The organism is Pseudomonas protegens, from assembly GCF_013407925.2.
GTDB lineage: Bacteria > Pseudomonadota > Gammaproteobacteria > Pseudomonadales > Pseudomonadaceae > Aquipseudomonas > Aquipseudomonas fluorescens_AP.
The window spans coordinates 115343-229591 of record NZ_CP060201.1 but is presented as its reverse complement, the minus strand read 5'-3'; the positions used below and the strand labels follow the sequence as shown (position 1 = coordinate 229591).

Below are 114249 nucleotides of genomic sequence, written 5' to 3'. Positions count from 1 at the left end.
CTACGCCACCAGCACCCCGGAGCAGGTCAAGGCGGTGCAGCGCCAATTGGGCGTCGAGCGCGCCGGGGCCCTGGTGGAGAACGCCCTGGGCGAGATCGCCCGCGGCCTGCGGGACAACGGTGTGCGGCGCTTTGTGGTGGCTGGCGGCGAAACCTCGGGGGCGGTGGTCAAGGCCCTGGGCGTGCGCCTGTTGCAGATCGGCGCGCAGATCGATCCCGGGGTGCCGGCCACGGTCAGCAGCGGCGGCGAGCCCCTGGCCCTGGCGCTGAAATCCGGCAACTTCGGCGGTCGCGACTTTTTCAGCAAGGCCCTGGGCCAACTGGCCGGAGGTCAGCCATGAGCCGGGAAAACGCCCTGCGCGAAGAAATCTGCGACGTTGGCCGCAGCCTCTATCAACGCGGCTACACCGTGGGCAGCGCCGGCAACATCAGCGCGCGGCTCGACGATGGCTGGCTGATCACCCCCACCGACGTCTGCCTCGGGCGCCTGGATCCGGCGGCCATCGCCAAGGTCAACCTGGCGGGGGAGTGGGTCAGCGGCGACAAGCCGTCCAAGACCCTGGCCCTGCATCGTCAGGTGTATGACCGCAATCCGGGGGTGGGCGGGGTGGTGCACACCCATTCCACTCACCTGGTGGCCCTGACCCTGGCCGGGGTCTGGCGCGACGACGACATCCTGCCGCCGCTGACCCCGTACCAGGTGATGAAGGTCGGGCACATCCCGCTGATCGGCTACCAGCGTCCGGGTTCGCCCAAGGTCGCCGAGCAGGTGGCGCAACTGGCCAACCGGGTACGTGGGGTGATGCTTGAACGCCTGGGCCCGGTGGTCTGGGAAAGCAGCGTGTCCAAGGCCAGCTACGCCCTGGAGGAACTGGAGGAAACCGCGCGCCTGTGGCTGCTCACCCAGCCGCGCCCGGCACCTCTGGACCAGGCCGCGCTGGACGAACTGCGGGACGCTTTCGGCGCCGCCTGGTAACCGCAACACCACTGCCAACGCTTGATGCAAGCCCCTCCCCGGGAGCCCTGACAGGACTCCCGTGGGCAGCGGCTTGCCGGTAAAAAACAATAACAACAGGACTTCCCGAGATGAATGACTGCATTTGCTTTACGGGTTCCAGCGTCACCTGCCACACCTGCCAGCCACTGTGTGGGGGGCTTGCCCAATGAGCCCGCTGATTCTGATGATCACCGCCGGGGCCGGCATCGCCCTGTTGCTGTTCCTGGTGCTCAAGTACAAGTTCCAGCCCTTTGTCGCGCTGATGCTGGTGAGCATCCTGGTGGCCCTGGTGGCCGGGGTGAAACCGGCGGAGCTGGTGGCCACCATCGAAGGCGGTATGGGCAAGACCCTGGGCCACATCGCCATCATCATCGCCCTGGGCGCCATGATCGGCCGCATCATCGAGCTCTCTGGCGGCGCCGAGGCCCTGGCCAAGACCCTGATCGAACGCTTCGGCAACCGCCGCACGCCCCTGGCCCTGACCATGGCCGGGTTCATCATCGGCGTGCCGGTGTTCTTCGAGGTCGGGGTGATCATCCTCATGCCCCTGGCCTACGGCGTGGCCCGCAGCGCGCGCAAGCCGCTGCTGGTGTTCGCCTTGCCGATGTGCGCCGCGCTGCTCACCGTGCACGCCTTCCTGCCGCCCCATCCGGGCGCGGTGGCGGCGGCCAGCCAACTGGGGGCGGACCTGGGCCGGGTGCTGATGTTCGGCCTGCCGCTGACCGCGCTGCTGTGCTATGTCGGCTACCGCGTGGCCGGGCGCATGACCCGGCGCAACTACCCGATGACCGACGATATCCGCGCTGAAGTCTACGGTCCTCACGTCACCAACGAAGACCTGGCGGCCTGGAACAACGGCGCCGAACAACCGGCCAGCCCCCAGGCAATGGCCGCCGTGGCCCACATGGGCCTGGAGGAATCCACCGGTAGCCTGGCGGCGAAACTGCCGCCAGCGCCGCCACCGGGGTTCGGCCTGATCGTCAGCCTGATCCTGCTGCCCATCGTGCTGATCCTGCTGGGCACCCTGGCCACCTCCTTGCTGCCGGTGGAATCCACCCTGCGCGGGGTCTTGACCGTGCTCGGCGCGCCGCTGGTGGCGTTGCTGCTGGACACCTTGCTGTGTGCCTGGCTGCTGGGCTCGCGCCGTGGCTGGAGCCGCAGCCAGGTCTCCGATGTGATCGGCTCGGCCTTGCCCGGGGTGGCCATGGTGATCCTGATCGCTGGTGCCGGCGGGGTGTTCGGCAAGGTCCTGGTGGACACCGGGATTGGCGCGGTAGTCTCCGACCTGCTGCGCACCACCGGCCTGCCGGTCCTGGCCCTGGGCTTCTTGCTGACCATGCTGCTGCGCGCGGTGCAGGGCTCGACCACCGTGGCCCTGGTGACCACTGCCGGGATCATCGCGCCGCTGATCGCCACCCTCAACCTGAGTCCCAACCACATGGCCCTGCTGTGCCTGGCCATGGGCGGTGGCGGGCTGGCCATGTCCCATATCAACGACGCCGGGTACTGGATCTTCACCAAGCTGGCCGGGCTCAACGTCGCCGATGGCCTGCGTACCTGGACCGTGATTACCACTTTGCTCGGCACCTTGGGGTTCTGTATTACCCTGCTGATCTGGCCGTTTGTCTGACCCTTTGCCCCAGGAGTTCCCATGCCTCGTTTTGCTGCCAACCTCAGCATGCTCTACCCGGAACATGACTTTCTTGAGCGTTTCGCCGCCGCTGCGGCGGACGGCTTCACGGCCGTGGAGTATCTGTTTCCCTACGACTACAGCCCTCAGGTGCTCAAACAGCGCCTGGACGATCACGGCCTGCAGCAGGCCCTGTTCAACGCACCGCCCGGTGACTGGGCGGCGGGGGAGCGCGGCATCGTCTCCCTGCCCGGGCGCGAGCAGGAGTTCCGCCAGGGTTTCGACAAGGCCCTGGAATATGCCGCGGTGCTGGGCAATTCGCGGATCCACGTGATGGCCGGCCTGTTGCCGTCGGAAGATGATCGGGCCCGCCATCACGCCGTGTACCTGGAGAACCTGGCCCACGCCGCGACCCAGGCGGCCAAGGTCGGGGTCACGGTGCTGCTGGAGCCGATCAACACCCGGGACATGCCGGGCTTCTTCCTCAACCGCCAGGATCAGGCCCAGGCGATTTGCAAGGAAGTCGGCGCGGCCAACCTCAAGGTGCAATTCGACTGCTACCACTGCCAGATCGTCGAAGGCGACCTGGCGGTCAAACTGCGCCGCGACCTGGCGGGCATCGGCCATATCCAGATCGCCGGGGTGCCGGATCGTCACGAGCCGGATCTTGGCGAGCTGAATTATTCCTACCTGTTCCAACTGCTGGACGAGCTCGGCTATGACGGCTGGGTCGGTTGCGAATACCGCCCTCGCGGCGACACCTCCGCCGGCCTGCAATGGCTGCGCGACTGGCAGGCGCGCCAAGGCTCGGCGGTGTAGCCGCTACTGCAGGTTGCGCAGGAAAAGTTATCTGGGGAACGTCGCGCAGCGCTTTATGTAGCCGCTGCCGAAGGCTGCGAACGAGCCGCAGGCTCTCAGCGATTCCCCGATCGCCGAGGCCCCTGCGGTGCCTTGCGCAGCGCTTTATGTAGCCGCTGCCGAAGGCTGCGAACGAGCCGTAGGCTCGCAGCGATTCCCCGGTCGCCGAGGCCCCTGCGGTGCCTTGCGCAGCCTGCGGCAGCGGCTACAGAGGGTACGAAGGCCACGAACGGTAGCGATAAACACAGGAGTTTTCCCATGCAGCGTCTTGCCTGCCGGGCCGCGCTCGGCCTGATTTTGTCCCTGGGCGGTATGTCCCTGGCTGCCGCCGCGAGCTTGCCGCCGGCCACCGAGGGCGATTGGGTCGCCGCGCAATTCACCTTTCACAACGGCCAGCAACTGGCCAACCTGAAACTGCACTACATCACCCTGGGCAACCCCAAGCACCCGGCGATCCTCTACCTGCACGGCACCTACCGGCCGGCCAGCGACCTGTTGAGCAAGGACTTTGGCGGCGAACTGTTCGGCCCGGGGCAGCCTCTGGACGCGAGCAAGTACTACATCATTGCCACCGACGGCATTGGCGTCGGCCAGTCGAGCAAACCGTCCGATGGCCTGCGCGCGCGCTTTCCCCAATACAACTATGACGACATGGTCCAGGCCCAGTACCGGCTGGTCACCGAAGGGTTGGGAGTCAAGCATCTGCGGCTGGTCATCGGCAACTCGATGGGCGGCATGCAGACCTGGCTCTGGGGCCAGAACTGGCCGCAGATGATGGACGCCCTGGTGCCCATGGCCTCGCAGCCCACCGAGATGGCGTCGCGCAACTGGATGATGCGCCGCCTGCTGGTGGAGTCGATCAAGCAGGACCCGGCCTGGGAGCAGGGCAACTATCGGCAACAGCCGCCGTCCCTGCGCCTGGCCAACGCGCTGTTCGCCACCGGCACCAGTGGCGGCACCCTGGCCTATCAGGCCCTGGCGCCGACCCGGGCCCAGGCCGACACACTGGTGGATGAACGCCTCAAGGCGCCGCAGACCGCCGATGCCAACGACTTCATCTACCAGTGGCAGTCGTCGGCGGACTACAACGCCGCGCCGGGCCTGGGCAGGATCCAGGCCCCGGTGCTGGTGATCAACTCGGCGGACGATGAGCGCAACCCGCCGGAAACCGGCACCCTGCAAGCGGCGCTCAGGCAGGTCAAGGATGCCCGCCTGCTGCTGATTCCCGCCAGCGCCGAAACCCGCGGGCATGGCACCACCGGCATGGCCCGGTTCTATGCCCGCGAGCTGGCGCAGTTCATGGCCGCCACCGAGAAACACCGCTAGCGGCCACTGCGCGCTCTTGGTGGCGAGGGAGCTTGCTCCCGCTGGGCGGCGCAGCCGCCCCAAACCCGCACGGCGCGGTGTTTCAGGGAGTGAGGGGGGCAGGGATTGCGTCTGCTGCGCAGGCGAGCGCGAGCAAGCTCCCTCGCCACGGACTGCTGTGGGCGGGACCTGTCGCTGACTCAGGCTTGCGCCGGCAGCAGCAACTCCACGCCTTGCTTGCGAATGCCGTCCGCCGCCGCCGGGGCCAGGGCCGCGTCGCTGATGATGATGTCGAACTGCTCCAGCTCGGCGATCTTGTACATGCCGAAGGTGCCGTACTTGGAGCTGCTGGCCACCAGCACCACCTGGGTCGCCGACTGCATCGCCACCTGCTTGACCTCGACCTTCAACGCCGAGGGCGTGGTGATGCCCCGGCGCAGGTCCCAGGAGCTGGTGGAGATAAAGGCGATGTCCGTCACCACTTGACGCAGGGTGGCCACCGCCAGCCCGCCGACACAGGAATGGTTGGAGTGGTCCAGCTGCCCGCCGGTGTGGATCACCGTGACCTGGGGCGCCTCCATCAAGGCCTGGGCCACGCCGAAATCGTTGGTGACCACGGTCATCCCCGACAGCGCCTTGATGTAGGGCACGATCTCCAGGGTGCTGGTGCCGGCATCCAGGTACACCGTCATGTCCGCATGCAGCAGACCCGCCGCGAGCTTGGCCATGGCCTGCTTCTGCGGCAGTTCCACCACCGCCTTGGACTGATGGCTGGGCTCGCTGTGCAACTGGCTGGCGATGCGCACGCCGCCGGTCACCGAGTGGGCACGGCCTTCCTGTTCCAGCAGGGCGATATCCCGGCGCACGGTCATGTGCGAGCAGTCGAACATCTCCATCAACTGATGCACGCTGAGCACCTGGTGCTTGCGCAACTGGCGCAGGATCTGCTCGCGGCGCTGCTCGGGAATCATCGGCGCGCCGCTGTCGCTGGCAAGGTCCTTGGGGGTAGGCATTGAAGCTCCGGTTTGGCGGGTCGGCAAAGGCAGAAATCGGCAGGCCATAGTAGCGAATGTAGCTGCTGTGGACGAGATTTAGTGCCCTGCGCGCGTCAGAAAACGCTTCGCAGAATCAGCTGGCCAGTTGGCCACGGGTCAGGGGCAGAACGGGCAATACAGATTGTCGAGAAAGTCCTGGCTGTCGATGTTGTCGTCAAGTACCTGCACCACCACCGGGCCATGGTGCCTGCATTGCAGGAGCTGCCCGGCGCCACTGCGGCTGGGCGGCTGGTCGCTGAAATCATGGCTGCCGCACCAGGGGCATTTGCGCACGCTGGCGTCGCTCTGGCCGAGTATCGCCAGGTGCCAGCCGCAGCCGGCGCAATGGAGGCGGTGCAGCGGGCGGGCAGGGGTAAAGGTCGGCATGGAACATTCCTTGGCGCGGGGTTCAGCCCGGCATCAGCGGTCGTTTGAGCAGGCGGGGCAGCGGTTGGCGCGCCTGGGCCGCGTATTGCGGGCAGGGGGCATGGCGCTCCATTGGGCAAGGCGAGTCATGGCTTGAATCCGCCCACCTGCGGGGGCGGGTGGTCGATATGCCAGCGCTGCATGAACGCTTGCAGGCTGCCATCGTCTTTCATCGCGTCCAGGGCCCGCTGCCAGCGGGCCACCTGGGCCGCATCGACCTTGGGCGAGAAGGCGATGTAGGCGTCCTGGTGCATCAGCGGCATCTGGTAACGCAACTGTTCGAAGGGCAGGCCCACATTGCTGGCAAAGGTGCTGACGCTCATGGTGTCGGCGACCACGTAGTGCACGCGGCCGATCTGCAGCAGGCGCATCATGATTTCCGGGCTGTCGACGCCCCACAGATTGTCCAGGCCCTGCTGCTTGAGGTAACCGTAGACCAGCCATTTGCGCGGCACGGCGATCTGACCCCGGGTCTGGCTCAGGTCGCTGATCTGCAGATCGTCGCTGCGGCGGGTGTAGAGCGCGGTTTCGGTGCGCATCAGCGGGCCGACCCATTGGTAGCGCGCTTCACGCTCCTGGGTGCGCAGAATGGTAAACACCGCGGTGTCGGCGTCCTCGCTGGCATCGCGCAGGGCGCGCAGCATCGGCCGTTGCTGCACCTGCACCGGATCGCCGGTGCGTTGCGCCAGGGCTTGCACCACTTCCACAGCAAAGCCGGTCATGTGCGGGCCCTGCTGAAAGTGCAGCGGCGGGTGGTTGTCGGTCAGCATGCGCAACTCACCGGCTTGAGCGGTGAGGCTCAACAGCGGCAACAGTGCCTGCAGCATCCATTTCATGCAGTGCCCTTGGGGGATAAAACGCAGAGCTTAGTACGACTGGTCAGCGCCTGTCGCGCTAAAACTGCGGGCTCTGCCACGTGCCTTGGCGGGGCATGCCGGGGCGATTTTGGCGTCGGCTCGGGGGGATTACGACGGGCTCTACAGCCCCTGGACATGATGCCCCGAGGCCGTGGCTGCCTCTGGCCCGCCAACGATGGCGGCAGGTGAGCGCAGAAATTTCGCCGGGCGGATGCACAAGCTCGCCGGTGCAGCTGCTAGAGTCTCGGCCCTGGCCGCCTGGATGTCGCCCCGAGGGCACCGGCACAGGGGCGCCAAGCCTCGGCCTGCCGGGCAAATTCCATCGGTTGGTGACGCGAAGCCATTGCGAGCGTCTACGACCTTAGCAAGTGACACTGCCGCCGCCGTTATCGGCGCCTGGCACATTGAAATTGGGAGATTGTGAATGGTCATCAAACCCCGCGTTCGCGGCTTTATCTGTGTGACGACCCATCCGGTGGGTTGCGAAGCCAACGTCAAGCAACAGATCGATTACGTCACCCAGCAGGGCGCCATCGACGCAGGGCCGAAGAACGTACTGGTCCTCGGCGCTTCCACCGGCTACGGCCTGGCCGCGCGGATCACCGCCGCCTTTGGTTGCGGCGCCAACACCCTGGGCGTGTTCTTCGAGCGCGGCAGCGTTGACGGCAAGCTGGGCACCGCCGGTTGGTACAACACCGCGGCCTTCCACAAGTTCGCCGAAGAAAAGGGCCTGTACGCCAAGAGCATCAACGGCGACGCCTTCTCCGATGCGGTCAAGGCCGAAACCATCGAAACCATCAAGCGCGACCTGGGCAAGATCGACCTGGTGGTCTACAGCCTGGCCGCGCCGCGCCGCACCCACCCCAAGACCGGTGAAGTGCTGAGCTCGACCCTCAAGCCCCTGGGCAAGTCCGTGACCCTGCGCGGTGTCGACACCGACAAGGAAATCGTCAAGGAAACCACCCTGCAACCGGCGACCCAGGAAGAGATCGACGGCACCGTGGCGGTGATGGGCGGCGAAGACTGGCAGATGTGGATCGACGCGTTGCATGAAGCCGGTGTGTTGGCCGAAGGCGCGAAAACCACCGCCTTCACCTACCTGGGCGAGAAGCTGACCCACGACATCTACTGGAACGGTTCGATTGGCGAAGCCAAGAAGGACCTGGACCAGAAAGTCATCGGCATGCGCCAGCAACTGGCCGAGCTGGGCGGCGACGCCCGTGTATCGGTGCTCAAGGCCGTGGTCACCCAGGCCAGCTCGGCGATCCCGATCATGCCGCTGTACCTGTCGCTGCTGTTCAAGGTGATGAAAGAGCAGGGCAGCCACGAAGGTTGCATCGAACAGGTCTACGGCCTGTACAAGGACAGCCTGTACAACAGCGAGCCGGTGATCGACCAGGAAGGCCGCCTGCGTGCCGACTACAAGGAGCTGCAACCGCAGGTCCAGGACCGGGTCAAGCAGCTGTGGGACCAGGTGACCAGCGAGAACCTCTACGAAATGACCGATTTTGTCGGTTACAAGCACGAGTTCCTGCGCCTGTTCGGTTTCGAAATCGAAGGGGTCGACTACGAGGCCGACGTCGATCCGGACGTGAAGATCAGCAACCTGATCCAGCTGTAATCCGCCTCTAGCGTCACCTGACAACGCCCCTCCACCGTGAGGGGCGTTGTCGTTTCAGGCCCCGGTGTTGCGTCGCGGCCGCTGCGGCTCAGCCAGCGTGATCAGTCCGGGCGCTTGATCAAGGGGGGGAGCGAGCTGGCTCGCGGTGGTGGTCAACGAAAACGCCGCGTTCACTGGGGCAACGCGGCGTTCTTGAGTACATCGCGAGCCAGCTCGCTCCTTCGGCGTTTGGCGGTTGCAAAAAAGTGCGGCGGTGGGCAATTGCGCAAGATCGTTCAAGCCAGGCGCCGTGCCAGCTGGCACAGTCAGCGTCCGTCATCTGTGTGCAGGGTGTTATGTCCAGCGTTCTTCTGCCCCGCGCCGCGTTTATCCGCGGTGCCATCGCCATCATGCCGCTGTCCCTGGCCACCGCGCCCTGGGGGCTGCTGGCCGGTTCCATGGCCATCGAGGCCAATCTCACCCCGCTGCAGGGCCAGGGCCTGTCGAGCATTGTCTTCGCCGGCGCCGCGCAATTGGTGGCCATCGGCATGCTCAAGGGCGGGGCGGGGATCTTCTCGATCCTGCTGACCACCTTGCTGCTCACGTCCCAGCATTTGCTCTACGGCATGAGCCTGCGCTCGGTGATCTCGCCCTTGCCCGGGCGTTGGCGGGTGGGCCTGGGCTTTCTCCTTACCGATGAGCTGTTCGCCCTGACCAGCGCCCACGACAAGCAGCAGTTCGACCGCTGGTACGCCCTGGGCGTGGGCCTGACCTTCTACGTGGCCTGGAACCTGTTCACCTTGCTGGGCATCGTCCTGGGCAAGAGCATTCCGGGCCTGGAGCACCTGGGCCTGGACTTTTCCATCGCCGCCACCTTCATCGCCCTGATCACGCCGCTGGTGCGCGATGTGCCCACCGTGGTCTGTGTCGCCGTGTCGCTGTTCTGCTCGGTGCTGTTCAGCTACTGGCACTGGGGCTCGGCCCTGGTGCTGGCGGGGCTGGCCGGGATGAGCGCGGGTTTTGTCTGCAATAAATTCTCTCGGGGGCGCGCATGATGGTCTGGGCAGTGATTTTCGGCATGGGCCTGCTGGTCTTTCTCAATCGCTACGTGTTTCTCGAACCGCGCCTGCCGCTGCGCCTGAGCAGCAACGCCCGGCAGTTCCTTGGGTTTGCGGTGCCGGGCATGCTCACGGCGATCTGCGGGCCGATCGTGTTCATGCCCGATCACCAGTTGAACCTGCACTGGGCCAATCCCTATCTGCTCAGCTCGCTGGTGGCCATCGTGCTGGTGATCTACACCCGCAATACCCTGCTCAGCATGCTGCTGAGCATGGGTTTCTTTTTCCTTCTGCGCTGGTGGCTCTGAAGCAGGATTGCGGTAGCCTGTGCAGCTTTCGGCACAGGCCGACCTTCAACCGCAACGGATGCACCGGATGAGCGACTTTCCCCACGATATTGACCTGGATGCGTTCTGGGACCATGACCTGAGTGCCAAGATCAACCAGCCACCGGCCAGCGCCGCGCTGATCGCCGAGTTGCAGGCCCTGCTGGGCTATCGCCTGCCGCCGTCCTATGTGGCGTTCATGCAGCGTTACAACGGTGGCTGCCCGCACCTGTGCTGTTGCCCCACGGAGCAGGGCACCTCCTGGGCCGAGGACCACTGCGCGATCGACAGTTTCCTGAGCATCGGTCGTGACACCCGCTACTCCCTGGGCGGCAGCCTGGGCAGCCGCTTCATGATCGAGGAGTGGGGCTATCCGGACCTCGGGGTGTACATCTGCAATTGCCCGTCCGCCGGGCACGACATGATTGCTCTGGACTACCGCGAGTGCGGCCCCGAGGGTGAACCGCGCGTGGTGCATGTGGACCAGGAAAGCGACTACGCGGTGACGGTGCTGGCGCCGAACTTCGAGGCCTTTGTCCGCGGCTTGGTGTCACCCGAGGTCTACGACACCTCGGAGCAGGATTACCTGGACGACCTGGACACGGTCGCCGGCGCGCCGTTTTCGCCGTTGCTGGAGGAGTTGCTTGAACACTTCCCGGACGTGCCGGACCTGGGGCCGCTGATTCGCCAGATCGCCCTGCGCATCGTCCAGGACAAGCGCTACTTTGCCCTGCACGCCGACCCGCTGTCGCACCTGCTGTATGACCTGCAGTTCTGGCTGTACCAGAACCGCTACCCAGTCCCCGACGAAGAGGCCTACCTGCAGGTCTATCAGCACATGATCGCCTTCGCCAAGGGCTTTGGCACCGGCGGCTACGCCCCGGATTTCATCCGCGACTGGTTCCGCGCGCGGCTGGCGGACGGTCATCTGCATCAGGCGGCGGGCGGGTTGGCCCTGACTCCGGCCTACCGCGCGCAGTTGCTGGAACAATTGTCGGGGTTTCGCCCCGCCGGCCCACAGACTCAGGAGCAGCCATGAGCGAGGAAAAAATCCGCATCACCGCCGAACAGACCCTCTCCGACAACTGGTACGTGCTGAAGAAATACAGCTTCGAACTGCGCCGCCGCGATGGCAGCTGGCAGGCCCAGGAGCGCGAGGTCTACGACCGCGGCAATGGCGCGACCATCCTGCTGTACAACCTGGAGCGGCGCACGGTGCTGCTGACCCGGCAGTTCCGCATGCCGGCCTTCGTCAACGACCACAGCGGCTACCTGATCGAGACCGCCGCCGGGCTGCTGGACAACGCCAGCCCGGAAGTGCGCATCCGCCAGGAAGCGCAAGAGGAAACCGGCTGCCGGGTGGGCGAGGTGCAGAAGGTCTTCGACGCGTTCATGAGCCCGGGTTCGGTGACCGAGCGGGTGCATTTCTTCATCGGCCATTACCAGGCCGAAGATCGCATCGACGAGGGCGGCGGGCTGGAGCACGAAGGCGAGGACATCGAAGTCCTGGAGCTGGATATCGACCAGGCCCTGGACATGATCAAGAGCGGCGAGATCGCCGACGGCAAGACCATCATGCTCCTGCAATACCTGCAGCTGCATGTGCTCAAGCCCCGCAGCCTGACGGTGCTGGTGGCCGGCCCTTACCGCTCCGGCACCGGCGACGATCCGCTGCTGCTGGCGCGCAATGTCGAGGCCATGGAACAGTGCGCCGCCCAGGTGCTGGCGGCCGGGCATTTCCCGTTGCTGGGGGAATGGGTGGCCTTGCCCATGACCCGTCTGGCCGGGTCCCGGGCGGTGGGCGACGAGGTCTACAACCAGCGCTTCCACGCCTATGCCGAACGCCTGCTGCAACGCTGTGATGCACTGCTGCGCATCGGCGGACCCTCGGCCGGCTGCGACGCTATGGTGCAGATCGCCCAGAAGCTGGGCCTGAGCATCTATCACCAGGTGCAACAGCTGCCCACAGTGATTCCCCGCCCAGGCCAGGACTGACCCCGGCCGTCGTTTGCAGGGTGCCGCCGGGCCGTTGCCCGGTCGCTGGCGGCATGCCCTGAGCCCATCGCCCTAGTTGCACGGTTCCCGCGCCCGGTGTTTCTTCAGGCCTGGCAGGGAAATACTGTCTATCGTCTAACAGGCAAGCAGGAGCTTTATCTCAGGCCGCGTGGGCTTGGAGCACACGGGTCGGTTTTTCGCTATGGCGCTCGGAGCACTATGGAAAACCTAGGTCTTGATCTGACGCCGGGACGCAGCCTCTCGAACCAGGCGCTGGCCCGCGCCACCTTGCTCGGCTGCTCGGGACTGCTGTTGGCGCTGTTTCTCTTTACCGGGGTGTTGCTGGTGTACATCGCCCTCGACCAGAACCTGGCCGCCGAACAGCACAACCGCCTGGAAATCGAGCAGGCCCTGCAAACCCTGAAAAACCATGCCCGGACCACCGTCAAGGACTATGCGCAGTGGGGCGATGCCTATCAGCACCTGCACCTTGGGGTCGATCCGGACTGGGCCTACACCCGGCACAACTTCGGCCCGGCCCTGTACCGCGACCTGGGTTTTGACGGGGTGTTCGTCATCGACCCGGCGGATCGCACGGCCTACGCGCTGGTGGCCGGTCGCCTGGCGTCGGTGGATGCCCGGGACTGGTTCGGCGAGGCGCTGCAACCCTGGCTGGCGCAGGCACGCCAGGCAACCACGGGCAAGGTCTTCAGCCGCTATCACGCGATCGACGGGACACCGGCGCTGGTGCTCAGCAGCGTGCTGAGCCCGGGCGACGATCCGCAAGTGCGTGCCGATGGCGGTCCGCAGTCGGTGCTGCTGTTCGTGGTGTCGCTGGATCCGAGCCGTTTGCTGGTGCTGAGCCGTGAAGCGGGCGTCGAGCAGTTGCAGCTGCTCGCCCCCGGGGCGACGAGCCCGCAGCCGACCCTGAGCCTGCCCGACGGCGCCGGAACCCTGCACTGGCAACCGACGCGACCGGGGCACCAGTTGCTGGTGCTGGTGGTGCCGCTGTTGCTGCTGGCCGGGCTGCTGGTGGGCCTGATGGCGATCCTGCTGTTGCGCCGTTCGGCGCAGGCGGCGCGGGTCATCGATGACCAGATCCAGGCCCTGCGCAGCAGTCGCGGAGCGCTGGAGGCCAGCGAAGCGCGTTTTCGCGATGTCGCCGAAGCGGCCTCCGACTGGATCTGGGAGGTCGACCCGCAGTTGCGCTTCACCTACCTGTCCGAGCGTTTCGAGGCTGTCACCGGCCTGTCCCGGGAGTCGGCCCTGGGCCGGCCGATGCATGAGCTGCTGAGCGCCGAGCAGGGATCGCTGCGCCACTGGCTGGGCGCCTCGGATCGGCGTTCCCAGAGCATCCTGCAATGCGCTTACCTGGACGGTCAGCGCCGGCCGCGGGTCTGTCGCCTCTCGGTGCGGGCCATGGCCGGCGGCGGTTACCGCGGCACCGCCAGCGATATCACCGAGGAGGTCGCCGCCCGGCGGCGCATCGAGTACCTGTCGCAGCACGATGCACTCACCGGTTTGGCCAACCGCATGCGCATGCGCGAGTACCTCGAAGATCGGCTGTCGGCCTTGAGGGTGCTGCAGGAGCCCTTGTTGATGCTCAGCGTCGACCTGGACCGCTTCAAGCCGGTGAACGACACCCTGGGGCATGCCGCCGGTGACCAGGTGCTGCATGAGGTGTCCCAGCGCTTGTCCCACTGCCTGCGCGGCGAGGACCTGGTGGCTCGGGTCGGTGGCGACGAGTTCGTGCTGGTGGTGCCCGGGCAGATGGCCCAGCCGGAAATCGACGGCCTGTGCCGCCGCTTGATCCAGCGAATCGAAGAGCCGTTCTACATTGCCGAGCATGAAGTCTTCATCAGTGCCAGCATCGGTGTCGCCCGGGCCCCGGCCGATGCCAGCCAGGCCGAGGAACTGCTGCGTTTTGCCGACATGGCCTTGTACGAGGCCAAGGCGGCGGGGCGCAGCACCTGGCGTTTCTATGCCGCCGACATGAACGCGCGGATCATCGAGCGCCGCGGTCTGGAGCGCGACCTGCGCCAGGCCATCGACCAGGATCAGTTGACCCTGCGGTTCCTGCCGCGCTATCGGCTGGGCGACGGCCACTGGCTGGGCGCCGAGGTGCTGGTGCGCTGGCAGCACCCGCAGCGTGGGCTGCTGGGGCCCGAGGTGTTCATGCCCATTGCCGAGGACACCGGGCTGATCCTGCCGCTGAGCAACTGGGTGCTGCACGCGGCCTGCCGTGCGGCCCAGGGCTGGCCCGAACCCCTGCAACTGGCGGTGAGTCTCTCGGCCTGCGAGTTCCAGCGCGGCCAGCTGGTGGCCAGGATCAGGTCGGTGCTTGGCCAGAGCGGGCTGGCTCCCTCGCGCCTGGTGCTGGAGGTGTCCGACAAGGCGCTGCTGGACGACGGGCGCCAGGTGCAGGACATCATGGACGGGCTCAAGGCCCTCGGGGTGCAGCTGTTGCTGGACGATTTCGGCAGTGGCTGTTCGGCGTTGCAGTACCTGCGGACCTATCCCCTGGACGGCCTGAAGATCGACAGCAGCCTGGTGGCCGGGCTGGGGCGCAGTCCGGCCGGCCGCTCGATCGTCCAGGCGATCATCGACCTGGGGCATGCCCTGAGCCTGAAAGTGCTGGCCGAAGGGGTGGAAACCCCGGAGCAGTTCGCCGCGCTGGGGGACATGCGCTGCGATGAGGTTCAGGGGCGCTACCTGAGTCCGCCCCTGGACCGCGACGCCATGCTGCAACTCGCTGTCCAGGCGCCTCGGGCCGACCGCTCCAGCACCTGAGGACGCGGGGCGCGAGCCGTTGGCCAGCGCTTGCGGCGCTTCAGACCGCTTCGCCGACCGCTGCCGGGCGGGGCTGGCGGATCGGCAGTTCCACGCGAAAGGTGCTGCCGACCCCCGGTTGGCTGCGGACACTGATCTGCCCGCCGTGTTTCTTGACGATCCCGTAGGACAGCGACAGGCCCAGGCCGGTGCCCTTGCCCACCGGCTTGGTGGTGAAGAAGGGGTCGAAAATCTTCTGCAAGTGCTGTTCATCGATGCCGCAACCGGTGTCGCTCACCTCCAGCCAGACCCGCTCGCCGTCCACGCCGTTGCGCAGGGTGATGGTGCCGCGTTCCGGGCCGATGGCCTGGGCGGCGTTGACCACCAGGTTCATCACCACCTGATTGAGCTGGGAGGGCAGGCACTCGATCTGCGGCAGCGGGTGGTAGTCCTTGACCAGGTCGGCCTTGTACTTGATCTCGTTGGCGACGATGTTCAGGGTCGAGTCGATGCCCTGTTGCAGGTCCGCCAGTTGCCACTGTTGATCGCTGTCGACCCGGGAGAAGTTCTTCAGGTCCTTGACGATCTGCTCGACCCGGCCGATGCCTTCCTTGGATTCCTTGATCAAGAGCGGGATGTCCTCCAGGAGAAAGTCCAGGTCGATGCTTTCGCGCAGGCTTTGCAGGCGCTTGCGCACCTCCGCTGCGGCAATGGCTTCTTCGCTCTGGCGGTAGGCGCTGAGCATCTGGCCGAGCTGTTGCAGGTAGCCGCCCAGGCTGCCCAGGTTGGAGGCGACGAAACCTATGGGGTTGTTGATCTCGTGGGCCACGCCCGCGGCCAGTTGCCCGAGGGAGGCGAGCTTTTCCGACTGCACCAGCTGGTTCTCCAGTTGCTTGCGTTCGTCGATTTCCTGCTGCAGGGCCGCGCCGGCCTGTTTCAGGTCCTCGGTGCGCTGTTCCACCAGATCTTCGAGATGGTGCATCTGCAACAGCGCGCGGGCCGTCATCTCCCACTTGCTGGTGAGGGTGCTGGCCATCTGCTGGACTTCGATATTGTCGAAGGGCTTCTTCAGGATCAGCAGGCGGTTGTGGCCTTGCAGGCGCTCCAGCAGGTCTTCCCAGGAATAGTCGGAGTAGGCGGTGCACACCACCACCTGCAGGCGCGGGTCCTCCTGCCACAGCCGTTCGATGGTCTGCACCCCGTCCCAGCCCTGGGGCATGCGCATGTCGACGAAAGCCAGGGCATAGGGGCGCTGCTGCGCCAGGGCCAGGGTGACCTTGTTCAGGCCTTCCTCGCCGCCGTAGGCCGAGTCCAGTTCGAAGGGCTGCTGGCGCGGGCGGGTCGGGGCGCCGAACAACTGCGCCTCCAGGTCGTCGAGGCCGGCGTCCTGGATCTGCGGGGTGAGGATCTTGCGAAAGTCCTCGTGGATCGAGGGGGTGTCGTCGATCAGCAGAATCCGGCGGTTGATCAATGAGTCCATGTGGGGTTCTCGGGGTCGATCAGCGGGATGTCCAGGGTGAAGGTGGCGCCCAGTCCCGGCCCGTCGCTGTGCACGCTGAGCTGGCCGTCCATCTCCATGGCGGCCAGGGCGCAACTGTGCAGGCCGAAGCCGTGGCCCTCCTTGCGGGTGGTGAAACCGTGGGCAAAGATCCGTTCGAGGTTTTCGGCGGCGATGCCTTCGCCCTGGTCCTGAACCTGGATGCGCAGGGTCCGGCCCTCCAGCACCCGGGCGCGGATGGTCAGGGTGCGGGACTGCTCGTCGAGGTTGGACATGGCGTATTTGGCGTTGCTGATCAGGTTGATCAGGATCAGCAGCATGCGGTGCTTGTCGCCCAGCACCGCGGGCACTTCGGCGTAGTCCTTGACCACCCTGACCTGATGCCGGACCAGGGCCCCGGAGTTCATGCGCAGGGCATCGTCGATCAGTTCATTGACTTGCAAGGGTTCGATCAGCCGCGAGGCCCCGGCATAGGATTGCTGGGTGGCGACGATTTCCTTGATGTGGTCGACACTGCGCCCGATCTGGGCCAGTTCCTCGCTCATGCCCTGTTGCTCGCTGGCGATGGCCTCGACCAGTTGGTTGAGGTAGCCGGGGAGCAGCTTGCCCTTGTCGTCCTCAGTGAGGAACTGCCCCAGGTCGCCCTGGTGCTGGTTGATCAGTTGCATGGCCTTGCCCAGGCCCTGGGCCTTGCTGGAGCGCAGGGTGCGGCTCAGCAGCTCGCTGGAGATGTTCACGCTGTTGAGCACGTTGCCGACGTTGTGCAGCACATTGGTGGCGATTTCCGCCATGCCCGCCTGGCGCGCGGCATGCAGCAGTTCGCTCTGGGCTTCCTTGAGCTCGTGGGTCCGCTCCTCGACCCGTTGTTCCAGGTGTTCATTGGCGCTCTGCAGCGCCGTGTTGACCCGGCGGATCACCCCGTAGCTGCGCACCAGATGGATCACCAGGTACAGGATCAACAGCACCAGCAGCGTCGAGAACAGCAGCAGGTACTGATGGGACTTCTGGTCCTGCAGGTCGGCCTGGAGCTGGTCGCGGTTGAGCAGGGCGTTGATCTCGTCCAGGCGCTGGGCCACCGGGATCGAGGTGATTTTCTCCAGCAACTGGTTGACCACCGGCTGTTCGCGCAGGATCACCGAGACATGGTTGCTGAGGATCTCCACCGGCTCGTGCATGGCCTCGGGCAGGCGCTCCTTGTTCACCGCCAGCTTGTTCAGCCCCACCAGGATGTCGGCGGCCTTGTCTTCGCTGGACACCTGGGCGAACTCCAGGCTGCTGAGCAGCAGGTCGTAGGTGTCGATGGCGATGTTCTGCTGCGACAGGCGCTGGGCGTCATCGAGCCCGGCCAGGCGGCTCTGGATATCGTCCTCGGCGGTGGGCAGGAACGCCAGGGAGTTGCGCAGCACCGAGTTGTGGGACTTGAAGCGTTCCACCAGGTCGGCCTTTTCCTGGAAGGCGGCGAGGAACGCCTGATGGCTGGCCTGCCATGCCTCGGGGTCGTTGTGCGGCTGCTGCGACAGCTGATCGAAGCGACTCCACAGCCGATTGATCTGCTGCACCGGCAGCACCAGCGGGTCGTAGTCATGGGTGAGGGCGATGCGGGACTTGAGCACCTCGGTTTCCCACTGGGCGTTCAATTGCTTGATGTGACCGATCAGGTCCCGGGACCGGGCGTAGTCCGCCGTTTGGCCGATCACCGTCTTCAGGTAGAGGAATGCCAGCGCCAGGACCAGGCCGAGGATCAGCAGGGTGAACAGGGTGACCGGCAGGCGGGGCCGCTTCATAGGGGCTTGTCCTGCCATTGCCCGGTCAGGGTCTTGAGAAACTTGACGATCAGGCCGGTGTCCTCGGGGCTTGGGGTCCGCCCCAGCTGGTACTTGAACATCACCTCGACCGCCTGCTCCAGGGTCTGTGCCGAGCCGTCGTGGAAGTAGGGCGCGGTGATCGCCACATTGCGCAGGCTGGGGACCTTGAAGACGTTGCGGTCCTGCTCGTCGCCGGTGATCAGGAAACGCCCCAGGTCGGCCTGGGTGGGATTGCCCCGGGCGGCGAAGTAGTCGCCCATCACGCCGAACTTCTGCAGCATGTTGCCGCCGATATTGACCCCTTGATGACAGGCGATGCAGCCGTAGTCCTTGAAGCGCTGGTAGCCGTATTTCTCGTCCAGGCTGAGGATCTCGGTGTTGCCCTGCAGGTACTGGTCGAAGCGCGAGCCGCTGCTGAGCAGGGTGCGTTCGTAGCTGGCCAGGGCGTCCTTGACGTTGGCCGCGGTCAGCGCATCCGGGTACAGCTCGGCGAAGCTCTGGCGGTAGCCGGGGTCGTCGCTCAGGGTACGAAGCAGCTCGGGCCAGGTGTTGCCCATCTCGATCGGGCTTTGCACCACCTGCTCGATCTGCGCTTCGAGGGTGTCGGCACGGGCATCCCAGAACTGACGAAAGTTCAGTGCGGCGTTGAACACGCTGGGGGTGTTGACCAGGGTCAGCTGGCCATTGATGCCCTGGGACTTGGCCTGAGCGTCGGCGCCGCCATGGTCGAACCGGTGACAGCTGGCGCAGGAGCGGCTGCCGTCCTTGGACAGGCGCGGCTCGTTGAACAGCCGGCGCCCCAGTTCGACCCGCTTGGGGTCGAGATCGGGCGCCGCGGGCAAGGGCTTGAGGGGTTCGTCCAGGGGCGCAGGGAACGCGGGCAGGGCGATGCCGAGCAATAACCAGAGCGTCGCGCCCAGGTGGCGACGTGCGGGCCGGGACGGATGTGCCGCGCCGTTCATGGCTGGACCTGCGCACCGGGTGCGGCGCGGTTTTGCAGGAGCCGGGCGAAGTCCGCCGGGGGCAGGGCCTTGCTGAAGTAGTAGCCCTGGCCTTCCTCACAGCCTTGCTGGGTGAGAAAGGCCAGTTGCTGCGCCGTCTCTACCCCTTCGGCGATCACGTTCAGGTTCAGGCTGCGCCCCAGCTGGATGATGGCGCTGACCAGGGCGGCGTCCTTGGGGTCGTGGCTCAGGCCCTGGATGAAGGACTGGTCGATTTTCAATACGTCCACCGGGAATTTAGGCAGGTAGCTGAGGCTGGAGTAGCCAGTGCCGAAATCGTCCACCGCCAGGCGTACTCCCAGGGCCTTGATGGCCAGCAGGGTGGCCAGGGTCGCCTCGACGTTCTGCATCAGCACTCCTTCGGTGATTTCCAGCTCCAGCAAGGTCGGGTCCAGGCCGCTGTCGTGCAGAGCGCTGTGCAACTGCGTGAGCAACTGCGGCTGGCGGAAATCGCTGGCCGACAGGTTGACCGACAGGCGCATCGGTGCGAGCCCGGCCTGTTGCCAGGCGCGGGACTGGCGGGTGGCCTCGCCCAGCACCCACTGACTGATGGAGTTGATCAGGCCGCTGTCCTCGGCCACGGCGATGAACTGGGCCGGGCTGACCCAGCCTCGTTGCGGGCTGAACCAGCGGATCAGCGCTTCGGCCCCCACCACCCGGCCCGAAGCCAGGTGGATTTTCGGTTGGTAGTGCAACACAAACTCCCGATGCTCCAGGGCCTGGCGAATGCCCGACTCCAGGTGTTGCTGTTCCCGGGCGCGGTGGGTCATGTCTTCGGTAAAGAAGCCGTAGCGGCCCGGTGCCTGGTCCTTGCTGTTACGCATGGCCATCTCGGCCTTCTTGATCAGGCTCAGGGCATCCTGGCCATCTTCGGGGTACAGACTGATCCCCAGGCTGGCGGTGACCTGCAGCTCGTGCCCGGCGATGTCATGCACCTGGCTGACCGTGGCCAGGAGCTTTTGCGCGACGCTGCGCACCAGGGGCGGCGGTTGCTGGTCATGCAGCAGCACCACGAACTCGTCGGAACCGTAGCGAAAGACCGAGTCCGACTCGCGCATGCTCTGCTGCAGGGCCTGGGCGATGCGCTTGAGCAGTTCATCGCCTGCCGGGTAGCCCAGGGCCTGGTTGATCCGCTTGAAACGGTCCAGGCCCAGGAACAGCACCGCCAGCTGTTGCTCGTAGCGCCGGGCCCGGGCCATGGCCTGGCTCAGGCGATCGCCCAGCAGGGTGCTGGAGGGCAGCCCGGTGAGTACGTCGTAGTGCAGCAGGTGCGAGACCTTGAGCAGTTCGGCGACCCGCTCCTCGATGGTCCGCTGCAGATCGTCGAGCTTGTGCCGCGCGTCCTGGGCCATCTGCCATTTCCAGGTCAGGGCGCTGGCCATCTGGCGGATTTCCAGGCTGTCGAAGGGTTTTTTCAGAATCAGCAGGCGATCGCCGAAGTCCAGGCGCTCGGCCAGGGCTTCCCAGGAATAGTCGGAGTAGGCAGTGCACAGGGCGATCTGCAGCTCGGGGTCGACCAACCACAGTTGTTCGATGGTTTGCAGGCCGTCCCAGCCCGGCGGCATGCGCATGTCGATGAAGGCCATGGCATAGGGGCTGCCCTGGGCCAGGGCAGCCTCGACCTTGGCCAGGGCTTCGCGGCCCTGGAACGCCGAATCCAGGCTGAAGGTCTGCGCGGGACGCGCCTCGGGTGGACCGAACAGCTGCTCTTCAAGCCGGCCCAGGTCCGGTGCCGGCCGGGGGGCGAGGATCTTGTGGAAGTCTTCGTGGATCTCTGGGCTGTCATCAACGATCAGCACTCGCCGATTGACCCGCGCAGAGGGCGGGTCCGAGGCGTGTTGCGCTGTTGTCTTCGGGTCGCAGCCAGTATCCATAGACCGTCCTTAGTGCCCTGAGCCTGCGTTCAACGCTGTGAGCATAGTCACAGAGCGTTGCCCGGGCAGAGGTTTTTTTCGCGCCGTGCCAGAGCGGGAAAGCAAAATATGACTAGGATTGCCAAGGCATTCGCGCAACTGTCCGGTGGCCTGTCAGGGGTGTCCGGAAAACCTGAGGGATAACCGGGAGACTCATCACATGGAAGAGCCGCAGTCCGTCGAACCTGGCCGGCGTCCCTGCCTGTTGCTGGTGGATGACGAAGAATCGATTCTCAATAGCCTGCGGCGCCTGCTGCGCGGCCAACCCTATGACGTGCTGCTGGCCGACAGCGGCGCCAAGGCCCTGGAGATGCTCGCCCAGCGTCCGGTGGACCTGGTGATGAGCGATGCGCGCATGCCCAACATGGACGGTGCCTCCTTGCTGGCCCGGGTGCGCGAGCGCTATCCGGGCACCCGGCGCATTCTGCTGACCGGCTACGCCGACGTGAACACCATCATCAAGGCGGTCAACGAGGGGCAGATCCACCAATACCTGAGCAAACCCTGGAATGACGAAGAACTGCTGCTGGTCCTGCGCCAGGGGCTGGAGCAGCAGCACGCGGAGCGCGAGCTCAAGCGCCTGCAGCAACTGGTGCTGGAGCAGAACCGCCAGCTCAAGGCCGCCAATGCCGGGCTGGAACAGCGGGTGGCGTCGCGCACCGCCGAGCTGCAGCAGACCGCGGACATGCTCGACCTGGCCTATGAGGAACTCAAGCGCAGCTACGTCACCGCCACCGAGGTGTTCTCGTTGCTGGCCAACCTGCGCCTGCCGGCGGACAAGCAGACCAACCGCAAGATCATCGATCTGGTGCGCGCCTGCTGCAAGAAGCATGGCCTGGACGACAGCGCCAGCCGCGACCTGACCATGGCCGCGGCCCTGTACAACATCGGCAAGCTGAGCTGGAGCGATGCCATGCTGGTCGCCCCCGCGGACCTGTTGCGCCACACCGAGCAGGAGCGCTATCGGGCCTACCCCGAGCAGAGCGAGTCGGTGCTGATGGCCCTGGAGCCGATGCAGGACGCGGCACGCCTGATCCTGCATCACCAGGAGCGCTGGGACGGCAGCGGTTTTCCCCGGCACCTCAAGGGCGAGGCGATTCCCTGGGGCTCGCGCCTGCTCAAGCTGGCGGTGGATTTCATCGAGTTGCAGTGCGGGCTGATCCTGGAGCGGCACATGAACAGCGACGAAGCCCTGCTGTTCATTCGCAAGTACGCCGGTCGCCTGTACGACCCCAATCTGGTGGAAAGCTTCGTCCAGGTCTGCGCCGCCTATCTGAGTGACGTGACCGTCGATGATCCGAGCGTCAGGGTCCTGGGCACCCGGGAGTTGCAGGCCGGGATGGTCCTGCGTCGCAACCTCAATGCCGACAACGGCATGTTGCTGCTCAATGCCGGCAAGGTGCTCAGCGAACCGCTGGTGCACAAGCTGATCGCCTTCGAGGCCATGGAGGGCGCGCACTACAGCATCTTTGTCAGCGTGCCCGAGCCGGTCGCGGCACTGGATGTCGGCCACTGATCGCGCCCGAGTGCCGGCCTGTTGTATTGTCGCCGCCGCGCCTGACCGGCTTTACCGGGACAGGCGCGGCACCTGTCATGTTCCTGCAACCCCGGCATGCCAAGAAGGTGGAGCGGTTTTCTGCCCGCTCCACCCCGATGGCGGGGCCAGGACGATCCGATTCCTCAAGGAGAGGTCACGATGAAAAAGTTTTTTGCCTTGATGGCGGCCCTGGTGCTGACCCTGGGGCTGGTGGGCATCAGCGACGCACGTCAACCCAAGCAGCAACGGGACTCGGTGGCGGGCACCTTCGACTATTACCTGCTGACGCTGTCCTGGTCGCCGACCTTCTGCCTGATGCACCCGGAAAACGAGCAATGCTCGGGCAAGGGCTACGGTTTTGTCCTCCACGGCCTGTGGCCGCAGTACGCCAAGGGCGGCTGGCCCGAGTCCTGCCCACCCTTGACTCCGCTGACCCAGCAGGAGCGGGCCAAGGGCCTGACCCTGTTTCCCACCGCCAAGCTGATGAACCATGAGTGGACCAAGCACGGCACCTGCAGCGGCCTGGGAGGCATGGGTTACCTGGATGCGGCGGACAAGGCCCTGGGCACGGTCAAGATTCCCGAGGCCCTGCAGCCTTCGACCACGGTGCGTTATTTCACCGCCGCGGACATTGCCCGGCAGTTTCGCCAGAGCAACCCGGACCTCGCGGAAAACGGCATCGCCGTTCTCTGCAGCGGTCCGGAGCTGTCCGAAGTGCGGGTGTGCCTGACCCGGGACCTGGGGTTCGGCCCGTGCGGCAAAGGGGTCAAGACCCAGTGCCGGGCCGGCGACATCCGCATCCCGCCGATCCGCTGAGCGCGCCCGCGCGCCGCAGCGATCGGCGCCTGCGGGCCGCGTGGCAAGCCCTTCAGGGCAGGCCGGCCAGCAGGTTTTGCAGGTGGGCGGCGGTGGCGGCGCTGCAATCCTGCATCGGGGCCCGCAGGTGCGGCTCGATCAGACCCTGATGGGCCAGCAGGGCCTTTACCGGCGCCGGGTTGGGCTCGGCGAACAGCGCCTGAATCAGCGGCACCAGTTGCCGGAAGGTGGTCCGCGCCGCATCCAGTTGCTGGTCGCGGACCTGGCGCTGCAACTGCACGAACAACTCCGGACGAATGTGCGCCGCGGCCGCGATGGCGCCGCAGGCACCCAGGCACAGGGCGTTGAACAGTTGCAGGTCCTCGCCGCACAGCACCTCTACCGCGCCGCTGGCCAGCAGCGCCAGGGTCTTGTCCAGGTTGCCGCCACAGTCCTTGACGGCGGCGATCCGCGGATGACGCACGATGTTGAGCAGGGTGTCCTTGTCCAGGTTGACCCCGGTGCGATAGGGAATGTCATAGACGATCAGCGGCACGCTGGAGGCCTCGGCAACGCAGTGGAAGAAGCTTTCCAGGGCTGCCTGGGAGGGCCGGATGTAATAGGGCGCGGGCACCAGCAGGGCCGCCACCGGGCGCTTGAGGATTTCCGCTTGCAGGCTCAGCAGCGCTTTCAGGTTGTTGCCCGCCAGGCCCATGATGACCCGCCCGGCGGGGGCCTGTTCGAGCACGGCGTCGAGCACCGCCAGTTGCTCGTCCTTGTCCAGGGCCGCGGCCTCGCCGGTGGTGCCGCAGACCACCAGCCCGGCCACGCCGCTTTCCAGCAGATGGGCGCTCAGGCGCCGCAGGGCGGCAAAGTCGATGGCGCCATTGTGAAAGGGCGTGACGATGGGGACCCAGATTCCTTGAAACGATGACATGCGTGTTCTCCTGAAGGTTGACCGTCGGGTCGTCGTCAGAAGAGTAGAAGGGCGTTAAGCAGGGGGGAGGGTGTCCGTAGCGCTTGATGTCCTGTCAGCTCATCTGACGGGACACAGTGCCCCGGTCACATGAGCGACTGTTTCTTCGATTTACGGCTGCAGGCCACACACACTTCAGCCTTGGCCGGCAGGCCAATGACAGGGAAGTTGAAGGTGAGGGCTGGGGACATGGTCGATGCAGGCTCGTAAATGAGGCGCTCAGTTTTAAAAGCCGCGCCGGGCTTTGTCAATCCCTGATTCTGCTCGTGGTGCCCGGCCCCGTGCCTGGACGGCATCAGTCTGGCCAGCGGTACAGGCTGGCGGGGTAGCCCTGGGCGATGATCGGCGTCGGGGTTTGCCCCGCCAGCATGGCCCGCCAGAAATCCCGGGCGGGCAGGTTGGCGTCAAAGTGCATCACCTGCCAGGACCCCTTGAAGTGTTCGAACAACTGTTGCGTCACCTGGCGGCCGATGCCCAGGCGCCGGAACCGTCGGGCAATGAACAGGTAGCCGAGGTTACGGCGGGCATTGTGGTCGCAGCGTTGCTGGTCGACCACGGCAAAGCCCGCCAGCTCTCCGGCCACCAGAATCAGCCAGGGCTGGGTGGCCGGGTGCCGCCAGTAGTCGTCCAGGGCCTGGAGGGCATACAGCCCCTGGGCCGCCAGTTTGATGGGCAGCCACTGGCTCAGCTCATAGAGATAGAACTGCATGAGGTTTTCCAGGCAGGGCCAGTCGTCGCGGGCCGCCGCGCGCAGTTCAAGGCGTTCCATCAAGAGTGACTCCAGCCCCGGTCGGTCCGGGGCGTTGGGGGGGCGCCGGCCTTTATCGGTGCCGGCGCCCGGGGTAGCGGTAACGGCTGTGCACAGGCTTGGGCCGTTAGAGGCTGTGGCGTGCAGCCATATATCAAACTAGTGGCATTGTGCTGATAAATCTTGGTCTAGGATTCTCTGGCCGGGGAAGGATATTCATCTCGGGGAATCGGGCAGAGGGACCAGCGCGATGCTCAATCACAAGCCGATCATTCTGATCGTTGACGATCAGGTCAATGACCTGCGGATACTCGGTCAGGCGCTCCAGGACCTGGGCGAGGTCTATGTCGCCACCCAGGGGGCCCAGGCCCTGGAAGTGGCCCGCCAGTGCCTGCCGGACATTGTCCTGCTGGACATCGAAATGCCCGACATGGACGGCTACCTGGTGTGCGAGCTGATCAAATCCGACCCGCGGCTGTCCCAGGCCTCGGTGATCTTCGTCACTTCGCACCGCCAGACCGAGCACGAATTGCGCGCATTGCGCCTGGGCGGCGCCGATTTTCTGCAAAAGCCGATCAATGTGCCCATCGCCCGGGCGCGGGTCGAGGCTCACCTCAAGCTGGGCGAAGAGTCCCGGCGCCTGGCCAACTATGACCCCCTGACCCAGTTGCCCAACCGCCAGTTGCTGCATGACCGCACTGAACAGGCGATTCGCCAGGCCGCCTCGGGCCAGGGGCTGGTCGGCTTGCTGTCGATCGATATCGACCACTTCAAGGTCATCAATGACACCAGCAGCCATCGCGAAGGCGACGCGGTGCTTCAGGAGATCGCCCTGCGCCTGAGCCATTGCTGCCGCCTGACCGACACCCTGAGCCGCCAGGGCGGAGATGAGTTCATGCTGTTGGTGCCCGAGCTGAACGCCGTGGACGACTTGAGCGAATGCGCCGAGCGGGTCATGCAGGCCATCGCCCAACCGCTGGTGCTCGGCCCGTCGCGCTATGACTTGACGGCCAGCATCGGCATCAGTGTCTATCCCGATGACAGCCTGGACGCCGAGTCCCTGCTGCAGCACGCCGACGCCGCGGCGCACCAGGCCAAGCAGGCGGGGCGCGGTCAGTACCGCTTCTTCGACCATCCGACCCATCAGCGGGTCCGTGCCCGGCATCAGCTGGAACGAGAGATGCGCACCGCGCTGGAGCAGGAGCGCTTCGAGGTGTTCTACCAGGCCAAGGTCGATCTGCGCCTGCAACGGGCGGTGGGCGTCGAAGCCCTGCTGCGCTTGCGCGACGAGCACGGCAGGATGATTTCCCCCGCCGAGTTCATTCCCCTGGCCGAGGATTGCGGGCTGATCGTGCCCCTGGGGCGCTGGGTGCTGCGTCAGGCGTGTCAGGCCATCCGCCAATGGAACCAACAGGGGCATGCCATCAGCGTCAGCGTGAACATCTCGCCTTTGCAGTTTTCCGATCCGCAGTTTCTCGACCTGGTCAAGCAGACCCTAGTGGAAAGCGCCATCGAACCCGGGGCCCTGGAGCTGGAAATCACCGAAGGGGTCCTGGCCCTGGTGGACGGTGAGCACAGCTGCGACCTGCTCAGCGACTTGAAGGCCCTGGGGGTGGGCATCGCCATCGATGATTTCGGCACGGGCTATTCCAGCCTGGCCTATCTCAAGCGCTTGCCCATCGATGTGCTGAAGATCGACCAGAGTTTCGTGCGTGACATGGTCAGCGACCCCAGTGACGCGGCAATCACCCGAGCCATCATTCAGCTGGGGCTGGCCCTGGACTTGCAACTGGTCGCCGAGGGCGTGGAGACCGAGGAGCAGGCCCGGGCCCTGTCCGCCCAGGGCTGCCATGTGATGCAGGGCTTTCTTTACTGCCGTCCGCTGTCGTACCCGAACATGAGTGAGTACCTGGCCGAGGGCCGCCTGACGGCTAGGCCCTGAACCCTGCCGGCCCCAACGAGGATCGCCCGTGAAGCCTGGACGCTCTGTGCAAATGGGATTGCTCTACCTGGCGCTGATCAGTGTCCTGGGTAGCAGCGCCACCGCCGCGGTCTACTGGCTGGTGGCCCGGGTCAACGCCCATCAGCTGGAACAGGCGGTGTCGCGCGCGGCCGAGGACGCCATGCGCCATGTGCTGGAGCGCATGACCTTGTACCAATACGGCCTGCGCGGCGCCCGCGGGGTGATTGTCACCGCTGGTGAAGACGGCGTGACCCGGGAGATCTTCCATCGCTACAGCCAGGGCCGGGACCTGGACCGGGAGTTTTTCGGCGCCCACGGTTTCGGTTTTGTCCGGCGCGTGCCCGAGGCGCGCGAGCGCGCGTTCCTGGCCGCGGCGCAGCGCGATGGCGCGCCGGGCTTTCAGCTGCAGCAATGGCAGCCGCACCACGGTGATCGCTATGTGGTGCAGTACCTTGAACCGCTGGCGCCGAACCAGTCGGCCCTGGGCCTGGACCTGGCCTCGGAGCCGGTGCGCCGGGCCGCCGCCGTGGCCGCCATGCACAGTGGCGAGCCGCGGCTGACCGGGCCCTTGTCGCTGCGCCAGGAGCCTGGAGCGGTGATGGGGTCGTTGCTGTTCCTGTTGCCTGTGTACCGCAGCGCCGAGGTGCCGTCCTCGCCGCAGCAGCGCGAGGCCCAGACCCTGGGCTGGACCTTTGCGCCCCTGGTGATGAACGAGGTGCTCAAGGACTTGCCGTTCGACCCGGCCAGCCAGCGCCTGGTGTTGCGCGACATCAGCGACAGCGCCGACGCCAGCAGCTTTTTTGTCAGCTCGGCCCAGCCATTGAAGGACACGCTGACATCGCGGACCCGGGAGGAACAGGTGTTCGGGCGCCGCTGGGCTTTCGAGTTCAGCGTGGGGCCGGGGTTCGTCGAGCCGCTGCATCAGACCTCGCCTGCCTGGGTCCTGTGGATCGGCGGCCTGCTGACCCTGTTTCTGGCGGTGGTGGGCAGCTTGATTGCCCTGGGGGTCAACCGGCAGCACCGTTTGCGCCGTGACCAGACCCGGCTCGCGGCCATCGTCGAAAGCTCCAGCGACGGCATCATCGGCACGACCCTGGAAGGGCGTATCACCAGCTGGAACCGCGGCGCCGAAGAGATTTTTGGCCACAGCGCCGAACAGGCCCGCGGCCGCTTGCTCCTGGACCTGATCGTGCCGCCAGAGCTGGCGCAGGAAGAACAGCAGATCCTGCGCAAGTTGCGCGATGGCGAACGGGTGCACAGCTTCGATACCCAACGCCTGCGCCGGGACGGCAGCCGGGTCGAGGTATCGGTCAACGTTTCGCCGATTCTCGGTGAGCGCGGCCAGGTCATCGGCGCCTCGAAGACGGTCCGCGACATCACCGCGCAGAAGGCCGCCGAAGCACGGATTCTCGAACTCAACGCCAGCCTGGAGGACCAGGTGGCGGCGCGCACCGCCGAACTGGGGCAAATCAACCTGCTGCTCTCCAGCGTGCTGCGCTCGGCTTCGCAGGTGGCGATCATCGCCACCGACCGCGACGGCATCATTCGTGTGTTCAATCGCGGTGCCGAGCACCTGTCGGGTTACCGGGCCGAGGAACTGGTGGGGCTGCACACCCCGGCGGTGATCCACCTGCCGGAGGAGATCCGCCAGCGCGGCAGCGAACTCAGTGCCCAGTATCAGCATCCCATCGAAGGCTTTCGCGTGTTCGTCCAGCAGGCGGAAGCCGAAGGCGCGGAGACCCGCGAATGGACCATGGTGCGCAAGGACGGTTCGCACTTCGCCGCGACCCTGGTGGTCAGCGCCCTGCGCGACGACGCTGGACAGCTGACTGGCTACCTGGGCATCGCCGTCGACATCACCGAGCGCAAGGCCGCGGAACAGACCCTGGCCACGGCCCGCGACCAACTGTTGATGGCCGCCGAAGTGGCCAAGCTGGGGATCTGGTCCTGGAATCTCGACGACCACTCGCTGGACTGGAACGAGCGCATGTTCGAGCTCTACGAGCAGCCGCTGGCGCTGCGGGGCAACGGGTTGAACTATGAGCACTGGCTGGCCCGGGTGCACCCGGATGACCAGCAACTGACCCAGCGCAAGCTGGCCGAGGCGGTGGCGGGCCAGGGTGTCTACGATCCGATCTTTCGCGTGGTCAGCCCCAGCGGGCAGGTGCGATTCATCCAGTCCGGGGCCTATGTGGAGCGCAACGCCGATGGCCAGGCGCTGCGGGTGACCGGGATCAACCTGGACATCACGGCCCAACGGGAGCTGGAGTCCCGGCTGCTGTATGCCAAGGAGCAGGCGGATGCCGCGAGCGAGGCCAAGTCATCGTTCCTGGCCAACATGAGCCATGAGATCCGCACGCCGATGAATGCCGTGCTGGGGATGCTGCAACTGCTGCAGCGGGCCGGCCTGGAGCCGCGCCAGCAGGATTACGCGACCAAGGCGCAGACCGCCGCCAAGTCTCTGCTGGGGCTACTCAACGACATTCTCGATTACTCGAAGATCGAGGCTGGCAAGTTGCAGCTGGAGGAACACGCCTTCGACCTCGATCAACTGCTGCGCGACCTGGCGGTGGTGCTGGCGGGCAATCAGGGCGTGGGCGATATCGAGCTGATCTTCGATCTTGACCCGCAGTTGCCGCTGAACCTGGTGGGCGACAGCCTGCGCCTGCAGCAGGTGTTGATCAACCTGGCGGGCAATGCCCTGAAGTTCACCGCCGAGGGCCAGGTGGTGCTGGGCCTGAAGTTGCTTGAACTGCGCGAGCGCAGCGTGCGTCTGCAAGTGGCGGTGAGTGACAGCGGGATTGGCATCAGCGCCGAGCACCTGCAGGTGATCTTCGAAGGTTTCCATCAGGCGGAGGCCTCGACCACCCGGCGTTTTGGCGGCACCGGCCTGGGCCTGGCGATCTGCAAGCACCTGGTGCGGCTGATGGGCGGGCAGTTGCAGGTGCGCAGCGAGCTCGGCGCAGGCAGCTGTTTCAGCTTCGAGCTGGAGCTGGGGCTGGACGGTGCCGGGGTCGCCGAACCCCTGCCTCTGGGAGGCAAGGTCCTGCGGGTGCTGGTGGTGGATGACCACCCCCTGGCGCTGGAGCTGAATGTGCGCACCTTGCGCGGCTTCGGCTGGACCGTCGAACACGCCGCCAGTGGCGCTCAGGCCTTGTTGGCCGTGGAGGCCGCCGTGGCCCGGGGCGAGGCCTACGACCTGATCCTGCTGGATTGGCTGATGCCGGACATGGACGGCCTGCACGCCGCCCAACGGATCAAGGACATGCAACTGGCGGCGCCGCCGACGGTGGTGATGTTGAGTCATCAGGATGCCACGGCGCTGTTGGCCAGGCTGGACAGCCCCGAGGCGCCTTTTGCTCACTACCTGAGCAAGCCCTTTACCCCGCGGCAACTGGCACAGGCGCTGCTGGCCGAGCGCGGCGTCGCCCGCGACGGCCCGCCGGCCACCTTGCCCGTGCCGCGCGCAGCCCTCACTGGCCTGCGCTTGCTGGTGGTGGAGGACAACGCCCTGAACCGGCAGATCGCCCGTGAACTGCTGACCCAGGAAGGGGCCCAGGTGCACTTGGCTGATGGCGGGTTGCAAGGGGTGCAAATGATGCTCGAAGCCGAGGAACCCTTTGCCGCGGTGCTGATGGACATCCAGATGCCCGATATCGACGGCTATGAAGCCACCCGGCGGATCCGCGCCGATGCCCGCTTTGCCCGCCTGCCGATCATTGCCATGACCGCCAATGCCTCCCAGGCCGACCGCCAGAGCTGCCTGGCCGCGGGCATGGATGACCATGTCGGCAAACCGATCAACCTGCCGCAACTGGTCAACAGCCTGCTGTTCTGGACCGGTGGCGCGGCGCGGGTGGCGCCGGGTGTCGAGCCTTCCACCCAGGCCGGCCTGATCGAGGACCCGGCGCTGATTCTGGAACGCTTCGGCGGCAACCGTGACTTGCTCAATCAGGTGCTCGATGGCTCGGAGGCCACGCTGGGAGAGCTGCTGGAACGTTTGCGCCAGAGCCTTGCCCAGGACAATGCCAAGGAGGCCTGCTACCTGCTGCATACCCTCAAGGGCGCTGCCGGCAACCTCGGGGGGCGAGGGTTCGCGCTCAGTTGCGCCGAGCTGGAACAGCCCCTGCGCGACGGCGCGGCGCTGCACAGGACCCTCACCGAGGGCCATCTGGACCAACTGCAACGGCTACTGGCCAGCACCTTGGCGAGTTTGCAGCTGGAATTCGGGCGTGTCTCGCCAGGGATGGCCCGCGCCTCCCAGGACACCCTGGACCAGGCTGTTTTCCAGCGCGCCCTGCTGGAGATTTTGCCGCTGTTGCGCCAGAGCAACTTGCAGGCCCTGACGCTCACTGAAGCCTTGGCGCAACATGAGTTGCCGGTTGATAGAACGACCTTCGACGAGTTTGTGGCTCATGTTCAGCGAATGGAGTTTTCGCAGGCGCAGGGTGTTTTGCAAAGAATGCTTCTCAACAATTAGAAAGCTAGCTTTCTATTCCAGCTTCAATTGTTGATGCACATCAGAAAATCTTTGATTTTTTGCTCTCTAAGTTGAATGGCTTGATGAAATTTTCACACTTTTCTTGACGCCGGAATCTAGACTTGCGTCGACTGGATCGATAATGGCCATTTGCAATAATTCACTTGGCTCTGGAAAGTTCTGCAAGTCAGCAGAGGAAGTCTTCGAGTCATCGCAGGATGCGGAAATCTTTATTTGATACCGAATGGAAAATGAACACTTTCCTGCGAGGCTTTTTAGATGAGAAACAATCTTCCTGTGACCCAGCGCGAGCTGGTGTTTCCTGCGGAGCAACGGCTGATTTCCGCCACCGATGTTCACGGCAAGATCACTTACTGCAATGACGAGTTTGTCGCGGTCAGTGGTTTCAGCCGCGAAGAACTGATCGGTAGCCCACACAATATCGTGCGCCATCCGGACATGCCCGAAGCGGTGTTCGCGCACATGTGGTCCTATCTCAAGGACGGCAAGAGCTGGATGGGCATCGTCAAGAACCGCAGCAGCAACGGTGACCACTACTGGGTCAACGCCTACGTCACGCCGATCTTCAGCAAGGGCGTGATTGCCGGCTATGAGTCGGTGCGGGTCAAGCCCGAGCGGCAACAGGTGGAGCGCGCCGGCGCCCTCTATCAACGCATGCGCAGCGATAACCTGGCCCTGCCCTGGAGCTACCGGGTGGCCAGCGTCTGCAACTTCGCCTTGCCACCGCTGCTGGCCCTGGCGGCCAGCGCCGGCGCCTACTGGCTGGGTGGCGCCTGGGCGGCGCTGGGCGCGGCGGTCCCCGGCTATTTCGCGGTCCAGGGCTATGCCGTGTATCGCTCGCGGCAGATGCTCGGGCGTATCAGCTCGGTGTCCCTGGGCAGCTTCGACAGTGAGCTGATCGCCCGTACCTACACCGACGAACACGGCCCGGTGGCGCAGTTGCAGATGATCCTGATCAGCGAGTCGGCGAAAATCCGCACCGCCCTCAGCCGGCTTGGCGACTACGCCAACCAGGCGGCGTCCCTGGCCTCCACCAGCCAGAGTCTGTCCAAGCAGGCGGAGAGCGCCCTGGGCAAGCAGCGTGACGAAGCGGACATGGCGGCCACCGCGATGAACCAGATGGCCTCGTCGATTTCCGAGGTGTCGGTGCATATCCACGACACCGCTTCGGCCGCCGATCAGGTCAACAACCTGACCCAGGTGGGCTCCGAGGAAGCGCAGAAAACCCGCGCGGTGATCGAGAAGCTGGCGGACACCGTGGACGCGGTCAGCCAGTCCGTGGAGGGCCTGGCCGCGGAAACCCAGTCGATCCAGCAGGCGGCCAACATGATCCGCTCCATCGCCGAGCAGACCAACCTGCTGGCCCTCAACGCGGCGATCGAGGCCGCCCGGGCCGGTGAGCAGGGCCGCGGTTTCGCGGTGGTGGCCGACGAGGTGCGGGCCCTGGCCTCCAAGACCCAGGAGTCGACCCAGAGCATCCAGCGCATCATCGTCACCTTGCAGGAGGTGGCCAGCCAGGCCGTGGAGGTGGCGCGCCAGGGCAGCGTCGAAGCGCGCTCCGGGGTGGCCCAGGTGATCAGCACCCAGGACGCCCTGAATGGCATCAACTCGGCGGTGGAGCGGATTCACCAGATGAGCCAGCAAATGGCCGCCGCCTCGGAGCAGCAAGCCCATGTGGCCGAGGAAATATCCGAGCAGATCACCAAGATTGCCCGGGTTTCGGACCAGAACGCCGAGATTGCCGTGCATTCGTCCAGCGTGGGCGGTGATCTGGAATCCACCGCTCATGAACTGAATGCCTTGGTGACCCGTTTCAATAGTTGATCGCCAACGGCAATCAGCAACTTTCATTTAATCGCCGATTGATCAACTAGATCAGGGCAGGGGGTTCTTATGTCCAGTGTGATGGAAACGGTAAACAGCCGTACTCAGTTGGCAGGGCAGAATCGTCTGGAGCTGTTGTTGTTTCGTTTTAATGAGTCACAGGTGTACGGCATCAACGTCTTTAAAGTTAGAGAAGTTCTCAAGTGCCCTAAGTTGAATGTATTGCCCATGTCACATTCGGTGGTGTGTGGCGTGGCCAATGTTCGTGGTGTATCCATTCCGATACTTGATCTGGCATTGGCCACCGGTTTGCCCGGCGTCGAGGATATCGATAACGCTTACGTGATCATCACCGAGTACAACAACAAGACCCAGGGCTTTCTGGTCAGTGCGGTGGAGCACATTGTCAACTTGAACTGGGAGGAAATTCACCCGCCACCCAAGGGCAGCGGCCTGGACAACTACCTGACGGCGGTGACCCGGGTCGGCCAGCATCTGGTGGAGATCATCGACGTGGAGAAAGTCCTGGCCGAGGTGTCGCCGGTCTGCGAGGAGATCTCCCAGGGCGTGATCTCGGCGCAAACCCACGCCGCGGCGGCGCACTGGCGGGTACTGACGGTGGATGACTCGGCGGTGGCGCGCAAGCAGGTGACCCGCTGCCTGGAGAGCGTCGGAGTGGAAGTGGTGTCGTTGAAGGACGGTCGCGAGGCGCTGGAGTACTTGCGCAATCTGCTCGAAGCCGGCAAGCGTCCCGACCAGGAGTTCCTGATGATGATCTCCGATATCGAGATGCCGGAAATGGATGGCTACACCCTCACCGCCGAAGTGCGCAACGACCCGCGGATGAGGCAACTGTACATCGTGCTGCACACCTCGCTGTCCGGGGCTTTCAACCAGGCCATGGTGAAGAAGGTCGGCGCCGATGATTTTCTCGCCAAGTTCCGCCCCGATGATCTGGCCGGGCGGGTGGTGGACCGGATCGCCAGCCTGGCGCCGGCTTGACGAAGAGGCCCGGATGCGCGGCGTGGGCACTGGCGCTGTGGTTCATTGCCCGCACGCCCCAGGACCTGAACCGGCTGACCCTGGAGGCGCACCGGGAAATCGCCGAGAGGGTGGGCAGGCAGTGGATCAGTACTGCCAGCGCAATCACCTGCGTCTGCTAGACGCAGGCCAGGGCAGTTTTCTTCAATACGCAGCGACCCTGGCTACCTAATCTGGGCGGCGGTCAATCCGACCCAGATTGGAGAAGCAAGACATGAGCCTGGTGTTTTCCATGGCGGCCTTTGCCCTGGCCGCTTCCATCACCCCGGGGCCGGTGAATATCGTCGCCCTCGGCAGTGGCGCGCGCTTCGGCTTCAGGGCCAGCTTGCGCCACGTGACCGGGGCTACCCTGGGGTTTGTCCTGTTGCTGGTGCTGATCGGCCTGGGGCTGCACGAACTGCTGCGCCAGTGGCCGATCCTGACCCAGGGCATTCGCCTGTTCGGCGTGGCCTTCCTGCTGTACATGGCCTGGAAGCTGGCCCGGGACGAGGGTCGCCTGGATGCCGATGCTGCAGCCCGGGCGCCGTCGGCCTGGTACGGCGCGCTGATGCAGTGGCTCAATCCCAAGGCCTGGCTGGCCTGCGTGGCCGGGATGGGCGCTTTTGCCGCCGACGGCGACCTGGGCCTGGTGTGGTTGTTCGCCGGGTTGTATTTGTTGATCTGCTACCTGTCGATCGCCTGCTGGGCCTATGCCGGGAGCTGCTTGCGGCACTACCTGAGCGACCCGGCGCAGATGCGTCTGTTCAACCGCAGCATGGCCGCGTTGCTGGCGGCCAGCGCGGCCTATCTGTTGGTCTAGCGCGGGCCGCGGTACTGACCGGGCGTGGCCGCCAGGTGCTGTTTGAAGGCGCGCTGGAAATGCGCCTGATCGGCAAAACCGGCCTCCAGCGCCACCTCGGCGATCGGCGCGCCGCTGCGCAGGCGGGCCTGGGCGAACTGCACCCGCTGGTTCACCAGGTAGGCGTGGGGCGGCATGCCGAACTGCTGCTTGAAGGCGCGGATCAGGTAGGACGGTGACAGCTGCGCCGCCTGGCACAGGTCGTCCAGGCTCAGGGCCTGGGTGCAGTGTTGGCGGATGTAGTCGGCGGCTTCCTGCAGTTTGCGGTTGTCACCCCGTGGCAGCGCCTCGGCAGGGTTCAGGCGTTGCTGCAGGTCGCTGAAAAAACTCACCACGGCGCTGTGCTTGAGCAGCGGCTCGGCCTCGGCGGCCACCAGGGTCCGGTACAACTGCTCCAGTTCGGCGAACAGCTGCGGGTCGCGGCTGTGCGTCTCGCGAAACGGACGAAAGCCCAGCTCGGCGCAAAAGCCCAGGTCGTGCTGCAAGGCGGTCAGCCAGGGCGTGTCGACATACAGCATGCGATAGGACCAGGGCTGATCGTCGATCGGGTTGCAGGCGTGCACCACCCCCGGGTTCATCAGCACCACGGTGCCGCGGCTGACCTGCCACTGCGAGTGGCCGCTGAGGTAGGTGCTGACGCCCGCGGTGATGCTGCCGATGGAGAACTGGGCATGGGCGTGGCGGCTGTAGCAGACCTTGCGGCCATCGGCGATGGAGCGGGCTTCGATGAACGGCAGGGCCGGATCGCGCCAGAACTGCGGTTCCTGGTCGGAGGTGAGGGTTGGCTTCATTGCGGTTGTCCATCGGCGAAAGCTGGCGCGATTGTATTAGGCTTTGTACGAAAAGCCTTGATACTCGGTGATGCTGCGTTGAAAACCGTCTCGGAATGCTCATTTACAACCCGTAAACTCCGCTTCCTCGACTGTTTTCGCCTTGCCTGACCTTCGTCTCAAAACTTTTCGTACAGAGCCTAGCTCTGGCCGTCGAAGGCGCGTTGCAGCGTCGCGATATCGAGTTTTTTCATCCCCAGCAGGGCCTGCATCACCCGTTGCGAACGGGCCGGATCGGGGTCGCAGATCATTGGCGTCAGGCACTGCGGGACGATCTGCCAGGACAGCCCGAAACGGTCCTTGAGCCAGCCGCAGCGCTGCGCCTGTGGCGGGCCGCCAAAACCCAGGGCATTCCAGTAGTGATCCAGCTCGGCCTGGCTGCGGCAATGCACCTGCAGGGAGATGGCTTCAGTGAAGCTGAACAGCGGGCCACCGTTGAGGGCGCTGAACCCCTGGCCATCGAGTTCGAACGCCACGCTCATCACCGAGCCCTCGGGACGTCCGTGAATCTCGAAGCCGGCCTTGCCGTAGTGGCTGATGTGAGTGATGTGCGACTGTTCGAAAACCGAGCAGTAGAACTGCGCCGCCTCATGTGCCTGATGGTCGAACCACAGGCACGGGGTGATGGTCTGGATGCGTGGCATGGTGTCGGTCCTCTGCGGGTTGATCACGCTGGCTCAAGCGTAGTCAACCCGCTGCCGGGCGGCGCGACCGTGGATCGGTGCGCTCAGAAGTCCCAGCGGGTCGCCAGTTGCAGGCTGCGCGGCTCGCCGTAGAAACCGGTGCCGAAGTTGCCGATGCCGGTGTAGTACTTCTTGTCGAAGAGGTTCTTCACGTTCAGGGTCGAGCTCAGGTGCTGGCTGAACTGGTAGCGGGCCATGGCGTCCACCAGGAAGTAGCCGTCCTGGGCAATGCGCGAGTCATGCCCGCCATTGACCGCATCGTTCGGGTCGGGCTGGTAGACCTTGCCGAAGAACTGGCTCTGCCAGTTGACCCCGCCGCCCAGGGTCAGGTGGTCCCAGGCGCCCGGCAGGCGGTAGCTGCTGAACAGCCGCGCCACCTGCTGCGGCTCGGTGGTTTGCAGGACCGAGCCGTAGACGTAGTCGTGATTGGCATCGCGGGTGTGGTTGTAGCTGTAGCCGGCGGACAGGTTCCAGCCGTCCAGCAGCTCGCCGGCCACTTCGACCTCGAAGCCCTTGGTGGTCGCGCCCTTGGTCGGGCGGTAGATGGCGTCGCTGCCCCAGCCGTCCACCAGTTGCGCGACATTGTCCTGCTGCACATGAAACACCGCGAAGCTGGCATTGACCCGGCCGTCCAGGTATTCGGCCTTGATCCCGGCTTCATAGCTGTCGCCCTGCACCGGGTCGAGGATCTTGCCGCCGGCGTCCTTGCTCATCTGCGGCTGATAGATGCTGGTGTAGCTGGTGTACAGCGAGTAGCGATCGTTGAGGTCATAGACCAGGCCCGCGTAGGGCGTGACCACGCCGGTCTGCTGGTAGCGCTGGCGGGCGTCGGCGCGGCCGGGGTCGAAGTAGCGGGTGTTGTCGATGCCTTTGAAGTCGCTGACCCGGGTGCCGAGGATCAGCGCCAGGTCGTCGCTGGGCTTGAGCCGGGTGGCCAGGTAGGCACCGGTCTGGCGCTGAAGGATGTCGTTGTCGCCGATCTGCGGGATGTCCGGCTTGGCGAATTCGCCGCGCCACTGGTAGATGCTGCCGCCCACCGGCGGGTACACCGAGCCGTGGACCGGGATGTCCTGCTTGGCGTTCATCAGCATGAAGCCGGCGATCAGCTCATGTTCGCGGCCCAGCAGGCTGAAGGGGCCGTGCAGGTTGATGTCCAGGTTGTCCTGGGTCTGCTCGCCCTTGAACTTGCCCATGTACATGAACATGCCGTCGCCGCTGGCCTGATCCGGGTTGCCGCCGCTGGCCGAACCCAGCAGGGTGTCGTGCTCGCGGCGCAGGTGGTCGTAGCTGACCTTGAGAGTCCAGTCATGGGCCAGTTGCTGTTCCAGGGAGCTGAACAGGGTCTGGTTCTTGAAGTCGCGACGGCTCCAGTCGGTGGCCGGGTTGAACGAGCGGGAAAAGTTTGTGCGCGAGCCGTTGCTGAAGTACATCGGGAAGCCGGTCCAGGTGGCGCCCCGGGAGCGGGTGTTCTGCTGGTCCAGGCCCACCGTCAGCAGGGTGTCGGGGGTCAGGTCGGCCTCCAGCACGCCGTAGGCGATGTCCTTGCTGTTCTGGTAGTGGTCCAGGTACGAGCTGCGATCCTGGTAGACCCCGACGAAGCGCCCGCGCAGGTTGCCAGTCTCGGTCAGTGGCCCGGAGATATCGCCTTCGCTGCGGTAGTTGTCCCAGGAGCCGAGGGTGCCGGTGACCGAGGCCTTGAAGTCCTTGGTCGGCCGCTTGCGGATCAGGTTGACGGTGGCCGAGGGGTCGCCGGAGCCGGTCATCAGGCCGGTGGCGCCCTTGATGATTTCCACCCGGTCGAAGGTCGCCATGTCGGTGCTGGTGGTGCCGTAGTCGTAGACCCCGTCGTAGGTGACGTTGACCCCGTCGTACTGGAAGTTGGTGATCGGCAGGCCGCGGCTGGAAAACTCCCAGCGTTCGCTGTCGTAGTTCTGCACGCTGACCCCTGGGGCCCGGCGCAGGGCATCGGCGATGCTGTTGCTGCCCTGGTCGTCCAGCTGCTGGCGGGTGATCACCGTCACCGATTGCGGGGTTTCCCGCAGCGACAGGTTGAGGCCGGTGGCCGAGGCGCTGGCCCCGGTGGTGTAGCTCTGGCTGTCCTCGGTGACGCTGCCCAGGCCCTGGGCGGACACCTGAGTGGTGCCCAGCTGCAACGGGCCGCTGGCGGTCGGGAGCGCTTGCAGCACATACCCGCCGCTGACGGCCTGGGCTTGCAGGCCGCTGTTGTGCAGCAACTGTTGCAGGGCTTGTTCGACGCTGTAGCGGCCTCGCAGCCCCGGGCTCTGCTTGCCGGCGGCGAGGTCGTTGTGCCCGGCGACAAAGACCGCGCTCTGTTCGGCGAAGCGATTGAGCACACTGACCAGTGGGCCGGGGCCGATGTCGTAGGCCTGGCGCTGGCTGTCCGCCTGCTGGCTGGCGGGGTTTTCGGCGGCCTGGGCCCAGGGGGCGGGCAGGCACAAAAGGGCGCTGCACAGGGTCAGGGGACGCAGGGACGGGCGCAAGCGGGGACGGTTGGGGGTTGGCATGGGGTTCCCTTGTGGATCGGCAATGTGAGAGCAGTTACCGGGTTAACCGAACCAGAAAGACAAAAGGGAACCGCAACCTTAAAAAAATGTTCTGTGGATTTTCAGGCTCGGGGTTCAAGGGTCACCCACCAGGCCGTCAGGCGCTGGACCCGCACCGGCAGGGCGGCTTCCAGCAGGGCCAGGGCCTGGTCGGAATCGTGCAGCGGGAAGGCGCCCATGACCGGCAATCGACCCAGGGCCGAGTCACAGCCCAGATGCCCCGGGCGATAGCGCCCCAATTCTTCGAGCAGTTGTGCCAGTGGCAGGTTGTCGGCCAGCAGCAGCCCGCGACTCCAGGCTTCGCGAGCGGCGCTGGCGCCTTGCAGCGGACCCAGCGCGACGGCGTCGAAGGCCAGTTGCTGGCCGGCGTCGACCCGTTGCTGCTGGCCGCTCTTGCCGCTGTGCACTTGCACCGCGCCGGCGTAGACGTTGAGCAGGGTGCGTGCGTCCTCCCGGCGCACGCTGAAGCGCGTGCCCAGGGCCTGCAGCCGTCCGTGTTCGGTGTCCACCCGCAACGGGCGCTGCGGATCCTTGGCGGTGTCGATGAGGATTTCGCCCTGGTGCAGTTGCAACAGGCGCTCCCGGGCGCTGTAGCGCACATCCAGCGCGCTCAGGGCATTGAGCCAGAGGTGGGTGCCGTCGCTGAGCCGGACCTCGCGGATCTCCCCGGTGCCGGTGGCGTAGTCGGCCCGCCAGCGGCCCAGTGCCTGGGGCAGCGGCGTGCCGCGCCAGGTGCCCCAGCCCAGGCCGAGCAACACCAGTGCGCCGAGCACCTGGCGCCGCGCCAGTGGTGCCCGCCGGCCACCGCGCAGGGCCTGGCCGGCGGCTTGCTGGGCGCCGGCTTCCTGCAGCGGTAGCAGGCACTGGCTGACCCGCTCGACGTAGCCCCAGGCCCGACGGTGTTCCGGGTGCTGCTCGAGCCAGGCCTGCCAATGGCGGCGTTGTTCGTCGCTGACGGCCTCGTCCTGCAATTGCACGTACCAGTGCGCGGCCTGTTGCAGGCTGGCATGGCTCAAGCGCTGGGCGCCGTGTTCGCTCATGGGCCGCTACTCGATCAGCAGGCCGTCGAGTTCGGCCTCCAGCAGCGCGCAATGCACCAGGGCCTGGGCCAGGTATTTCTTCACCATGCGCTCCGAGACCCCCAGTTCTTCGGCAATGGCCTTGTAGGAACGGCCATGCAACTGCGCCAGGAGAAAGGCTTCGCGCACCCGCTGCGGCAGGCGCTCGAGCAGGGCGTCCACTTCGTAGAGGGTCTCGACGATGATGGCCCGCTGCTCCGGAGACGGTTGCAACGCCGGCGGACGCGCCGCCAGGGCCTGCAGCCAGGCCTGTTCCAACTGGCGGCGCCGCCAGTGATCGATGCACAGGCCGCGGGCGATGGTGGCCAGGTAGGAGCGCTGCTGCACCTCGCCGTCCAGCTGCGGCGGGCGCTTGAGTACCCGGACGAAGATCTCGTGGGCCAGATCGGCGGCATCCCAAGCGTGGTTCAGGCGGCGCCGCAACAGTTCATAGAGCCAGTGGTGATGAGCGTCATAGAGGTTGTGGACCAGAGTGGGGCTGGCGGGCGGCGTGGAAGGCAAGGGCGTGGTCCGGTGGCGGGTGGCGTTGCAAATGGGAATTGCTCGCGATTAAAGCAAAAGCCCTGATACGCTGCAAATGATATTGATTCGCCGTTGTGTCGGGGGGCAGCCCGGCCCGAGGCGCGGCGTTGGGGTCAAGTCTGGCGCCGCAGGGGCGATAAAACACTCAAGGCAGTGCCATCGAGTGCTTGCCGACCAGGGTTTCTACAGTGGTATCTTCGCCTGCACCCCCCTGTTTGCCCCACGGCGCCGCCAGACGCCGGGCGGCCGTGGCGGGGGCCGTCTGCAGGGGGCGGAGGTGCAGTGGTAGAGGAGAGAGGCCGATGCGGCAACCGGGGTTCAAGCTGTTTTTCACCCACCGCCTGGCGCTGCTGGCGGGCGCCGAGTCGTTGCGCTCGATTCGCGAAGGCCTGCTCTGGCTATTGCCTTGCCTGCTGGTGTCGGCGCTGTTCCTGATCCTCGCCCAATGCGCCCAGGCCCTGGGCGCTCCCGACGCCCTGGTGGACGTGCTGACCGGGCTGCACAACCGCATCAGTTCGATCATTCCCCTGCTGGTGGCGGCGTCGATTGGCTACATGCTGGCGATCCAGCACCGCCTGCCCCAGCTGCCGGTGGCCTTTCTCTGCCTGGCCCATGTGGTGATCGCCATCTACCTGCTGCGCGACTATCCGCTGGCCTCGGCAACCTTCGTGCTGTTCATTGCCATCGCCTCGCCCCTGGTCAATGTCCCGACCATGGCCTGGCTGCACCGCCGACGCTGGACCCGGCTGGTGGACGAAGGCCTGGTGGGGCACAACCTCAAGGGCACCATCAATATGGTGTTGCCGGGGATGCTGACCTGTCTGGCGCTGGTGGCGGTGCTGCAGCTGTTGTTGCAGGTCCACGACTTTGCCTACATCCAGCGTCCGCTCGACATCGACAGCCTGGATCATCCCTACCTCAACGCGATCGTCCTGACCTCGACCAACTCCCTGTTGTGGTTCTTCGGCATTCACGGCACCTACGCCATGCAGCCCTTGATTGAGGTGCTGGACCAGGCGGTGGCCCTCAATGCCGCCGATCATGCCGCCGGGCAACCCCTGCGCTTTGCCCTCAACAGTGGTCTTTTGGGGTGCTTCGCCTTCATCGGCGGCTCCGGCGGGTCCCTGGCCCTGGTGCTGGCGATCCTGGGGTTTTCCCGCAACCGCTCCATGCGCCTGCTGGCCATGGCGAGCCTGGCGCTGTCGCTGTTCAACGTCAACGAACTGCTGCTGTTCGGCTTGCCGATCATCCTCAACCCGCGCCTGCTGGTGCCCTTCATGCTGGTGCCCATGGTCAATGCCTGCCTGGCCCTGCTGGTGGTGCAGCTGGGCTGGGTCAGCCCGGCGCTGGTCAGCGTGCCCTTCACCTCGCCGGTGCTGCTCAATGCCTACCTGAGTACCCAGGGCGACTGGGGCGCGGTGCTCCTGCAACTGCTGTTGCTGGGGATCGGCACCCTGATCTACCTGCCATATGTGCGCAGCATCCAGCGCCAGGGCGAAGGCGCCGGGCAGGTCTACCTGAAAACCTTCGACACCACCTTCCGCGGCCTGGAGGAGCGCGGCAGGCTGTTCGAGCTGGACCCGATGGTGGCGGCCTACCGCCAGGCCGCGCAGCAGTCCCTGCAACTGGCGCGGATCCAGCAATTGAGCGGCTACGACTTTCACCTGGAGTACCAGCCCCAGGTGGCCAAGGACAGCGGCCTGTGCACCGGCTGCGAGGCGCTGATCCGCGCCCGGGACGGCGAGGGCAAGGTGCAGTCGCCCTGGGAGCTGTTGCAATGGCTGGGGCAGGCCGGGCTGATGCCCGAGGTGGATTTCTGGGTCGCCTCCCAGGCGGTGCGTCAGCACCTGGCCTGGAGCAAGATCGGCTTCCAACTGCCCATCACCATCAATATCTCCAGCGCCACCCTGGCCTCGGCGGAGCATGGCCGGCGTCTGCTGGAGATTCTCGCCTGGGCCCAGGGCCAGGTTTCGGTGGAGATCACCGAGGACGCGCTGGTGGGCGATGCCCTGTTGACCCAGCAATGGATCGGCAAGCTGCATGCCCTGGGCGCGCGGGTCTACATCGACGACTTCGGCACCGGTTTTTCCGCCTTGAGCTACCTGCATCAGTTTCCGGTGGACGGGATCAAGATCGACCGCAGCTTCGTCCTCGCCCAGCGCGAGCCCAAGGGCGCCCAGGTGCTCAACGGCCTGCTGCGCTTTTGCGAGACGCTCAAGCTCAAGGTGGTGGTGGAAGGGGTGGAAACCCGCGAGCAGCTTGATTTCTTGCAGTCAAGCTCGGAGCTGATCATCCAGGGCTGGTACTACAGCAAGTCCTTGCCCGGGGAGCAGATTCCCGGGTTTGTCAGCCAGCGGGCCCACGGCGCCCTGGCCGCCCGCGAGGAGTGAGGCGCGGCTTCAGACTGTGGGGCGGAACGCCGGATGGTCCGGGCGTGGCAAGGCCTGCCAGGCGCCGGCCAGGTGCGCGTCGGCGGCGAGCAGCCACAGGCCCTGATGGGGCTCCAGGGCCTGGGCGGGCAGGTCGAGCAACTCGGCCAGGGGCAGGCTCAGGCTGCGGCCCGGATCGGGGTCGTCCGCGGCCTGCCAATCCCGTTCGAACAGGCGCAACTCCAGCGCTTGTGGGTCGAAACGCCGGAACTGCGGCCGCTGGCGCAGCCATTTCGGCGCGATGCGCAGGCTGCGCTGCTGCACGTCCAGCAACAACAACTGCCAGGCGCGGTAGCCGTCCTCGACGTCGAGGCGCAGCCGGGTCAGGGCCAGGTAGCGGCCATCGGCGGACCAGATCAGCGACGGTGCCAGATCCGTCAGGGCGCAGCCGCTGGCGGTGAGCAGGTGGCCGCCCAGGCGCGGGCTGGTTTCCCGCAGCCAGCTGTCGGCGTATTCGGTGTCACTGCCGAACAGCCACGCGGCATCGCGGCCGTCGGGAGCCGGCTGGATGAAGTCGCCTTCCGCCACCGCGGCCTGGGGCCGGTCCACCAGGCGCCAGTCGGCCAGCGGCAGCAGTTGCTGTTCGGTGAGCTGCAAGCGCTGGCGTTGGTAGCACAACCGCGAGCCGTCTTGCTCGGCACAGAACGCGGCAGCGTTGGCGGGCGCCGGCGCCGGCTGGTTGAAGCGGCGCAGGGGGCTGCTCGGCAGGTCCTGGTCGAGGCGCCCGACGATCACCGCCAGGCTCAACTGGCCATGGCGCAAGTCCAGCAAGCGTGCCGCCAGCAGGGGCGGGCTGTGCAGCAGGCGTCGCTGCTGCAGGTCGGCCACCACCGCGCGGTCGCTGACCCGGGGCAGCGGGGCGCAAGGCAGCAGGGCCAGGTAACGCCCGCAGTCGGACACCCGATGATCCAACAGCCAGCGCCCGGGCAGTTGCCAGTCGCCGATCCGGCATTCATAGGCGCCCAGGCCCCACTGATCGTCGGCCAGCCAGCTGAACAGTGCCCGCTGGCCATCCAGCAGCGGCGCCGACTCGACCTGGCTGTCACCGCGGCCGCCGCCGCTGTCCAGGGGCTGGCGCAGTCGGGTCCGCGCCAGGGGCAGGGGCGCGACCTGCAGGCAGCCTTCAAGGTCGTGGCCGACGCCGGTTTCGGTGTCGCTGTGGATGCTGTGCAGGCGATAGCCGTAGCGCCCGTGGTCGGCTTCGGCGCAGTCCAGGTAGGCGGCGTGGCGCAGGTAGCGGCTGTCCAGCTCCAGCAGGGGGCCGGGGTAAAAGGACGGTTCCGCCGGGCTGGCGACCCAGGGCGCCGGCAGCGGGCGCCAGCCCTGGTCCGCCTGCCACAGCCAGTTGCTTGCCAGCTCGGGGTGTTGTTCCTCGCATGCGGCGCAGGCCAGGGAGCGGCTGTCGCGGCTCCAGCAACGAGGGCTGTCGGCGCTGATCAGCAGGCCACTGGGCTGGCCGTCCAGGCTCAGTTGGTAAGGCGGCGCCCGCAGCGGCTCCAGGGGTTGGGGCAAGTCTCGCAGGCGGCTGGGCAGGAGCATCCGGGCCTGGAGCCGGTGACGCCCGTCCGGGGACTGTTCCTCGAAGCTCCGCCGGGCCAGATTGTCGACCCAGGCGCCGGGCTCCAGCCACAGATCGGCCACCGCCACCAGGTCGATCGCTTCGGCGCCGTCCAGCAGCGCCGCCAGGCTGGCGTGGCGCGAGTCGTTATTCACCAGGGGGCTGTGCCGCCCGCTCAGGCGGTCTTCGGCGAAGGCGTCCAGCTCCCAGAACTCGCCGTGGTCGCAGCGGTACAGCCGGCGCAACGAGCGGTCGAGGATCGCCAGGCCCCAGCGTTGCCGCGATGGCAAGGGCGCGGCGAAGTAGCGCCCATCGCTGGAGAACCGCGCCGACGAACCCAGTCCTTGCAGCAGTACGCCGTCCGGGAACAGGTAATCGCAATAAGTGGGGCCGCCCATGGCAATCTCGCCGTGGTTGAACACCCGGATCGGCAGGCCTTCCGGGGTCTGCTGCGGTTCGCCGCCGCCCCAGGCGCTGACGGGAGTGGCCGGGGGCTGCACCAGGCCCAGTCGGCGTTCCAGATGGCTGACCGCGGCCAGCCCGGCAACGATGCTGGCGAAGGCTGCCGCGATGTCCCAGTACGCCGGCAGGGCCCGGCCCAGGCTGAAACCCAGGCCAAACGCCGCACTGATCATCAGCCGGGCCATGGCGCGAGCGGTTCTGAGCCAACCCAGGCGCGCCGCCAGGGCCATGCCCGCGGCACAACCGAGCACCACGGCCAGGGCCAGGGCTGGGGGCAGCAAGGTGACGAAGAAAATCGGTACCAGCAGGGCGCACAACTGCCAGAGCAACTCCAGCAACAGGCGCGACAGGCTTTTCTCGGACGGAACGCGAGGGGTGGAGGGCAACGAAGACATCCTTGTGCGGCAGAGGGGCTGGGGATGCCAATCTACGCTTGCGGCGTGCAAAACGCAGCTGGGAATGAGCGGTCATATTGACTTGATTGGTGTCTTAATGACCTTTTCCAGTCGTTGTCAAAAAGACTGTTCGCGACCCAGGCCCCCGGTTTGCGGCAGATCTGGCGCTGGCATGAATCGTGATGGGGATGGGTTATATCGCCACTGATTGGCCGAGGAGCCCCACGATGATCCGCTACTGCAATTGGCCATTGTCTGTCCTGAACCGGGGGAGGGTTGCCTGTGTCCTTGCCTGAACGTTGGCGGCAATGGGCCGCACAGCCGTTGTGGAGCCTGGGCTTCCGGCCGTTTTTCCTGACGGGAGCCGCTTTCGCCTGTATCGCCCTGATGGGCTGGGGCCTTTGGCTGCACGGGCTCTGGAACGGCCGCCAGCCGCTGGGCGGGATGCTGGCCTGGCATCGGCACGAGATGCTGTTCGGCTTTGCCGTGGCGATCATCGCCGGGTTCCTGCTGACGGCGGTGGCCAACTGGACCGGGCGCCCGGGGCTCAGTCGCACGCCGTTGATCCTGTTGTGGCTGGCCTGGCTGCTGGCGCGGCTGGCCTGGTGGCTGCCGCTGCCGGCGCCACTGTTCCTGGTGCTGCAAGTGGCGTTCATGCCGGCGCTGGCCGGGGTGGTGGGATATGAACTGTGGCGCGCCGGCAAGCGCGACAACTACCCCATCGTGGTGATCCTGGGGCTGCTGGCGCTGTTTCAGGGGCTGGCCTTGTGGGGCCTGCTGGGCCATCAGGAGCTTTGGCAGCGGCGCGGCGAACTGGGGGCGTTGTGGCTGGTGGCGACCCTGATGACGGTGATCGGTGGCCGGGTCATCCCGTTCTTTATCCAGCGTGGCCTCAATCTGCCGCCGACACCGGCCGGGTCGCCCTGGCCGACCCGACTGTTGCTGGTCGGCAGCCTACTGGCGGCCCTGTCCATGGCCCTGGGAGGCGGCGACGGGCCTCAGCGCTGGCTGGCCCCATTGTTCGTCCTGCTGGCGGCCTTGCACCTGTGGCGCCTGTGGCGCTGGCACCACCCGGGCCTGTGGCGCCTGCCGTTGCTCTGGTCGCTGTACCTGGCGTACCTGTGGCTGGCCCTGGCCACCCTGGGCATGGCCCTGTGGCACCTGGGCTGGCCGCTGCAACAGAGCCTGGTGACCCATGCCCTGGCGGTGGGTGGCCTGGGCGGGCTGGTGCTGGCCATGGTGGCGCGGGTCAGCCTCGGGCACAGCGGCCGGCCGCTGCAGGTGTCGCGGGCCATGGCCGGCGGTTTTGCGCTGCTGTTCCTGGCAGCCGTGTGCCGGGTTCTGCTGGTGCCGTTCAACAGCCTGGGGCTGGGGCTTTCGGCGTTGCTGGCGGCGCTGGCGTTCGCGCTGTTCGTGGCGGGCTACGGGCGGATTCTGCTGAGCCCCCGGCTCTGAGGGCGCTTGAGCCACGGGCTCGGGGACGCGCCGCTGAGAGACGCCGTCGCGATTTGGACTACGCTCTGTGTCTTAACCGCGAATGGAGTCAGCGATGTTGCATCCCCGCAAGCCCGGCAATGAGGTCTTGAGACTCCAGACCCTGCGCGAGCTGAACATCCTCGACACCTTGCCGCAGGAGCGCTTCGACCGGGTGACCCGGCTGGCCAGGCGCCTGTTCAATGTGCCGATCGCGCTGATCAGCCTGGTGGACACCGACCGCCAGTGGTTCAAGTCCGCCGCGGGGCTGGATGTCAGCCAGACCCCGCGGGACCAGTCCTTTTGCGGGCACACGATTCTCGAAGACCAGATCCTCACCGTGTGCGATGCCGAGCTGGACGAGCGTTTCCATGACAATCCGCTGGTCACCGGCGAACCGCGGATTCGCTTCTACGCCGGTTGCCCCTTGAGCGTGCCCAATGGCAGCAGGCTCGGCACCCTGTGCCTGATCGATACCAAGCCCCGGGATCTGGACGACGAAGAGCGTGCCCTGCTGCGGGACCTGGCGCGCATGGCCGAGCAGGAGCTGGCGGCCGTGCAGATGGCCAGCATGGATGAGCTGACCCTGCTGTCCAATCGCCGCGGCTTCGAGGCCCTGGCGCGGCATGCCCTGGGGGCCTGCCAGCGGCTGAACAGAACCGCGACCCTGCTGTTCTTCGACCTCAACGACTTCAAGCAGATCAACGACACCTATGGCCATGCCGAAGGCGACGGCGCCTTGAAGACCTTCGCCGATGTGTTGCGCATCGCCTTTCGCGACAGCGACGTGATCGGCCGCCTGGGCGGCGATGAGTTCGTCGCCCTGCTGACCGCCGCCGACCATGTCGAGACCTCGGCGATCATGGCGCGCCTGCGGGAGATCCTCGACGAGCGCAATGCCACCTTGAAGCGTGGCTATGACATCCACTTCAGTGTCGGTCAGGTCGACTACCACCCCGAGCGTCACCCCGGGATCGAGGCGTTGCTGGCGGACGCCGACAAGGCCATGTACCTGCACAAGCAGGCTGGCAAGCGGGCTCGCTGAGGGTTGCTGCCGCCAAGCCCGGCCCGGTGACGCGGGGCAGCGAAGGGCGTCAGTGGCAGGGCGCTATTGGCCGCGCTCCATCAGCGGTGGGCTATAGCTTTCCTCGATGTCGACCCCGGCCGCCCTGGCTCGGCTTTCAACTTCTGAGCGACGTTGCAGCCGTTCTTTCAAATGCGCAGGGAACAGGGTTCTCCATTGGGCTCTTTGTGCCTCTGCAAAGTCGCGGGTCCAGAACGTGTCCAGGGACATCAGGTTCAGGCTTATCAAGTAGACAGCGCTTTGCAGGGGGGCGCTTTTCGAGTCGTGGCGCAGGGCTCGGACATGCGCAATGTAGTTGCCGTGATAGAGATACCAGTCATAGAACATGTCGTTGCCCAGCCACTGCTCAAGGCTCATCTCATGGTTGGCATCGAACAGCGGGTGGCTGAGTGGCTGGGTACCCAGGAGGCTTTCCTTCCAGTCCAGCTTGTGCAACTCGCCAGCGGCTATTCGGGGGTCGGAAGGGAAGTAGTATTTTTGCCATCCAGCGTTCTTCAACGTCCTGAGAAGGTTATAGACAAGCGCCTTGTTGGCCTTGTGAGTGCTGTTGTCCGGCAGCCCGCGAAGGTCGATGTTCAATGCCTGGATGGTGTTTGAGGTATTGCCATCAACGGCAATCAAGAGTCCGGCCACCTGATCCAGTTCAAGCGTGCCCTCGGGCTGGGCCAGGCTCAGGTCAAGGAGTGCTCCCTGACGATCCGCCTCATACCAACATAGGTTGACCGCATCCAGGCAGTCGGCGGTAAAGCTCACCGGGCTCTTTTCCAGGAACTCGGCAACCGGTGTGCCCAAGGGGATGTGCAGGCGTGCGACGCTGCTTCGGGTTTTATTCGGGGCTTTATCTTGAGTGTGGTCGCAGCCGGCTAGAAAAAGTACGAGCAACAGATAGCACAGCTTCATGTTCGGCCTTTGCAATGAGCGGGAGGGGGCAGGGTGGCGAAGGCGCAAGCCCCCTCGCCGCAGCCAGCGATCACTCGTCGAGGTTGCCCATGGCGGTGGTGTTGAAGCCGCCGTCCACGTACAGGATCTCGCCGCTGATGCCCGAGGCCAGGTCCGAGCAGAGGAAGGCGCCGGCGTTGCCGACCTCCTCGATGGTGACGTTGCGCCGCAGGGGTGTCTGGGCTTCGTTGGCCGCCAGCATCTTGCGGAAGTTCTTGATCCCCGAGGCGGCCAGGGTGCGGATCGGCCCGGCGGAGACGGCGTTGACCCGAGTGCCTTCCGGGCCCAGGGAGCCGGCCAGGTAGCGCACGCCGGCTTCCAGGGAGGCCTTGGCCATGCCCATCACGTTGTAGTTGGGCATGGTGCGCTCGGCGCCCAGGTAGGACAGGGTCAGCAGGCTGCCGTTGCGGCCCTTCATCATTTCCCGACCGGCCTTGGCCAGGGCCACGAAGCTGTAGGCGCTGATGTCGTGGGCGATGCGAAAGCCCTCGCGGGTGGTGGCATCGGTGAAGTCGCCTTCAAGCTGGTCGCCGGGGGCGAAGCCCACGGAGTGGACGATGCAGTCCAGGCCGTCCCATTTTTTGCCCAGCTCGGTGAAGACCTGGGCGATCTGCTCGTCGCTGGCCACATCGCAAGGGAAGCACAGCTCGGCGCTGGAGCCCCAGCCGGCGGCGAACTCCTCGACCCGGCCCTTGAGTTTTTCGTTCTGATAAGTGAAGGCCAGCTCGGCGCCTTCACGGTGCATGGCGGCGGCAATGCCCGAGGCGATCGACAGTTTGCTGGCGACACCAACGATCAGGACACGCTTCCCAGCGAGAAAACCCATAAGTTGCTACTCCTGTTGCAGGTTATTCGGCGTGTGCCGGAGCCAGGAAGGCGGCTTCCAGCAGTTGCCGTGTGTAGGGATGTTGTGGGGCGGCGAAGATACTGCGCGCGTCGCCTTGTTCCACCACCTGGCCGTGCTTGATCACCATCAACTGGTGGCTCAGGGCCTTGACCACCGCCAGGTCATGGCTGATGAACAGGTAGGTCAGGTTGTACTTGCGTTGCAGGTTGCGCAGCAGTTCCACCACCTGGCGCTGTACGGTGCGGTCCAGGGCCGAGGTCGGCTCGTCCAGCAGGATCAGCCGCGGCTTGAGCACCAGGGCCCGGGCGATGGCGATGCGCTGGCGTTGGCCGCCGGAAAACTCATGGGGGTAGCGGTGCCGGGTGTCCGGGTCCAGGCCGACTTCCTTGAGGGCTTCGATGATGGCCTGTTCCTGCTCCTGTTCGCTGCCGATCTTGTGGATGCGCAGGCCTTCGCCGACGATCTGGCTCACGCTCATGCGCGGGCTGAGGCTGCCGAAGGGGTCCTGGAACACCACCTGCATTTCCCGCCGCAGCGGCCGAACTTGTTGCTGGGACAAGGCGTCCAGCTGCTGGCCCTCGAAACGAATGCCGCCCTGGCTGGCGATCAGGCGCAGGATCGCCAGGCCCAGGGTCGACTTGCCCGAGCCGCTTTCGCCGACGATGCCCAGGGTCTGGCCCTGGGGCAGGCTGAAGTGGATGCCGTCCACCGCCTTGACGTGATCCACGGTGCTGCGTAGCAGGCCCTTCTTGATCGGGAACCAGACCTTGAGGTTGTCCACTTCCAGCAACGGCGGGCCGATCGGGTTGTTCGCCGGGGTGCCGCTGGGCTCCGCGGCCAGCAATTCCCGGGTGTAGGGATGCTGCGGCGCGCGGAACAGCTCCTCGCAGGACGCCTGCTCGACGATGCGCCCTTTCTGCATCACGCAGACCCGGTGGGCAATGCGCCGCACCAGGTTCAGGTCGTGGCTGATCAGCAGCAAGGCCATGCCCAGGCGCGCCTGCAGTTCCTTGAGCAGTTCGAGGATCTTTAACTGCACCGTGACATCCAGCGCCGTGGTCGGTTCGTCGGCGATCAGCAGCTCCGGCTCGTTGGCCAGGGCCATGGCGATCATCACCCGTTGCCGCTGGCCGCCGGACAGTTCGTGGGGCAGGGCCTTGAGGCGCTTGTGCGGCTCGGGAATGCCCACCAGTTCCAGCAGCTCCAGGGTGCGTTTGCTGGCGACCTTGCCGGTCAGGCCCTTGTGGATGCCCAGCACTTCGTTGATCTGCTTTTCGATGCTGTGCAGCGGGTTCAGCGAGGTCATGGGCTCCTGGAAGATCATCGCGATGCGGTTGCCGCGAATGTGGCGAATGGTCTTCTCGTTCAGGGTCAGCAGGTCGTGCCCGGAATACTGGATGCTGCCGGATGGGTGCTGGGCCAGGGGATAGGGCAAAAGGCGCAGGATCGAGTGGGCGGTCACCGATTTGCCGGAGCCGCTCTCGCCCACCAGGGCCAGGGTTTCGCCGCGCTTGATGTCGAAGCTGATGCCTTCCACCACGCGCTGGCACTGGGCGCCGGCGACGAACTCCACCGCCAGGTCGCGGACTTCGATCAGAGTGTCCTGGGTCATGTCATTTCCTCGGGTCGAAGGCATCGCGGGCGGATTCGCCGATAAACACCAGCAGGCTGAGCATGAGCGCCAGCACGGCAAAGGCACTGATGCCCAGCCAGGGCGCCTGCAGGTTGGACTTGCCCTGAGCCACCAGTTCGCCCAGGGATGGCGCCCCCGGCGGCAGGCCGAAGCCGAGGAAGTCCAGGGCGGTGAGGGTGCCGATGGCGCCGGTGAGGATGAACGGCATGAAGGTCATGGTGGAGACCATGGCGTTGGGCAGGATGTGGCGGAACATGATCGCGCCGTTCTGCATGCCCAGGGCCCGGGCCGCGCGCACGTACTCCAGGTTGCGCCCGCGCAGGAACTCGGCGCGCACCACGTCCACCAGGCTCATCCAGGAAAACAGCAGCATGATCCCCAGCAGCCACCAGAAGTTCGGTTGCACGAAGCTGGCGAGGATGATCAGCAGGTAGAGCACCGGCAGCCCGGACCAGATTTCCAGGAAACGCTGCCCGGCCAGGTCCACCCAGCCGCCGTAGAAGCCCTGCAGGGCGCCAGCGATGACCCCGATGATCGAGCTGAGGATGGTCAGGGTCAGGGCGAACAGCACCGAGATGCGAAAGCCGTAGATGACCCGGGCCAGCACATCGCGGCCCTGGTCGTCGGTGCCCAGCAGGTTGTCCGCCGAGGGTGGCGCCGGGGCCGGCACCCGCAAGTCGTAGTTGATGCTCTGGTAGCTGAAGGGGATCGGCGCCCACAGCACCCAGGCGTCCTTCTGCGCCAGCAGCTCGCGGATGTACGGGCTCTTGTAGTTGGCTTCCAGGGGGAATTCGCCGCCGAAGGTGGTTTCCGGGTAGCGCTTGAGGGCCGGGAAGTACCAGCCGCCTTCGTAGTGCACCACCAGCGGCTTGTCGTTGGCGATCAGCTCGGCGCCCAGGCTGAGGACGAACAGCACCAAAAACAGCCACAGCGACCACCAGCCGCGTTTGTTGGCCTTGAAGCGTTCGAAGCGCCGGCGATTGAGGGGGGACAGGTTCATCTCAATGCTCCCGGCTGTCGAAGTCGATGCGTGGGTCGACCAGGGTGTAGGTCAGGTCGCCGATCAGTTTCACCACCAGCCCCAGCAGGGTGAAGATGAACAGGGTGCCGAACACCACCGGGTAGTCGCGGTTGATCGCCGCCTCGAAGCTCATCAGGCCCAGGCCGTCGAGGGAGAAGATCACCTCCACCAGCAGGGACCCGGTGAAGAAGATGCCGATGAAAGCCGAGGGAAAGCCGGCGATCACCAGCAGCATGGCGTTGCGGAACACGTGGCCGTAGAGCACCCGGCGCTGGGTCAGGCCCTTGGCCTTGGCGGTGACCACGTACTGCTTGTTGATCTCGTCGAGGAAGCTGTTCTTGGTCAGCAGGGTCATGGTGGCGAAGTGGCCGATCACCAGGGCGGTGACCGGCAGCGCCAGGTGCCAGAAGTAGTCGAGGATCTTGCGCCCCCAGCTCAACTGGTCGAAGTCGTTGGAGGTCAGGCCGCGCAACGGGAACCAGTTGAAATAGCTGCCGCCGGCGAACACCACGATCAGCAGGATGGCGAACAGGAAGGCCGGGATCGCATAGCCGACGATGATCGCCGAGCTGGTCCAGACATCGAAGTGGCTGCCGTGGCGGGTGGCCTTGGCGATCCCCAGGGGGATCGACACCAGGTACATGATCAGGGTGCTCCAGAGCCCGAGGGAGATGGACACCGGCATCTTTTCCTTGATCAGGTCCACCACCTTGGCGTCGCGGAAGAAGCTGTTGCCGAAATCCAGGGTGGCGTAGTTCTTGATCATGATCCACAGGCGTTCCGGCGCCGACTTGTCGAAGCCGTACATGTGCTCGATTTCCTTGATCAGCGCCGGGTCCAGGCCCTGGGCGCCGCGGTAGCTGGAACCGGCCACCGATACTTCGGCGCCGCCGCCGGCGATGCGGCTGGTGGCGCCGTCGAAGCCTTCGAGCTTGGCGATCATCTGCTCCACCGGGCCGCCGGGCGCGGCCTGGATGATCACGAAGTTGATCAGCAGGATGCCCAGCAGGGTCGGGATGATCAGCAGCAGTCGACGAAAGATATAGGCCAGCATGTCATTGCTCCCTGTCGGCTGGGGCCGCCTGGTCCGGGGCCGGTTCTATGGCGGGCTTGGCGTCGGGCTTGATCCACCAGGTGTGGATGCCGATGTCGTACTTGGGCGCGACTTGCGGGTGGCCGATGTGGTCCCAGTAGGCCACGCGCCAGGTCTTGATGTGCCAGTTGGGGATCACGTAGTAGCCCCATTGCAGGACCCGGTCCAGGGCCCGGGCGTGGGCCACCAGGCTGGCGCGCGAGTCGGCGTTGATCAGGCTTTCCACCAGGCTGTCGATGGCCGGGTCCTTGAGGCCGATGTAGTTGCGGCTGCCGGGCTTGTCGGCGCTGGAGGACATCCAGAACTCGCGCTGCTCGTTGCCCGGGGAGTTGGACTGGGGAAAGCTGCCGACGATCATGTCGAAGTCCCGCGAGCGCACCCGGGTGATGTACTGGGACACGTCGACCCGGCGGATCACCAGATCGATGCCCAGGTCCGCCAGGTTGCGCTTGAACGGCAGCAGCACCCGCTCGAACTCGGTCTGGGCCAGGAGGAACTCGATCACTACCGGCTTGCCTTGGGCGTCGACCATCTTGTCGTCGACAATGCGCCAGCCGGCTTCCTGCAACAGCTGGTAGGCCTGGCGCTGCTGGGCACGGATCATGCCGCTGCCGTCGCACACCGAAGGCGAGAAGGCCTGGTCGAACACCTGCGGCGGGATCTGGCCGCGCAGCGGTTCGAGAATCGCCAGCTCCTCCGGGCCCGGCAGGCCGGTGGCGGCCATTTCCGAGTTCTCGAAGTAACTGCGGGTGCGGGTGTAGGCGCCGTTGAACAGCTGCTTGTTGCTCCATTCGAAATCCAGCAGCAGGCTCAGGGCGTGGCGCACTCGCACGTCCTGGAACAGCGGTCGGCGGGTGTTGAAGACAAAACCCTGCATGCCGGTGGGGTTGCCGTTGGCGATCTGCTCCTTGATCAGCCGGCCCTGGGCCACGGCCGGGGTGTTGTAGGCGGTGGCCCAGTTCTTCGCGCTTATTTCCAGCCAGTAGTCGAACTGCCCGGCCTTGAGGGCTTCCAGGGCCACGGTGTTGTCGCGGTAGTAATCGCTGGTGATCACGTCGAAGTTGTAGAAGCCGCGATTGACCGGCAGGTCGCGGCCCCAGTAGTCCTTGACCCGCTCGTAGCGGATCGAGCGCCCGGCCTTGACCTGGGTCACTCGGTAGGGGCCGCTGCCCAGGGGCACTTCCAGGTTGCTCTTGGCAAAGTCGCGGCTTTCCCACCAGTGCTTGGGCAGGACCGTCAGCTGGCCGAGGATCAGCGGCAGTTCGCGGTTGTTGTTGTGCTTGAACTTGAACAGCACCCGCAACGGGTCTTCGGCGATCACCTGGTCGACGTCGGCGTAGTAGCCGCGGTACAGCGGCGAACCGGCGCTCATCAGGGTCTGGAAGCTGAACACCACGTCCTCGGCGCGGATCGGCTGGCCGTCGTTGAAGCGCGCCTCCGGGCGCAGGTAGAAACGCACCCAGCTGTTGTCCGGGGCTTTTTCGATCTTGCCCGCCACCAGCCCGTATTCGGTGAAGGGCTCGTCCAGGCTCTGGGTCATCAGGGTGTCGTAGATCAGGCCGATGTTCTGCTCGGGCACGCCTTTGCTGATGAAGGGGTTGAGGCTGTCGAAGCTGCCGAAGCCGGCCATGCGGAAGGTGCCGCCCTTGGGCGCCTTCGGGTCGACGAAGTCGAAGTGCTGGAAGTTCGCCGGGTATTTCGGCGCTTCGTTGTACAGGGTCAGGGCATGTTGCGGCGCAGCCTGGGCACAGCAGGCGATGACGCCGAACAACAGGCCGCTGGTGCGCAGGAGCAGGGCACGCAGAGGCATCATTGGGGAGTCTCCAGGGACTTCAGCCACCAGGCGTTCAAGCCCAGGTTGTAGGGCGGCGTGGTGACAAAGGCGAACCGGTTGCGGTAGGCCAGTCGGTGATAGTTGAGGTACCAGTTGGGAATCATGTAGTGCTGCCACAGCAGCACCCGGTCCAGGGCGCGGCCGGCGGCCAGTTGCTCGTCGCGGCTCTGGGCGGCCAGCAGTTGCTCCAGCAGGTGATCGACAATCGGGTTGTTGATGCCTGCGTAGTTCTTGCTGCCCTTGACCGAGACCTGGCTGGAGTGGAAGTACTGCCATTGCTCCAGGCCCGGGCTCAGGGTCTGGTTGAGGGTCATGAGGATCATGTCGTAGTCGAACTGGTCCAGGCGCTGCTTGTATTGCGCCCGGTCCACGGTGCGCAGGCGCGCCTCGATGCCGATGCTCGCCAGGTTCTCCACGTAGGGCTGGAGAATCCGCTCCAGGTTGGGATTGACCAGCATCAGCTCGAAACGCAGCGGCTGCCCGGCGCTGTTCTGCAGGCGCTGGCCGTTGAGCTTCCAGCCGGCGTCGGCCAACAGCCCCAGGGCGCGGCGCAGGGTATCCCGGGGGATGCCGCGACCCTCGGTGCGGGGCAGGCTGAAGGCCTGGGTGAAGAGATTGGCGGGCAGTTGCTCGCGGTAGGGCGACAGCAGTAGCCATTCGTGCCCTACCGGCAGGCCCGTGGCGGCGAATTCGCTGTTGGGGTAGTAACTCAGGGCCCGCTGGTAGGCGCCGCTGAACAGGGTGCGGTTGGTCCATTCGAAGTCGAACATCAGGCCCAGGGCTTCACGCACCCGCACGTCGGCGAAGAGACTGCGCCGGGTGTTCATGAACAGGCCTTGGGTCTGGGTCGGAATCTGGTGCGCGACCTGGGCCTTGATCACCTCGCCGCGATTGACCGCGGGGAAGTTGTAGCCGTTGGCCCAGTTCTTGGCCTGGTGCTCGATGTAGATGTCGAACTCGCCGGCCTTGAAGGCTTCGAAGGCCACGTCGCTGTCGCGGTAGAACTCCACTTCGACCCGGTCGAAGTTGTTGAAGCCGCGGTTGACCGGCAAGTCCTTGCCCCAATAGTCCTGGACCCGTTCGAACACCAGTTGGCGTCCGGGCTGGACCTGGGTGATGCGATAGGGGCCGCTGCCCAGGGGCGGGGTGAAGGTGGTGGCCTTGAAGTCGCGGTCTTTCCAGTAGTGCTGGGGCAGCACCGGCAGCTCGCCCAGGCGCAGGATCAGCAGCGGGTTGCCGGCGCGCTTGAACACGAAGCGGATGCGCTGCGGGCCGAGGATGTCCACCCGCTGCACTTCCTGCAGGTTGGTGCGGTATTGCGGGTGGCCTTCCTTGAGCAGCAGGCGGTAGGAGAACGCCACGTCATAGGCGGTGATCGGCTTGCCATCGTGAAAGCGTGCCTCGGGGCGCAGGTTGAACACCACCCAGCTGCGGTCTTCGCTGTATTCCACGGAGCGGGCGATCAGGCCGTAGCTGGAGGTGGGCTCGTCACCGGAGGGGGCGTAGAGGCCGGTGCCCACCATCAGCGGTTCGTTGAGTTCGTTGACCCCGTATTGCAGGAAGTTCGGCGTGGCGACCGGGCTGGTGCCTTTGAAGGTGTAGGGGTTGAGGGTATCGAAGGTGCCAAAGGCCATGACCCGCAAGGTGCCGCCTTTGGGCGCCGCGGGGTTGACCCAGTCGAAGTGGGTGAATTTGGCCGGGTACTTGAGCGTGCCAAACTGCGCATAACCATGACTTTCGGTGATCGTCGCGCTTGCGGGAAAGCTCAAGGCCAGACTGAAGAAGAGCAGAAGGAGGGGACGCATCGAGTCAGAGATCCGTTCCAGGCGGCTTGGGCTTAATGCTCCGTACAGTAACAGCTTGTATCAGCAGGAAAAAGCTCGCTGGCGCGAGCTTTGTGCAATTGAAATCTCCTGTAGGAGCCGGCTTGTCGGCGAAGGCTGTTCGCCGGCAAGCCGGCTCCTACAGAGCGGGTTTCAGTGTGGCAGGTAGACCGTGAGCATCTGGCCCGGCTTGAGGGCTTGCGCCGCACGCGGGTTCCAGCGCTTGAGGTGCTGCATTTCAACATTGAAACGCTTGGCCACGATGTACAGCGAGTCGCCTTGCTTGACCTTGTAGCGGGTCGACTTCTGCTTGCCGCTGCTGGCCACGCTGGTTTTCTTGCCGGCGGCCTTGCGGGTGTCCTGCATCACCAGGGTCTGGCCGACCTTGAGGTTCTTGCCGCTGAGCTTGTTCCAGCGTTGCAGGTCCTGCACATCCACCTTGTTGGCCTTGGCGATCAGGGTCAGGTTGTCGCCGTTCTTGACCCGGTAGATGCGCTTGGGTCGCAGCGAGTCGCGGCCTTCGTCGCGGTCGAAGACCGGCTTGAGGGAGCGCTTGCTGATCAGCTCTTCGGGTTTCATGGTGGACAGGCTGGTGGTCAGCAGCTGGGCCTTGGACGTGGGCACCAGCAGGTGCTGTGGACCGTCGACGGTGGTGCGCTGCTTGAACGCCGGGTTGAGCTGGAACAGCTCGTCCTCGTCGATGTTGGCCACCGCCGCGACCTTGGACAGGTCCATGCGCTGGTTGATTTCCACCACCTGGAAGTAGGGTTCGTTGGCGATCGGGTTGAGGTTCACGCCGTAGGCCTGCGGGGCCAGTACCACCTGGGACAGGGCCAGCAGCTTGGGCACGTAGGCTTGAGTCTCGGCCGGCAGCGGCAGGTTCCAGTAGTCGGTGGGCAGGCCGAGCTTGTCATTGCGCTCGATGGCCCGGCTCACGGTGCCTTCGCCGGCGTTGTAGGCGGCCAGGGCCAGCAACCAGTCACCGTTGAACATGTCGTGCAGGCGGGTCAGGTAGTCCAGGGCGGCGGTGGTGGAGGCGGTGATGTCGCGGCGGCCATCGTAGAAGCGGGTCTGGCGCAGGTTGAAGTAGCGCCCGGTGGCCGGGACGAACTGCCACAGGCCCACGGCATCGGCCCGGGAATAGGCCAGCGGGTTGTATGCGCTTTCGATCACCGGCAGCAGGGCCAGCTCCAGCGGCATGTTGCGCTCTTCGAGACGCTCGACGATGTAGTGGATATAGAGGCTGCCGCGTTCGCCGGCGTTTTCCAGGAAAGAAGGGTTGCTGGCGAACCACAGGCGCTGCTGTTCAATACGCGGGTTGACGCCCAGGCCTTCTTGCAATTGGAACCCCTGGCGCATGCGTTCCCAGACATCCTGGGGTACTTGCGGGCTTGGCTTGTTGCTCAGCCAGATGGGTTTTTGCTTGATGCGGGCGTTGAAATTCTGGGTGTGTGTCGCGTCGCTCTGCGGGGCATGGCCGGTGCTTTGGCAGCCCGCAAGCGTCGCTGACACAGCTACCGCGATGGCCTGGGCCAAGCGCGTCAATGCGTCTGAACTGATGGAATAACGAATAGATGACGACATTGGCTGGAAGTAAGTTCCGGGCAAAAATGTCGGGCGATTCTAGAAAGCACCCGGGGTGCGGTCAACCATTCAGAATTTTTGTACCAGTAGATAGCTTGCTTAGAATTTATCTTTCCAAGCCCTCAGGGCCGCAAAGACCGCACTCTGCGACGGGTTATCCTGGCCGCTCCGTTCGTCCGCTTTTTGTTTAACGGATGTTTCACCGGTACGCAAAAACGGGTTGGTGAGTTTCTCAAGGGCCAGGGTTGATGGCAGGGTCATGCGCCCTTGCTCGCGCATCTGCGTGACCTTTTCCAGACGCTGGGCAATGTCCGGGTTGGCGGGCTCTACTGCCTGGGCGAAGCGCAGGTTGCTCAGGGTGTATTCGTGGGTGCAGTAGATCAGGGTGTCGTCCGGCAGCGCGGCGAAGCGGCTGAGGGAGAGGTGCATCTGTTCCGGCGTGCCTTCGAACAGGCGTCCGCAACCGGCGGCGAACAGGGTATCGCCGCAGAACAGCAGGCCGTGATGGTAGTAGGCGATGTGTCCCAGGGTATGGCCGGGTACGGCGAATACCTCGAAGTCCCAGCCGAGGATGTTGGCGTGGTCGTTGTCGTTCAGGGCCACGTCGCGTCCGGGGATCTTTTCCCGCGCCGGGCCATACACGGTGGCGCCGCTGTGCTGCTTGAGCCGCTCGACACCGCCGACGTGGTCGTGGTGGTGATGGGTCACCAGAATGTCGCTCAGCACCCAGCCCGGGTGCTGTTCCAGCCAGGCCAGGACCGGCGCCGCGTCGCCCGGATCGACGACCGCGCAGCGCTGGCTGCGATGATCCTGTAACAACCAGATGTAGTTGTCGGTGAAGGCGGGCAGGGCACTGATCTGTATCATCTTCGGATTCGCCAAGCGGAAAACAATGGCGCATCTTAGAGCTTCTTGGCGTGTTGGAGAATGCAATGACCGATAAAGCCTTCGCTCAGGCAGATCCCGACTGGCTGGCCCTGATCAGTGCGGCCCGGGACTGGCTGTCCGGTCCCCTGGGGCAATTTTTGCTGGATGAAGAGCGGCGCATGCTCGAAGAGGAACTGGGGCGTTTCTTTGGCGGTTACCTGGTGCACTACGGGCCTTCGGCGCAGAACCCGCCGGTGGCGCCGCAGGTACAGCGCAATGTGCGCCTGGGCGCGCCGCTGCCCGGGGTGGAGATCGTCTGCGAGGAGCAGGCCTGGCCCCTGAGCGAGCATGCCGCCGATGTGGTGGTGCTGCAGCACGGCCTGGATTTCTGCCTGTCGCCCCACGGCCTGCTGCGCGAGGCCGCCAGCAGCGTGCGCCCCGGTGGTCATCTGCTGATTGTCGGCATCAACCCCTGGAGCACCTGGGGCTTGCGCCATGTGTTCGCCCACGACGCCTTGCGCCAGGCTCGTTGCATCTCGCCCTCGCGGGTGGGCGACTGGCTCAACCTGCTGGGCTTCGCGCTGGAGAAACGCCGCTTCGGGTGCTATCGTCCGCCGCTTGCCTCGCAGGCATGGCAGGCGCGACTGGCGGGCTGGGAGCGCAAGGCCGGGCAGTGGCAACTGGCCGGCGGCGGCTTTTATCTGCTGGTGGCGCGCAAGATCGCCGTCGGCCTGCGCCCGGTGCGCCAGGTGCGACGCGAACCCATGGGCAAGCTGGTGCCGCTGCCCATGGCCAAGGTCAATCGCCGTAACAGCGAATCCTGATGACCTGCAGCAACCTTCTTTTTATATAGACCGGCCGAGTGACCTCGGCCTTGGGCGCTGTCGACCGCAATCGGCAGGCCAATGGCAATTTTCTGATGGAAGGCGTGGATGAGCGATAGCGTAGAAATCTTTACCGACGGTGCCTGCAAGGGCAATCCCGGCCCCGGTGGCTGGGGCGCGTTGCTGGTGTTCAAGGGCGTCGAGAAGGAGCTCTGGGGCGGCGAAGCCAACACCACCAACAATCGCATGGAGCTGATGGCGGCGATTCGTGGCCTGGAAGAACTCAAGCGCGAGTGCGACGTGCTGCTGGTCACCGACTCGCAGTACGTGATGAAGGGCATCAACGAGTGGATGGCCAACTGGAAGAAGCGCGGCTGGAAGACCGCCGCCAAGGAGCCGGTGAAGAACGCCGACCTGTGGCAGCAGCTGGACGAGCAGGTCAACCGGCACAAGGTCACCTGGAAATGGGTTCGCGGCCACACCGGCCACCACGGCAACGAGCGGGCCGATCAGTTGGCCAACCGTGGCGTGGATGAAGTGCGCGGCTACAAGGGCTGACGGCGCTACAGGGTGAGAATTGCCGCCGCCAGTTGTGCGTCGCTGTAGGGCGGGTTGTGCAGCGTTCGGCGAATGTGCTGCAACGCCGATTCCAGGCGCACGCCGCGAATCGCCCCGTCGCTGGCGACGAAGGCCGCGGCGTCGCTGCGGGCTTCCAGGACAACCTTGTCATCCTTGAACGAGCTGCTGATCTTGGCCGTGCCTTTGCTGCTGGTCAGCAGTCCGCTCATGCTCAGGTCGGTGCTGATCACCAGGCTGGTGGCATGGCTGGAACTGCTGAGCATTGCAATGAACAGGGCGATGAACAGCAGTCTTGGCAGACGGCGCCGGAGAGTCTTCATGACCGCGAGTTTCCCTGGAAAAGATCGGCGGCACCCTAGCAGCCGGGCCTTGGGCGAACCTCATCAGCTTTGCGAATAACTGTTAAAAAGTGCGCGGCAGCGGCCTGTTGCCTGCGGCGCGCTGTCCCTGGGCCGGGCATGCTAAAATCCCGCCCTTTGCCAGATTGAGAACGGACCACTGATGGCCAACAGATCTGTTGTACTCGATACCGAAACCACCGGTATGCCGGTGACCGACGGCCACCGGATCATTGAAATCGGCTGCGTCGAGTTGATCGGTCGGCGCCTGACCGGGCGGCACTTCCACGTTTACCTGCAACCGGATCGCGAGAGCGACGAGGGCGCCATCGGCGTCCACGGCATCACCAACGAGTTCCTGGTGGGCAAGCCGCGCTTTGCCGAAGTCGCCGACGAGTTCTTCGACTTTATCCAGGGCGCTCAGCTGATCATCCATAACGCGGCGTTCGACGTTGGCTTCATCAACAACGAATTCGCCCTGATGGGGCGCCACGACCGCGCGGACATCACCCAGCACTGCACCATCCTCGACACCCTGTTGATGGCCCGTGAGCGTCACCCCGGCCAGCGCAACAGCCTCGATGCCCTGTGCAAGCGCTATGGCGTCGACAACTCCGGTCGTGAACTGCACGGCGCCTTGCTCGACTCGGAGATCCTCGCCGACGTCTACCTGACCATGACCGGTGGCCAGACCAGCCTGTCGCTGGCGGGCAACGCTTCGGATGGCAACGGTTCCGGCGAAGGCTCGGGCAACCGCGCCACGGAAATCCGCCGTCTGCCGGCCGATCGTCCCCGGGGACGGATCATCCAGGCCAGCGCAGCCGAATTGGCCGAGCACCAGACACGCCTGGAGATCATCGCCAAGTCTGCCGGTGGCCCGGCACTCTGGACCCAGTTGCTCGAAGCCCAGCAGCAATAAGCCTTGTTGCCTGCGGCCCTGTAGCCGCTGGCGCAGGCTGCGCACGGCTCCGTAGGAGGCGCAGCGATTGAGAGGGCGGCAGCTGTCGGGAGACCGTCAAGCAAGGCCCTGCGGGCCTTTTTGCAGCTTCGCGGGCTCAGCAGCGGCTACAGAGTGGTTGGCGTGGCTGGGAGCGGGCCGGCAATTGTTCCAGTGCGACGTTTTGTTATACCCAGCCCTTGCCCGGGGTGACACAAGGCGTGCGCAGCTTCTACCCTGAGTTGATTGGCGGGGCCAACCCGCCGTCTCAGGACATCCAGCCTCCATGTACAAAGACCTGCAGTTTCCGATCCTGATCGTGCACCGCGACATCAAGGCCGATACGGTGGCCGGGGACCGGGTGCGGGGCATCGCCCGGGAGCTGGAGAAGGACGGCTTCAGCATCTTCTCGGCGGTGAACTATGCCGAAGGGCGCCTGGTGGCCGCGACCCATCACGGCCTGGCCTGCATGTTGATCGCCGCCGAGGGCGCCGGGGAAAACACCCACCTGCTGCAAAACATGGTGGAGCTGATCCGCCTGGCCCGGGTGCGGGCGCCGCTGTTGCCGATCTTCGCCCTGGGCGAGCAGATGACCCTGGAGAACGCCCCGGCCGATGCCATGAGCGAGCTCAACCAGCTGCGGGGCATTCTCTACCTGTTCGAGGACACGGTGCCTTTTCTCGCCCGCCAGGTGGCCCGGGCCGCGCGCAATTACCTGGACGGGTTGCTGCCGCCGTTTTTCAAGGCCCTGGTGCAGCACACCGCCGACTCCAACTATTCATGGCATACCCCGGGGCACGGTGGGGGCGTGGCGTATCGCAAGAGCCCGGTGGGGCAGGCGTTCCATCAGTTCTTTGGCGAGAACACCTTGCGTTCCGACCTGTCGGTGTCGGTGCCGGAACTGGGCTCGCTGCTGGATCACACCGGGCCCCTGGCCGAGGCCGAGGCGCGGGCGGCGCGCAATTTCGGCGCCGATCACACCTTTTTCGTGATCAACGGCACTTCCACCGCCAACAAGATCGTCTGGCACTCCATGGTCGGTCGCGACGATCTGGTGCTGGTGGATCGCAACTGCCACAAGTCGGTGCTGCACTCGATCATCATGACCGGGGCCATTCCCCTGTACCTGTGCCCGGAGCGCAACGAGCTGGGGATTATCGGCCCGATTCCCTTGAGCGAGTTCAGCCCCGAGTCGATCCAGGCCAAGATCGACGCCAGCCCGCTGACCCGTGGCCGCGCGCCCAAGGTCAAGCTGGCGGTGGTCACCAACTCCACTTACGACGGCCTGTGCTACAACGCCGAGCTGATCAAGCAGAGCCTGGGCAACAGTGTCGAGGTGCTGCACTTCGACGAGGCCTGGTATGCCTACGCCGCCTTCCACGAATTCTTTTCCGGGCGTTATGGCATGGGCACCTCGCGCAGCGCCGAGAGCCCGTTGGTGTTCACCACCCATTCCACCCATAAGCTGCTGGCGGCCTTCAGCCAGGCGTCGATGATCCATGTGCAGGACGGCGGCGCCCGGCAGCTGGACCGGGACCGTTTCAACGAAGCCTTCATGATGCATATCTCCACGTCGCCGCAATACAGCATCATCGCCTCGCTGGATGTGGCCTCCGCGATGATGGAAGGGCCGGCGGGGCGCTCGCTGCTGCAGGAAATGTTCGATGAGGCCCTGAGCTTCCGCCGGGCCCTGGCCAACCTGCGCCAGCACATCGCCGCCGATGACTGGTGGTTCTCGATCTGGCAGCCGGAGCGGGTCGAAGGCATCGACCAGGTGCGCACCGAGGACTGGCTGCTGGAGCCCGAAGGCGAGTGGCACGGCTTTGCCGGCGTCACCTGCGACTATGTGCTGCTGGACCCGATCAAGGTCACTCTGGTGATGCCCGGCCTGACCGCCGGCGGCGCACTGAGCGAGCACGGGATCCCGGCGGCGGTGGTCAGCAAGTTTCTCTGGGAGCGCGGGCTGGTGGTGGAAAAGACCGGGCTCTATTCATTCCTGGTGCTGTTCTCCATGGGCATTACCAAGGGCAAGTGGAGCACGCTGCTCACCGAGCTGCTGGAGTTCAAGCGTAACTACGACGCCAATGTCAGCCTCGCCACTTGCCTGCCCAGCGTCGCCAGCCAGGACCCGCAGCGCTATCAGGGCATGGGCCTGCAGGACCTGTGCGACCAGTTGCACGCCTGCTACCGCAGCAATGCCACCGCCAAGCACCTCAAGCGCATGTACACGGTGCTGCCGGAGGTGGCGATGAAGCCCGCCGATGCCTACGACCAACTGGTGCGGGGCGAGGTCGAGGCCGTTTCCATCGATCAGTTGCAGGGGCGTATTGCCGCGGTGATGCTGGTGCCCTATCCACCGGGGATTCCGTTGATCATGCCCGGCGAGCGCTTCACCGAGTCGACCCGCTCGATCATCGACTACCTGGGGTTTGCCCGGGCCTTCGACAGCAGCTTCCCGGGCTTTGTCGCCGATGTGCACGGTCTGCAGCATGAGGATCTGGGCGACGGGCGCCACTACACCGTCGATTGCATCAAGGCATGAGGAGTTTTCCCGCTATGCAGCCTGTTGTGAACCCCAAGCACCCGGGGCTGGCGATCCGCGTGGCCGACCAGGGGTTCGCCGCCTATGTCTGGGGCAGCGATTTCAGCTTCCAGGTCAGCGCCTACGCCGAGCCTGCGCCAAGCCTGGCGGTGGCGGACTGGCCGCTGCGCAAGGTGGTGCCGTATCGCAAGTGCTATGGCATCGATCCGGAGGAATTCGGCAGTTACCGCAATGCCGCGGACAGCGAGATCTTCATGGCCTATCTCGACGATCAGGCCGTGGGGCATGTGGTGGTCAGCACCAACTGGAATGGCTACGGGCATGTCGACGAGCTGGCCGTGCACGCACCGGCCCGACGCCACGGAGTGGCCCGGGCGCTGCTGGAGGTGGCGCAGTTCTGGAGTCGCAAGAAGCAACTGCCGGGGGTGATGCTGGAAACCCAGAACAACAACCTGGGGGCCTGTCGCCTCTACGAGCGCTGCGGCTATGTGGTGGGCGGGGTGGATCACCTGCGTTATCGCGGCATCGATCCGCAGACCCGCGAAGTGGCGATCTTCTGGTATCGGCTGTTTGCCGATGAGCCCCAGGTGAGCCCGGCTTAACCCGCCAGCAGGGCCTCGGCCTGTTCGGTCAGCAGTTCCAGCAGGGCATTGAGCCAGGGCGAGGCCTCGCTGCCCTGGCGGCGCAGGGCGTACAAGGTGACGCCGATCGGCGGCGACAGCGGGCAGATATCGAGCCCGGCACTGCGGGCACCGACGGCGGTGAAGGGGTCGACAATGGCCAGTCCTTCGCCGGCTTCCACCAGGCTGCGCATCATCTGATAGGTCTGCACGCGGGTCTGGATCACCGGGCTTGGCCGCAGGTTCTGCAATTTGCTGGCGAGCATCACGTTCAGCGGGTCCTGGCCTTCCAGGCCGAGCATGGCCTGGCCGGCCAGGTCCTGCAGGGCGGCGTATTTCTGCCGGGGCTGCAGCCAGCCATGGGGGGCCAGCAGGAACAGCTTGCCCTGGGCCAGTGCCTGGCTGTAGATGTCCGGGTGTTCGGGGTCATGCAGGCTCAGGCCCAGGTCGCAATCGCGCAGCAGCAGGCGCTCGACCATCTCTCGGGTGCCGTGACTGAGCAGGCTGCACGGGGTATCGGGAAAGCGCCGCCGCAGGGCGGCGATGCATTGCGGCAGCAGTTGCTGGACCAGCGGCGGGGTGCCGATGATGCGCAACGGCGGTGCCTGGTGAAAGCGCAAACTATCGGCCAGGCGTTGCAGTGGCTCGAAGGCGTCGTAGACCCGGGTAATCGCCGGTTGCAGCTCCCGGGCCTCGCGAGTGGCCTGCAAGCGTCCGCGCACGCTGGCGAACAGCATGAACCCCAAGTGGCTTTCGGCATCGCGCAGCAAGGCCTCGACCTCGGCCACCGAGAGCTGCAGCAGCTCGGCGGCGGTGCCCAGGTGGGCGGTTTGCAGGAGGGCCTGAATCACTTCGATATGACGTAGACGCATGCTTGAAGTCCATCTCCAGCCGTTGGGCGGTCAAGCATCGAATCCTACCCCAACTGCGGGTCCGGAAGCTGTAGCCGCCGCTCTTGGCCGGGCCGGACCGCCGGGGCCGGGTGCGCCTATTCGGAGATGTAGGTCTCGGGCTCGCGGACGATGGTCACGTCCGATTGCACCAGCAGGAACTGATTGCCGTCGAGCTTGCGCACCCGGTCGCCAATGGCCAGGCGGTAGGTGGTGACGGGCTCCGAGCCACTGCTACCGTCCTGCGCGGGCATGGATTCCTGGAACTCGTGCACTGAATACACCCGTCCTTCGGCATCTCTTGCATGGAATTGTCCGACAAGTACTGCAGCCATCTTTAGAGCCTCTGGAGATAAAACACGCAAATTTCGTTGCTGTAGACCCGGTGGGTGCCGGGTAAGTTTTGCCGCCTGGAAAAAATAATCCGTGGCCGCCGCCGGCCGTGGGGTGCGGCAGGATTTATCTGAGGAAATGGCGTCCGCAGGGTAGCAGGCACCCCCCGGGCTCATCTATAACTAACAGCTTCTTCACGCCAAGGGTTGGAAACTCCAATGAGCAATGTCTACAAGGTTGCAGTGCTGGTCGGCAGTCTGAGAACGCAGTCCCTGAACCGCAAGGTCGCCCTGGCGTTGGCCGAGCTGGCCCCGGCGAACCTGCAGTTGGGCATCGTCGAGATCGGCGATCTGCCGCTCTACAACGAAGACATCGATGGGACGCCGCCGGCGAGCTACACGCGCTTTCGCGAACAGATCGCGGCCGCCGATGCGCTGTTGTTCGTCACCCCGGAATACAACCGTTCGGTGCCGGCGGCCCTGAAGAATGCCATCGACGTGGGTTCGCGGCCCTACGGCAAGAGTGCCTGGGGCGGCAAGCCGGGGGCGGTGATCAGCGTGTCCCCGGGGGCCATCGGCGGCTTTGGCGCCAATCATCATCTGCGCCAGTCCCTGGTGTTCCTCAATGTGCCGTGCATGCAGCAGCCCGAAGCCTACCTGGGCGGCGCCGGTTCAGCGTTCGACGACGCGGGCAAGCTGTCGGAGGCCACCCGGCCGTTCCTGCAGAGCTTCATCAACGCCTACGGCCAATGGGTCGAGCAACAGAAGAAAGCCTGACCCCCTAACATCCCCCTGCTCGCGTAGGAGCCGGCTTGCCGGCGAACAGGACCTTGAGTCCCGTGGCGCCCTCTGGGGCGCCTTCGCCGGCAAGCCGGCTCCTCCATAATCAAGACCCCCTTCTCATGTTGATTGCAGTACTGATCTTCCTGCTGACCATTACCCTGGTGATCTGGCAGCCCAAAGGCCTGGGCGTCGGCTGGAGCGCGGTGTTCGGCGCGCTCCTGGCGCTGTTCTGCGGCGTGGTGCAACTGGCCGACATCCCGGTGGTGTGGCAGATCATCTGGAACGCCACCGGCACCTTCGTCGCCCTGATCATCATCAGCCTGCTGCTGGACGAAGCCGGGTTCTTCGCCTGGGCCGCCCTGCATGTGGCGCGCTGGGGCCGCGGGCGAGGGCGCCGCTTGTTCGCCTTCATGGTGCTCTTGGGCGCCCTGGTGTCGGCGCTGTTCGCCAACGACGGCGCGGCGCTGATCCTCACGCCCATCGTGATTTCCATGCTGCTGGCCCTGCGCTTTTCGCCGGCCACCACCCTGGCTTTCGTCATGGGGGCCGGCTTCATCGCCGACACCGCGAGCCTGCCGCTGGTGGTGTCGAACCTGGTGAACATCGTCTCCGCGGACTTTTTCAAGATCGGCTTCAACCGCTATGCGGCGGTGATGCTGCCGGTCAACCTGGTGAGCGTGGCCGCGACCCTGGTGGTGCTGCTGTGGTTTTTCCGCCGTGATATCCCGCTGGATTATGACCCCCGACAACTGGCCGAACCGTCCAGTGCCATCCATGACCGGGCAACCTTCATGGCCGGCTGGTGGGTGCTGCTGATCCTGCTGCTGGGCTGCTTTGCCCTGGAGCCGCTGGGGATTCCCATCAGCGCCATTTCCGCGGCCTGCGCCACCTTGCTGCTGGTGATCGCGGCGCGTGGACACAAGATCTCCACCCGCAAGGTGCTCAAGGAAGCGCCATGGCAGGTCGTGATTTTTTCCCTGGGCATGTACCTGGTGGTGTACGGCTTGCGCAATGCCGGCCTGACCGGGCACCTGGCTGCCTGGCTCGACGCCTTTGCCGGCGGCGGAATCTGGGGCGCGGCCCTGGGCACCGGCTTGCTCAGCGCCGGGTTGTCGTCGTTGATGAACAACCTGCCGACGGTGCTGATCGGCGCCTTGTCCATCGACGCCAGCCAAGCCACCGGGGTGGTCAAGGAAGCGATGATCTACGCCAACGTCATCGGCAGCGACCTGGGGCCGAAGATCACCCCGATCGGCAGCCTGGCGACCCTGCTCTGGCTGCATGTGCTGGAGCGCAAGGGCATTCATATCGGCTGGGGCTATTACTTCCGGGTCGGCGTCGTGCTCACCGTGCCGGTGCTGCTGGTGACTTTGGCGGCCCTGGCGTTGCGGCTTTCCCTGGCCTAGCGAACCCTTACGGCTGGAGCCGGCTTGCCGGGCACAAGGCCCGTGAGCGTTGCGCCGCTCATGAGGACGCTTTCGCTGGCAAGCCAGCGCCTACGCAGGCTGGTCTTTGGGCTGGAGGGGCTGGGGCGCGGGGACGTTGGGCCACAGATCGGCTACCAGGAATAGGCGTTCGGCTTCTTCCCAGTCCCCTTCGGCGGTTTCCTCCAGGCGCACCAGCAATTGCGCCGGGGCCTGGGCGTCCAGTTCGGCAAGCCATTGCTGAAGTTGCCCGGCGGTCCAGGTTTGTTCGACCGAATAGTGGGCCGGCGCCAGCCAGGCGTGGCGGGGCAGGGGTTGCCAGCGCCCCGGGGCGCCCTGGGCCACGTAGGCCGGCCAGTCCCGTTGATGCAGCCAGCGCCCCCGCAAGTGTTGCGGATGGGCGCCCTCGGGCGGATCGGCGTGGCCCGGCCAGGGGTAGAGCAGGTAGCCCCCCAGCCACAGGTGGGCGCGAAACTGCTGGATATCCAGCGCCGCCAGGGCCTCGCGGCTTTCATCCCGGGCGGAAATCGGCAGTTGGTGTTCATCCAGGTGCGCCAGTTTGCGGTCCAGGCGGTCGTGGCAGCCCGGCCCTAGCCATTGTGCGCTGTCGCGGCCGTTGCCCCGTTGCGGGCCCAGGTAGAGCTTGATCGCCAGTTCCAGGTGATGCACGCCCTCGCGGTCGCGCAGCAGCATGTCCAGCTCGCCCAGGGTCTGGCCGCCACGGCGGATCGGCAGGTTGGCCGCCAGCAGTTCGACCCCCGGGGCGTGCTGCACGGCAAACTGCCAGAGGCGTTCGTAGTACAGGCCCAGGCGCCGTGTCTGGCTGCGGTTGAGCCAATGGCGCAGCGCGCTGGAGTCCAGGTCCAGGCGCTGCAGCCAGTGCGCCAGCAGTTGCGGCGCCTGCACCCAGTCGCTTCCGGACAGGGGATGGCGCTGCGGCCAGGGCGTGTGGCTGAGCATCGGCGGCGCGAGGATGACCCAGGCGAGGTCGCGGACTTCAGGTTGACGCAACTGGCGTGGAAGGCTGAGCAGATCCGGGAACAGGAGCATGCTGCGAGCATAGACGCAAACCCTTGCGTTTCGCGATAAATGCGTGCCGCTCGGTGCTCGCGCTGCGCTTCCTAAGCCCGCGTGGCTGAAAGGATTTTGTCTAACGCCGGGTTTCGCCCATAATCCTCCGTTTCGCCCGTACCCGAACCTCGCAGGAGCCCCATGGAGCAATTTCGCAATATCGGCATTATCGGTCGCCTGGGCAGCTCCCAGGTGCTGGACACAGTTCGCCGACTGAAGAAGTTTCTGCTGGCGCGCCACCTGCACGTGATCCTCGAAGACACCATCGCCGAAGTGCTGCCGGGCCACGGCCTGCAGACCTCCTCGCGCAAGCTGTTGGGCGAGGTCTGCGACATGGTCATCGTGGTCGGCGGCGACGGCAGCCTGCTGGGCGCCGCCCGGGCCCTGGCGCGGCACAATATCCCGGTGCTGGGGATCAACCGCGGCAGCCTGGGGTTTCTCACCGACATCCGCCCCGATGAGCTGGAGGTCAAGGTCGCCGAAGTGCTGGACGGCCATTACCTGGTGGAAAACCGCTTCCTGCTGCAGGCCGAAGTCCGCCGTCACGCCGAGGCCATCGGCCAGGGCGACGCGCTGAACGACGTGGTGCTGCACCCGGGCAAGTCGACGCGGATGATCGAGTTCGAGATCTACATCGACGGCCAGTTCGTCTGCAGCCAGAAGGCCGACGGCCTGATCGTCGCCACGCCCACCGGCTCCACGGCCTACGCGCTGTCCGCCGGCGGCCCGATCATGCATCCCAAGCTGGATGCCATTGTGATTGTGCCGATGTACCCCCATACCTTGTCCGGAAGGCCGATCGTGGTCGATGGCAACAGTGAGCTGAAAATCGTCGTGTCCAAAGATATGCAGATCTATCCGCAAGTCTCCTGTGACGGGCAGAACCATTTCACCTGCGCACCGGGCGACACCATCACGGTCAGCAAGAAGGCCCAGAAACTGCGCCTGATCCACCCGCTGGACCACAACTACTACGAGGTCTGCCGGACCAAGCTTGGCTGGGGCAGCCGACTGGGCGGTGGAGGCGACTGATGCTCGATCCCGCGCGTAGCTACGACCTGATCGGTGACGTGCACGGTTGCGCCCTGACCCTGGAGCACTTGCTGGATCGGCTCGGGTATCACAAGCAGGGCGGCGTCTGGCGGCATCCGTCGCGCATGGCGGTGTTCCTCGGCGACATCATCGACCGCGGCCCGCGAATCCGTGAGTCCCTGCACATCGTCCACGACATGGTCGAGGCCGGTCAGGCGCTGTGCATCATGGGCAACCATGAATTCAACGCCCTGGGCTGGAGCACCCCGGCGGCCGCCGGCAGTGGCAAGCAGTTCGTGCGCGAGCACACGCCGCGCCATGCCCGGCTGATCCACGAAACCCTGACCCAGTTCGAACACCACCCGGGCGACTGGCACGACTTCCTTGAGTGGTTCTATGAACTGCCGCTGTTCGTCGATGCCGGGCGCTTTCGCGTGGTGCATGCCTGCTGGGACGCCGGCCTGATCGCGCCGCTGCGCCAGCAGTACCCCAACGGCTGCATCGACCGCGAGTTCCTCCAGGCCTCGGCGCTGCCCGACAGTTTTGCCAGCACCGCCTTCGATCGCCTGCTGCGCGGCACCGACATGCGTTTGCCCCACGGCCTGACCATGACCAGCGGCGACGGCCTGACCCGGGCGTTCTTCCGCACCAAGTTCTGGGAAGACGACCCGCAGACCTACGGCGACATCGTCTTTCAGCCCGATGCCTTGCCCGATCCGGTGGCGCGCACGCCCCTGTCCCCGGCCGAGAAGAACAGCCTGCTGCGCTACGGCCCTGACGAACCGATGCTGTTCGTCGGGCATTACTGGCGCAGCGGCAAGCCGGCGCCGATCCGCCCCAACCTGGCGTGCCTGGACTACAGCGCCGTGCTCTACGGCAAGCTTGCCGCCTATCGCCTGGACCAGGAAACCCGTCTGGATCCGAATAAATTTGTCTGGGTCGACGTCGAGCGGCCCGAGGTGTTGCGATGAGCGCAGTAGCGGTTTTGCGTCTGCCCCTGGCCACGGACCTGAGTGGCTTCGTCAAGTTGCTGCAGCGCATGCAGGTGCCGCACCGGGTCAGTGAAGAGGCCGGCGAGCAAGTGCTCTGGGTGCCGGAATCCATCAGTGAGGACGTGCGCGGCCTGTACCAGCGCTTTCCCCAGGGCGATCCCGAGCAGCAACTGGACATCCCGCAGGCCGCCTCGCCGGCGCGGGTTGGCCTGGCGCAGCAGTTGCGCCGCAGCCCGGTCACCGCGCTGATCCTGCTGCTGAGCCTGGCGGTGTGCGGCATCACCTTGCTCGGTGACAACCTGCAGACCCTCGGCTGGTTCACCTTCCTCGAGTTCCGCGTGGTCGGCGACTACATCCAGTTCAGCTCCCTGGCCGACAGCCTGGCGGCGGGGCAGTGGTGGCGCCTGGTGACGCCGATGCTGATTCACTTCGGCATCCTGCACATCGCCATGAACGGCATGTGGTACTGGGAACTGGGGCGGCGCATCGAACTGCGCCAGGGCAGCATCAACCTGCTGGGCCTGACCCTGCTGTTCAGCCTGGTGTCCAACTTCGCGCAATACTATTTCAGCGGCCCGACCCTGTTCGGTGGCCTGTCCGGGGTGCTCTACGGCCTGCTCGGGCATTGCTGGATCTATCAACTACTGTCGCCCAACCCCATCTACCGCCTGCCCCGGGGCGTGCTGGTGATGATGCTGGTGTGGCTGCTGCTGTGCCTGTCCGGGCTGGTGTCGATGATCGGCTTCGGCGAAATCGCCAACGCCGCCCACGTCGGCGGGCTGCTCATCGGTTGCCTCACCGGCTTGTTGGGCGGCCTCTACAGCCGCCATAAACTGGCCCTTTAAACGCTGGAGTCGTGTATGTCGTCCTTTGTCGAAATGATCGAAAACATCACCCCCGAGATCTACCAGAGCCTGAAACTGGCGGTAGAGATCGGCAAATGGGCCGATGGCCGCAAGCTCACCGCCGAACAGCGTGAACTGTCCCTGCAGGCGATGATCGCCTGGGAGATGCAGAACCTGCCCGAGGACCAGCGCACCGGCTACATGGGCCCGCAGGAATGCGCCTCGAAGTCGGCGCCGGTGCCGAACATCCTGTTCAAGTCGGATGCCATCCATTGATCGAGATTGGCCGCGGTTCCATCAGCAAAATGTCGGCGCGCCTGGATGGGCCGAATGTTCAGTACGCGTTTCGCCTGGGTGACAGCGAGGTGCCGGTCAACCCCCTGATCGGCACCCAGGTGCGCCTGGAATACCTGGGGGCGATCCATTGCACCCATTGCGGGCGCAAGACCAAGACCAGCTTCAGCCAGGGTTATTGCTACCCGTGCATGACCAAGCTGGCCCAGTGCGATGTGTGCATCATGAGCCCCGAGCGCTGCCACTACGACGCCGGCACCTGCCGCGAGCCGTCCTGGGGCGAGCAGTTCTGCATGACCGATCACGTGGTCTATTTGGCCAACTCCTCGGGGATCAAGGTCGGCATCACCCGCGCCACCCAGCTGCCCACCCGTTGGCTCGACCAGGGCGCCAGCCAGGCACTGCCGATCATGCGCGTGGCGACCCGCCAGCAATCGGGCTTCGTCGAGGACCTGTTCCGTTCCCAGGTGGCCGACAAGACCAACTGGCGCGCGCTGCTCAAGGGTGATGCCGAGGCCGTGGACCTGGTGGCGGTGCGCGAGCAGCTGTTCGAGTCCTGCGCCGAGGGCCTGCTGGCGCTGCAGGAGCGTTTCGGCCTGCAGGCGATCCAGCCGGTGAGCGACATCGAGCCCCTGGAAATCCGTTATCCGGTCGAGCAGTACCCGACCAAGATCGTCAGCTTCAACCTGGACAAGAATCCGATCGCCGAAGGCACGCTGCTGGGCATCAAGGGCCAGTACCTGATCTTTGATACCGGCGTGATCAACATTCGCAAATACACGGCCTATCAGCTCGCCGTGCATCAGTAGAAGGAATTCGCCATGCGCACCGAACAACCGAAGATGATCTACCTGAAGGACTATCAGGCCCCCGAGTACCTGATCGACGAGACCCACCTGACCTTCGAGTTGTTCGAGGACCATAGCCTGGTCCATGCGCAGCTGGTGATGCGTCGCAACCCCGCGCGTGGCGCCGGTCTGCCGCCGCTGGTGCTCGACGGCCAGCAGCTGGAGCTGCTGTCGGTGAGCCTGTCCGACCAGTTGCTGAGTGCCAGCGACTACCAGCTGGACGACAGCCACCTGACCCTGCACCCCACCAGCGCCAGCTTCACCGTTGACACCAGCGTGAAGATCCACCCGGAAAGCAACACCGCCCTGGAAGGCCTGTACAAGTCCAGCGGCATGTTCTGCACCCAGTGCGAGGCCGAGGGCTTTCGCAAGATCACCTATTACCTCGATCGCCCGGACGTGATGAGCAAGTTCACCACCACCGTGGTGGCCGAGCAGCACAGCTATCCGGTATTGCTCTCCAACGGCAACCCGATTGCCAGCGGCCCCGGCGAAGACGGCCGGCACTGGGCGACCTGGGAAGACCCGTTCATGAAGCCCGCCTACCTGTTCGCCTTGGTGGCCGGTGACCTGTGGTGCGTCGAGGACAGCTTCCGCACCCAGAGCGGCCGCGATGTGGCGCTGCGCATCTATGTCGAGCCGGAAAACATCGACAAGTGCCAGCACGCGATGAACAGCCTGAAGAAGTCCATGCGCTGGGACGAAGAAACCTACGGCCGTGAGTACGACCTGGACATCTTCATGATCGTCGCGGTCAACGACTTCAACATGGGCGCCATGGAAAACAAGGGCCTGAACATCTTCAACTCCAGCGCCGTGCTGGCCCGTGCCGAAACCGCCACCGACGCCGCGCACCAGCGGGTCGAGGCGATCGTCGCCCACGAATACTTCCACAACTGGTCGGGCAACCGGGTGACCTGCCGCGACTGGTTCCAGCTGTCGCTCAAGGAGGGCTTCACGGTGTTCCGCGATGCCGGTTTCTCCGCGGACATGAACTCGGCCACGGTCAAGCGCATCCAGGATGTGGCCTACCTGCGCACTCACCAGTTCGCTGAAGATGCCGGCCCCATGGCCCATGCCGTGCGCCCGGAAAGCTTTATCGAGATTTCCAACTTCTACACCCTGACCGTGTACGAAAAGGGCTCGGAAGTTGTCGGCATGATCCACACCTTGCTTGGGGCTGAAGGTTTCCGTAAGGGCAGCGACCTGTACTTCGAGCGCCATGACGGTCAGGCCGTGACCTGTGACGACTTCGTCAAGGCCATGGAAGATGCCAACGGCGTCGATCTGAGCCAGTTCAAGCGCTGGTACAGCCAGGCCGGTACGCCACGGCTGGTGGTCAGCGAGGCCTACGACCCGGCGGCCAAGACCTACAGCCTGACCTTCCGCCAGAGCTGCCCGCAAACCCCGGACAAGGTGGAGAAACTGCCGTTCGTGATCCCGGTGGAGCTGGGCCTGCTGGACTCGAAAGGGGCGGGCATTGCCCTGCGCCTGTCCGGTGAAAGCGCGGCCCAGGGCACCTCCCGGGTGATTTCGGTGACCGAGGCCGAGCAGACCTTCACCTTTGTCGATATCGCCGAACAGCCGCTGCCCTCGCTGCTGCGGGGCTTCTCGGCGCCGGTGAAGCTGAGCTTCCCCTACAACCGCGACCAACTGATGTTCCTCATGCAGCACGACAGCGACGGTTTCAACCGTTGGGATGCCGGCCAGCAGTTGGCCGTGCAAGTGCTGCAAGAACTGATTGCCCAGCATCAGCAGGGTCAGGCGCTGGTGATGGACGAACGTCTGGTGACCGCCCTGGGCACCGTGCTGGCGGACGACAGTCTGGACCAGGCCATGGTCGCGGAAATGCTCTCCCTGCCGGGCGAGGCCTATCTGACCGAGATCAGCGAAGTGGCGGATGTCGAGGCGATCCACGCGGCCCGCGAATTTGCCCGCCAGCAGCTGGCCACGCGCCTGTTCGACGCGCTGTGGAAGCGTTATCAGGCCAACCGTGCGCAGTCCAAGGTCACGGCCTATGTGGCCGAGTCCGAGCATTTCGCCCGTCGCGCGCTGCAGAACATTGCCCTGTCGTACCTGATGCTCACCCACAAGCCCGAAGTGCTGGCGGCGGCCATCGAACAGTTCGACAGCGCCGACAACATGACCGAGCGCCTGACCGCCCTGGCGGTGCTGGTCAACTCGCCGTTTGAGGCCGAGAAGGCCAAGGCCCTGGCGGTGTTCGCCGAGAACTTCAAGGACAACGCCCTGGTCATGGACCAGTGGTTCAGCGTGCAGGCCGGCAGCCCGTTGCCGGGCGGCCTGGAGCGGGTCAAGGCGCTGATGCAGCACCCGGCGTTCAATATCAAGAACCCGAACAAGGTGCGCGCGTTGGTGGGGGCGTTTGCCGGGCAGAACCTGATCAACTTCCATGCGGCGGATGGTTCGGGTTATCGCTTCCTCGCGGATCTGGTGATCCAGCTCAACGGCTTCAACCCGCAGATCGCTTCGCGGCAACTGGCGCCGCTGACCCGCTGGCGCAAATACGACAGTGCCCGCCAGGCGCTGATGAAAGGCGAACTGGAGCGCATCCGCGCTTCCGGCGATCTCTCCAGCGACGTGTTCGAAGTGGTGAGCAAAAGCCTCGCCTGACGGCGGCAGCGGCTACACATAGCAGCCTCGGCTGCGCCTGTAGCCGCTGCTGAGCCTGCGAAGCTGCGCAAAGGTCCGCAGGACCTTGCTTGGCGATCGCTGTCATCCCTCTGTGGGTCTTGAGATCGATACGCAGTGCCGCCCAGACCGTTCGCAGCCTGCGGCAGCGGCTACAGGGGGGGTAGTGCGCTGCTCAAGTCGCGGTGATAGTTCTGCGCGCCAATGGCGTGCAGGATACCCACGCGCTCAAGCTTGGCATGAACCTTCAGGTTGGCCTCGCACAGTTTCACCACAATCCCGCGCTTGTGCAGCTGACCTATCACTTCCTCCAGGGTCTGCAGCCCAGTGATATCCATGAACGGCACATGCTTGAGGCGGATGATCAGCAGCCTGGGATCGCTATGGGTCTGGGCCAGTGCCCGTTCGAAGGTTTCCGCCGCGCCAAAGAACAGGGGGCCTTCGATGGTGTAGATCAACACCCCCGGCGGCAGGGGGCCGCGGCCTTTGCCGCGCAGTTCGTTTTCCAGGTCTTCACCCACCACCTGTTGCACCTCCACCGAGGAGGCCATGCGCCGCAGGAAATGCAGCATCGCCAGGATCACCCCGATATTCACCGCGATCACCAGATCGCTGAACACTGTCAGCACAAAGGTGCACAGCAGGATCGCCACGTCCGCCCGGGGCGCGCGCTGCAGCATGCGCTTGAAGTGGTGCAGTTCGCTCATGTTGTAGGCCACCACGAACAGGATCGCGGCCAGGGCACACAGCGGAATATTGGCTGCCAGCGGGGCGAGAAACAGGATGATCAGCGTCAGCACCCCGGCATGGACGATGCCGGCCAGGGGACTGGTGGCTCCGTTGCGGATGTTGGTGGCGGTGCGGGCGATGGCGCCGGTGGCGGCAAAGCCGCCAAACAGCGGCGTGGCCAGGTTGGCAATGCCCTGGCCGATCAGTTCCTGGTTGGAATCGTGGCGGGTGCCGGCCATGCCGTCGGCGACCACCGCCGACAGCAGCGACTCGATGGCCCCGAGCATGGCGATGGCGAAGGCCGGGCCAATCAGGTCCAGTATCCGTGGCAGGCTGATCTGTGGCAGTTGCAGGCTCGGCAAGCCCTGGGGAATGCCGCCAAAGGCGCTGCCGATGGTGGCCACGCCGTCGAACTGGAACAGCGACTGCAGGGCGGTGGCCAGGGTCATTGCCACCAGCGGCGCGGGCAGGCGCTTGAGCCAGGGGATCTTCGGTAACCACAGCAACAGTCCGAGGCTGAGCAGGGCCAGCAGGGTGGTGGCCGGGTGCAGCCCGGGCAGGGACTGCAACAGGTGCCAGAGCTTTTGGTGAAAATGCTCGCCCTGGGCTGCGGGCAAACCGAAGAAGTCCTTCCACTGGCTGACCCAGATGATCACCCCGATGCCGGCGGTGAAACCGAGAATCACCGGATCGGGGATGAATTTGATCAGGGCGCCGAGGCGGCTGATGCCCAGCAGGAACAGAATGACGCCGGCCATCATGGTCGCCAGTTGCAGGCCGTCGACCCCGTACTGGGCGGTGACCCCGGCGAGAATCACGATAAAGGCCCCGGTGGGCCCGGCGATCTGCAAGCGGCTGCCACCGAACAGCGACACCAGCAGGCCGCCGACGATGGCGGTGTAGATCCCCTGTTCGGGCTTGACCCCGGAGGCGATGGCGAAGGCCATGGCCAGGGGCAGGGCCACCACGCCGACAATCACCCCGGACACCAGGTTGCGGGCCCAGTGGGCGCGTCCCAGCAGCCCGGCTTTCCAGGCCTCGCGTATGGCAATCATGCGGTACTCCTCAAGCTCATCGGGTTGGCCTCCCATGCCGCTCATCATAGTCAACGGCGGGGGCAGGGGATGCATGCGCTGGATCAGTCTTTGGTCGCGTGACCGCAGGCCAGGGTCAAACAAGCCGTGAACGCAACGGGCGCTTGGTCGCTGTTGGGGGCGTTGAGCCGTGGCGCCCGCGGGTATCGATCAGCCCAGCGAATGCCCGAGCATTCAGGTGCCTGACCAGGCGCGCTGATTAACAAAAGATAACGTGGCGTTGATTGTCAGACCTTTCCAAAGCCCGATAGGATAGCCCGCAGCCAAAGGGGCTCTAGATTGCAGGTTTCAGGACGATCGTCGCGGTCGATCCAGGCCAGGCAAACCCCGGAAGGCGCCCTGAGAGGTCAAGTGACCTGACAATAATAATGGGGGAATGGTCTATGAGTGAGCCTGTCATGGGCGTGGTTGTTGGCCGCCCGCCGGCGCTGCGCACGTTCGCACTGCTGGCTACAGCGCTCTCGCTGTTGGGTGTCGTGACGCTGTCGACACCGGTCCTGGCCGCTGCCACCGCAGCGGATACAGTCTTTTCCATCGAATCGCCCAAAGCGGCGAAAAGCCTGATGCTCGATGTGGTCCACGCCGGCAAGCGCCTGGTGGCAGTGGGCGATCGCGGGCACATTCTCTATTCCGACGATCAGGGGGCGTCCTGGGTGCAGGCCAAGGTGCCCACCCGGCAGTTGCTGACGGCGGTGTACTTCGTCGACGACCAGCATGGATGGGCGGTGGGCCACGATGCCCAAGTCCTGGCCAGCAGCGACGGCGGTGTCACCTGGACCCGGCAGTTCCAGGACCTCAAGCGTGAAGCGCCGTTGCTCGATGTCTGGTTCAAGGACACCCGCAACGGCTTTGCCGTCGGTGCCTATGGCGCCTTGCTGGAAACCACCGACGGCGGCCAGCACTGGGAGGACGCCAGCGACCGCCTGGACAACGAAGACCAGTACCACCTCAACGCCATCGCCGAGGTCAAGGACTCCGGCCTGTTCATCGTCGGCGAGCAGGGCAGCATGTTCCGCTCGGCCGATGGCGGGCAGACCTGGGAGCGCCTCGAAGGCCCCTATGAAGGCTCGCTGTTCGGCGTGATCGGCACCGGCCAGCCGGCGACCTTGCTGGTCTATGGCCTGCGCGGCAACCTCTATCGCTCCACGGATTTTGGCGGCACCTGGCAACAGGTGGAGCTGAAAGCTGCCCGTGGCGCCCTGGAGTTCGGTCTGTCGGGCGCCACCTTGCTGGACGACGGCTCGCTGGTGATCGTCGGCAACGGCGGCAGCGTGATCCGCAGCACCGACCACGGCCAGACGTTCAGCGTGTTCAACCGCCAGGACCGCATCTCGTTGTCGGCGGTGACCGCCGCCGGCAATGGCAAGCTGATCCTGGCCGGGCAGGGCGGGGTGCGGGTTGCCGCAGCCAGCGGCGCTGAACTCGGCCAGTAGGTCGGGCACATAATAAGAAGGTGGGGAATTCCATGAGCAGTCATCACCAGGACAAGGCGAACTTTCTCGAACGCCTGATTTTCAACAACCGCCCGGCAGTGATCCTTATCTGCCTCTTGGTCAGCGCTTTCCTGTTCTGGCAAGCGACCCTGATCCGCCCGTCCACCAGTTTCGAAAAGATGATCCCGCTCAAGCACCCGTTCATCGAACGGATGATGGAGCACCGCAACGATCTGGCAAACCTGGGCAACACCGTGCGCATCTCGGTGGAAGCCCGTGACGGCGACATCTTCACCAAGGACTACATGGAAACCCTGCGGCAGATCCACGACGAGGTGTTCTACATCTCCGGCGTCGATCGCTCTGGGCTCAAGTCGCTGTGGAGCCCCAGCGTGCGCTGGACCGAGGTGACCGAAGAAGGCTTTGCCGGTGGCGAGGTGATCCCCCAGAGCTACAACGGCTCGGCCGAGAGCCTCGACAAGTTGCGCAACAACGTCCTCAAGTCCGGTCAGGTCGGGCGCCTGGTGGCCAACGATTTCAAATCCAGCATCGTCGACATCCCGTTGCTGGAGTCCTACCCGGACCCGCAGGACCAGGGCAAGCTGCTGGCCCTGGACTATCAGAAGTTCTCCCATGAGCTGGAAGAAAAGATCCGCGACAAGTTCGAGGCGCAGAACCCCAATGTGAAGATTCACATCGTCGGCTTCGCCAAGAAGGTGGGCGATCTGATCGATGGCCTGATCATGGTGGTGATGTTCTTCGGCGTGGCCTTCATCATCACCCTGGTGCTGTTGTACTGGTTCACCTGGTGCATCCGCAGCACCATCGCGGTGCTGATCACCACCCTGGTGGCGGTGGTCTGGCAGCTGGGGTTGATGCACGCCTTCGGCTTTGGCCTGGACCCGTATTCGATGCTGGTGCCGTTCCTGATCTTCGCCATCGGCATTTCCCACGGGGTGCAGAAGATCAACGGTATCGCCTTGCAGTCCAGTGACGCCGACAACGCCCTGACTGCGGCGCGGCGTACCTTCCGCCAACTGTTCCTGCCGGGGATGATCGCCATTCTCGCCGACGCCGTGGGCTTCATCACCTTGCTGATCATCGACATCGGGGTGATCCGCGAGCTGGCCATCGGCGCCTCCATCGGTGTGGCGGTGATCGTGTTCACCAACCTGATCCTGTTGCCAGTGGCGATTTCCTACGTCGGCATCAGCAAGCGCGCCATCGAACGCAGCAAGAAGGACGCCTCCCGCGAGCATCCGTTCTGGCGCCTGCTGTCGAATTTTGCCAGCCCCAAAGTGGCCCCGATCTCCATCGCCCTGGCCCTGGTGGCCTTCGGCGGCGGCCTCTGGTACAGCCAGAACCTGAAGATCGGCGACCTCGATCAGGGCGCGCCGGAGCTGCGTCCCGACTCGCGCTACAACAAGGACAACAACTTCATCATCAGCAACTACTCCACCAGTTCCGACGTGCTGGTGGTGATGGTCAAGACCGCGGCCGAAGGTTGCTCGCGCTATGAGGCCATGGCGCCGATCGACGAGCTGATGTGGAAGATGCAGAACACCGAGGGCGTGCAGTCGGCGATCTCCCTGGTGACCGTGTCCAAGCAGATGATCAAGGGCATGAACGAGGGCAACCTGAAATGGGAAACCCTGTCGCGCAACCCCGACGTGCTGAACAACTCCATTGCCCGGGCCGACGGCCTGTACAACAACAACTGCTCCCTGGCACCGGTGCTGGTGTTCCTCAACGACCACAAGGCCGCGACCCTGGACCGCGCGGTGCATGCGGTGCAGGAATTCGCCAAGGAGCACAACAGGGACGGCCTGGAGTTCATCCTCGCCGCCGGTAACGCCGGGATCGAGGCCGCCACCAACGAGGTGATCAAGGAATCCGAGCTGACCATCCTGATCCTGGTGTACATCTGCGTGGCCGGCATGTGCATGATCACCTTCCGCTCCTGGGCGGCGACCCTGTGCATCGTCCTGCCGCTGGTGCTGACCTCGGTGCTGGGCAACGCGCTGATGGCCTTCATGGGCATCGGCGTCAAGGTGGCGACCTTGCCGGTGGTGGCGCTGGGGGTGGGCATCGGTGTCGACTACGGCATCTATATCTACAGCCGCCTGGAAAGCTTCCTGCGTGCCGGCCTGCCGTTGCAGGAGGCCTACTACCAGACTCTGCGTTCCACCGGCAAGGCGGTGCTGTTCACCGGCCTGTGCCTGGCCATTGGCGTGTGCACCTGGATCTTCTCGGCCATCAAGTTCCAGGCCGACATGGGCCTGATGCTGACCTTCATGCTGCTGTGGAACATGTTCGGTGCCCTGTGGCTGCTGCCGGCCCTGGCGCGGTTCCTGATCAAGCCGGAGAAGCTCGCCGGGCAGAAGGGCAACTCGCTGTTCGCTCACTGATCCAGGCGTTTTCAACACTCAGCCGCGCCCTCGGGTGCGGCTTTTTCATGCCTGTTCTTCAGCGTGGAAGCCTTGGCGTGGCAAGGCTTTCCGAGGCTCCTTGGGCAGCGCTTGCAGGCGGCGTCGGCGGCGACTGATGACAGGGCGCAATACTGGCCCGATCCTTGGTCGCCGATCAGCTATGATTGCGCCTTTCCAATTGATGATTGATCGCTATGACCGCTGCTACCGACACCTTGCTCACCGCCCTTGAAGCCTGCGACATGCTGGAAATCGACGGCCTGCACGCCTTCGACTTCACCCTCGATGAACAGCGCCTGCTGATCGAGTGCATGGATGGTCGCGCCGCCAAGCGCTGGAGCTTTACCCTGGCCCAGGTGCAGGCCGCGACTTTTGATCAGGCGCTGCAGAGCTGGACCCTGGTCGCTGATTCCGGCGAGCACCGCCTGGTGTGCATGAGTGCGTTCAGTGCCCGCGACGAAGAGGAGGGTGAACATGAAGATGCGTAATTTCTGGCCGCTGCTGATGGCCGGCAGTGTTGGCGCCATGGCGGTCCAGGCGGCGCCCGCGGACAGCCAGGAGTTCCTGGTGGGCTCCTACACCCAGGGCCAGAGCCAGGGCCTGTATCGCCTGCATTTCAACGAGCGCACCGGGCTGATCGATGCCAAGCCGCTGCAAGTGGTGAAGAGCTCCAACCCGTCCTGGCTGACCCTGTCCAAGGACCTGAAATTCGTCTTCGCGGTGAATGAAAACAGCCCGGGGCAGAGCGATCCCATCGGCCGTGTCAGCAGCTACAGCCTGGCGCCCAAGACCCATCAGCTGAGCCTGATCAACCAGGTGCAGAGCCAGGGCAACGAGCCCACGCACTCCAGCCTGAGCGCCGACGGCAACTACCTGTTCGTCAGCAACTATTCGGTGGACGTGGACCCGGGCGGCAGCCTGGCGGTGGTGCCGGTCAGCGATGACGGGCATCTGTCGCCGGTGGTGCAGCTCACCAGCCATCCGGCCAGCCGGGTCGATCCCGAGCGCCAGCAGTCAGCCCACGTGCATTCGTCGGTGTCATCCCCGGATGGCCGGTTTGTGTTCGCCAACGACCTGGGCGCGGACAAGATCTTCGTCTACCGCTACGACCCCAAGGCCAACCCTGAACATCCGCTGACGCCCGCCGAACCGGCCTTTGTCCAACTGCCCCCGGGCAGCGGCCCGCGCCATCTGCTGTTCAGTGCCGACGGCAAGCGTGCCTACCTGACTTTGGAGATGAGCGCCCAGGTGGCGGTCTTCGACTATCAGGACGGCAAGCTGACCCAGCGCCAGCTGGTTGATCTGGCGGCCAATGGCAACAAGGAGAAGAAGGCCGCGGCGGCCTTGCACGCCTCCAAGGACGGTCAGTACCTCTACGTCAGCAACCGTGGCACTGCCAACCAGTTGCTGGTGTTCGCCATCGATCAGAGCAATGGCCAGCTCAAGGAGATCCAGCGCCGTTCCGTGGAAGGCGATCACCCGCGGGAATTCAGCCTCGATCCGAGCAACCGCTACGTGCTGATCGGCAACCAGAAAAGCAATGAAATCGTGGTGATCGAACGCGATGCCAAGACCGGTTTCCTCGGCAAGACCGTGCAGAAACTGCCCTTCGAAGCCCCCAGCGACATCAAGTTCCTGGTGCGTCAATAAGCCGCAGGCCCCGGTATCCGGGGCCTGACTGCTTCTATCAATGACGCTGATAATGGCTACTGCTGCAAAGCATTTTTTCCCGCCAACCCTCGGGAGTAAGTTTGCTCAACAGCCCACACGGGCAAGCAAGCCAACTGAATCCGAGGGTTATACCGATGAACTTCAATCTCTTCTCCGTGATCGCCGCTTCCGCCATTTCCGCCAGCGTGGCCCTGCCCGCCAGTGCCAACGTGGAAATCAGCCAGAAGAAATCCAGCACCAACACCTACACCCAGAAATACCTGCAACAAAGCGCCCACTTCTACGCCGCCCTGGATCACAAGAACCACGGCTGATCGGGTTGCTTTGCGCCTGGGCTGGCGAGCCAGCTGGCATGTCCAGCGCCTTATCTACCTGGCCCTGGAGCCACTGAGTTCCTCACACCCTTTGCGCCCAATCCGGCATGGTTTACCGACCTTGTGATCGACAAGGTCGGCTCCATGTCATGGGGAAGGGCGCAAGGGGAAGGTTTGCTCAGGCCTGGCTGATGTCCAGCAATCGAGGCATGGCAATCGCCAGATAATCCTGCGTATCGAGCACCATCGACGCATCCAGCCGTCCCGCGTTGAAGGCTATTTCTGCGTAGCCTGTGGTCAAGGCCGGATCGACGATCAATTGAATCTGCTCATCGAAAACAAAAGGAGGGATGGCGCCGATCCGGCACCCGGTCAGTTCCATGGCGGTTTCGGCCTTCACCAGTTCGGCTTTTTTTCCGCCCAGGGCCGCTCCGACTTTCTTCATGTCCAGCTTCTGGTCGCCCGGCAGTATCACCAGGGCATAGGGGCCTGCCTGCCCCTTGAGGGAGCAAAGCATGGCCTTCGCGCCTTGGCCGGGCTCGGTGCCACGGATTTCGGCAACGCGCGCCGACTGACCCTCGGCATCGTGCATCAACACCCGGTAGGAGGCTGAGCGCGCATCGAGTAGTGCCACGAGGCGATCGAACATGGGATGCATGTGGTTTTCCTCTGGTTTACAGGAGCATGTCGTAGGACAGTTTGCTGATCAGAATCACCAGCAACACCAGGAATAGAGCCCGGACAAAGGGCACGCCCTTATGAACGGCCAGCCAGGTACCAGTGAGCGCGCCCAGGATGTTGAATGCCGCCATGGGGATTGCGATCAGGTAGAGCACGTTACCCGTTGGGATGAAGAACATGAGTGCCGCTACGTTGGTCGCGATGTTCACCAGCTTGGCCGATGCCGAGGCATGCAGAAAGTCGAAGGCGAAGCAGCGGATAAACAGGAAGATCAGGAAGCTGCCAGTACCGGGACCGAACAGGCCATCGTAGAAACCGATGGCGCCGCCGATGACGATCGCCAGCAGTTTTTCCTTGGTACCGATGCGCACGGGTTTGTGCAGGGCGCCGAAATCTTTCTTCCAGAAGGTGTAGATCGCCATCAGTACGATCAACACCAGCACCGCCGGCCGGATCATCGACTGCGGTACGAACGACACCGTGGCGGCGCCGAAGAAGGCCATGACAAAGGCGGCGCAGGCGGCGGGGATCACAAGCCCCCAGTTGATCACCACCTTGCGCACGAAGGATCGGGCCGCGAATGTGGTGCCGCAGGCGGCCGCGACCTTGTTGGTACCCAGCAGCGCCGCCGGTTGAGCGGTGGGGAGCACGTTGAATAGCGCGGGAATCTGGATCAGCCCGCCGCCGCCCACCGCCGCATCGATCAGGCCGGCGGCGAAGGCGAACACGCAAAGAATGACAATATCGACCATGAAATCAGGCTCTGCCTATGTAGGGTTGATGAGGGGCCAGCGGCACCACGCGTGCCGGATCATTGACCCCGAAGACCCGCAACATCCAGCGATCACGGCCGTCGTAGCGGGGTGTAAAACCATCCCGGGCGTGCAGGGTTTGCTGGTTCTTGAAGATCAGCATGTCCCCTGGTTGCAGCAGTATGTGGTGCACGACATCGGGATGATCGGCGGCGGCGGCGAACAGTTGGAGGGCAAGCTGCGCATTGGCGCAGGTCGCTTCGACACTCGCTTTGTTGTAGCGGCAATACAGGCCACCGGTTGCGCTTCTGTACAGCAAGGGGACGTTTTCCAGCACATTCCCCTGTTTGCCGAAGGAGGCCGGTCGGCGAACGCTGAAGTTCGGTCGTGACAATTCCTCTTCGACGCAGGCCGGCAGAATGGCCAGCACCTCGTCAATGGCGACGATGCGCGTCGGCACATCGAGCTCGCAGCGCAGGCCGGTCAGGGACAGGTACTCCGGACAGGCCGACAACTGCGAGACGGGTTCGCAGGTCAAAGGCAGGTGAGGGTTGTCGACGTGCATGCCCAGGTCCGCGCGCGAGCCATAGGAGCTCTTTTCAGTCTCTCGCTTGTGCTTGGGCGATACGTGACGGAACACGGTGTCGTGGCTTTCACCCTCGTAGGCCAGTGGACGGGTTTGCAGAGTTTGCAGCACGGACAAAATAGCCCCGGCCAGCGTCGGCACGTTCTCGATACCTGGCTCCAGATCATAGGGCGTGGCCGGCAGTTGCGGGTCCAGCGGCAGCCCCCTGACGATCATCGCCACGTCACGGGCCTGTGGAAAATTGCGTAGCTGCTGGATTTTTTCCGGGCACAGGACACTTTCCAGCAACAGCCCCAGGGCCGGCATGTGGCGGATACCCGAGGCACTATCGGTCACGTCCAGCGATGCCAGGCCGGCCTGAAGTGTGCGTTGTTCTTCGAGCGACAGATGAATTTGCGGTATCTCCCGTCGGGTCGAAGTCACTGATTTTTTTTCCAGCCATTCATAAGTGGCTTCATCAACACAAGCTGCGGCTTTACCGATTATTTCATCCAGCTTTGACACGTCCTTGCGCTCCTGTTTGCCCCATCCTTGTGGGTTGAGCGGGAAGGTTAACGGAAGGGCCTTTTTTTGTGTTGCAATGCCGCGTTGTGAAAAATGCAATGAGGTGGACAGTGGCATTGAATATGTTGGGGGAACTTGAAGCCTTCGCGACCGTGGCTCGCAAGCGCAGCTTCGTCGCCGCGGCACGGGCTCTGGGGCGCTCCCCCAGCGCTCTGACCCGTGCCGTTCAAGCCCTGGAGGAAAGTGTGGGGCTCAAGTTGTTCAATCGCTCGTCCAATGCCGTGAGCCTGACCGAGGCGGGTGAATGCTTATTGCCCCACGCGCACAAAATGCTCGACCTGCAACGTGAGGTGGATGAGGACCTGTCTGGTCTCAGCGGCCTGGCCTCCGGTTGGATCCGTTTTTCCGCCCCCGAGTTTCTCGGACAAGGGGTATTGCCCCGGCTGATCGCGCAATACTGCGAGCGTTATCCAGACGTTAATATCGATGTGATTTTCACCGATGAGATCATCGACCCGGCCAAGAGCAAGCTGGATTTCTCGATTCGCGGCGCTTTTCCACAATCCAGCGACTTGATCGGCTTTGCGCTCTGGAGTTACTCACGTTATCTGTACGCCAGCCCCAGCTACCTGGAGCGCAACGGCATGCCCGACTCCATCGAGGCACTGGAGTCGCATTCGCTGATCCTGCATACGGCGCCACGGATTCTCAAGGAGTGGAATTTTCGCAGTGAGGAGCAGGCCATCAGCTTTCGGGTTCATCCCAAGTTTCGTTTCAGCTCCGGTCTTGCGGTATTCCAGGCAGCCCTGGCGGGCGTCGGGATCGCCCGCTTGGCGGATTGGATGGCGGAGCCTGAAGTGGCAGCGGGGCGCCTGCGCCGGGTTTGTCCTGAGTACAAGCTCACCTCCAGCAGCGGTGAGAGCCCACAGATGCACGCGGTGTACCCGGCCGGAAATTTGCCGCTGCGGGTGAAGGCATTGCTGGAGATGATCCGCGACTTAGGTGAAAGCCTGGAATGTAAACGCGGCTAAGCACTCATTTTGCGTGGCGGTGGCACATAGCCATGTGTTTAAATTTGACGCTGAATTATTGACTCTTTCCCGAGCAAGGATCGAAAGCATGCTGACGCGTCTGGCTGTGGTTCTGCTGTTGCTCTATTCCACCCCCATCCTGTCTTCTGCCCAGCCTGTAGAAGGTGAGCCAGAAACCTCTCGCGAGCGTTTGACCAGCCTGTTGCAGGACTGACGTTCGAGGTTGGATTGAGCGTGGCAATCAAGGAAGGAACGGGTCCCGGAATCGGGACCCGTTTGTCTGGGGTCAGTCCTTGGACGAACCGCGCTTGACCAGTTTCATCACCACCACGAAGAACACCGGGACGAAGATCACCGCCAGGGTCGCGGTGATCATGCCGCCGATCACGCCGGTGCCGATGGCCTGCTGGCTGGCGGAGCTGGCGCCGGTGGCGATGGCCAGGGGCACTACGCCAAGGATGAAGGCCAGGGAAGTCATGACGATCGGCCGCAGGCGCAGGCGCGCGGCCTGCACCGTGGCGTCGATCAGGTCGTGGCCTTCGTCGTACAGGCTCTTGGCGAACTCGATGATCAGGATCGCGTTCTTCGCCGACAGGCCGATGATGGTGATCAGGCCGACCTTGAAGAACACGTCGTTGGGCATCCCGCGCAAGCTCACCGCCAGCACCGCACCCAGCACCCCCAGGGGCACCACCAGCAGCACCGAGGTCGGAATCGACCAGCTTTCATACAGCGCCGCCAGGCACATGAACACGATCAGCAGCGACAGGCCCAGCAACAGCGGCGCCTGACTGCCCGAGAGGCGTTCCTGCAGCGACAGACCGGTCCACTCCAGGCCCAGGCCGGCGGGCAACTGGCTCACCAGCCGCTCGATTTCCTGAATGGCCTCGCCGGTGCTGTGCCCGGGTGCCGGCTCGCCGGAAATGGCGATGGCCGGGTAGCCGTTGTAGCGGGTCAGCTGGGCCGGGCCCAGGGTCCAGCTGGCGCGGACGAAGGCTGACAACGGCACCATCTTGCCGGCGCTGTTGCGCACCTGCATCCGCAGCAGATCCTCGACCTGGCTGCGTTGATCGCCTTCGGCCTGGACCACCACCCGCTGCATCCGTCCCTGGTTGGGGAAGTCATTGATGTAGGCCGAGCCCAGGGCGGTGGACAGCAGGTTGCCGATGTCGGCGAAGGACACGCCCAGGGCGTTGGCCTGCTTGCGGTCCACTTCCAGCTGCACCTGGGGCGCTTCGGCCAGGGCGCTTTCGCGGACGTTGGCCAGGATCGGGCTCTTTTCCGTGGCAGCCAGCAGCTCGCTCCGGGCCTGCATCAGCGCACCATGGCCGACACCGCCGCGGTCCTGCAGACGGAACTCGAAGCCGCTGGAGGTGCCCAGGCCGTCGATCGGCGGCGGCAGCACGGCGTAGACCACGGCGTCCTTGAGCGCGCTCAGCGCCGCGTTGGCCCGGTCGGCGATGGCCATGGCCGAGTCGTCGCTGCCCCGTTGCGACCAGTCCTTGAGGGTGGTGAAGGCCAGCGCCGCGTTCTGTCCGCTGCCGGAGAAACTGAAGCCGAGGATGATGGTGCTGTCGCCCACGCCCGGCTCGCCGGCGTTGTGCGCTTCGATCTGCTCCACCACCTTGACCGTGCGGTTCTGGCTGGCGCCGGGCGGCAGCTGGATATCGGTGATGGTGTAGCCCTGGTCCTCCACCGGCAGGAAGGAGGAGGGCAGGCGACTGAACAGCAGCGCCATGATCGCCAGCAGCGCGACGTAGATCAGCAGGTAGCGGCCGGTGCGCTTGAGGGCGTAGCTCACGCCGCCCTCGTAGCGGTTGCTCAGGCGTTCGAAGCGCCGGTTGAACCAGCCGAAGAAGCCCTTGCGCTCATGGTGTTCGCCCTTGGCAATGGGCTTGAGCAGGGTGGCGCACAGGGCCGGGGTCAGGGTCAGGGCGAGGAACGCCGAGAACAGGATCGAGGTGGCCATGGACAGGGAGAACTGCTGATAGATCACCCCCACCGAACCCGGCATGAAGGCCATGGGAATGAACACCGCCACCAGCACCAGGGTGATGCCGATGATGGCGCCGGTGATCTGCTTCATCGCCTTGCGCGTGGCTTCCTTGGGCGACAGGCCCTCGCTGGCCATGATCCGCTCGACGTTCTCCACCACCACGATGGCGTCGTCCACCAGGATGCCGATGGCCAGCACCATGCCGAACATGGTTAGCACGTTGATCGAGAACCCCAGGGCCAGCATGGTGGCGAAGGTGCCCATCAGCGCCACCGGCACCACCAGGGTCGGGATCAGGGTGTAGCGGATGTTCTGCAGGAACAGGAACATCACCAGGAACACCAGGGCCATGGCTTCCACCAGGGTGTAGATCACCTTGGTGATCGAAACCTTGACGAAGGGCGAGGTGTCGTAGGGGATCTTGTATTCCACCCCGGCCGGGAAGTAGCGCGACAGCTCGTCCATCTTGGCGCGGATCAGGGTCGCGGTGCTCAGGGCGTTGGCCCCCGGAGACAGCTGCACACCGACCGCGGTGGACGGCTTGCCGTTCAGGCGCGTGCCGAACTGGTATTCCTGGCTGCCGACTTCCACCCGTGCCACATCGCCGATGCGCACCGTGGAGCCGTCCGGGTTGGCCCGCAGGACGATGTCGGCGAACTCCTCGGGAGTGGTCAACTGGCCCTTGACCAGAATGGTCGCGGTGATTTCCTGGCTGGACGGGTTGGGCAGGTCGCCGATGCTGCCGGCCGGCACCTGGGCGTTCTGCGCCGCCACCGCGGCATTGACGTCCGCCGGCGTGAGGTTGAAACCGACCAGCTTCTGCGGGTCGACCCAGATCCGCATGGCCCGTTCGGCGCCGTACAGCTGGGCCTTGCCGACGCCATCGACGCGACGGATCTCGTTCATCACGTTGCGCGCCAGGTAGTCGCTGAGGCCGACATTGCTCAGGCGCCCGTCGTTGGACGTCAGGGTGATCAGCAACAGGAAGCCGGCGGACACCTTCTCCACCTGCAGGCCTTGCTGGGTCACAGCCTGGGGCAGGCGCGGCTCCACCGCCTTGAGGCGGTTCTGCACATCGACCTGGGCCAGCTCCGGGTTGGTGCCGGGCTGGAAGGTGGCGGTGATGGTGGCGCTGCCCAGGCTGCTCTGGGAGGAAAAGTACAGCAGGTGGTCGGCGCCGTTGAGCTCCTGCTCGATCAGGCTGACCACCGATTCGTCCAGGGTCTGCGCCGAGGCACCCGGATAGACCGCGTAGATCTCGATCTGCGGCGGCGCCACGTTGGGGTACTGCGCCACCGGCAACTGGGGAATCGCCAGGGCGCCACCCAGGAGGATGAAAAAAGCGACCACCCAGGCAAAGACCGGGCGGTCAATAAAGAATTGCGGCATGTCGTACTACCTACTGGCCAGGGGGCTGGGCGAGTGCAAGGGGAGTGGCGTCGATCTGCACCTGCTCGCCGGGACGGGCGTGCTGCAAGCCTTCGACAATGACTCGGTCACCGGGCTTGAGGCCCTCGGTGACGATCCAGCGGTCTTTCTGCACCCCGCCCAGTTGCACCGGGTGCTGCACCACGCGGTTTTCGGCATCCACCAGCAGTACCTGGGCGATGCCGGCGCTGTCACGCTGGATGGCCCGTTGCGGCACGCTGATGCCCTGTTGGTTGACGGCCTGCTCCAGGCGCACCCGCACGAAGCTGCCCGGCAGCAGGTCGAGGTCTGGGTTGGGGAACTCACTGCGCAGGATGATCTGCCCGGTGCCCGGGTCGACGCTGATGTCGGCGAACAGCAACTTGCCCGGCAACGGGTAGAGGCTGCCGTCGTCCTGGATCAGGGTGGCCTTGGCCTGGTCCTTGCCGACCTGCTGCAACTGCCCGGCGCGCAAGGCCCGGCGCAGTTCGTTGAGCTCGCGGGTGGATTGGGTCAGGTCGGCGTGGATCGGGTTCAACTGCTGGATCAGCGCCATGGGGGTGGATTCGTTCTGGCCCACCAGGGCGCCTTCGGTGACCAGGGCGCGGCCGACACGCCCGGAAATCGGCGCGGTGACGGTGGCGAAGTCCAGGTTGAGCTTGGCGCGCTTGACCGCGGCCTGATTGGCCGCCACCTCGGCGTCGGCCTGGCGCCGTGCTGCCCGGGCGTTGTCGTATTCCTGGCCGCTGATGGCCTGGTCGGCGATCAGCTTGGCAAAGCGCTGCTCCTGCAGGCGCGCCTGGAAGGCGCTGGCTTCGGCCTTGCTCAGGTTGGCCCGGGCGCTGTCCAGGTCGGCCTGGAAGGGCGCCGGATCGATGCGGAACAGCACATCGCCCTGCTTGACGTCGGAGCCTTCGCGGAAGGTCTGCTTCAGCACCACACCGGCCACCCGGGCGCGCACTTCAGCACTGCGTGGCGCGGCGATGCGTCCGCTCAGTTCGCTGGTGATGGACAAGGCCTGGCTCTGCACCGTCTCGATCCGCACGGTGGCGGTCGGTGGTGCCTGTTCGCCTTCGGTCTTGCTGCAGGCACTCAACGCCGTCGCCAGAACCAGCAGGCAGAGTGGCGCGAGGAGTTTATTCGACATGCTGATACCCCAATAATGACCTCGGCATGCTAAGGGCATGGGTCAAGGCCCGCTGTGAAGCTGTGTAGGTGCTGTGTGAAAAAGTGTGAAGCGGGCGCGCTTGCGCGCAGAGTGTTGTATATCCTTGGCGCCTTGCTGCTGTTGCCCGGTGCTCTATAAGGAACGCCGCTACTCCGTATTTCTTCAATAAAGACTCCTTGTCATGCCCAATATTCTTCTTGTCGAAGACGACACCGCGCTCTCGGAGCTGATTGCCAGCTACCTGGAGCGCAATGGCTATCAGGTCAGTGTGATCAGTCGCGGCGATCAGGTGCGCGAACGGGCCAAGGCCAGTCCGCCGGACCTGGTGATCCTCGATCTGATGCTGCCGGGCTTGGATGGTTTGCAGGTCTGTCGCTTGTTGCGCGCCGATTCGGCCACCTTGCCGATCCTGATGCTGACCGCCCGCGATGATAGCCATGATCAGGTGTTGGGTCTGGAAATGGGCGCCGACGACTATGTGACAAAACCTTGCGAACCGCGAGTGCTGCTGGCCCGGGTGCGTACCCTGTTGCGCCGCAGCAGCCTCGGCGAGCCGCAGACCGCCAGCGACCAGATCCTCATGGGCAACCTGTGCATCGACCTGTGCGAGCGCACCGTGACCTGGCGCGAACAGTTGGTGGAGCTGTCCAGTGGCGAGTACAACCTGCTGGTGGTGCTGGCCCGGCATGCCGGCGAAGTGCTGAGCCGCGACCAGATCCTCCAGCGGCTGCGGGGCATCGAGTTCAACGGCACCGACCGCTCGGTGGACGTGGCCATTTCCAAGTTGCGGCGCAAGTTCGACGACCACGCCGGCGAAGCGCGCAAGATCAAGACCGTCTGGGGCAAGGGTTACCTGTTCAGCCGCTCCGAGTGGGAATGCTGACTCCATGCTGCGCATCCTGGTCCGGCTGTACCTGATCACCATCGTCGCCTTCAGCGCGGCGATCTACCTGATTCCGGACCTGGTGATCAAGGTCTTCCACGAGCGCTTCGTGGATTACAACCTGGAACAGTCCCGCGGCCTGCAAGGCCTGATCGTCAAGCAGTTCCGCGCCGTTCCCGCCGCGCAGTGGCCGGATCTGGTCAAGGAAATGGACCAGGAGTTCCATCCGCTGCAAGTGGCCCTGGTACGCATCGACGACCCGGATTTCAGCCCTTACGAACGCGAGCGCCTGGCCCGCGGCGAAAAGGTGGTGCGCCTGGGGGACTGGGGCTGGCGCACCCTGGCGGTGTCGCCGCTGGACGAGCAACTGGCGGTCAAGCTGGTGGTGCCGCCGGATCCGCTGGACGTCAACCTGCTGTACTGGAGCATCAACGTGCTGATCGTCGCGGTGCTGCTGGCCTGCCTGCTGCTTTGGGTCAGGCCGCACTGGCGCGATCTTGAGCGCTTGAAGCGCACCGCCGAGCGCTTCGGCAAGGGCCACTTGAGTGAACGCACGCAGCTGCCCGGCAGCTCCAACATCGGCAGCCTGGCCCATGTCTTCGACACCATGGCCGGGGACATCGAGCAGCTCCTCAACCAGCAGCGGGACCTGCTCAACGCCGTGTCCCATGAGCTGCGCACCCCCTTGACCCGGCTGGATTTCGGCCTGGCCCTGGTGCTCTCCGACGATCTGCCGGCGGCCAGCCGCGAGCGCCTGCAAGGGCTGGTGGCGCATATCCGCGAGCTGGATGAACTGGTGCTGGAATTGCTGTCCTACAGCCGCCTGCAGAACCCGGCCTGCTTGCCGGAGCAGGTCGAGGTGTCCCTGGACGAGTTCATCGACAGCATCCTGGGCAGCGTCGACGACGAGCTGGAGTCGGATCTGGTCATCGATGTGCTGCTACACGGCACCCTGGAGCGTTTCACCCTGGACCCGCGGCTCACCGCCCGGGCCCTGCAGAACCTGCTGCGCAACGCCACCCGCTACTGCGAGAAACGCATCCAGGTCGGGGTGCTGGTCAGCGACGAGCGCTGCGAGATCTGGGTGGACGATGACGGCATCGGCATTCCCGACGCTGAGCGCGAACGGGTGTTCGAGCCGTTCTATCGCCTGGATCGCAGCCGCGACCGCTCCACCGGCGGTTTTGGCCTGGGGCTGGCCATCAGCCGTCGCGCCCTGCAGGCCCAGGACGGCACCCTGACCGCCGAGGCCTCGCCCCTGGGCGGCGCACGTTTTCGCCTGAGCCTGCCCCGGCCGCAAGGGGCGAAAGCCCACTGACTTCAAGAGCACGCGCCAACCCGCAGCCAGTCCCGCTTTTGGCCAATGCGCTGGCTTACGGGGCGGCGACGCCACTTGCTATAGTTCGGCCCTCATTTTCCGCCCAGTAAAGGATCACTGCCATGTCCGAATACCAAGCCTTTCGCGTCGAACTCGCTGACAACATCGCCCATGTGCAGATCAACCGCCCGGAAAAGATCAATGCCATGAACGCTGCGTTCTGGAGCGAGATCGTCGAGATCTTCCGCTGGATCGACGACACCGACGCGGTGCGGGTGGTGGTGCTCAGCGGCGCCGGCAAGCACTTTTCCTCAGGCATCGACCTGATGCTGCTGGCCGGGGTGGCCAACGAACTGGGCAAGGACGTGGGCCGCAACGCGCGCCTGCTGCGGCGCAAGATCCTGCAACTGCAATCCTCCTTCAATGCCGTGGACAACTGCCGCAAGCCGGTGCTGGCGGCGATCCAGGGCTACTGCCTGGGCGGCGCCATCGACCTGATCAGCGCCTGCGACATGCGTTACGCCGCCGATGACGCGCAGTTCTCGATCAAGGAAATCGACATCGGCATGGCCGCCGATGTCGGCACACTGCAACGTTTGCCGCGTATCATCGGCGACGGCATGTTGCGCGAGCTGGCCTACACTGGGCGCACCTTCGGTGCCGAGGAAGCGCGTCACATCGGCCTGGTCAACCGCACCTACCGCGATGCCGCCAGCCTGCTGGACGGGGTCATGGAGATTGCCCGGGAGATTGCCGCCAAGTCGCCGATCGCGGTCAGCGGCACCAAGAAAATGCTCAGCTACATGCGTGACCACCGGATCGACGACGGCCTGGAATATGTCGCCACCTGGAACGCCGCGATGCTGCAATCCACCGACTTGCGTGTGGCCATTGCCGCCCACATGAGCAAACAGAAACCCGAATTTCTGGATTGATTGACGATGATTGAACGCTGGACCACCGCAGTACTGGATACCCAACTTCCTGGCGGCTGGGCCGTGGCCCGTGGCCCGGACGGCTTTCTTTATGACGACAACGGCGCGCTGTTCCCGCGGCACTGGCTCAAGGGCCAGGACCTGCCGCTGCTGGCCGAGCACGGCATCGGCCATCTCGATGGCGAGCCGGTGTACCTGCTGGAGCTCAGCGGCCGCGCCGACGTGGCGGGCTGCGGCTGGAAAGGCCTGCGGGCCTTCATGCTGGAGGGCGATCACACCCTGTACAAGGTCCTGGGCTATGCCGCGCAGATCGGCACCTGGGCCCGGGAGCATCGCTTCTGCGGCAGTTGCGGCCGGGCCATGCGGCAAGTGCCGGGGGAGCGGGCGATGTACTGCGAGCCCTGCGATCTGCGGGCCTACCCGCGGATTTCACCGAGCATGATCGTGCTGGTCACTCGCGGCGACGAGATTCTCCTGGCCCGTTCGCCGCGTTTCGTCACCGGGGTCTACAGCACCCTGGCCGGCTTTGCCGAGCCCGGCGAGTCGGCGGAGGACTGCCTGATCCGCGAGGTGCGCGAAGAGGTGAGCATCGAGGTCAAGAACATCCAGTACGTGGGCAGCCAGTGCTGGCCGTTCCCGCATTCGATGATGCTGGGCTTCCATGCCGAGTACGCCGGCGGCGAAATCGTGCCCCAGGAAGACGAGATCGAGGACGCCCAGTGGTTCAACGTCCATGCGCTGCCGCCGTTGCCGGCCTCGCGCTCGATTGCCCGCTACCTGATCGACCTCTATGTGGCGCGTCGTCTAGGCCACGCTGAACCAGTGCTGCCAGGCTAGGCGCACGGTCAATCCGAGCACCACGGTGATGAACACCGGGCGAATGAACTTGGCACCACCGCTGATCGCGGTGCGTGCCCCGAAGAAGGCCCCGACCATCACCGACAGGCCCATGCACAGGCCGATGATCCAGTCCACCTGCCCGGAGAACACGAACACCGACAGCGCCGCGATGTTGCTGACGAAGTTCATGCTGCGGGCCACGCCGCTGGCCTTGACCAGGTCGATGGGGTAGAGCAGCAGGCTGCTCACGGTCCAGAACGCTCCGGTGCCGGGCCCGGCCACGCCGTCGTAGAAGCCCAGGCTGAAGCCCTGGCTCGATTGCCACTTCTTCTTGATCGGTGCATCGCTGTCCAGCGGCGCCTTGGGCGTGCCGCCGAACAACAGGTACAGGCCGCAGGCGAAGACGATCACCGGCAGCATCTTGTTCAGCCACTCGGCCGGCAGGTAATGGGCGACGATGGCCCCGGTCAGCGCGCCCACCAGGGTGCCGACGATGGCGTGCATCCACTGCCTGGGGTGGAACAGCTTGCGCCGGTAGAAGGTGAAGCTGGCGGTGGCCGAGCCGAAGGTCGAGCTGAGCTTGTTGGTCCCCAGCACCAGATGCGGCGGCAAGCCGGCGGTGAGCAGGGCCGGGGTGGTGAGCAGGCCGCCACCGCCGGCAATGGCGTCGATGAAACCAGCGATGAAGGCCACGAGGGCGAGAATGGCGAGGGTGGTCAGGTCTACGCTGAGTTCGAAGGGCATGGATTCGGCTTATTGTTCGGCGGGAAGCGCAAAGGGGGCTGCGCGCAAGACCGCCATCTTACCTGCAACCCCGCCCGCTGCGCGACCGCCTCGACCTTGGTCTGATACCCCTATCGTAGGAGCCGGCTTGCCGGCGAATGGGCCTTTGAGCCTTGCGCACGACCGGAGGGCGCCTTCGCTGGCAAGCCAGCTCCTACGGCCGGTGCAGGGAAGGGTTAGCGTTGCGGGCCGTTGCCGATCTGCCAGACAAAAGGCGGTTCGCTGCCGTTGATCTGCCAGTCACCGACAATCCGTGCCTTGTAGATCACCGGGTTATGGGACGACACGGTCCGCGCATTGCGCCAATGCCGGTCCAGGGCCTTGCCCTGGCGAATGTCCGAGGCGCCGAGGGCGTTGAACAGCTCACTGGTGGCACGCTGGATCAGTTCGGTGACTACCACCTGGGCCGTGGCCGATTCGATTTCCGCCGCCACATTGGCCGCTCGCTCCTGCGCCTCATCCCCGGCAAAGCGCGCCAGGTAGGCCTGTTGGGCCGGCGCCGCCGCGCGGACCGCCGCGGCCTCGGCCGCGTACACCAGGGCGGCAATCTCGCCCACCACTTGCTGCACCTGGGCATCGGCGCTGACCTGGGGCGCGTTGCCGTGACTGTAGATGCGCTTGCGCACCCGCACTTCGTGGGCCACGTCGCGCAGCGCGGCGCGGCCGATCCCGGCCAGGGTCGCCAGCAGCACCAGTTGGTAGAAGGCCGTCTGGTACTTGAAGCGGGTGGCGAAGTCGATGATGTTCTCGGCCTCGACTTCGGCGTCGTTGAAGCGCGAGGTGCCACTGCCGGTGGTGCGCTGGCCGAAACCGTCCCAGTCGTCGCTCTGCTGGATGCCCGGCTGACGGGTGCGCACCGCCGCGATCACATCGCCGCCGGTGTCCGTGCGCTGGGCGTAGACATCGATCCAGTCGGAGAAAATGCTGCCGGTGCTGTAGAACTTCTCGCCGTTGAGGCGCCATTTTTCGCCGTCCGGCGTCACCTTGGTAATGACCTGGCCAATCTCCACCGCGCCGATCTCGGTCCAGGCGCAGCCGACGATATCGCCCTCGACAAAGCGCTTGAACCACAGATCCCGGCCCGGCCCGGGCGCAGCGTTGAGACGGTCCTCGGCAAAGGCGAAGTGCCCGCGCAGGGCCTGGGGCACATTGGCGTCGGCTTCGGCCAGCTCGATCAGCAGTTGCAACAGCTGGGGCAGGGAGGCACCGCCGCCGCCATATTCCACGGGCACCCGCACGGCGCCGAAGCCGGCCTGCTTGAGCCACTGGATGGGTTCATAAGGCAAGGTGCGGCTGTGCTCGCGCTCCACGGCACCGGCGGCGATGCGCTGGAAGATCGGGCGGAAGCGCTCGGCCAGAGGCGCGTAATCGACCCCCAAGGACAATGGATTGATTACCTGGTGTTCAGTCATGGCGTAGCTCCTGGGTTCGGCAGAAAAAACAGTGGGCGCCTAGGCGGCCCTTTGCACACCGCTTGCACACAGCATGCCGAGATCCCGCGGCCCGGCCTGCCTGGGGATCGGCCCGCGGGAGGGGCAGCCAACTGTTGCCCGGGCAACACATCATCAACAAATCGTTCGTTTGCGCGGTGTTGCGACGCTGCGCTCGCCGCGGATACAGGCCGCGGCCGGACCCGCTACAGCAAGTGCGCAGGCGCCGCCCGCCAGCCGAGCGCGGCCCGGCCTGGCGCGCTTTGGCGCAGGTCTTCGAAGCCTGTGGGGCGGGTCGAGCCAGGCCACCGGCAGGCGCTGGCACGCTTGCTGCTCTGGTCCTTGCACCTTTACCTGTCCCGAGGACCGAGCCATGAGTCAGCAAGCCGTCAAATTTGCCTATTGGGTGCCCAACGTCAGCGGTGGTCTGGTGGTGAGCAAGATCGAGCAGCGCACCCACTGGGGCATCGACTACAACCGCAAACTGGCGCAGATCGCCGAGGAGGCCGGTTTCGAATACGCCCTGACCCAGATCCGCTTCACCGCCGGCTATGGCGCCGAGTACCAGCACGAGTCGGTGGCCTTCAGCCACGCGCTGCTGGCCGCCACCAGCAAGCTCAAGGTGATCGCGGCGATCCTGCCCGGGCCCTGGCAACCGGCGCTGGCGGCCAAGCAGCTGGCCACCATCGATCAACTGACCAATGGCCGGATCGCGGTGAACATTGTCAGCGGCTGGTTCAAGGGCGAGTTCCAGGCGATTGGCGAGCACTGGCTGGAGCACGACGAGCGCTATCGCCGTTCCGAGGAATTCATCCGTTCCCTGCGCGGGATCTGGAGCCAGGACCACTTCACCTTCAAGGGCGACTTCTATCGCTTTGACAACTACAGCCTCAAGCCCAAGCCCCTGGGCCAGCCGGAGATCTTCCAGGGCGGCAGTTCGCGGGCGGCGCGGGACATGGCGGCCAGGGTGTCGGACTGGTACTTCACCAATGGCAACAGCGTCGAGGGGATCAAGGCCCAGGTGGACGATATCCGCGCCAAGGCCGCGGCCAACCAGCATTCGGTGAAAGTCGGGGTGAATGCCTTTGTGATCGCCCGGGACACCGAGGAAGAAGCCCGGGCGGTGCTGGCGGAGATTATCGACAAGGCCGATCCGCAGGCGGTGAATGCCTTTGGCGATGCAGCCAAGCAGGCCGGCAAGGCCTCGCCCGAAGGCGAGGGCAACTGGGCCAAGTCCAGCTTCGAGGACCTGGTGCAGTACAACGACGGCTTCAAGACCAACCTGATCGGCACCCCGCAGCAGATTGCCCAGCGCATCGTCGAGTTGAAGGCGGTGGGGGTGGACCTGGTGCTGGCGGGGTTCCTGCATTTTCAGGAAGAGGTTGAGTATTTCGGTAAGCGGGTATTGCCCCTGGTGCGGGAGCTGGAAGCCCAGGCCCGGCTCAAGGAGCAAGAAGCGGCGGCTTGAATGGCGCGTTGCTTACCGGCGTAGCGGTTCACCAGCCCGATGCAAGGCTTGTTGCGCGAGATTGCCTTGTAGGAGCCGGCTTGCCGGCGAAAGGGCCTTTGGCCTCGGTGCAAGGCTTGAGGACGCCTTCGCTGGCAAGCCAGCTGCTACGGGGGCGCTAGGTATAAGAACCTTGGGCCGGGTTACAGGCCCAGGTCGCTAAGGCCTGGGTGGTCATCCGGGCGCCGGCCCAGGGGCCAGTGGAACTTGCGCTCGGTTGCCTTGATCGGCATGTCGTTGACGCAGGCAAACCGCCGGGCCATCAGGCCTTGTTCGTCGAACTCCCAGTTCTCGTTGCCGTAGGAACGGAACCAGTTGCCCGAGTCGTCGTGCCATTCATAGGCGTAGCGCACGGCGATGCGGTTGTCGGTAAAGGCCCAGAGTTCCTTGATCAGGCGGTAATCCAGCTCCTTGGCCCATTTGCGGGCGAGAAAGGCCTTGGCCTCTTCGCGGTTGTGGGCGAACTCGGCGCGGTTACGCCATTGGGTGTCCAGGGTGTAGGCCAGGGACACCCGTTCCGGGTCCCGGGAGTTCCAGCCATCTTCAGCCAGACGGATCTTTTCAATCGCCGACTCGCGAGTGAAAGGCGGAAGGGGCGGGCGCACTTGAGCGTTAGACGACATGATTTGTCTCCAATGAAAGTTGCTGTTCAAACAAAGCAGTTGCACTTGTTTAAAACAATCAGAGGTCCAATAACTTTCGCGCCATGCATTGCGCATTATCAGCAGCACTGTGATCGCCCATGACAAGGGCAACGGTAATGGCGCCATCGATCAGGATCAGCAGTTGCGCTGCCAGTCCCTCGGGATGTTGCACGCCATGTTCTTGGCAAAGCTCGGTCACGTAATCGAGCAGTTTCTGTTTATGTTGTTTCGCCACCTGGCGCACCGGGTCTTGTGGATCGCCAGTCTCGCCGCTGGTGTTGATAAAGGCGCAGCCACGAAAACCTTCGGATTCGAACCAGCCCTTGAGCACGCTGAACAGCGCCAGCAGCCGCTGCGCAGAGCCTTCGGCCCGGTTGACTTCGGTCCTGTACCAGTGCATCCAGCGCTGGTCGCGACGTTCCAGGGCGGCCACCACCAGTTCGTCCTTGTTGTTGAAATAGCGATAGATGCTCTTTCTAGAGACCCCGGCGGTCTTCACCAACAGATCCATGCCAGTGGCGGCAATGCCGCTCTTGTAGATCAGCTTCTCGGTGACGTCGAGGATGATGTCGCGTGTTTCAGGGGGAGTGATTTCGTTCATGGAGCAAAGAGTAGAACGATCGTTCTCCTTGGTCAAATAATTATTTTGTTGATCATCGAAGTTCCCCCGCCATGTAGGAGCTGGCTCGCCAGCGAAGGCGTCACCGGGTCTTGCGCAGTATCCGAAGGCTCCTTCGCCGTTCAGGGCGGGGCAATGGTCTTGTACAGGTCGGGCAGGGGACTCAGCCTGTTGCATGGTGTAAGCTCTTGCGCTCTTTGGATTTGAGCCACTGCGAGCCCTATGCCGTCGCTTTTCAAACGTTCCCTGCTGCCCAAGCTGCGCAGCTTCCCCCTGGCCGCCGAGGCCTTCACCACGCTTGCCGGCGCTGCACAATTTCGCCGCACGCTGCTGGAGCAAATCGCCCAGGCCACCCGGCGCATCTATATCGTTGCCCTGTACCTGCAACAGGACGAAGCCGGCCAGGAGATCCTTGATGCCCTGCACGCCGCCAAGGCCGCCCGCCCGGAGCTGGACGTGGTGGTCGTGGTCGACTGGTTGCGCGCCCAGCGCGGCCTGATCGGTGCCGGCAAGCAGCCGGGCAATTCGGCCTGGTACCAGGAGATGACCCGCACCCACGCCAGCGAAGTGCCGATCTACGGCGTGCCGGTGCAGACCCGGGAGCTGTTCGGGGTGCTGCACCTCAAAGGCTTCGTCATCGACGACTGCGTGCTCTACAGCGGCGCCAGCCTGAACAACGTCTACCTGCACAAGTTCGACAAATACCGCTTCGACCGTTATCACCTGCTGCACAACCAGGCCCTGGCCGACTCCATGCAGCACCTGGTGCAGCACGGCCTGGTGGCGTCGCGGGCGGTGCACCGCCTGGACCTGCCGAACCTGCCCAGCACCCGCAGCCTGCGCAACGACATTGGCGATCTGCGCAGCCGTCTCAAGCACGCCACCTACGACACCACCGCCGGCAGCCTGGACAAGAGCGAGCTTTCGGTCAGTCCATTGCTCGGCGTCGGCAAGGGCAATCCGCTGAACCGGGTGATCTGCGAGCTGATCGCCGGCGCCCAGCGCCAGCTGACCATCTGCACCCCGTATTTCAACCTGCCGCTGCCGGTGACCCGGGAGATCAATCGGGCCCTGGAGCGTGGGGTGAAGATCGACATCATCGTCGGCGACAAGACCGCCAACGACTTCTATATCCCGCCCAGCGAGCCGTTCAAGGTGATCGCGGCGCTGCCTTATCTCTACGAGATCAGCCTGCGGCGCTTCGCCAAGCGGCATCAGAAAGTGATCGACAGCGGCCAGTTGAACCTGCACCTGTGGCGCGACGGCGACAACACCTACCACCTCAAGGGGATGTGGGTCGATGAGCGCTACACCTTGCTCACCGGCAACAACCTCAACCCCCGGGCGTTTCGCCTGGACCTGGAAAACGCCCTGCTGCTGGACGACCCCAAGGGCCAGTTGCTGGAGGCGCGCAGCGCCGAGCAGGCGCAGATCTATCGCCACACAAAGCGCATCGAGCATTTCCAGTACCTGGACAGCCTGGTGGACTACCCCGAGGCCGTGAGCAAGTTCCTGCGCCGGGTCAGCCGGGTGCGCATCGAACGCCTGCTCTACCGCATGCTGTAACCTGCAGCCGCTGCCGAGCCGGCGAGGCTGCGCAAGGGCCCGCAGGGCCTTCAGCGCCCCAAGAACGACGCCTCCTGCGGAGCCGTTCGCAGCCTGCGGCAGCGGCTACAGGGAGCGCGGGTGTGGCCAGATGGCGATCAGCACCAGCAGCACCGCCGCCAGCAGGTAGGGCAGGCGCGGTTCGATGGCGTAGATCAGGCTGGCGGCCATGGGCCCGATGACCACGCCCAGGCCCTGGGCGGCGCCGATGCTGCCGGCGGCCGCGCCCTGTTCCGAGGCTTGCACGGCATTCGCCGCCAGGGCCGAGAACGACGGAAACACCCCGCCCATGCCCGCCGCCGAGACAAAGAACGCCAGCCACAGGCCCCAGGCGCTGTCCACCAGCATGCTGCCGGCATAGCCCAAGGCCGAGAGCAGGGCGCCGTAGCGGATCATGCGCAATGGCGGCCATTCCAGCTTGCGCACCACCAGCTGGGCGCCGATCAACGCCACGCCGACCATGGCCAGGGCCACCCCGGCGGTCTGCGCCGCCTCGGCTGGGTTCATGTGCAGGCGATCCAGGGCGTAGAAACTCACGGTGATCTGGGCGATGGACACGCAGAGCATGGCGACAAAGGCCACCGTCATCGGTCGCAGCAGCCGCGGGTCATTCAAGCGGACCGGGCTGGGGGCATGCTTGAGGTGCAGTTCCTGGCGCGGCAGCTTGTAGCGCAGCACCAGGAACGCCAGCAATGGCAACACGGCCATGGCGTAGAACGGCAGGCTCAGGCTGTAGCGGGCCAGCAGCGCGGCGATCGCCGGGCCGATCACCAGGCCCACGGCGTTAGCCGCGCCGAGGGTGGCCATGGCCCGGGCGCGATGCTCGGGTTCGATGTTGTCGGCGATCAGGGCGAAGCCGCCCACCGGAATCGCCGCATAAAAGGCACCGATCAGGCCGCGTCCGAGCATCAGGCCGAGAAAGGCCATGGCGACGCTGGGCAGGCTGTGCAGCGACAGGTCGATGAACAGGCACAGCGCCCAGTAGGCGAGGGTGAAGCCCGCGGTGCCCAGCAGCAGGACCCGGCGCCGGCCGAAGCGGTCGCTGGCCTGGCCCCAGGGGCGCGCCAGGAGCATCCAGATCACTCCGGATACGGTCACCGCGGCGCCGGCATGCCAGGTCTCCAGGCCCAGCGCCCGAGAGATCGGGCCGATCAGCGAGACGAAGGCCATCATCGACATGGTGCAGGCCATGTAGGCGGCCATCAGCGGCAGCAATGAGAAGGGTGTGGCAGTCAGCGGCGCACGGGCAGCCAAGGGGCGAGACATGCAGGGTCGTCCATGAAAGCGATGGGCCGTGAACGTTATCGGGATAACGCGTCACAGCCCAGTCTTATCTGCATCGGTGATGCTGCCGCTGGCGCTGGCTGGCTGACGAAGAGTGCCTTGAGGCGGGTTGAGCTCAAGAACGCTTTCGCTGGCAAGCCAGCTCCTACAGGTGGCGGCGTGGGCGTCGGGTTCAGTTCAGGCCCAGTTTGCCGCGCAGGGTCGAGAGGTCTTCGGCCAGGGTGTTGACCGGGCCCACCAGGGCCTTGCGGTCGCTGTCCTTGACCTTGTCGTAGGTCATGAAGCCGCCGTCGGCGGTTTTGTACTTGGCCAGGATGGTGTTCACCGTGGCGAAGTTCTTGTCCACCTTGGCGACAAAGGCCTGGTCCTGCTTGGCGATCTGGCCGCGGAACAGGTCGACGATCTTCTTCGCGCCGTCGATGTTGCCCTGGAAGTCGTAGAGGTCGGTGTGGCTGTAGCGGTCTTCCTCGCCGGAGATCTTGGTCGCGGCCACTTCTTCCAGCAACGCGGCGGCGCCGCCGACGACTTTTTCCGGCGGGAAGGTCAGGCCGGCGACGCGGGTCTGCAGGTCCTTGACGTCTTTGTTCAGGCGCTCGGCCAGCTCGCCCAGGCCTTCTGTGCTGTTTTCCGAGAACAGCGAGTATTCCAGGCGGTGGAAGCCGGTGAAGTCTGCGGCCTTGACGCCTTGTTCGTGATCGTCGACCCGCGAGTCGATGGACGCGTCCAAGTCACTGAAGAGCTCGGCGATCGGTTCGATCGACTCGTAGTAGACCCGGGTCGGCGCGTAGAGCTTTTTGGCGCTGGCCAGGTCGCCCTGTTTCACCGCGGCGGTGAACTGCTGGGTATGGCTGGCCAGCTCATCGAGCTGTTCGGTGACGTAGATCTTGTAGTCGGAGATCGGCCCCACCAGCTCCAGGGGCGCGGTGGCGGCGAACGCCGACAATGGGGCGTGGAGCAGGCCGAGGGTCAGCAACACAGCGATAGGCGACTTTTTCATGGGACGTTTCCGTGGGGGTGGTTGTGTTGGGGGTGTCAGGCCGTGGTTGTCGCTCGGGTAGCATCGAGCAGCGAGCGGCCGATGAAATCCTCTGCGCCGGTGACCCCCGGCAAGGTGAAGAAGTAACCGCCGCCGGTGGGCTTGAGGTACTCCTCCAGGGGTTCGCCGTTGAGGCGGGTCTGTACCGCGATAAAGCCTTTTTCCAGGTCGGCCTGGTAGCAGATGAACAGCAGGCCCATGTCCAGCTGGCCGTTCTTGTTGACCCCGTTGGAGTAGTTGAATGGCCGACGCAGGATCAGGTTCTGCCGGGTCTGCGCGGTGCGCGGGTTGGCCAGGCGGATGTGCGCGTCGAGCTTGGTCAGCTTGCCGTGGGGGTCCTTGCTGTAGTCGGGCACCTGGCTTTCCTTCTGGCCATCCATGGGCGCGCCCGTGGTCTTGACCCGGCCGATGATGCTTTCCTGCTCTTGCAGCGGGGTGCGGTCCCAGCGCTCGACGAAGTTGCGGATGATCCGCACCGCCTGGTAGCTGCCATGGGCCGCCCAGGCCGGTTCGTCGCTGCCGGGCTGGACCCAGACGATCTGCTGCATGGCCTGCTGGTCATTGGAGTCGGGGTTGGCCGAACCATCGCGAAAGCCCAGGAAGTTGCGCGCGCTCTGCGCCGGCTCGCCGGGCTTGGCCGGGGCCTGGGGCGGTACGCTGCCTTCCTGTTTCCAGCGCACCAGCAGCAGGTCCGGCAGGTTCTTCACGATGTCGCGCAGGGCGTGGATGTTGGTGTCGGCGGTGTTGGCGCAGAACTGCAGGCTCAGGTCGCCATGGCAGCAGGCCGGTTCCAGGGCGTCGTTGGGAAACCCCACCATGCGGATCAGGCGCTTGGGCTTGGCCGCCGCCAGGCCGAAGCGCTCGTCGAACAGCGAGGCGCCCACCGACACGGTGATGGTCAGGTTGTCCGGGGTCACCACCGGGCCGAGGATGCCGGAGTCCAGCGGCGGCAGCTTCGGGTCGACCTGGGTCACCGGGCCGCCACTCATGAGAAAGGCAATGCGCTGGTTGAGGGTACGGAACAGCCGCTCCAGGTCGTCACGGTCGCGGGCCAGGACATCGAAGGACACCAGCATGCCCGCCGCCGGGCGCGGGGTGACGATGCCGCTCTGGTGCCGGCCGTGAAAATCGTGGCGATCCAGGGTCCGGTCGCTGCTCGGGGCTTCGGTGACCTGGGCCTGCGCGGCGGCCATGGCCGGACAGCTCAGGCTGCTGCCGGCCAGGGCCACGCCGGCGGCGCCCATGCCCAGCAGTACGCGCCGGCGTTGGGCGCTGAAGGAAGGGTTGGCTTGATCTGAATCGTTCATGGAGGGCTCGTCTGGTTACAGGCCGGAAAGGCCGAGTGCGGGGTCGATGGCGTCGAGGGCGTCGGCCAGGGCCTTGGCCTTGTCGGCGATCTCTTGGCGTTGTGCAGCGCTGACTTGGTCGTAGGCCACGTAGCCGAAGCCTTGGCGCAGGTTGTCGAGGCGGCTGGCCAGGGCCTGGGTGGCGGCGTCCACCTGGGTCAGCAAGGGGGCGGCGGATTTGCTCAGCAGGGGGCGCAGCAGGTCGATGACCTTGCGCGTGGTTTCCAGGTTGGCGGCAAAGCCGTTGAGGTCGCTGTGGCTGTAGCGTTCCTCTTCACCGCTGCCGGCTCGCCGCTCGGCCAGACTGCGCAGGTTGCGCGCCACCAGGTCCACCAGTTGCTGCGGCGCCAGGGTCTGGGCCAGCAGCTGTTCCTTGAGGCGCGCCACATCGCTGGACAAGCCTTGCGCCACCGGGGCCAGGCCGGCCAGGTCGCGTTGCTCGAACAGGCCGTATTCCAGGCGGTGGAAGCCGCGAAAGCCCGGGTCCTGCTCGCGCTGCTCGAAGTAGTCGGCGCGGGCGTTGATGGCGTTGTCCAGCTCGGCCAGGCGCTGGGCCGCCGGCGCCAGACGCTGATAGGCGGCGCGGGCCGGCAGGTACAGGGCCTGGGCCTGCTTCAGGTCGCCGGCGTCGATGGCTTGCTGCAAGGCGTTCACCGCCTTGACCAGGGCGCTGGCGGAAAGGCTCAGGTAGACCCGGAACTCCGATAGCGGACCGATAAAGGCCACCAGCGAGGGACCGGCCTTGGCCTGGGCCTCGGACTCGGCGGTGGCCGTCACATGCAGGGTGCCGCGGGGGTTGCTCAACAGCCCGCAGGTCATGGCGTAGTCACCCGGTTGCAGGTTGGCGTTGATCACCTGGCTCAGGCCCGGGGCGATGTTCTCGCGCTCCTCGACCACCAGCACGCCGTCGAGGATTTCCCATTCCACGGCGCGATCGGAGCGGTTGACGATGCGAAAGCTGGCGTGCCCGGCCGGAACCGTCAGCGCATTGGGCTCACAGCTCTTGGGGTGGATGGTCACGATGATTTCGCCCTGGTGCGCCTGGCGCTTGTCGGCGGCCAGTTGCGAGGCGTAATAGAACAGCCCGCCGGCGGCGATCATCACGATCACCGAGCCGGCCACCGCCCAGCGCAAGGCGCGGGGCGGCGAGGCCTGGGGAGAGGCTTGCTGGGTCATGGGGGAGCCTTACTGACTGGAAACGGAAGAGGTCGGGGCCGGCGTCTTAGCCGGGGCGCCGGCGGGCAGGAAGAACAGCACCAGGGTCACCGCCAGGTACAGCCCATAGGCGCCGAGGGTGCTGACGGTAGGCGCGTCCTGATAGCCGAACATGCCGGCCAGCACCGAGCCCAAAGGGCCGTCCATGGGCAGGCTGGCGCTGAAGTCGAAGAGCACGCTCTGCCAGTGGTTCCAGATCCCGGCTTCGTGCAGGGCCTGCACCGAGTTGGCGAGGATGCCGGCGGCCACCAGCAGGATGAACAGCCCGGTCCAGCGGAAGAACAGCCCGAGGTTCAGGCGCATGCTGCCGCTGTAGATCAGGAAGCCGACGATGATGGCCACGCTCAGGCCGAGCAGGGCGCCAATGGGCGCGCCGGGGCCTTCGCTCTGCTGGAACACCGCCAGCAGGAAGAACACGGTTTCCAGGCCTTCGCGGGCCACGGCGAAGAACACCATGGCGATCAGGGCCATGACCTGATGCCGGGAACCGGCCAGGGCCTGGTCCAGCGACACCTGCAGGGAGTGCTTGATGGAACGGGCCACCTTGCGCATCCAGAACACCATGGAACTGAGGATGCCCACGGCCACCAGGCCGACGATGCCTTCGAAGAGTTCCTGCTGCTTCTGCGGGAATTCGGCGCTCATCAATTCCAGACCGCCACCCACCAGCAGGGCCAGGGCCGCGGCGAGAAACACTCCGATCCACACCGCGGGCATCCACTGGCCGCGGCCGGTCTGTTGCAGGTAACTGGCGATGATGCCAACGATAAGCGCGGCTTCAATCCCTTCGCGCAGCATGATCAGAAATGGAACGAGCATTCAGCACCGGCGGGGCAATGGCTAGGGAATCAATTTGTAACATAATGATACTCATTGCTAAATGAAGATCATTGCCATCTGCTGAACGCAAGCTGAACGAGATTCGTTTACTTCTATGGATGAGGTGAGTGCCCGTCCCCGCGTGAGTCGGCTGTACGGCGGGGAGGGGCGCAAGGTTTGTGCTGAACTTGCTGGCGCCTTCGCTGGCCAGCCAGCTCCCGCAGCGGGCAGGCCACGGTTTTTTGTAGGCGCCGGCTGGCCGGCTCTCGGGTGAAGGGCGCGGGGTCAGGAGGCGGGGCGGTTCTTCGCCTCGATCCACTGCGCCATGTATTGGGTGCTCTTGTGATGGTGGTGGCGCAGCATGGCGCCGGTGAAGTTGTCGCGGCGCAGGTGTTCCAGGTGCTGACGGCAGTGCTGCAGGCGCTGGATCAGCGCCGGGCCGTGGACCTGCTGGCGGTAGCGGGCTTGCAGCAGGCGGGCGCCATCGGCCTGGGCCTGGTTCCACAAGGCCTGATCCTGATACAGGCGCACCGCGGCCGCCGCCAGGGCGCTGGCGGACTCGGCCACCGCCCCCGGCCACGGCAGGTCGTCCTGGGACATGGATTCGCTGCCCACCGGGGTGGTCACGCTCGGCGTGCCGCAGAGCATGGCGTCCAGCAGCTTGCCCTTGATCCCCGCGCCGAAGCGCAGGGGCGCCAGGCAGATCCGCGCCGCGCTCATCACCTGCAGCGCGTCTTCGGCCCAGTTCATGATGTGAAAGCCCTGGGCCGGGTTGTGCAGCGCCGCGGCCTTGGGTGGGGTATAGGCGCCGTACAGGTGCAACTGCGCGCCGGGCAGTTGCTGGCGGATCAGCGGCCACACGCGATTCTTCATCCACAGCACGGCGTCCCAGTTCGGCGCGTGGCGAAAATTGCCGATGCTGAGGAAATGCGCCCGCTGTTCGAAGGGCGGGAACTCCTCCGGCAACCGCTCCAGCATCAGCGGGCACCAGTGCAGCAAGGCCGGGGGCAGGCGGAACTGCTGCACCAGCAGCTCGATCTCCACTTCGGAGATCATCAGGCTCAGGTCGCAGCGGTAGATGGCGGCGATCTCGCGCTTGGCCAGGTCGGTGTCGGCCATGTGGCGGAATTCTTCCGCCGGCGCCCGGCTGAACAGGGCGCTGAAGTCATCCTCGTCGGCGCCGGCCTTGAGGTGATCCTTGAGGCGCTGGTGGCGGGCGTGGCGCAGGCATTGCAGGTCCGAGGTTTCCAGGACCCGCAGGGCATTGGGGCAGTGCTGCTCGACGCGCCAGCCGAACTGCTCTTCCATCATGAACTGGTCGAACAGCACGATATCCGGCGCCAGCTCGGCGACGAAGCGGTCAAAACTGCTGTTGTTGAGTTCGATCGGGCACTCGCGGATGCCCAGGGCCGCCAGATCCTCCTTGTGCTCGCCCTCGTTGGCCGGGCTGCTGAAGGTCAGCTCCCAACCCTGATCGAGAAAGCTCTGGAGGATCTGCATCATGTGCCCGCCGGCGGCGGAGGAGCGGGGTTCGGGCCAGACGTAACCAATGATCAGGACTTTGGTTGCGGCGGTGGGACTCATGAGCGGGCATTCCTGGCAGGCGGGGGCAAAAAAAGGTCGCCATTAAACCACAGCCGGCCGCCACCGGATCAGCCGAGGATGCTGCGCACCTTGTCCCGCAGTTGATCGATGGAAAAGGGCTTGCCGATCACCGCCATGCCGGCCGGCACGTCGATGGATTCGGCATAACCGCTGGCGAACAGCACCGGCAATTGCGGGCGCAGTCGCCGGGCTCGCTCGGCCAGTTCGCGGCCGTTCATGCCGGGCAGGCCGACATCGGTCATCAGCAGGTCGATGCCTTGCCCGGCATCTTCCAGCAGCTGCAGCGCGGCGTCGCTGCCATCGGCTTCCAGGACGCTGAATTCGAGCTCTTCGAGAACATCGACAATCAACATGCGCACGATGGCATCGTCTTCGACGACTAGGATGGTGGAAGCGCTGGCGGGCATAGGGGCACTCTCAAGAAATGAATTCGACGGGGCGGCGTGACAGGCGGCCTTGTGCATCAGTAAGTGGCAGCTGGCCACAAGTTCCCGAAGCTGTACAAAAAAATGCGTTTGTACAAGCGTCGGCAAGAATAACCGCTTCCTTTGTCCCAGCGCAGCTTCAATTGCAGTGGTGAACCCACAGGTTATAAAAAATAGCTGTAATGGCCGAATGTGGGGCAAACTTCGTTTTTTTTACCAGCGTCCAGGTCCATCAAATGATTCGTCCGACTTCGATTGATGAACAGAGTTTTCGCCAGCTGCTGACCCGCAATATCAGCCTGCCCCTGGGTGTGGGCGTGCTCAGCGCGGTTTTTTTCGTGTCCCTGATCACCTACCTGCTCTCGGTAATCCAGTGGGTGCAGCACACGGATCGGGTGATCAACAACCTCAACGAGGCGGCGCGCCTGACCATCGACCTGGAAACCGGCATGCGCGGTTTCCTGATCACCGGCGATGAGCACTTTCTCGACCCCTACGAAGTGGCCAAGCCGCGCATCGTCAGCGAGCTGCGCAGCCTTCAGGAGCTGGTGAAGGACAACCCGCAGCAGGTGGACCGGCTCAAGCGCCTGGAAGCCCTGCAGACCGAGTGGAACAACTTCGCCCAGGGCATGATCGAGCTGCGTCGGCAGGACGGCGACTACCGTGGCGCGGTCCAGGCCGGCCGCGGCAAGCGCCTGACCGACGAAATCCGCAAGGAGTACGACGACGCGGTGGCCATGGAGCAGCAGTTGCGCCTGGAACGCAATGAAAACGTCAGCCGCACGACCATTTTCAGTGTGATTCTGTACCTGCTGTTCGTGGTGGGCATCAGTGGCCTGCTGGCCTACATCGGCCGCCGCGACCTGCTGGCGCTGTCAAAGAGCTACAGCGACAACCTTGAGGCCCAGGACCAGAGCGCGCGCCGCCTGGAGCAGCAAGCCTGGCTGCGCAACGGCCAGACTGAACTGGCCGAACAGATGCTCGGGCAACTGAGCCTGAACCTGCTGGGGCGCAACATCCTGCAGTTCTGTGCCCAGTACCTGGGGACGCCGGTGGCGGCGCTGTATGTGCGCGAAGACCACGGCGGCCTCAAGCGCGTGGCATCGTATGGCTTCTCCCGCGAGCAGGAGCAGCAGGAACAGTCGCTGTATGGCGATGAAGGCCTGGTGGGGCAGGCCGCGCAGCACAAGCGCCTGATCCGCCTGGACAATGTGCCGGCCGATTATTTCAAGGTCAGCTCGGGCCTTGGTGAAGGCGCGCCGTACAGCGCGCTGGTGGTGCCGACCCGGGATGACGATCGGGTCAACGGGGTGATCGAGCTGGGCTTCCTGCGGGCCTTGAGCGAGCGCGACGTCGAGTTGCTGGAGCTGATTGCCGGCAATATCGGCACCTCCATCGAGGCCGCGCGCTATCGCCAGCGCCTGCAGGAAGTGCTGGCCGAAACCCAGCAGCTCAACGAAGAGCTGCAGGTGCAGCAGGAAGAGTTGAAGACCGCCAACGAAGAGCTGGAGGAGCAGTCGCGGATTCTCAAGGAGTCCCAGGTGCACCTGGAAACCCAGCAGGTGGAGCTGGAGCAGACCAACGAACGCCTGGCCGAACAGGCGCAGATCCTCGCCGAGCAGCGCGACGCCATGGACCGCAAGAACAACGAGTTGAACGAGGCGCAGACCCAGCTCGAAGAGCGCGCCGAGGAGTTGCAGCGTTCCAGCCGGTACAAGTCCGAATTCCTCGCCAACATGTCCCACGAGTTGCGCACGCCCCTCAACAGCTCGTTGATCCTGGCCAAGCTGCTGGCGGAAAACCCCCAGGAGAACCTCACTGCCGAACAGGTCAAGTTCGCCGAATCGATCTACTCCGCCGGCAATGACCTGCTGAACCTGATCAACGACATCCTCGACATTTCCAAGGTCGAGGCCGGCAAGCTGGAAGTGCGTCCGGAAAACGCCAGCGTGCCGCGCCTGGTGGATGGCTTGCGCAACCTGTTCCAGCCGTTGACCGCGGACAAGGGCCTGGAATTCAAGGTGCAACTGCAGCCTGGGGTGCCGCAGATGCTGTTCACCGACCGCCAGCGGGTCGAGCAGATTCTCAAGAACCTGCTGTCCAACGCGGTCAAGTTCACCGAAAAGGGCCAGGTCAGCCTGAGCGTTTCTGCCCAGCCGGGGGCCGGCATTGCCTTCGCCGTGGAGGATTCGGGGATCGGTATCGCCGCGGACCAGCAAGAAAGCATCTTCGAGGCTTTCCGCCAGGCCGATGGCACCACCAACCGGCGTTATGGCGGCACCGGCCTGGGGCTGTCGATCTCGCGCGATCTGGCGACCCTGCTCGGCGGCTCGATCAGCGTCAGCAGCGAGCCGGGGCGCGGCAGTATCTTCACCCTGGTGCTGCCGCAGCACTACAGCGAAGCGGCGCAGCCGTTGATCGTGGCCCAGCCGGCGTTGTTGCCGGCAGCAGCGGCGCAGCCGCCGAGCGTGGCGCCGACGTCGGCCGAGGCAGCGGCTGTCGAGATCCCGCGGTTCGCCGATGACCGGGACAAGGCGCCGTTCAGCGGTCGCTGCATCCTGGTGGTGGAAGATGAGGCGAACTTTGCGCACATCCTCTTCGATCTGGCCCACGAGCTGGGGTATCACTGCCTGGTGGCCCATGGCGCCGACGAAGGCTTCAGCCTGGCGGAGCAGTTCGTCCCCGATGCGATCCTGCTGGACATGCGCCTGCCCGACCATTCCGGGCTCACGGTGCTGCAGCGGCTCAAGGAGCACCCCCAGACCCGGCACATCCCGGTGCACGTGATTTCCGTCGAAGACCGGGTGGAAGCGGCCATGCACATGGGCGCCGTGGGCTACGCGGTGAAACCCACCACCCGCGAGGAGCTCAAGGACGTGTTCGCCCGCCTGGAAGCCAAGCTGACGCAGAAGGTCAAGCGCGTGCTGCTGGTGGAGGACGACGACCTGCAGCGCGACAGCATCGCCCGCCTGATCGGCGACGACGACATCGAGATCACCGCCGTCGGCCTGGCCCAGGATGCTCTGGACCTGCTGCGCGAGAACGTCTACGACTGCATGATCATCGACCTCAAGCTGCCGGACATGCTCGGCAACGACCTGCTCAAGCGCATGTCCACCGAGGACATCTGCTCCTTCCCGCCGGTG

General features: G+C 65.0%; 92 protein-coding genes and 1 pseudogene (2 of these 93 only partly in view). 48 read left to right on the top strand and 45 right to left on the bottom strand.

Annotation, left to right across the window (positions count from 1 at the left end):
* From otnK to GGI48_RS00895, 5 genes are all read left to right on the top strand, one after another.
* Window positions 1-340, top strand: the 3' portion of a protein-coding gene (gene otnK, locus GGI48_RS00915; protein WP_047304774.1) for a 3-oxo-tetronate kinase. It extends 953 nt beyond the left edge of the window; 340 of the gene's 1293 nt are visible here — the last part of the coding sequence; its start codon lies off the left edge, out of view; it ends in the stop codon at window positions 338-340.
* Window positions 337-975, top strand: a complete 639-nt coding sequence (locus tag GGI48_RS00910; RefSeq protein ID WP_016963080.1) for an aldolase — start codon at window positions 337-339, stop codon at window positions 973-975. Before otnK ends, GGI48_RS00910 begins: the two co-directional genes overlap by 4 nt.
* Window positions 976-1162: 187 nt before the next feature.
* Window positions 1163-2626, top strand: coding sequence for an SLC13 family permease (locus GGI48_RS00905; RefSeq protein WP_047304773.1), 1464 nt, complete (start codon window positions 1163-1165; stop codon window positions 2624-2626).
* Between the two features lie 21 nt (window positions 2627-2647).
* On the top strand, window positions 2648-3445 hold the full coding sequence (otnI, locus tag GGI48_RS00900; RefSeq protein WP_179596347.1) for a 2-oxo-tetronate isomerase: 798 nt from the start codon (window positions 2648-2650) through the stop codon (window positions 3443-3445).
* A gap of 297 nt (window positions 3446-3742) precedes the next feature.
* A complete protein-coding gene (locus GGI48_RS00895) occupies window positions 3743-4810 on the top strand; it encodes an alpha/beta fold hydrolase (RefSeq protein ID WP_179596345.1) in 1068 nt (355 codons plus the stop codon).
* Between the two features lie 179 nt (window positions 4811-4989).
* Here GGI48_RS00895 and GGI48_RS00890 read toward each other — a convergent pair whose 3' ends face one another.
* From GGI48_RS00890 to GGI48_RS00880, 3 genes are all read right to left on the bottom strand, one after another.
* A complete protein-coding gene (locus GGI48_RS00890; RefSeq protein WP_047304770.1) occupies window positions 4990-5802 on the bottom strand; it encodes a DeoR/GlpR family DNA-binding transcription regulator in 813 nt (270 codons plus the stop codon).
* Window positions 5803-5940: 138 nt separating this feature from the next.
* Entirely contained in the window at window positions 5941-6210 is a 270-nt protein-coding gene (locus GGI48_RS00885) for a hypothetical protein (RefSeq protein ID WP_103742465.1), read from the bottom strand.
* Between the two features lie 125 nt (window positions 6211-6335).
* Window positions 6336-7085 (bottom strand): ABC transporter substrate-binding protein, encoded by a 750-nt coding sequence (locus tag GGI48_RS00880; RefSeq protein WP_179596343.1) that lies wholly within the window; start codon window positions 7083-7085, stop codon window positions 6336-6338.
* A 445-nt stretch (window positions 7086-7530) separates the two neighbouring features.
* Here GGI48_RS00880 and fabV point away from each other — a divergent pair, with 445 nt between their 5' ends.
* The 6 genes from fabV (at window position 7531) to GGI48_RS00850 (ending at window position 14875) form a co-directional block, all read left to right on the top strand.
* Entirely contained in the window at window positions 7531-8727 is a 1197-nt protein-coding gene (gene fabV, locus GGI48_RS00875; RefSeq protein WP_179596341.1) for an enoyl-ACP reductase FabV, read from the top strand.
* Window positions 8728-9062: 335 nt separating this feature from the next.
* The gene (locus tag GGI48_RS00870) at window positions 9063-9761 is read left to right on the top strand and encodes an AzlC family ABC transporter permease (protein WP_016967495.1); all 699 of its coding nucleotides are present in this window, start codon (window positions 9063-9065) and stop codon (window positions 9759-9761) included.
* Window positions 9758-10072, top strand: coding sequence for an AzlD domain-containing protein (locus tag GGI48_RS00865; RefSeq protein ID WP_016967494.1), 315 nt, complete (start codon window positions 9758-9760; stop codon window positions 10070-10072). Before GGI48_RS00870 ends, GGI48_RS00865 begins: the two co-directional genes overlap by 4 nt.
* 67 nt (window positions 10073-10139) lie before the next feature.
* Window positions 10140-11129, top strand: a complete 990-nt coding sequence (locus GGI48_RS00860) for an SMI1/KNR4 family protein (protein ID WP_179596339.1) — start codon at window positions 10140-10142, stop codon at window positions 11127-11129.
* The gene (gene nudK, locus GGI48_RS00855) at window positions 11126-12085 is read left to right on the top strand and encodes a GDP-mannose pyrophosphatase NudK (RefSeq protein ID WP_179596337.1); all 960 of its coding nucleotides are present in this window, start codon (window positions 11126-11128) and stop codon (window positions 12083-12085) included. The genes GGI48_RS00860 and nudK overlap by 4 nt, the downstream gene beginning before the upstream one ends.
* 219 nt (window positions 12086-12304) lie before the next feature.
* Window positions 12305-14875, top strand: coding sequence for an EAL domain-containing protein (locus tag GGI48_RS00850; RefSeq protein ID WP_179596335.1), 2571 nt, complete (start codon window positions 12305-12307; stop codon window positions 14873-14875).
* 40 nt (window positions 14876-14915) lie between these two features.
* On the opposite strand, the gene GGI48_RS00845 is transcribed toward GGI48_RS00850, so the two are convergent.
* Genes GGI48_RS00845 through GGI48_RS00830 form a run of 4 tightly spaced genes read right to left on the bottom strand, consistent with a single transcriptional unit; the run spans window position 14916 to window position 21032 of the window.
* Complete coding sequence (locus tag GGI48_RS00845; protein WP_179596333.1) at window positions 14916-16334, bottom strand: ATP-binding protein; 1419 nt, start codon at window positions 16332-16334, stop codon at window positions 14916-14918.
* Entirely contained in the window at window positions 16322-18136 is a 1815-nt protein-coding gene (locus GGI48_RS00840; protein ID WP_179596330.1) for a DAHL domain-containing protein, read from the bottom strand. Before GGI48_RS00840 ends, GGI48_RS00845 begins: the two co-directional genes overlap by 13 nt.
* Window positions 18133-19119, bottom strand: a complete 987-nt coding sequence (locus tag GGI48_RS00835) for a cytochrome-c peroxidase (RefSeq protein WP_179596328.1) — start codon at window positions 19117-19119, stop codon at window positions 18133-18135. The genes GGI48_RS00840 and GGI48_RS00835 overlap by 4 nt, the downstream gene beginning before the upstream one ends.
* Window positions 19116-21032 (bottom strand): bifunctional diguanylate cyclase/phosphodiesterase, encoded by a 1917-nt coding sequence (locus GGI48_RS00830; protein ID WP_179596326.1) that lies wholly within the window; start codon window positions 21030-21032, stop codon window positions 19116-19118. The genes GGI48_RS00835 and GGI48_RS00830 overlap by 4 nt, the downstream gene beginning before the upstream one ends.
* A gap of 199 nt (window positions 21033-21231) precedes the next feature.
* Here GGI48_RS00830 and GGI48_RS00825 point away from each other — a divergent pair, with 199 nt between their 5' ends.
* The gene (locus GGI48_RS00825; protein ID WP_179596324.1) at window positions 21232-22587 is read left to right on the top strand and encodes an HD domain-containing phosphohydrolase; all 1356 of its coding nucleotides are present in this window, start codon (window positions 21232-21234) and stop codon (window positions 22585-22587) included.
* Between the two features lie 180 nt (window positions 22588-22767).
* Complete coding sequence (locus GGI48_RS00820; RefSeq protein ID WP_016966205.1) at window positions 22768-23424, top strand: ribonuclease T2 family protein; 657 nt, start codon at window positions 22768-22770, stop codon at window positions 23422-23424.
* A gap of 52 nt (window positions 23425-23476) precedes the next feature.
* On the opposite strand, the gene dapA is transcribed toward GGI48_RS00820, so the two are convergent.
* On the bottom strand, window positions 23477-24340 hold the full coding sequence (gene dapA, locus GGI48_RS00815) for a 4-hydroxy-tetrahydrodipicolinate synthase (RefSeq protein ID WP_103741149.1): 864 nt from the start codon (window positions 24338-24340) through the stop codon (window positions 23477-23479).
* Window positions 24341-24674: 334 nt separating this feature from the next.
* The gene (locus GGI48_RS00810) at window positions 24675-25148 is read right to left on the bottom strand and encodes a GNAT family N-acetyltransferase (RefSeq protein ID WP_103741147.1); all 474 of its coding nucleotides are present in this window, start codon (window positions 25146-25148) and stop codon (window positions 24675-24677) included.
* A 229-nt stretch (window positions 25149-25377) separates the two neighbouring features.
* Here GGI48_RS00810 and GGI48_RS00805 point away from each other — a divergent pair, with 229 nt between their 5' ends.
* From GGI48_RS00805 to GGI48_RS00785, 5 genes are all read left to right on the top strand, one after another.
* Entirely contained in the window at window positions 25378-27069 is a 1692-nt protein-coding gene (locus GGI48_RS00805) for a putative bifunctional diguanylate cyclase/phosphodiesterase (protein WP_016966210.1), read from the top strand.
* 52 nt (window positions 27070-27121) lie between these two features.
* The gene (locus tag GGI48_RS00800) at window positions 27122-31570 is read left to right on the top strand and encodes a PAS domain S-box protein (RefSeq protein WP_179596322.1); all 4449 of its coding nucleotides are present in this window, start codon (window positions 27122-27124) and stop codon (window positions 31568-31570) included.
* Window positions 31571-31849: 279 nt separating this feature from the next.
* Window positions 31850-33415, top strand: a complete 1566-nt coding sequence (locus tag GGI48_RS00795) for a PAS domain-containing methyl-accepting chemotaxis protein (RefSeq protein WP_179596320.1) — start codon at window positions 31850-31852, stop codon at window positions 33413-33415.
* 69 nt (window positions 33416-33484) lie between these two features.
* On the top strand, window positions 33485-34417 hold the full coding sequence (locus GGI48_RS00790) for a chemotaxis protein CheV (protein WP_179596318.1): 933 nt from the start codon (window positions 33485-33487) through the stop codon (window positions 34415-34417).
* Between the two features lie 253 nt (window positions 34418-34670).
* Window positions 34671-35255, top strand: a complete 585-nt coding sequence (locus GGI48_RS00785; RefSeq protein ID WP_179596316.1) for a LysE family translocator — start codon at window positions 34671-34673, stop codon at window positions 35253-35255.
* Here the strand turns inward: GGI48_RS00785 and GGI48_RS00780 are convergent.
* The 5 genes from GGI48_RS00780 to GGI48_RS00760 form a co-directional block, all read right to left on the bottom strand.
* A complete protein-coding gene (locus GGI48_RS00780; RefSeq protein ID WP_179596314.1) occupies window positions 35252-36085 on the bottom strand; it encodes an AraC family transcriptional regulator in 834 nt (277 codons plus the stop codon). The two genes, GGI48_RS00785 and GGI48_RS00780, sit on opposite strands and share 4 nt — an antisense overlap.
* A 179-nt stretch (window positions 36086-36264) precedes the next feature.
* A complete protein-coding gene (locus GGI48_RS00775) occupies window positions 36265-36768 on the bottom strand; it encodes a VOC family protein (protein ID WP_047304781.1) in 504 nt (167 codons plus the stop codon).
* Between the two features lie 83 nt (window positions 36769-36851).
* Window positions 36852-39332: a TonB-dependent siderophore receptor gene (locus GGI48_RS00770; protein ID WP_179596312.1), complete on the bottom strand. Its 2481-nt coding sequence runs from the start codon at window positions 39330-39332 to the stop codon at window positions 36852-36854.
* A gap of 101 nt (window positions 39333-39433) precedes the next feature.
* On the bottom strand, window positions 39434-40411 hold the full coding sequence (locus GGI48_RS00765) for a FecR domain-containing protein (protein WP_179596310.1): 978 nt from the start codon (window positions 40409-40411) through the stop codon (window positions 39434-39436).
* A gap of 6 nt (window positions 40412-40417) precedes the next feature.
* A complete protein-coding gene (locus tag GGI48_RS00760) occupies window positions 40418-40951 on the bottom strand; it encodes a sigma-70 family RNA polymerase sigma factor (RefSeq protein ID WP_016965158.1) in 534 nt (177 codons plus the stop codon).
* Window positions 40952-41274: 323 nt separating this feature from the next.
* Between GGI48_RS00760 and GGI48_RS00755 the strand changes: the two genes are divergently transcribed.
* Window positions 41275-43362: an EAL domain-containing protein gene (locus GGI48_RS00755; protein WP_179596308.1), complete on the top strand. Its 2088-nt coding sequence runs from the start codon at window positions 41275-41277 to the stop codon at window positions 43360-43362.
* A gap of 9 nt (window positions 43363-43371) precedes the next feature.
* Here GGI48_RS00755 and GGI48_RS00750 read toward each other — a convergent pair whose 3' ends face one another.
* Window positions 43372-45807: a hypothetical protein gene (locus tag GGI48_RS00750; protein ID WP_409565336.1), complete on the bottom strand. Its 2436-nt coding sequence runs from the start codon at window positions 45805-45807 to the stop codon at window positions 43372-43374.
* A gap of 291 nt (window positions 45808-46098) precedes the next feature.
* On the opposite strand from GGI48_RS00750, the gene GGI48_RS00745 reads away from it, so the two are divergent.
* Entirely contained in the window at window positions 46099-47271 is a 1173-nt protein-coding gene (locus GGI48_RS00745) for an NnrS family protein (protein WP_179596304.1), read from the top strand.
* A 94-nt stretch (window positions 47272-47365) separates the two neighbouring features.
* Window positions 47366-48334, top strand: coding sequence for a sensor domain-containing diguanylate cyclase (locus GGI48_RS00740; RefSeq protein WP_016964278.1), 969 nt, complete (start codon window positions 47366-47368; stop codon window positions 48332-48334).
* A 63-nt stretch (window positions 48335-48397) separates the two neighbouring features.
* Here the strand turns inward: GGI48_RS00740 and GGI48_RS00735 are convergent, their stop codons facing one another.
* The 9 genes from GGI48_RS00735 to gloB form a co-directional block, all read right to left on the bottom strand.
* The gene (locus GGI48_RS00735) at window positions 48398-49273 is read right to left on the bottom strand and encodes a hypothetical protein (RefSeq protein ID WP_179596302.1); all 876 of its coding nucleotides are present in this window, start codon (window positions 49271-49273) and stop codon (window positions 48398-48400) included.
* Window positions 49274-49343: 70 nt separating this feature from the next.
* Complete coding sequence (gene fabI / locus GGI48_RS00730; RefSeq protein ID WP_179596300.1) at window positions 49344-50138, bottom strand: enoyl-ACP reductase FabI; 795 nt, start codon at window positions 50136-50138, stop codon at window positions 49344-49346.
* A 22-nt stretch (window positions 50139-50160) separates the two neighbouring features.
* Window positions 50161-51771: an ABC transporter ATP-binding protein gene (locus tag GGI48_RS00725; protein ID WP_179596298.1), complete on the bottom strand. Its 1611-nt coding sequence runs from the start codon at window positions 51769-51771 to the stop codon at window positions 50161-50163.
* Window position 51772: 1 nt separating this feature from the next.
* Entirely contained in the window at window positions 51773-52792 is a 1020-nt protein-coding gene (locus GGI48_RS00720) for an ABC transporter permease (RefSeq protein ID WP_179596296.1), read from the bottom strand.
* Window position 52793: 1 nt separating this feature from the next.
* Window positions 52794-53867 carry a microcin C ABC transporter permease YejB gene (locus tag GGI48_RS00715; RefSeq protein ID WP_060839056.1) on the bottom strand — a complete coding sequence of 358 codons (1074 nt, stop codon included), beginning with the start codon at window positions 53865-53867 and terminating at the stop codon, window positions 52794-52796.
* A gap of 1 nt (window position 53868) precedes the next feature.
* Window positions 53869-55719 carry an extracellular solute-binding protein gene (locus tag GGI48_RS00710; protein WP_179596294.1) on the bottom strand — a complete coding sequence of 617 codons (1851 nt, stop codon included), beginning with the start codon at window positions 55717-55719 and terminating at the stop codon, window positions 53869-53871.
* Window positions 55716-57545 carry an extracellular solute-binding protein gene (locus GGI48_RS00705; protein WP_047304741.1) on the bottom strand — a complete coding sequence of 610 codons (1830 nt, stop codon included), beginning with the start codon at window positions 57543-57545 and terminating at the stop codon, window positions 55716-55718. Before GGI48_RS00705 ends, GGI48_RS00710 begins: the two co-directional genes overlap by 4 nt.
* Window positions 57546-57716: 171 nt before the next feature.
* Window positions 57717-59147 carry a LysM peptidoglycan-binding domain-containing protein gene (locus GGI48_RS00700; RefSeq protein WP_179596292.1) on the bottom strand — a complete coding sequence of 477 codons (1431 nt, stop codon included), beginning with the start codon at window positions 59145-59147 and terminating at the stop codon, window positions 57717-57719.
* Between the two features lie 99 nt (window positions 59148-59246).
* Window positions 59247-60014: a hydroxyacylglutathione hydrolase gene (gloB, locus tag GGI48_RS00695; protein WP_179596290.1), complete on the bottom strand. Its 768-nt coding sequence runs from the start codon at window positions 60012-60014 to the stop codon at window positions 59247-59249.
* 65 nt (window positions 60015-60079) lie between these two features.
* Here gloB and GGI48_RS00690 point away from each other — a divergent pair, with 65 nt between their 5' ends.
* Both GGI48_RS00690 and rnhA read left to right on the top strand, forming a co-directional pair.
* Window positions 60080-60838, top strand: a complete 759-nt coding sequence (locus GGI48_RS00690) for a methyltransferase domain-containing protein (RefSeq protein ID WP_016964268.1) — start codon at window positions 60080-60082, stop codon at window positions 60836-60838.
* 108 nt (window positions 60839-60946) lie between these two features.
* A complete protein-coding gene (rnhA, locus tag GGI48_RS00685; RefSeq protein ID WP_016964267.1) occupies window positions 60947-61396 on the top strand; it encodes a ribonuclease HI in 450 nt (149 codons plus the stop codon).
* Window positions 61397-61401: 5 nt separating this feature from the next.
* On the opposite strand, the gene GGI48_RS00680 is transcribed toward rnhA, so the two are convergent.
* Window positions 61402-61737: a DUF2388 domain-containing protein gene (locus GGI48_RS00680; RefSeq protein WP_179596288.1), complete on the bottom strand. Its 336-nt coding sequence runs from the start codon at window positions 61735-61737 to the stop codon at window positions 61402-61404.
* Between the two features lie 181 nt (window positions 61738-61918).
* On the opposite strand from GGI48_RS00680, the gene dnaQ reads away from it, so the two are divergent.
* The 3 genes and pseudogenes from dnaQ (at window position 61919) to GGI48_RS00665 (ending at window position 65888) form a co-directional block, all read left to right on the top strand.
* A complete protein-coding gene (gene dnaQ / locus GGI48_RS00675; RefSeq protein ID WP_047304738.1) occupies window positions 61919-62674 on the top strand; it encodes a DNA polymerase III subunit epsilon in 756 nt (251 codons plus the stop codon).
* A 304-nt stretch (window positions 62675-62978) separates the two neighbouring features.
* On the top strand, window positions 62979-65234 hold the full coding sequence (locus tag GGI48_RS00670) for an Orn/Lys/Arg decarboxylase N-terminal domain-containing protein (protein WP_179596286.1): 2256 nt from the start codon (window positions 62979-62981) through the stop codon (window positions 65232-65234).
* A gap of 14 nt (window positions 65235-65248) precedes the next feature.
* Window positions 65249-65888 (top strand): annotated as a pseudogene (locus GGI48_RS00665) (GNAT family N-acetyltransferase).
* On the opposite strand, the gene GGI48_RS00660 reads toward GGI48_RS00665, so the two are convergent.
* Both GGI48_RS00660 and GGI48_RS00655 read right to left on the bottom strand, forming a co-directional pair.
* A complete protein-coding gene (locus GGI48_RS00660) occupies window positions 65833-66726 on the bottom strand; it encodes a LysR substrate-binding domain-containing protein (protein WP_179596282.1) in 894 nt (297 codons plus the stop codon). The pseudogene GGI48_RS00665 and the gene GGI48_RS00660 sit on opposite strands and share 56 nt — an antisense overlap.
* 116 nt (window positions 66727-66842) lie before the next feature.
* Window positions 66843-67079 (bottom strand): hypothetical protein, encoded by a 237-nt coding sequence (locus GGI48_RS00655; protein ID WP_179596280.1) that lies wholly within the window; start codon window positions 67077-67079, stop codon window positions 66843-66845.
* A 216-nt stretch (window positions 67080-67295) separates the two neighbouring features.
* Here GGI48_RS00655 and GGI48_RS00650 point away from each other — a divergent pair, with 216 nt between their 5' ends.
* A complete protein-coding gene (locus tag GGI48_RS00650) occupies window positions 67296-67853 on the top strand; it encodes an NADPH-dependent FMN reductase (RefSeq protein ID WP_179596278.1) in 558 nt (185 codons plus the stop codon).
* A 125-nt stretch (window positions 67854-67978) separates the two neighbouring features.
* A complete protein-coding gene (locus GGI48_RS00645) occupies window positions 67979-69265 on the top strand; it encodes an arsenic transporter (protein WP_179596276.1) in 1287 nt (428 codons plus the stop codon).
* 90 nt (window positions 69266-69355) lie between these two features.
* On the opposite strand, the gene GGI48_RS00640 is transcribed toward GGI48_RS00645, so the two are convergent.
* On the bottom strand, window positions 69356-70333 hold the full coding sequence (locus GGI48_RS00640) for a DUF1853 family protein (protein ID WP_179596274.1): 978 nt from the start codon (window positions 70331-70333) through the stop codon (window positions 69356-69358).
* Window positions 70334-70495: 162 nt separating this feature from the next.
* On the opposite strand from GGI48_RS00640, the gene GGI48_RS00635 reads away from it, so the two are divergent.
* Genes GGI48_RS00635 through pepN form a run of 6 tightly spaced genes read left to right on the top strand, consistent with a single transcriptional unit; the run spans window position 70496 to window position 76996 of the window.
* Complete coding sequence (locus GGI48_RS00635) at window positions 70496-71386, top strand: NAD(+) kinase (RefSeq protein WP_007920913.1); 891 nt, start codon at window positions 70496-70498, stop codon at window positions 71384-71386.
* Window positions 71383-72357, top strand: a complete 975-nt coding sequence (locus tag GGI48_RS00630) for a metallophosphoesterase (protein ID WP_173655942.1) — start codon at window positions 71383-71385, stop codon at window positions 72355-72357. The genes GGI48_RS00635 and GGI48_RS00630 overlap by 4 nt, the downstream gene beginning before the upstream one ends.
* Entirely contained in the window at window positions 72354-73223 is an 870-nt protein-coding gene (locus GGI48_RS00625) for a rhomboid family intramembrane serine protease (protein WP_016965406.1), read from the top strand. Before GGI48_RS00630 ends, GGI48_RS00625 begins: the two co-directional genes overlap by 4 nt.
* A 15-nt stretch (window positions 73224-73238) precedes the next feature.
* Window positions 73239-73499: a YeaC family protein gene (locus GGI48_RS00620; protein ID WP_016965405.1), complete on the top strand. Its 261-nt coding sequence runs from the start codon at window positions 73239-73241 to the stop codon at window positions 73497-73499.
* Complete coding sequence (locus GGI48_RS00615; protein ID WP_047304730.1) at window positions 73496-74326, top strand: DUF2797 domain-containing protein; 831 nt, start codon at window positions 73496-73498, stop codon at window positions 74324-74326. The genes GGI48_RS00620 and GGI48_RS00615 overlap by 4 nt, the downstream gene beginning before the upstream one ends.
* A gap of 12 nt (window positions 74327-74338) precedes the next feature.
* Window positions 74339-76996: an aminopeptidase N gene (gene pepN, locus GGI48_RS00610; RefSeq protein ID WP_179596272.1), complete on the top strand. Its 2658-nt coding sequence runs from the start codon at window positions 74339-74341 to the stop codon at window positions 76994-76996.
* Between the two features lie 170 nt (window positions 76997-77166).
* Here the strand turns inward: pepN and GGI48_RS00605 are convergent, their stop codons facing one another.
* Window positions 77167-78798, bottom strand: coding sequence for a SulP family inorganic anion transporter (locus GGI48_RS00605; protein ID WP_179596270.1), 1632 nt, complete (start codon window positions 78796-78798; stop codon window positions 77167-77169).
* 422 nt (window positions 78799-79220) lie between these two features.
* On the opposite strand from GGI48_RS00605, the gene GGI48_RS00600 reads away from it, so the two are divergent.
* The 5 genes from GGI48_RS00600 to GGI48_RS00580 all read left to right on the top strand — a co-directional run bounded on the left by GGI48_RS00600 (window position 79221) and on the right by GGI48_RS00580 (window position 84684).
* On the top strand, window positions 79221-80270 hold the full coding sequence (locus GGI48_RS00600) for a WD40/YVTN/BNR-like repeat-containing protein (RefSeq protein WP_179596268.1): 1050 nt from the start codon (window positions 79221-79223) through the stop codon (window positions 80268-80270).
* A gap of 32 nt (window positions 80271-80302) precedes the next feature.
* Window positions 80303-82678, top strand: a complete 2376-nt coding sequence (locus GGI48_RS00595; protein ID WP_179596266.1) for an efflux RND transporter permease subunit — start codon at window positions 80303-80305, stop codon at window positions 82676-82678.
* Between the two features lie 215 nt (window positions 82679-82893).
* A complete protein-coding gene (locus GGI48_RS00590) occupies window positions 82894-83187 on the top strand; it encodes a DUF5629 family protein (RefSeq protein ID WP_016964638.1) in 294 nt (97 codons plus the stop codon).
* On the top strand, window positions 83174-84349 hold the full coding sequence (locus GGI48_RS00585) for a lactonase family protein (protein WP_016964637.1): 1176 nt from the start codon (window positions 83174-83176) through the stop codon (window positions 84347-84349). The genes GGI48_RS00590 and GGI48_RS00585 overlap by 14 nt, the downstream gene beginning before the upstream one ends.
* A 155-nt stretch (window positions 84350-84504) precedes the next feature.
* Window positions 84505-84684 (top strand): hypothetical protein, encoded by a 180-nt coding sequence (locus GGI48_RS00580; protein ID WP_042940919.1) that lies wholly within the window; start codon window positions 84505-84507, stop codon window positions 84682-84684.
* Window positions 84685-84862: 178 nt separating this feature from the next.
* Here the strand turns inward: GGI48_RS00580 and GGI48_RS00575 are convergent, their stop codons facing one another.
* The 3 genes from GGI48_RS00575 to GGI48_RS00565 are packed head-to-tail and all read right to left on the bottom strand — an operon-like array spanning window position 84863 to window position 87324.
* Window positions 84863-85342 carry a YbaK/prolyl-tRNA synthetase associated domain-containing protein gene (locus GGI48_RS00575; protein WP_179596264.1) on the bottom strand — a complete coding sequence of 160 codons (480 nt, stop codon included), beginning with the start codon at window positions 85340-85342 and terminating at the stop codon, window positions 84863-84865.
* A 16-nt stretch (window positions 85343-85358) separates the two neighbouring features.
* Window positions 85359-86117 (bottom strand): sulfite exporter TauE/SafE family protein, encoded by a 759-nt coding sequence (locus GGI48_RS00570; RefSeq protein WP_016964634.1) that lies wholly within the window; start codon window positions 86115-86117, stop codon window positions 85359-85361.
* A gap of 4 nt (window positions 86118-86121) precedes the next feature.
* Entirely contained in the window at window positions 86122-87324 is a 1203-nt protein-coding gene (locus tag GGI48_RS00565) for a TauD/TfdA family dioxygenase (protein WP_260620591.1), read from the bottom strand.
* Here GGI48_RS00565 and GGI48_RS00560 point away from each other — a divergent pair.
* Window positions 87318-88238 (top strand): LysR family transcriptional regulator, encoded by a 921-nt coding sequence (locus tag GGI48_RS00560; protein WP_179596262.1) that lies wholly within the window; start codon window positions 87318-87320, stop codon window positions 88236-88238. The two genes, GGI48_RS00565 and GGI48_RS00560, sit on opposite strands and share 7 nt — an antisense overlap.
* A gap of 88 nt (window positions 88239-88326) precedes the next feature.
* Window positions 88327-88452, top strand: coding sequence for a hypothetical protein (locus GGI48_RS31080; protein WP_016965043.1), 126 nt, complete (start codon window positions 88327-88329; stop codon window positions 88450-88452).
* A gap of 72 nt (window positions 88453-88524) precedes the next feature.
* On the opposite strand, the gene GGI48_RS00555 is transcribed toward GGI48_RS31080, so the two are convergent.
* Both GGI48_RS00555 and GGI48_RS00550 read right to left on the bottom strand, forming a co-directional pair.
* On the bottom strand, window positions 88525-91623 hold the full coding sequence (locus GGI48_RS00555; RefSeq protein ID WP_179596260.1) for an efflux RND transporter permease subunit: 3099 nt from the start codon (window positions 91621-91623) through the stop codon (window positions 88525-88527).
* A gap of 10 nt (window positions 91624-91633) precedes the next feature.
* Window positions 91634-92788, bottom strand: coding sequence for an efflux RND transporter periplasmic adaptor subunit (locus GGI48_RS00550; RefSeq protein ID WP_016965041.1), 1155 nt, complete (start codon window positions 92786-92788; stop codon window positions 91634-91636).
* A gap of 202 nt (window positions 92789-92990) precedes the next feature.
* Between GGI48_RS00550 and GGI48_RS00545 the strand changes: the two genes are divergently transcribed.
* From GGI48_RS00545 to nudC, 4 genes are all read left to right on the top strand, one after another.
* A complete protein-coding gene (locus GGI48_RS00545; protein ID WP_016965040.1) occupies window positions 92991-93692 on the top strand; it encodes a response regulator transcription factor in 702 nt (233 codons plus the stop codon).
* A 4-nt stretch (window positions 93693-93696) separates the two neighbouring features.
* The gene (locus GGI48_RS00540; protein WP_047304724.1) at window positions 93697-95010 is read left to right on the top strand and encodes an ATP-binding protein; all 1314 of its coding nucleotides are present in this window, start codon (window positions 93697-93699) and stop codon (window positions 95008-95010) included.
* 122 nt (window positions 95011-95132) lie between these two features.
* Window positions 95133-95945 carry a crotonase/enoyl-CoA hydratase family protein gene (locus tag GGI48_RS00535; RefSeq protein ID WP_179596257.1) on the top strand — a complete coding sequence of 271 codons (813 nt, stop codon included), beginning with the start codon at window positions 95133-95135 and terminating at the stop codon, window positions 95943-95945.
* Between the two features lie 6 nt (window positions 95946-95951).
* Entirely contained in the window at window positions 95952-96782 is an 831-nt protein-coding gene (gene nudC, locus GGI48_RS00530) for an NAD(+) diphosphatase (protein WP_047304722.1), read from the top strand.
* Here the strand turns inward: nudC and GGI48_RS00525 are convergent.
* A complete protein-coding gene (locus tag GGI48_RS00525; protein ID WP_179596255.1) occupies window positions 96750-97529 on the bottom strand; it encodes a TSUP family transporter in 780 nt (259 codons plus the stop codon). The two genes, nudC and GGI48_RS00525, sit on opposite strands and share 33 nt — an antisense overlap.
* A gap of 215 nt (window positions 97530-97744) precedes the next feature.
* The gene (locus tag GGI48_RS00520; RefSeq protein WP_179596253.1) at window positions 97745-98980 is read right to left on the bottom strand and encodes an acyl-CoA dehydrogenase family protein; all 1236 of its coding nucleotides are present in this window, start codon (window positions 98978-98980) and stop codon (window positions 97745-97747) included.
* A gap of 391 nt (window positions 98981-99371) precedes the next feature.
* On the opposite strand from GGI48_RS00520, the gene sfnG reads away from it, so the two are divergent.
* Entirely contained in the window at window positions 99372-100466 is a 1095-nt protein-coding gene (gene sfnG / locus GGI48_RS00515; protein WP_103742322.1) for a dimethylsulfone monooxygenase SfnG, read from the top strand.
* A gap of 182 nt (window positions 100467-100648) precedes the next feature.
* On the opposite strand, the gene GGI48_RS00510 is transcribed toward sfnG, so the two are convergent.
* Window positions 100649-101128: a DUF1348 family protein gene (locus GGI48_RS00510; RefSeq protein WP_016965720.1), complete on the bottom strand. Its 480-nt coding sequence runs from the start codon at window positions 101126-101128 to the stop codon at window positions 100649-100651.
* A gap of 58 nt (window positions 101129-101186) precedes the next feature.
* Window positions 101187-101750 (bottom strand): TetR/AcrR family transcriptional regulator, encoded by a 564-nt coding sequence (locus GGI48_RS00505; protein ID WP_179601860.1) that lies wholly within the window; start codon window positions 101748-101750, stop codon window positions 101187-101189.
* Between the two features lie 240 nt (window positions 101751-101990).
* Here GGI48_RS00505 and pssA point away from each other — a divergent pair, with 240 nt between their 5' ends.
* On the top strand, window positions 101991-103334 hold the full coding sequence (gene pssA / locus GGI48_RS00500; protein WP_016965718.1) for a CDP-diacylglycerol--serine O-phosphatidyltransferase: 1344 nt from the start codon (window positions 101991-101993) through the stop codon (window positions 103332-103334).
* 105 nt (window positions 103335-103439) lie between these two features.
* Here pssA and GGI48_RS00495 read toward each other — a convergent pair whose 3' ends face one another.
* From GGI48_RS00495 to GGI48_RS00465, 7 genes are all read right to left on the bottom strand, one after another.
* On the bottom strand, window positions 103440-104639 hold the full coding sequence (locus GGI48_RS00495) for an MFS transporter (RefSeq protein ID WP_179596251.1): 1200 nt from the start codon (window positions 104637-104639) through the stop codon (window positions 103440-103442).
* A gap of 190 nt (window positions 104640-104829) precedes the next feature.
* Window positions 104830-105654: an iron uptake system protein EfeO gene (gene efeO, locus GGI48_RS00490; protein WP_179596249.1), complete on the bottom strand. Its 825-nt coding sequence runs from the start codon at window positions 105652-105654 to the stop codon at window positions 104830-104832.
* 35 nt (window positions 105655-105689) lie between these two features.
* On the bottom strand, window positions 105690-107000 hold the full coding sequence (gene efeB, locus GGI48_RS00485; protein ID WP_047304714.1) for an iron uptake transporter deferrochelatase/peroxidase subunit: 1311 nt from the start codon (window positions 106998-107000) through the stop codon (window positions 105690-105692).
* A gap of 15 nt (window positions 107001-107015) precedes the next feature.
* Complete coding sequence (gene efeO / locus GGI48_RS00480; protein ID WP_179596247.1) at window positions 107016-108215, bottom strand: iron uptake system protein EfeO; 1200 nt, start codon at window positions 108213-108215, stop codon at window positions 107016-107018.
* A gap of 9 nt (window positions 108216-108224) precedes the next feature.
* Complete coding sequence (gene efeU / locus GGI48_RS00475) at window positions 108225-109073, bottom strand: iron uptake transporter permease EfeU (protein ID WP_179596245.1); 849 nt, start codon at window positions 109071-109073, stop codon at window positions 108225-108227.
* 285 nt (window positions 109074-109358) lie between these two features.
* Complete coding sequence (locus tag GGI48_RS00470; protein ID WP_179596242.1) at window positions 109359-110657, bottom strand: glycosyltransferase; 1299 nt, start codon at window positions 110655-110657, stop codon at window positions 109359-109361.
* 68 nt (window positions 110658-110725) lie between these two features.
* On the bottom strand, window positions 110726-111085 hold the full coding sequence (locus GGI48_RS00465) for a response regulator (RefSeq protein WP_179596240.1): 360 nt from the start codon (window positions 111083-111085) through the stop codon (window positions 110726-110728).
* 254 nt (window positions 111086-111339) lie between these two features.
* Here GGI48_RS00465 and GGI48_RS00460 point away from each other — a divergent pair, with 254 nt between their 5' ends.
* Window positions 111340-114249 carry the 5' portion of a response regulator gene (locus tag GGI48_RS00460; RefSeq protein WP_179596238.1) on the top strand. It continues 585 nt past the right edge of the window, so the window shows 2910 of its 3495 coding nt (coding positions 1-2910); it begins with the start codon at window positions 111340-111342; the stop codon falls past the right edge of the window.

What these genes read in the sequence shown, in the direction of transcription:
- GGI48_RS00865 (WP_016967494.1), top strand. Translation starts at nt 9,758, where the DNA reads ATGATGGTCTGGGCAGTGATTTTCGGCATGGGCCTGCTGGTCTTTCTC.
- GGI48_RS00800 (WP_179596322.1), top strand. Translation starts at nt 27,122, where the DNA reads ATGGGATTGCTCTACCTGGCGCTGATCAGTGTCCTGGGTAGCAGCGCC.
- GGI48_RS00640 (WP_179596274.1), bottom strand. Translation starts at nt 70,333, where the DNA reads ATGCTCCTGTTCCCGGATCTGCTCAGCCTTCCACGCCAGTTGCGTCAA.
- GGI48_RS00570 (WP_016964634.1), bottom strand. Translation starts at nt 86,117, where the DNA reads ATGGTCGATATTGTCATTCTTTGCGTGTTCGCCTTCGCCGCCGGCCTG.
- fabI (WP_179596300.1), bottom strand. Translation starts at nt 50,138, where the DNA reads ATGGGTTTTCTCGCTGGGAAGCGTGTCCTGATCGTTGGTGTCGCCAGC.
- GGI48_RS00790 (WP_179596318.1), top strand. Translation starts at nt 33,485, where the DNA reads ATGTCCAGTGTGATGGAAACGGTAAACAGCCGTACTCAGTTGGCAGGG.
- GGI48_RS00755 (WP_179596308.1), top strand. Translation starts at nt 41,275, where the DNA reads ATGCGGCAACCGGGGTTCAAGCTGTTTTTCACCCACCGCCTGGCGCTG.
- GGI48_RS00680 (WP_179596288.1), bottom strand. Translation starts at nt 61,737, where the DNA reads ATGAAGACTCTCCGGCGCCGTCTGCCAAGACTGCTGTTCATCGCCCTG.
- GGI48_RS00850 (WP_179596335.1), top strand. Translation starts at nt 12,305, where the DNA reads ATGGAAAACCTAGGTCTTGATCTGACGCCGGGACGCAGCCTCTCGAAC.
- nudC (WP_047304722.1), top strand. Translation starts at nt 95,952, where the DNA reads ATGATTGAACGCTGGACCACCGCAGTACTGGATACCCAACTTCCTGGC.
- GGI48_RS00650 (WP_179596278.1), top strand. Translation starts at nt 67,296, where the DNA reads ATGAGCAATGTCTACAAGGTTGCAGTGCTGGTCGGCAGTCTGAGAACG.
- GGI48_RS00590 (WP_016964638.1), top strand. Translation starts at nt 82,894, where the DNA reads ATGACCGCTGCTACCGACACCTTGCTCACCGCCCTTGAAGCCTGCGAC.
- GGI48_RS00805 (WP_016966210.1), top strand. Translation starts at nt 25,378, where the DNA reads ATGCTCAATCACAAGCCGATCATTCTGATCGTTGACGATCAGGTCAAT.
- GGI48_RS00595 (WP_179596266.1), top strand. Translation starts at nt 80,303, where the DNA reads ATGAGCAGTCATCACCAGGACAAGGCGAACTTTCTCGAACGCCTGATT.
- sfnG (WP_103742322.1), top strand. Translation starts at nt 99,372, where the DNA reads ATGAGTCAGCAAGCCGTCAAATTTGCCTATTGGGTGCCCAACGTCAGC.
- GGI48_RS00905 (WP_047304773.1), top strand. Translation starts at nt 1,163, where the DNA reads ATGAGCCCGCTGATTCTGATGATCACCGCCGGGGCCGGCATCGCCCTG.
- GGI48_RS00655 (WP_179596280.1), bottom strand. Translation starts at nt 67,079, where the DNA reads ATGGCTGCAGTACTTGTCGGACAATTCCATGCAAGAGATGCCGAAGGA.
- GGI48_RS00770 (WP_179596312.1), bottom strand. Translation starts at nt 39,332, where the DNA reads ATGCCAACCCCCAACCGTCCCCGCTTGCGCCCGTCCCTGCGTCCCCTG.
- GGI48_RS31080 (WP_016965043.1), top strand. Translation starts at nt 88,327, where the DNA reads ATGCTGACGCGTCTGGCTGTGGTTCTGCTGTTGCTCTATTCCACCCCC.
- GGI48_RS00705 (WP_047304741.1), bottom strand. Translation starts at nt 57,545, where the DNA reads ATGCGTCCCCTCCTTCTGCTCTTCTTCAGTCTGGCCTTGAGCTTTCCC.
- GGI48_RS00545 (WP_016965040.1), top strand. Translation starts at nt 92,991, where the DNA reads ATGCCCAATATTCTTCTTGTCGAAGACGACACCGCGCTCTCGGAGCTG.
- GGI48_RS00670 (WP_179596286.1), top strand. Translation starts at nt 62,979, where the DNA reads ATGTACAAAGACCTGCAGTTTCCGATCCTGATCGTGCACCGCGACATC.
- rnhA (WP_016964267.1), top strand. Translation starts at nt 60,947, where the DNA reads ATGAGCGATAGCGTAGAAATCTTTACCGACGGTGCCTGCAAGGGCAAT.
- GGI48_RS00620 (WP_016965405.1), top strand. Translation starts at nt 73,239, where the DNA reads ATGTCGTCCTTTGTCGAAATGATCGAAAACATCACCCCCGAGATCTAC.
- GGI48_RS00890 (WP_047304770.1), bottom strand. Translation starts at nt 5,802, where the DNA reads ATGCCTACCCCCAAGGACCTTGCCAGCGACAGCGGCGCGCCGATGATT.
- fabV (WP_179596341.1), top strand. Translation starts at nt 7,531, where the DNA reads ATGGTCATCAAACCCCGCGTTCGCGGCTTTATCTGTGTGACGACCCAT.
- GGI48_RS00520 (WP_179596253.1), bottom strand. Translation starts at nt 98,980, where the DNA reads ATGACTGAACACCAGGTAATCAATCCATTGTCCTTGGGGGTCGATTAC.
- GGI48_RS00880 (WP_179596343.1), bottom strand. Translation starts at nt 7,085, where the DNA reads ATGAAATGGATGCTGCAGGCACTGTTGCCGCTGTTGAGCCTCACCGCT.
- GGI48_RS00835 (WP_179596328.1), bottom strand. Translation starts at nt 19,119, where the DNA reads ATGAACGGCGCGGCACATCCGTCCCGGCCCGCACGTCGCCACCTGGGC.
- GGI48_RS00700 (WP_179596292.1), bottom strand. Translation starts at nt 59,147, where the DNA reads ATGTCGTCATCTATTCGTTATTCCATCAGTTCAGACGCATTGACGCGC.
- GGI48_RS00845 (WP_179596333.1), bottom strand. Translation starts at nt 16,334, where the DNA reads ATGGACTCATTGATCAACCGCCGGATTCTGCTGATCGACGACACCCCC.
- GGI48_RS00605 (WP_179596270.1), bottom strand. Translation starts at nt 78,798, where the DNA reads ATGATTGCCATACGCGAGGCCTGGAAAGCCGGGCTGCTGGGACGCGCC.
- GGI48_RS00840 (WP_179596330.1), bottom strand. Translation starts at nt 18,136, where the DNA reads ATGAAGCGGCCCCGCCTGCCGGTCACCCTGTTCACCCTGCTGATCCTC.
- GGI48_RS00565 (WP_260620591.1), bottom strand. Translation starts at nt 87,324, where the DNA reads ATGCCACTGTCCACCTCATTGCATTTTTCACAACGCGGCATTGCAACA.
- pssA (WP_016965718.1), top strand. Translation starts at nt 101,991, where the DNA reads ATGCCGTCGCTTTTCAAACGTTCCCTGCTGCCCAAGCTGCGCAGCTTC.
- GGI48_RS00780 (WP_179596314.1), bottom strand. Translation starts at nt 36,085, where the DNA reads ATGAAGCCAACCCTCACCTCCGACCAGGAACCGCAGTTCTGGCGCGAT.
- GGI48_RS00555 (WP_179596260.1), bottom strand. Translation starts at nt 91,623, where the DNA reads ATGCCGCAATTCTTTATTGACCGCCCGGTCTTTGCCTGGGTGGTCGCT.
- GGI48_RS00535 (WP_179596257.1), top strand. Translation starts at nt 95,133, where the DNA reads ATGTCCGAATACCAAGCCTTTCGCGTCGAACTCGCTGACAACATCGCC.
- GGI48_RS00660 (WP_179596282.1), bottom strand. Translation starts at nt 66,726, where the DNA reads ATGCGTCTACGTCATATCGAAGTGATTCAGGCCCTCCTGCAAACCGCC.
- efeU (WP_179596245.1), bottom strand. Translation starts at nt 109,073, where the DNA reads ATGCTCGTTCCATTTCTGATCATGCTGCGCGAAGGGATTGAAGCCGCG.
- dnaQ (WP_047304738.1), top strand. Translation starts at nt 61,919, where the DNA reads ATGGCCAACAGATCTGTTGTACTCGATACCGAAACCACCGGTATGCCG.
- dapA (WP_103741149.1), bottom strand. Translation starts at nt 24,340, where the DNA reads ATGTCATCGTTTCAAGGAATCTGGGTCCCCATCGTCACGCCCTTTCAC.
- GGI48_RS00600 (WP_179596268.1), top strand. Translation starts at nt 79,221, where the DNA reads ATGAGTGAGCCTGTCATGGGCGTGGTTGTTGGCCGCCCGCCGGCGCTG.
- GGI48_RS00820 (WP_016966205.1), top strand. Translation starts at nt 22,768, where the DNA reads ATGAAAAAGTTTTTTGCCTTGATGGCGGCCCTGGTGCTGACCCTGGGG.
- GGI48_RS00585 (WP_016964637.1), top strand. Translation starts at nt 83,174, where the DNA reads ATGAAGATGCGTAATTTCTGGCCGCTGCTGATGGCCGGCAGTGTTGGC.
- GGI48_RS00910 (WP_016963080.1), top strand. Translation starts at nt 337, where the DNA reads ATGAGCCGGGAAAACGCCCTGCGCGAAGAAATCTGCGACGTTGGCCGC.
- GGI48_RS00645 (WP_179596276.1), top strand. Translation starts at nt 67,979, where the DNA reads ATGTTGATTGCAGTACTGATCTTCCTGCTGACCATTACCCTGGTGATC.
- GGI48_RS00720 (WP_179596296.1), bottom strand. Translation starts at nt 52,792, where the DNA reads ATGAACCTGTCCCCCCTCAATCGCCGGCGCTTCGAACGCTTCAAGGCC.
- nudK (WP_179596337.1), top strand. Translation starts at nt 11,126, where the DNA reads ATGAGCGAGGAAAAAATCCGCATCACCGCCGAACAGACCCTCTCCGAC.
- GGI48_RS00525 (WP_179596255.1), bottom strand. Translation starts at nt 97,529, where the DNA reads ATGCCCTTCGAACTCAGCGTAGACCTGACCACCCTCGCCATTCTCGCC.
- pepN (WP_179596272.1), top strand. Translation starts at nt 74,339, where the DNA reads ATGCGCACCGAACAACCGAAGATGATCTACCTGAAGGACTATCAGGCC.
- GGI48_RS00470 (WP_179596242.1), bottom strand. Translation starts at nt 110,657, where the DNA reads ATGAGTCCCACCGCCGCAACCAAAGTCCTGATCATTGGTTACGTCTGG.
- efeO (WP_179596249.1), bottom strand. Translation starts at nt 105,654, where the DNA reads ATGAAAAAGTCGCCTATCGCTGTGTTGCTGACCCTCGGCCTGCTCCAC.
- GGI48_RS00715 (WP_060839056.1), bottom strand. Translation starts at nt 53,867, where the DNA reads ATGCTGGCCTATATCTTTCGTCGACTGCTGCTGATCATCCCGACCCTG.
- GGI48_RS00575 (WP_179596264.1), bottom strand. Translation starts at nt 85,342, where the DNA reads ATGCATCCCATGTTCGATCGCCTCGTGGCACTACTCGATGCGCGCTCA.
- GGI48_RS00870 (WP_016967495.1), top strand. Translation starts at nt 9,063, where the DNA reads ATGTCCAGCGTTCTTCTGCCCCGCGCCGCGTTTATCCGCGGTGCCATC.
- GGI48_RS00825 (WP_179596324.1), top strand. Translation starts at nt 21,232, where the DNA reads ATGGAAGAGCCGCAGTCCGTCGAACCTGGCCGGCGTCCCTGCCTGTTG.
- efeO (WP_179596247.1), bottom strand. Translation starts at nt 108,215, where the DNA reads ATGACCCAGCAAGCCTCTCCCCAGGCCTCGCCGCCCCGCGCCTTGCGC.
- GGI48_RS00830 (WP_179596326.1), bottom strand. Translation starts at nt 21,032, where the DNA reads ATGGATACTGGCTGCGACCCGAAGACAACAGCGCAACACGCCTCGGAC.
- GGI48_RS00690 (WP_016964268.1), top strand. Translation starts at nt 60,080, where the DNA reads ATGACCGATAAAGCCTTCGCTCAGGCAGATCCCGACTGGCTGGCCCTG.
- GGI48_RS00550 (WP_016965041.1), bottom strand. Translation starts at nt 92,788, where the DNA reads ATGTCGAATAAACTCCTCGCGCCACTCTGCCTGCTGGTTCTGGCGACG.
- GGI48_RS00795 (WP_179596320.1), top strand. Translation starts at nt 31,850, where the DNA reads ATGAGAAACAATCTTCCTGTGACCCAGCGCGAGCTGGTGTTTCCTGCG.
- GGI48_RS00540 (WP_047304724.1), top strand. Translation starts at nt 93,697, where the DNA reads ATGCTGCGCATCCTGGTCCGGCTGTACCTGATCACCATCGTCGCCTTC.
- GGI48_RS00765 (WP_179596310.1), bottom strand. Translation starts at nt 40,411, where the DNA reads ATGAGCGAACACGGCGCCCAGCGCTTGAGCCATGCCAGCCTGCAACAG.
- GGI48_RS00860 (WP_179596339.1), top strand. Translation starts at nt 10,140, where the DNA reads ATGAGCGACTTTCCCCACGATATTGACCTGGATGCGTTCTGGGACCAT.
- GGI48_RS00725 (WP_179596298.1), bottom strand. Translation starts at nt 51,771, where the DNA reads ATGACCCAGGACACTCTGATCGAAGTCCGCGACCTGGCGGTGGAGTTC.
- GGI48_RS00740 (WP_016964278.1), top strand. Translation starts at nt 47,366, where the DNA reads ATGTTGCATCCCCGCAAGCCCGGCAATGAGGTCTTGAGACTCCAGACC.
- GGI48_RS00495 (WP_179596251.1), bottom strand. Translation starts at nt 104,639, where the DNA reads ATGTCTCGCCCCTTGGCTGCCCGTGCGCCGCTGACTGCCACACCCTTC.
- GGI48_RS00735 (WP_179596302.1), bottom strand. Translation starts at nt 49,273, where the DNA reads ATGAAGCTGTGCTATCTGTTGCTCGTACTTTTTCTAGCCGGCTGCGAC.
- GGI48_RS00510 (WP_016965720.1), bottom strand. Translation starts at nt 101,128, where the DNA reads ATGTCGTCTAACGCTCAAGTGCGCCCGCCCCTTCCGCCTTTCACTCGC.
- otnI (WP_179596347.1), top strand. Translation starts at nt 2,648, where the DNA reads ATGCCTCGTTTTGCTGCCAACCTCAGCATGCTCTACCCGGAACATGAC.
- efeB (WP_047304714.1), bottom strand. Translation starts at nt 107,000, where the DNA reads ATGAACGATTCAGATCAAGCCAACCCTTCCTTCAGCGCCCAACGCCGG.
- GGI48_RS00635 (WP_007920913.1), top strand. Translation starts at nt 70,496, where the DNA reads ATGGAGCAATTTCGCAATATCGGCATTATCGGTCGCCTGGGCAGCTCC.
- GGI48_RS00465 (WP_179596240.1), bottom strand. Translation starts at nt 111,085, where the DNA reads ATGCCCGCCAGCGCTTCCACCATCCTAGTCGTCGAAGACGATGCCATC.
- GGI48_RS00710 (WP_179596294.1), bottom strand. Translation starts at nt 55,719, where the DNA reads ATGATGCCTCTGCGTGCCCTGCTCCTGCGCACCAGCGGCCTGTTGTTC.
- GGI48_RS00785 (WP_179596316.1), top strand. Translation starts at nt 34,671, where the DNA reads ATGAGCCTGGTGTTTTCCATGGCGGCCTTTGCCCTGGCCGCTTCCATC.
- gloB (WP_179596290.1), bottom strand. Translation starts at nt 60,014, where the DNA reads ATGATACAGATCAGTGCCCTGCCCGCCTTCACCGACAACTACATCTGG.
- GGI48_RS00505 (WP_179601860.1), bottom strand. Translation starts at nt 101,750, where the DNA reads ATGAACGAAATCACTCCCCCTGAAACACGCGACATCATCCTCGACGTC.
- GGI48_RS00895 (WP_179596345.1), top strand. Translation starts at nt 3,743, where the DNA reads ATGCAGCGTCTTGCCTGCCGGGCCGCGCTCGGCCTGATTTTGTCCCTG.
- GGI48_RS00775 (WP_047304781.1), bottom strand. Translation starts at nt 36,768, where the DNA reads ATGCCACGCATCCAGACCATCACCCCGTGCCTGTGGTTCGACCATCAG.
- GGI48_RS00810 (WP_103741147.1), bottom strand. Translation starts at nt 25,148, where the DNA reads ATGGAACGCCTTGAACTGCGCGCGGCGGCCCGCGACGACTGGCCCTGC.
- GGI48_RS00580 (WP_042940919.1), top strand. Translation starts at nt 84,505, where the DNA reads ATGAACTTCAATCTCTTCTCCGTGATCGCCGCTTCCGCCATTTCCGCC.
- GGI48_RS00625 (WP_016965406.1), top strand. Translation starts at nt 72,354, where the DNA reads ATGAGCGCAGTAGCGGTTTTGCGTCTGCCCCTGGCCACGGACCTGAGT.
- GGI48_RS00885 (WP_103742465.1), bottom strand. Translation starts at nt 6,210, where the DNA reads ATGCCGACCTTTACCCCTGCCCGCCCGCTGCACCGCCTCCATTGCGCC.